At 71.6% G+C, this 113,463-nt stretch carries 108 protein-coding genes, 2 pseudogenes and 1 riboswitch (2 of these 111 only partly in view); of the genes and pseudogenes, 28 read left to right on the top strand and 82 right to left on the bottom strand.

The features are described from left to right. The 4 genes from NAG42_RS37610 to NAG42_RS37595 all read right to left on the bottom strand — a co-directional run. Positions 1-532 carry the 5' portion of an alpha/beta hydrolase gene (locus tag NAG42_RS37610; RefSeq protein WP_250037110.1) on the bottom strand. 275 nt of this gene lie to the left of the window's left edge, so 532 of the gene's 807 nt are visible here — the first part of the coding sequence; it begins with the start codon at positions 530-532; its stop codon lies beyond the left edge, outside the window. A gap of 39 nt (positions 533-571) precedes the next feature. Continuing rightward, positions 572-3,262, bottom strand: a complete 2,691-nt coding sequence (locus tag NAG42_RS37605; protein WP_250037109.1) for an ATP-binding protein — start codon at positions 3,260-3,262, stop codon at positions 572-574. A gap of 106 nt (positions 3,263-3,368) precedes the next feature. Next, positions 3,369-3,566: a PIN domain-containing protein gene (locus NAG42_RS37600; RefSeq protein WP_250037108.1), complete on the bottom strand. Its 198-nt coding sequence runs from the start codon at positions 3,564-3,566 to the stop codon at positions 3,369-3,371. Further along, positions 3,563-3,841, bottom strand: a complete 279-nt coding sequence (locus NAG42_RS37595; RefSeq protein ID WP_250037107.1) for a type II toxin-antitoxin system Phd/YefM family antitoxin — start codon at positions 3,839-3,841, stop codon at positions 3,563-3,565. Before NAG42_RS37595 ends, NAG42_RS37600 begins: the two co-directional genes overlap by 4 nt. Positions 3,842-3,903: 62 nt before the next feature. On the opposite strand from NAG42_RS37595, the gene NAG42_RS37590 reads away from it, so the two are divergent. Both NAG42_RS37590 and NAG42_RS37585 read left to right on the top strand, forming a co-directional pair. Further along, a complete protein-coding gene (locus tag NAG42_RS37590) occupies positions 3,904-4,338 on the top strand; it encodes a helix-turn-helix transcriptional regulator (RefSeq protein WP_250037106.1) in 435 nt (144 codons plus the stop codon). Positions 4,339-4,366: 28 nt separating this feature from the next. Further along, the gene (locus NAG42_RS37585) at positions 4,367-4,777 is read left to right on the top strand and encodes a VOC family protein (protein ID WP_250037105.1); all 411 of its coding nucleotides are present in this window, start codon (positions 4,367-4,369) and stop codon (positions 4,775-4,777) included. Here the strand turns inward: NAG42_RS37585 and NAG42_RS37580 are convergent. The 3 genes from NAG42_RS37580 to NAG42_RS37570 are packed head-to-tail and all read right to left on the bottom strand — an operon-like array spanning position 4,774 to position 8,458. Next, positions 4,774-5,835 (bottom strand): DUF3616 domain-containing protein, encoded by a 1,062-nt coding sequence (locus NAG42_RS37580; protein WP_250037104.1) that lies wholly within the window; start codon positions 5,833-5,835, stop codon positions 4,774-4,776. The two genes, NAG42_RS37585 and NAG42_RS37580, sit on opposite strands and share 4 nt — an antisense overlap. A gap of 57 nt (positions 5,836-5,892) precedes the next feature. After that, positions 5,893-7,260 carry a M20/M25/M40 family metallo-hydrolase gene (locus NAG42_RS37575; RefSeq protein WP_250037103.1) on the bottom strand — a complete coding sequence of 456 codons (1,368 nt, stop codon included), beginning with the start codon at positions 7,258-7,260 and terminating at the stop codon, positions 5,893-5,895. Between the two features lie 43 nt (positions 7,261-7,303). Next, positions 7,304-8,458, bottom strand: coding sequence for an acyltransferase family protein (locus NAG42_RS37570; protein WP_250037102.1), 1,155 nt, complete (start codon positions 8,456-8,458; stop codon positions 7,304-7,306). Between the two features lie 69 nt (positions 8,459-8,527). On the opposite strand from NAG42_RS37570, the gene NAG42_RS37565 reads away from it, so the two are divergent. Together NAG42_RS37565 and NAG42_RS37560 are read left to right on the top strand one after the other, a co-directional pair. Beyond that, a complete protein-coding gene (locus NAG42_RS37565) occupies positions 8,528-9,274 on the top strand; it encodes an SDR family oxidoreductase (RefSeq protein WP_250037101.1) in 747 nt (248 codons plus the stop codon). Between the two features lie 17 nt (positions 9,275-9,291). Beyond that, positions 9,292-10,035, top strand: coding sequence for an SAM hydrolase/SAM-dependent halogenase family protein (locus NAG42_RS37560; protein WP_250037100.1), 744 nt, complete (start codon positions 9,292-9,294; stop codon positions 10,033-10,035). A 1-nt stretch (position 10,036) separates the two neighbouring features. Here NAG42_RS37560 and NAG42_RS37555 read toward each other — a convergent pair whose 3' ends face one another. From NAG42_RS37555 to NAG42_RS37545, 3 genes are all read right to left on the bottom strand, one after another. Continuing rightward, positions 10,037-11,491, bottom strand: coding sequence for an RAD23 family protein (locus NAG42_RS37555; RefSeq protein ID WP_250037099.1), 1,455 nt, complete (start codon positions 11,489-11,491; stop codon positions 10,037-10,039). 903 nt (positions 11,492-12,394) lie between these two features. After that, the gene (locus NAG42_RS37550; RefSeq protein ID WP_250037098.1) at positions 12,395-15,232 is read right to left on the bottom strand and encodes an ATP-binding protein; all 2,838 of its coding nucleotides are present in this window, start codon (positions 15,230-15,232) and stop codon (positions 12,395-12,397) included. After that, positions 15,229-17,235: a type 1 periplasmic-binding domain-containing protein gene (locus tag NAG42_RS37545; RefSeq protein ID WP_250037097.1), complete on the bottom strand. Its 2,007-nt coding sequence runs from the start codon at positions 17,233-17,235 to the stop codon at positions 15,229-15,231. Before NAG42_RS37545 ends, NAG42_RS37550 begins: the two co-directional genes overlap by 4 nt. A 292-nt stretch (positions 17,236-17,527) precedes the next feature. Between NAG42_RS37545 and NAG42_RS37540 the strand changes: the two genes are divergently transcribed. Continuing rightward, positions 17,528-17,812 (top strand): hypothetical protein, encoded by a 285-nt coding sequence (locus NAG42_RS37540; RefSeq protein WP_250037096.1) that lies wholly within the window; start codon positions 17,528-17,530, stop codon positions 17,810-17,812. A gap of 49 nt (positions 17,813-17,861) precedes the next feature. Here NAG42_RS37540 and pheT read toward each other — a convergent pair whose 3' ends face one another. The 10 genes from pheT to NAG42_RS37490 form a co-directional block, all read right to left on the bottom strand. Next, positions 17,862-20,342 (bottom strand): phenylalanine--tRNA ligase subunit beta, encoded by a 2,481-nt coding sequence (gene pheT / locus NAG42_RS37535; protein WP_250037095.1) that lies wholly within the window; start codon positions 20,340-20,342, stop codon positions 17,862-17,864. Between the two features lie 5 nt (positions 20,343-20,347). Continuing rightward, positions 20,348-21,409: a phenylalanine--tRNA ligase subunit alpha gene (gene pheS / locus NAG42_RS37530; protein ID WP_250037094.1), complete on the bottom strand. Its 1,062-nt coding sequence runs from the start codon at positions 21,407-21,409 to the stop codon at positions 20,348-20,350. A 159-nt stretch (positions 21,410-21,568) separates the two neighbouring features. After that, complete coding sequence (locus NAG42_RS37525) at positions 21,569-22,573, bottom strand: alcohol dehydrogenase catalytic domain-containing protein (RefSeq protein WP_250037093.1); 1,005 nt, start codon at positions 22,571-22,573, stop codon at positions 21,569-21,571. Then, the gene (locus NAG42_RS37520; protein ID WP_250037092.1) at positions 22,573-23,349 is read right to left on the bottom strand and encodes a TrmH family RNA methyltransferase; all 777 of its coding nucleotides are present in this window, start codon (positions 23,347-23,349) and stop codon (positions 22,573-22,575) included. The genes NAG42_RS37525 and NAG42_RS37520 overlap by 1 nt, the downstream gene beginning before the upstream one ends. A 233-nt stretch (positions 23,350-23,582) precedes the next feature. After that, the gene (gene rplT / locus NAG42_RS37515) at positions 23,583-23,975 is read right to left on the bottom strand and encodes a 50S ribosomal protein L20 (RefSeq protein WP_250037091.1); all 393 of its coding nucleotides are present in this window, start codon (positions 23,973-23,975) and stop codon (positions 23,583-23,585) included. 37 nt (positions 23,976-24,012) lie between these two features. After that, positions 24,013-24,207 (bottom strand): 50S ribosomal protein L35, encoded by a 195-nt coding sequence (gene rpmI, locus NAG42_RS37510; RefSeq protein WP_250037090.1) that lies wholly within the window; start codon positions 24,205-24,207, stop codon positions 24,013-24,015. A gap of 71 nt (positions 24,208-24,278) precedes the next feature. Then, positions 24,279-24,893: a translation initiation factor IF-3 gene (infC, locus tag NAG42_RS37505; protein WP_250037222.1), complete on the bottom strand. Its 615-nt coding sequence runs from the start codon at positions 24,891-24,893 to the stop codon at positions 24,279-24,281. 299 nt (positions 24,894-25,192) lie between these two features. Next, entirely contained in the window at positions 25,193-25,642 is a 450-nt protein-coding gene (locus NAG42_RS37500) for a PH domain-containing protein (RefSeq protein WP_438872500.1), read from the bottom strand. Positions 25,643-25,656: 14 nt separating this feature from the next. Next, positions 25,657-26,502 carry an ATP phosphoribosyltransferase gene (gene hisG, locus NAG42_RS37495; protein WP_250037088.1) on the bottom strand — a complete coding sequence of 282 codons (846 nt, stop codon included), beginning with the start codon at positions 26,500-26,502 and terminating at the stop codon, positions 25,657-25,659. A 49-nt stretch (positions 26,503-26,551) separates the two neighbouring features. Further along, positions 26,552-26,815, bottom strand: coding sequence for a phosphoribosyl-ATP diphosphatase (locus NAG42_RS37490; protein WP_250007792.1), 264 nt, complete (start codon positions 26,813-26,815; stop codon positions 26,552-26,554). Between the two features lie 77 nt (positions 26,816-26,892). Here NAG42_RS37490 and NAG42_RS37485 point away from each other — a divergent pair, with 77 nt between their 5' ends. From NAG42_RS37485 to NAG42_RS37470, 6 genes are all read left to right on the top strand, one after another. Beyond that, positions 26,893-27,765 (top strand): ABC transporter substrate-binding protein, encoded by an 873-nt coding sequence (locus NAG42_RS37485; RefSeq protein ID WP_250037087.1) that lies wholly within the window; start codon positions 26,893-26,895, stop codon positions 27,763-27,765. Further along, positions 27,762-28,610: an amino acid ABC transporter permease gene (locus tag NAG42_RS37480; RefSeq protein WP_250037086.1), complete on the top strand. Its 849-nt coding sequence runs from the start codon at positions 27,762-27,764 to the stop codon at positions 28,608-28,610. The genes NAG42_RS37485 and NAG42_RS37480 overlap by 4 nt, the downstream gene beginning before the upstream one ends. After that, a complete protein-coding gene (locus NAG42_RS37475; protein WP_250037085.1) occupies positions 28,610-29,350 on the top strand; it encodes an amino acid ABC transporter ATP-binding protein in 741 nt (246 codons plus the stop codon). Before NAG42_RS37480 ends, NAG42_RS37475 begins: the two co-directional genes overlap by 1 nt. Before the next feature lie 121 nt (positions 29,351-29,471). Continuing rightward, the gene (locus NAG42_RS44635) at positions 29,472-29,606 is read left to right on the top strand and encodes a hypothetical protein (protein ID WP_284046429.1); all 135 of its coding nucleotides are present in this window, start codon (positions 29,472-29,474) and stop codon (positions 29,604-29,606) included. A gap of 154 nt (positions 29,607-29,760) precedes the next feature. Next, positions 29,761-29,886 carry a hypothetical protein gene (locus NAG42_RS44630; protein ID WP_284046428.1) on the top strand — a complete coding sequence of 42 codons (126 nt, stop codon included), beginning with the start codon at positions 29,761-29,763 and terminating at the stop codon, positions 29,884-29,886. Next, on the top strand, positions 29,886-30,347 hold the full coding sequence (locus NAG42_RS37470) for a hypothetical protein (protein ID WP_250037084.1): 462 nt from the start codon (positions 29,886-29,888) through the stop codon (positions 30,345-30,347). The genes NAG42_RS44630 and NAG42_RS37470 overlap by 1 nt, the downstream gene beginning before the upstream one ends. A 39-nt stretch (positions 30,348-30,386) precedes the next feature. Here the strand turns inward: NAG42_RS37470 and ribH are convergent, their stop codons facing one another. The 6 genes from ribH to rpe form a co-directional block, all read right to left on the bottom strand. Then, entirely contained in the window at positions 30,387-30,863 is a 477-nt protein-coding gene (gene ribH, locus NAG42_RS37465) for a 6,7-dimethyl-8-ribityllumazine synthase (protein ID WP_250037083.1), read from the bottom strand. A 46-nt stretch (positions 30,864-30,909) separates the two neighbouring features. Further along, positions 30,910-32,124 carry a bifunctional 3,4-dihydroxy-2-butanone-4-phosphate synthase/GTP cyclohydrolase II gene (locus NAG42_RS37460; protein ID WP_250037082.1) on the bottom strand — a complete coding sequence of 405 codons (1,215 nt, stop codon included), beginning with the start codon at positions 32,122-32,124 and terminating at the stop codon, positions 30,910-30,912. Next, on the bottom strand, positions 32,117-32,716 hold the full coding sequence (locus NAG42_RS37455; RefSeq protein ID WP_250037081.1) for a riboflavin synthase: 600 nt from the start codon (positions 32,714-32,716) through the stop codon (positions 32,117-32,119). Before NAG42_RS37455 ends, NAG42_RS37460 begins: the two co-directional genes overlap by 8 nt. Next, positions 32,716-33,777, bottom strand: a complete 1,062-nt coding sequence (gene ribD, locus NAG42_RS37450) for a bifunctional diaminohydroxyphosphoribosylaminopyrimidine deaminase/5-amino-6-(5-phosphoribosylamino)uracil reductase RibD (protein WP_250037080.1) — start codon at positions 33,775-33,777, stop codon at positions 32,716-32,718. The genes NAG42_RS37455 and ribD overlap by 1 nt, the downstream gene beginning before the upstream one ends. A 126-nt stretch (positions 33,778-33,903) precedes the next feature. Beyond that, positions 33,904-34,095, bottom strand: a riboswitch (FMN riboswitch). A 106-nt stretch (positions 34,096-34,201) separates the two neighbouring features. After that, complete coding sequence (locus NAG42_RS37445) at positions 34,202-35,209, bottom strand: GGDEF domain-containing response regulator (protein WP_250037079.1); 1,008 nt, start codon at positions 35,207-35,209, stop codon at positions 34,202-34,204. Then, a complete protein-coding gene (rpe, locus tag NAG42_RS37440; RefSeq protein WP_250037078.1) occupies positions 35,206-35,880 on the bottom strand; it encodes a ribulose-phosphate 3-epimerase in 675 nt (224 codons plus the stop codon). Before rpe ends, NAG42_RS37445 begins: the two co-directional genes overlap by 4 nt. A gap of 136 nt (positions 35,881-36,016) precedes the next feature. On the opposite strand from rpe, the gene NAG42_RS37435 reads away from it, so the two are divergent. Next, the gene (locus tag NAG42_RS37435) at positions 36,017-36,868 is read left to right on the top strand and encodes a septum formation family protein (protein ID WP_250037077.1); all 852 of its coding nucleotides are present in this window, start codon (positions 36,017-36,019) and stop codon (positions 36,866-36,868) included. A gap of 3 nt (positions 36,869-36,871) precedes the next feature. On the opposite strand, the gene NAG42_RS37430 is transcribed toward NAG42_RS37435, so the two are convergent. The 3 genes from NAG42_RS37430 to def form a co-directional block, all read right to left on the bottom strand. Beyond that, a complete protein-coding gene (locus NAG42_RS37430; protein ID WP_250037076.1) occupies positions 36,872-38,344 on the bottom strand; it encodes an RsmB/NOP family class I SAM-dependent RNA methyltransferase in 1,473 nt (490 codons plus the stop codon). Between the two features lie 146 nt (positions 38,345-38,490). Continuing rightward, complete coding sequence (fmt, locus tag NAG42_RS37425; protein ID WP_250037221.1) at positions 38,491-39,417, bottom strand: methionyl-tRNA formyltransferase; 927 nt, start codon at positions 39,415-39,417, stop codon at positions 38,491-38,493. 5 nt (positions 39,418-39,422) lie between these two features. Then, positions 39,423-39,980, bottom strand: coding sequence for a peptide deformylase (def, locus tag NAG42_RS37420; RefSeq protein WP_250037075.1), 558 nt, complete (start codon positions 39,978-39,980; stop codon positions 39,423-39,425). A gap of 184 nt (positions 39,981-40,164) precedes the next feature. Here def and NAG42_RS37415 point away from each other — a divergent pair, with 184 nt between their 5' ends. Beyond that, positions 40,165-42,681 carry a primosomal protein N' family DNA-binding protein gene (locus NAG42_RS37415; RefSeq protein ID WP_250037074.1) on the top strand — a complete coding sequence of 839 codons (2,517 nt, stop codon included), beginning with the start codon at positions 40,165-40,167 and terminating at the stop codon, positions 42,679-42,681. A gap of 82 nt (positions 42,682-42,763) precedes the next feature. On the opposite strand, the gene NAG42_RS37410 is transcribed toward NAG42_RS37415, so the two are convergent. The 14 genes and pseudogenes from NAG42_RS37410 to pyrR form a co-directional block, all read right to left on the bottom strand. After that, a complete protein-coding gene (locus tag NAG42_RS37410) occupies positions 42,764-43,387 on the bottom strand; it encodes a hypothetical protein (RefSeq protein ID WP_250037073.1) in 624 nt (207 codons plus the stop codon). Positions 43,388-43,802: 415 nt separating this feature from the next. After that, the gene (metK, locus tag NAG42_RS37405) at positions 43,803-44,993 is read right to left on the bottom strand and encodes a methionine adenosyltransferase (RefSeq protein ID WP_250037072.1); all 1,191 of its coding nucleotides are present in this window, start codon (positions 44,991-44,993) and stop codon (positions 43,803-43,805) included. A gap of 75 nt (positions 44,994-45,068) precedes the next feature. Further along, the gene (gene coaBC / locus NAG42_RS37400; protein ID WP_250037071.1) at positions 45,069-46,286 is read right to left on the bottom strand and encodes a bifunctional phosphopantothenoylcysteine decarboxylase/phosphopantothenate--cysteine ligase CoaBC; all 1,218 of its coding nucleotides are present in this window, start codon (positions 46,284-46,286) and stop codon (positions 45,069-45,071) included. Between the two features lie 216 nt (positions 46,287-46,502). Beyond that, a complete protein-coding gene (gene rpoZ, locus NAG42_RS37395) occupies positions 46,503-46,766 on the bottom strand; it encodes a DNA-directed RNA polymerase subunit omega (RefSeq protein ID WP_015623990.1) in 264 nt (87 codons plus the stop codon). 44 nt (positions 46,767-46,810) lie between these two features. Beyond that, the gene (gene gmk / locus NAG42_RS37390; protein WP_250037070.1) at positions 46,811-47,410 is read right to left on the bottom strand and encodes a guanylate kinase; all 600 of its coding nucleotides are present in this window, start codon (positions 47,408-47,410) and stop codon (positions 46,811-46,813) included. Between the two features lie 33 nt (positions 47,411-47,443). After that, the gene (gene mihF, locus NAG42_RS37385) at positions 47,444-47,761 is read right to left on the bottom strand and encodes an integration host factor, actinobacterial type (protein ID WP_020517554.1); all 318 of its coding nucleotides are present in this window, start codon (positions 47,759-47,761) and stop codon (positions 47,444-47,446) included. 185 nt (positions 47,762-47,946) lie between these two features. Next, complete coding sequence (pyrF, locus tag NAG42_RS37380) at positions 47,947-48,777, bottom strand: orotidine-5'-phosphate decarboxylase (protein ID WP_250037069.1); 831 nt, start codon at positions 48,775-48,777, stop codon at positions 47,947-47,949. A gap of 213 nt (positions 48,778-48,990) precedes the next feature. Then, on the bottom strand, positions 48,991-50,268 hold the full coding sequence (locus NAG42_RS37375) for an adenosylmethionine--8-amino-7-oxononanoate transaminase (RefSeq protein ID WP_250037068.1): 1,278 nt from the start codon (positions 50,266-50,268) through the stop codon (positions 48,991-48,993). Positions 50,269-50,480: 212 nt separating this feature from the next. Then, positions 50,481-51,482, bottom strand: a pseudogene (locus NAG42_RS37370) (quinone-dependent dihydroorotate dehydrogenase); the annotation flags it as partial. Next, a complete protein-coding gene (carB, locus tag NAG42_RS37365; RefSeq protein WP_250037067.1) occupies positions 51,479-54,790 on the bottom strand; it encodes a carbamoyl-phosphate synthase large subunit in 3,312 nt (1,103 codons plus the stop codon). The pseudogene NAG42_RS37370 and the gene carB, both read right to left, overlap by 4 nt. Before the next feature lie 4 nt (positions 54,791-54,794). Next, positions 54,795-55,934: a glutamine-hydrolyzing carbamoyl-phosphate synthase small subunit gene (gene carA / locus NAG42_RS37360; protein WP_250037066.1), complete on the bottom strand. Its 1,140-nt coding sequence runs from the start codon at positions 55,932-55,934 to the stop codon at positions 54,795-54,797. Then, on the bottom strand, positions 55,931-57,196 hold the full coding sequence (locus NAG42_RS37355) for a dihydroorotase (protein WP_250037065.1): 1,266 nt from the start codon (positions 57,194-57,196) through the stop codon (positions 55,931-55,933). The genes carA and NAG42_RS37355 overlap by 4 nt, the downstream gene beginning before the upstream one ends. Then, complete coding sequence (locus NAG42_RS37350; protein ID WP_250037064.1) at positions 57,193-58,116, bottom strand: aspartate carbamoyltransferase catalytic subunit; 924 nt, start codon at positions 58,114-58,116, stop codon at positions 57,193-57,195. The genes NAG42_RS37355 and NAG42_RS37350 overlap by 4 nt, the downstream gene beginning before the upstream one ends. Further along, entirely contained in the window at positions 58,113-58,673 is a 561-nt protein-coding gene (pyrR, locus tag NAG42_RS37345) for a bifunctional pyr operon transcriptional regulator/uracil phosphoribosyltransferase PyrR (protein ID WP_250037063.1), read from the bottom strand. The genes NAG42_RS37350 and pyrR overlap by 4 nt, the downstream gene beginning before the upstream one ends. Positions 58,674-58,961: 288 nt before the next feature. Here pyrR and bldD point away from each other — a divergent pair, with 288 nt between their 5' ends. Beyond that, complete coding sequence (gene bldD / locus NAG42_RS37340) at positions 58,962-59,450, top strand: transcriptional regulator BldD (protein WP_020517563.1); 489 nt, start codon at positions 58,962-58,964, stop codon at positions 59,448-59,450. A 313-nt stretch (positions 59,451-59,763) separates the two neighbouring features. Here the strand turns inward: bldD and nusB are convergent, their stop codons facing one another. Genes nusB through aroB form a run of 4 tightly spaced genes read right to left on the bottom strand, consistent with a single transcriptional unit; the run spans position 59,764 to position 62,316 of the window. Continuing rightward, positions 59,764-60,174 (bottom strand): transcription antitermination factor NusB, encoded by a 411-nt coding sequence (gene nusB, locus NAG42_RS37335; protein ID WP_250037062.1) that lies wholly within the window; start codon positions 60,172-60,174, stop codon positions 59,764-59,766. A 25-nt stretch (positions 60,175-60,199) separates the two neighbouring features. Next, positions 60,200-60,757: an elongation factor P gene (gene efp / locus NAG42_RS37330; protein WP_250037061.1), complete on the bottom strand. Its 558-nt coding sequence runs from the start codon at positions 60,755-60,757 to the stop codon at positions 60,200-60,202. Between the two features lie 36 nt (positions 60,758-60,793). Then, positions 60,794-61,258 carry a type II 3-dehydroquinate dehydratase gene (gene aroQ / locus NAG42_RS37325; RefSeq protein WP_250037060.1) on the bottom strand — a complete coding sequence of 155 codons (465 nt, stop codon included), beginning with the start codon at positions 61,256-61,258 and terminating at the stop codon, positions 60,794-60,796. Then, complete coding sequence (gene aroB, locus NAG42_RS37320) at positions 61,255-62,316, bottom strand: 3-dehydroquinate synthase (RefSeq protein WP_438872499.1); 1,062 nt, start codon at positions 62,314-62,316, stop codon at positions 61,255-61,257. Before aroB ends, aroQ begins: the two co-directional genes overlap by 4 nt. Positions 62,317-62,417: 101 nt before the next feature. Between aroB and NAG42_RS37315 the strand changes: the two genes are divergently transcribed. Continuing rightward, complete coding sequence (locus NAG42_RS37315; RefSeq protein WP_250037059.1) at positions 62,418-63,116, top strand: type II toxin-antitoxin system CcdA family antitoxin; 699 nt, start codon at positions 62,418-62,420, stop codon at positions 63,114-63,116. Here the strand turns inward: NAG42_RS37315 and NAG42_RS37310 are convergent. The 11 genes from NAG42_RS37310 to NAG42_RS37260 all read right to left on the bottom strand — a co-directional run bounded on the left by NAG42_RS37310 (position 63,109) and on the right by NAG42_RS37260 (position 75,051). Beyond that, a complete protein-coding gene (locus NAG42_RS37310) occupies positions 63,109-64,065 on the bottom strand; it encodes an NADP-dependent oxidoreductase (RefSeq protein WP_250037058.1) in 957 nt (318 codons plus the stop codon). The genes NAG42_RS37315 and NAG42_RS37310 overlap by 8 nt on opposite strands. Before the next feature lie 29 nt (positions 64,066-64,094). After that, positions 64,095-66,551: an ATP-binding protein gene (locus NAG42_RS37305; RefSeq protein ID WP_250037057.1), complete on the bottom strand. Its 2,457-nt coding sequence runs from the start codon at positions 66,549-66,551 to the stop codon at positions 64,095-64,097. 52 nt (positions 66,552-66,603) lie between these two features. After that, entirely contained in the window at positions 66,604-67,104 is a 501-nt protein-coding gene (locus tag NAG42_RS37300; RefSeq protein WP_250037056.1) for a shikimate kinase, read from the bottom strand. Then, the gene (gene aroC, locus NAG42_RS37295) at positions 67,104-68,282 is read right to left on the bottom strand and encodes a chorismate synthase (RefSeq protein ID WP_250037055.1); all 1,179 of its coding nucleotides are present in this window, start codon (positions 68,280-68,282) and stop codon (positions 67,104-67,106) included. Before aroC ends, NAG42_RS37300 begins: the two co-directional genes overlap by 1 nt. Positions 68,283-68,348: 66 nt before the next feature. After that, positions 68,349-69,188: a shikimate dehydrogenase gene (locus NAG42_RS37290; RefSeq protein ID WP_250037054.1), complete on the bottom strand. Its 840-nt coding sequence runs from the start codon at positions 69,186-69,188 to the stop codon at positions 68,349-68,351. 10 nt (positions 69,189-69,198) lie between these two features. Next, complete coding sequence (gene mltG / locus NAG42_RS37285) at positions 69,199-70,395, bottom strand: endolytic transglycosylase MltG (RefSeq protein ID WP_250037053.1); 1,197 nt, start codon at positions 70,393-70,395, stop codon at positions 69,199-69,201. After that, the gene (gene ruvX, locus NAG42_RS37280) at positions 70,392-70,850 is read right to left on the bottom strand and encodes a Holliday junction resolvase RuvX (RefSeq protein WP_250037051.1); all 459 of its coding nucleotides are present in this window, start codon (positions 70,848-70,850) and stop codon (positions 70,392-70,394) included. The genes mltG and ruvX overlap by 4 nt, the downstream gene beginning before the upstream one ends. Positions 70,851-70,919: 69 nt before the next feature. Beyond that, positions 70,920-73,604: an alanine--tRNA ligase gene (gene alaS / locus NAG42_RS37275; RefSeq protein ID WP_250037049.1), complete on the bottom strand. Its 2,685-nt coding sequence runs from the start codon at positions 73,602-73,604 to the stop codon at positions 70,920-70,922. Beyond that, positions 73,601-73,873, bottom strand: coding sequence for a hypothetical protein (locus NAG42_RS37270; RefSeq protein WP_250037048.1), 273 nt, complete (start codon positions 73,871-73,873; stop codon positions 73,601-73,603). The genes alaS and NAG42_RS37270 overlap by 4 nt, the downstream gene beginning before the upstream one ends. A 48-nt stretch (positions 73,874-73,921) precedes the next feature. Then, the gene (locus NAG42_RS37265) at positions 73,922-74,374 is read right to left on the bottom strand and encodes a DUF948 domain-containing protein (RefSeq protein WP_250037046.1); all 453 of its coding nucleotides are present in this window, start codon (positions 74,372-74,374) and stop codon (positions 73,922-73,924) included. 77 nt (positions 74,375-74,451) lie between these two features. Continuing rightward, positions 74,452-75,051: a hypothetical protein gene (locus tag NAG42_RS37260; RefSeq protein ID WP_250037219.1), complete on the bottom strand. Its 600-nt coding sequence runs from the start codon at positions 75,049-75,051 to the stop codon at positions 74,452-74,454. 663 nt (positions 75,052-75,714) lie between these two features. Between NAG42_RS37260 and NAG42_RS37255 the strand changes: the two genes are divergently transcribed. After that, positions 75,715-76,323 carry a hypothetical protein gene (locus NAG42_RS37255; protein WP_250037028.1) on the top strand — a complete coding sequence of 203 codons (609 nt, stop codon included), beginning with the start codon at positions 75,715-75,717 and terminating at the stop codon, positions 76,321-76,323. A gap of 617 nt (positions 76,324-76,940) precedes the next feature. On the opposite strand, the gene NAG42_RS37250 is transcribed toward NAG42_RS37255, so the two are convergent. The 13 genes from NAG42_RS37250 to NAG42_RS37185 form a co-directional block, all read right to left on the bottom strand. Beyond that, complete coding sequence (locus NAG42_RS37250; protein WP_250037026.1) at positions 76,941-77,606, bottom strand: hypothetical protein; 666 nt, start codon at positions 77,604-77,606, stop codon at positions 76,941-76,943. Positions 77,607-77,699: 93 nt separating this feature from the next. Beyond that, the gene (locus NAG42_RS37240; RefSeq protein WP_250037024.1) at positions 77,700-78,083 is read right to left on the bottom strand and encodes a hypothetical protein; all 384 of its coding nucleotides are present in this window, start codon (positions 78,081-78,083) and stop codon (positions 77,700-77,702) included. Positions 78,084-78,938: 855 nt separating this feature from the next. Then, positions 78,939-80,579: a replication-associated recombination protein A gene (locus tag NAG42_RS37235; protein ID WP_250037022.1), complete on the bottom strand. Its 1,641-nt coding sequence runs from the start codon at positions 80,577-80,579 to the stop codon at positions 78,939-78,941. A gap of 126 nt (positions 80,580-80,705) precedes the next feature. After that, positions 80,706-80,930 (bottom strand): hypothetical protein, encoded by a 225-nt coding sequence (locus NAG42_RS37230; protein ID WP_250037020.1) that lies wholly within the window; start codon positions 80,928-80,930, stop codon positions 80,706-80,708. An 82-nt stretch (positions 80,931-81,012) separates the two neighbouring features. After that, positions 81,013-81,705 carry a hypothetical protein gene (locus NAG42_RS37225; protein ID WP_250037018.1) on the bottom strand — a complete coding sequence of 231 codons (693 nt, stop codon included), beginning with the start codon at positions 81,703-81,705 and terminating at the stop codon, positions 81,013-81,015. Beyond that, on the bottom strand, positions 81,695-82,183 hold the full coding sequence (locus NAG42_RS37220) for a GyrI-like domain-containing protein (protein ID WP_250037017.1): 489 nt from the start codon (positions 82,181-82,183) through the stop codon (positions 81,695-81,697). Before NAG42_RS37220 ends, NAG42_RS37225 begins: the two co-directional genes overlap by 11 nt. An 11-nt stretch (positions 82,184-82,194) precedes the next feature. Next, positions 82,195-82,986: an SDR family oxidoreductase gene (locus NAG42_RS37215; RefSeq protein ID WP_250037015.1), complete on the bottom strand. Its 792-nt coding sequence runs from the start codon at positions 82,984-82,986 to the stop codon at positions 82,195-82,197. A 12-nt stretch (positions 82,987-82,998) separates the two neighbouring features. Further along, the gene (aspS, locus tag NAG42_RS37210) at positions 82,999-84,801 is read right to left on the bottom strand and encodes an aspartate--tRNA ligase (RefSeq protein WP_250037013.1); all 1,803 of its coding nucleotides are present in this window, start codon (positions 84,799-84,801) and stop codon (positions 82,999-83,001) included. Positions 84,802-84,868: 67 nt separating this feature from the next. Next, on the bottom strand, positions 84,869-85,555 hold the full coding sequence (locus tag NAG42_RS37205) for a hypothetical protein (protein WP_250037012.1): 687 nt from the start codon (positions 85,553-85,555) through the stop codon (positions 84,869-84,871). An 87-nt stretch (positions 85,556-85,642) separates the two neighbouring features. Continuing rightward, positions 85,643-86,422: a 2-phosphosulfolactate phosphatase gene (locus tag NAG42_RS37200; protein ID WP_250037010.1), complete on the bottom strand. Its 780-nt coding sequence runs from the start codon at positions 86,420-86,422 to the stop codon at positions 85,643-85,645. Positions 86,423-86,457: 35 nt separating this feature from the next. Continuing rightward, positions 86,458-87,657, bottom strand: a complete 1,200-nt coding sequence (locus NAG42_RS37195) for an alanine racemase (protein WP_250037008.1) — start codon at positions 87,655-87,657, stop codon at positions 86,458-86,460. Then, a complete protein-coding gene (locus NAG42_RS37190) occupies positions 87,657-88,079 on the bottom strand; it encodes a hemerythrin domain-containing protein (protein ID WP_250037006.1) in 423 nt (140 codons plus the stop codon). Before NAG42_RS37190 ends, NAG42_RS37195 begins: the two co-directional genes overlap by 1 nt. Then, on the bottom strand, positions 88,076-89,638 hold the full coding sequence (locus tag NAG42_RS37185) for a beta-N-acetylhexosaminidase (RefSeq protein ID WP_250037004.1): 1,563 nt from the start codon (positions 89,636-89,638) through the stop codon (positions 88,076-88,078). Before NAG42_RS37185 ends, NAG42_RS37190 begins: the two co-directional genes overlap by 4 nt. Before the next feature lie 46 nt (positions 89,639-89,684). Between NAG42_RS37185 and NAG42_RS37180 the strand changes: the two genes are divergently transcribed. From NAG42_RS37180 to NAG42_RS37145, 8 genes are all read left to right on the top strand, one after another. Continuing rightward, positions 89,685-90,881 carry an amidohydrolase family protein gene (locus tag NAG42_RS37180; RefSeq protein WP_250037002.1) on the top strand — a complete coding sequence of 399 codons (1,197 nt, stop codon included), beginning with the start codon at positions 89,685-89,687 and terminating at the stop codon, positions 90,879-90,881. Positions 90,882-90,891: 10 nt separating this feature from the next. Then, on the top strand, positions 90,892-91,272 hold the full coding sequence (locus NAG42_RS37175; RefSeq protein ID WP_250037000.1) for a RidA family protein: 381 nt from the start codon (positions 90,892-90,894) through the stop codon (positions 91,270-91,272). Positions 91,273-91,395: 123 nt separating this feature from the next. After that, the gene (locus NAG42_RS37170) at positions 91,396-91,698 is read left to right on the top strand and encodes an urease subunit gamma (RefSeq protein ID WP_250036998.1); all 303 of its coding nucleotides are present in this window, start codon (positions 91,396-91,398) and stop codon (positions 91,696-91,698) included. Beyond that, on the top strand, positions 91,695-92,147 hold the full coding sequence (locus NAG42_RS37165) for an urease subunit beta (protein ID WP_250036996.1): 453 nt from the start codon (positions 91,695-91,697) through the stop codon (positions 92,145-92,147). The genes NAG42_RS37170 and NAG42_RS37165 overlap by 4 nt, the downstream gene beginning before the upstream one ends. Further along, the gene (locus tag NAG42_RS37160) at positions 92,144-93,862 is read left to right on the top strand and encodes an urease subunit alpha (protein WP_250036994.1); all 1,719 of its coding nucleotides are present in this window, start codon (positions 92,144-92,146) and stop codon (positions 93,860-93,862) included. Before NAG42_RS37165 ends, NAG42_RS37160 begins: the two co-directional genes overlap by 4 nt. Then, positions 93,862-94,506: an urease accessory protein UreF gene (locus NAG42_RS37155; RefSeq protein ID WP_250036993.1), complete on the top strand. Its 645-nt coding sequence runs from the start codon at positions 93,862-93,864 to the stop codon at positions 94,504-94,506. The genes NAG42_RS37160 and NAG42_RS37155 overlap by 1 nt, the downstream gene beginning before the upstream one ends. Positions 94,507-94,585: 79 nt before the next feature. Next, the gene (gene ureG, locus NAG42_RS37150) at positions 94,586-95,254 is read left to right on the top strand and encodes an urease accessory protein UreG (protein WP_308201243.1); all 669 of its coding nucleotides are present in this window, start codon (positions 94,586-94,588) and stop codon (positions 95,252-95,254) included. 69 nt (positions 95,255-95,323) lie between these two features. Then, positions 95,324-96,121: an urease accessory protein UreD gene (locus tag NAG42_RS37145; protein ID WP_250036990.1), complete on the top strand. Its 798-nt coding sequence runs from the start codon at positions 95,324-95,326 to the stop codon at positions 96,119-96,121. A gap of 69 nt (positions 96,122-96,190) precedes the next feature. Here the strand turns inward: NAG42_RS37145 and NAG42_RS37140 are convergent, their stop codons facing one another. From NAG42_RS37140 to NAG42_RS37110, 7 genes are all read right to left on the bottom strand, one after another. Beyond that, positions 96,191-97,093 (bottom strand): sigma-70 family RNA polymerase sigma factor, encoded by a 903-nt coding sequence (locus NAG42_RS37140; RefSeq protein WP_250036987.1) that lies wholly within the window; start codon positions 97,091-97,093, stop codon positions 96,191-96,193. Positions 97,094-97,243: 150 nt separating this feature from the next. Continuing rightward, a complete protein-coding gene (locus NAG42_RS37135; protein WP_250036985.1) occupies positions 97,244-97,498 on the bottom strand; it encodes a hypothetical protein in 255 nt (84 codons plus the stop codon). 332 nt (positions 97,499-97,830) lie between these two features. Further along, positions 97,831-99,993, bottom strand: coding sequence for a serine/threonine-protein kinase (locus tag NAG42_RS37130; protein WP_250036983.1), 2,163 nt, complete (start codon positions 99,991-99,993; stop codon positions 97,831-97,833). Between the two features lie 490 nt (positions 99,994-100,483). Continuing rightward, positions 100,484-103,222 (bottom strand): cyanophycin synthetase, encoded by a 2,739-nt coding sequence (gene cphA / locus NAG42_RS37125; RefSeq protein ID WP_250036981.1) that lies wholly within the window; start codon positions 103,220-103,222, stop codon positions 100,484-100,486. Beyond that, positions 103,219-103,983, bottom strand: a complete 765-nt coding sequence (locus NAG42_RS37120; RefSeq protein ID WP_250036979.1) for a cyanophycinase — start codon at positions 103,981-103,983, stop codon at positions 103,219-103,221. Before NAG42_RS37120 ends, cphA begins: the two co-directional genes overlap by 4 nt. A 38-nt stretch (positions 103,984-104,021) precedes the next feature. Then, entirely contained in the window at positions 104,022-105,596 is a 1,575-nt protein-coding gene (locus NAG42_RS37115; protein ID WP_308201239.1) for an MFS transporter, read from the bottom strand. A gap of 9 nt (positions 105,597-105,605) precedes the next feature. Then, positions 105,606-106,088: a winged helix-turn-helix transcriptional regulator gene (locus tag NAG42_RS37110; protein WP_250036977.1), complete on the bottom strand. Its 483-nt coding sequence runs from the start codon at positions 106,086-106,088 to the stop codon at positions 105,606-105,608. A gap of 56 nt (positions 106,089-106,144) precedes the next feature. On the opposite strand from NAG42_RS37110, the gene NAG42_RS37105 reads away from it, so the two are divergent. Beyond that, on the top strand, positions 106,145-106,654 hold the full coding sequence (locus tag NAG42_RS37105) for a PaaI family thioesterase (RefSeq protein ID WP_250036975.1): 510 nt from the start codon (positions 106,145-106,147) through the stop codon (positions 106,652-106,654). Positions 106,655-106,669: 15 nt separating this feature from the next. Here the strand turns inward: NAG42_RS37105 and NAG42_RS37100 are convergent, their stop codons facing one another. Then, positions 106,670-107,596 (bottom strand): acyl-ACP desaturase, encoded by a 927-nt coding sequence (locus NAG42_RS37100; RefSeq protein ID WP_250036973.1) that lies wholly within the window; start codon positions 107,594-107,596, stop codon positions 106,670-106,672. 106 nt (positions 107,597-107,702) lie between these two features. On the opposite strand from NAG42_RS37100, the gene NAG42_RS37095 reads away from it, so the two are divergent. Next, the gene (locus NAG42_RS37095) at positions 107,703-108,845 is read left to right on the top strand and encodes a serine hydrolase domain-containing protein (RefSeq protein ID WP_250036971.1); all 1,143 of its coding nucleotides are present in this window, start codon (positions 107,703-107,705) and stop codon (positions 108,843-108,845) included. Here NAG42_RS37095 and hisS read toward each other — a convergent pair. Together hisS and NAG42_RS37085 are read right to left on the bottom strand one after the other, a co-directional pair. Beyond that, positions 108,842-110,149, bottom strand: coding sequence for a histidine--tRNA ligase (hisS, locus tag NAG42_RS37090; RefSeq protein WP_250036969.1), 1,308 nt, complete (start codon positions 110,147-110,149; stop codon positions 108,842-108,844). The two genes, NAG42_RS37095 and hisS, sit on opposite strands and share 4 nt — an antisense overlap. 24 nt (positions 110,150-110,173) lie before the next feature. Then, on the bottom strand, positions 110,174-110,872 hold the full coding sequence (locus NAG42_RS37085; RefSeq protein WP_250036967.1) for an MBL fold metallo-hydrolase: 699 nt from the start codon (positions 110,870-110,872) through the stop codon (positions 110,174-110,176). 130 nt (positions 110,873-111,002) lie between these two features. Between NAG42_RS37085 and NAG42_RS37080 the strand changes: the two are divergent. Beyond that, a pseudogene (locus NAG42_RS37080) lies at positions 111,003-111,883 on the top strand (peptidylprolyl isomerase); the annotation flags it as partial. Between the two features lie 8 nt (positions 111,884-111,891). Beyond that, complete coding sequence (locus NAG42_RS37075) at positions 111,892-112,743, top strand: peptidylprolyl isomerase (RefSeq protein WP_250036963.1); 852 nt, start codon at positions 111,892-111,894, stop codon at positions 112,741-112,743. Between the two features lie 53 nt (positions 112,744-112,796). On the opposite strand, the gene NAG42_RS37070 is transcribed toward NAG42_RS37075, so the two are convergent. Then, a protein-coding gene (locus NAG42_RS37070; protein WP_250036960.1) for a RelA/SpoT family protein crosses the window boundary here: on the bottom strand, positions 112,797-113,463 show its final stretch. It continues 1,841 nt past the right edge of the window; only the last 667 of its 2,508 coding nucleotides appear in the window; the start codon falls outside the window, past its right edge — the gene reads right to left on this strand; the stop codon is at positions 112,797-112,799.

Genomic DNA, 113,463 nt, shown 5'->3' with positions numbered 1-113,463 from the left:
AGGGCTTCCCGGGCGACGGGATGGCCCACTGCTCGTACAGGACGGTGGATTCCTGCTCGGTGACCGCGTTGCCGAAGCCGTAGCGGAACTGCTCGGCGGTCAGCGAGACGGCCCGGTGCCGGTTGGCGACGTTCTTGAAGACCGGGAAGGTGACCCGCAGCGACGACAGGGGCAGCGGCAGCACCCCTTTGATCTGCGCGGCGTCGATCGCGACGGCCGCCACGGCGAGATCCTGGCCGAGGAGTCTCTGGGCGATCATGCCGCCGAAGGAGTGTCCGATCAGGATCGGCTTGGTGGGCAGCCCTTCGATGATCTTCGCGTAGTGCTCGGTGACGTCGTCGATGCCGTGATCGGCGACGCTGCCGGGGTCGGCGCGGGCCTCCCCGACGGTGTCCGGTTCACCCGGCCAGCCGGGGGCCAGGGTCGGGTAGCCGGCCGCTTGGAACAGGTCCGACCAGTTCGCCCACGACGTGGCGTGCAGCCACAATCCGTGGATGAACAGGACCGGCGTGCGGGTGTCGAGATCGCTCATGACCCGACGGTAGGCAGCGGCCGAACGGCCTGGCATGCGTCATGTGACGGTATCGCCGGGCAGCGCGGTGCGCAGTTCCGCCCGCGAGGTGATGCCGAGCTTGGGGAAGATCCGGTGCAGGTGAGAGCTGATCGTGCGGTGCGACAGATAGAGCCGCTGACCGATCTCCCGGTTGGTCAGACCCTGCGCCCCCATCTGCGCGATCTGCAGCTCCTGCGGGGTGAGCTGGTCGCGGGCCTCAGGAGTGCGGCGGCGGCTCGTCTCTCCGGCGGCCCGCAACTCGCCGCGCGCGCGGTCCCCCCAGCGGATCAGGCCCAGGGCGTCGAAGGTGTCGCGGGCGGCGCGCAGAGGTGGCCGCGACTCGGCCGCCCGGCGCTGCCGGCGCAGCCTCTCGCCGAGAGCCAGCTGAGCCCGGGCCCGGTGGATCGGGCCGGACCTCAGCGACGCCTCGAACAGCGGCGGCGCCTCGGCGTCACCGGCCAGCAGCGCTCGCGCATACCGCAGACCGGTGTGCAGCGCCGGTGACGGGGTTCGCGCACCGACCGCCGTCATCTCGGTCATCAGGCTTGCCACCTCATCGGCTCGCCCACTGCGGACGGCCGCCTCGGCCAGATCGCCGACGGCATAGCAGCGGGCCGCCGTGTGAGAGGCGGGGTCGGCCGGGTCATAGATGCGCCGCAGCTCGGTGAAGGCGTCCTCGTGGCGCCCATCGGTCAGCGCAGCCGAGCCACGGGCGAACTGCACGGCGGACAGCAGGGCCCGGGCATCACCCGGCAAAGCCGTCCGCTCCGCCTCGGCGGCAAACCGGTACGCCTCGTCCTGCTCGCCGCGCATCCCGGCCAGCAGAGCCTGGGTGGCCCGCGCGGACGCGGCGACCAGCGGCTGCGACGAGTCCCGGGCCAGCCGGAAGGCCTCGTCAGCGGCCGGCATCGCGAGGTCGAGATCGGCGAGCAGAGCGCCGCTCCACGCCTGCAGAGTCAAGGCCCGGGCCAGCAGCCCGAGCCGGCCCTGCACCCGCAGATCGTGCAGCGAACCGGCGAAGAAGCCGGCGGCCAGCTCGAAAGCGCCGATCGCCTGGGCCGCGTTGCCCAACATCCGGGCCGCCTGCCCGTCGGCGGCGACGGCCTGCCGTCGCAACCGATCCAGCACGATGCCACCGCGGTCGATCGGCGAGGCATAGGCGAGGATCACCAGCAGCCGGGGATCGTCCCCGTCCACCGGGACCCGCTCGGCGGCCGCGACAACGCTCCGCCGCGTCTCCGCACCCGGCTCGGTCCACCAGCATCGCAACGCCGCCCCGTGCAACAGCTTCAGGGCCAGATCCGGGTCGTCGGCCGCGGCCCGCTCCGCGACCCGGGTCGGCGACCACGCCGCCGGGACCCGGCCGAGCACCCCGTCGTCGAAGCTGCCCCCGATCCACGCCGTCCGCCAGCTCTGCCGCACCGACAGCCCGACCTGGTCGGCCTCGGCCAGCAGGCGGACGACGCTCTCGCGCCGGCCGAGCTCGAACGCCAGCTCCGCCGCCCGCAACAGGCGCTCACCCCGCAGGACCGGGTCGCGGGTCAGCTGGGCCGAGCGTTCCATGGCGGCTGTCCCGGCCGCGATGCCGCCCCGGCGCTGAGCGCGGACCGCCGCCGCTTCCAGATCCGCGGCGACCGCGTCGTCCGGGCCGGTCGTCGAGGCGGCCCGGTGCCAGACCCGGCGGTCGTCGTTGACCACGACCCGGGCCAGAGCGGCATGGGCACGGTGCCGCCGCCCGACCGAGGATCGCTGGTGGATCGCGGAACGCATCAACGGGTGCAGGAACCGGACGGACTCGGCGCCGGCCTCCACCAGCCGGGCCGCGATCGCGGGCACCAGATCGTCGGCCTCGAGCTGCTCGCCGGCGACGATGGCCGCCGCCTCCAGCACCTCCGACAGGGCGTCGCCGTCGTTGAGCGCCATGACCAGCAGCAACGTCTTCGTGGCGTCCGGCAGGCTGACCATCCGGGTCGAGAAGGCCTGCTCCAGCCGCGCGGTCAACGGCAGCGCGGCGCCGTCGCCACCCACCTCGACGACGGAGGGCAGTTCCACCAGCGCGAGCGGGTTGCCGGCGGCCTCCCGCAGCACCCGCTCGCGCAGCTCCGGCGGCAGACGCTCGTCGACCAGGAGCTCAGCCTCGGCGCGCTCCAGCCGCCTCAGCGCCATCTCGGGCAGCCCGCTCTCGGCGAAGGGGCCGTCGAAGCCGTCCCGCAGCGCCGCCACCAGGACGACCGGCTCGAAATCCAGCCGCCGCGCGACGAACAACAGCACCTCCGCGCTCGCCCGGTCCAGCCATTGCGCGTCCTCGACCACCAGCAGCACCGGCGCCTCGGCCGCGGCCTCCCCGAGCATGCTCAACGTGGCCAGAGCGACCAGGAAAAGCTCGGGCACCCCGTGGTCGCTGCGACCCAGGGCCGCCAGCACGGCACCGCGCTGCGGCGGCGGCAACCGGTCGACCTGATCGATGATCGGACGCAGCAGCCGATCCAGGCCGGCGAAGGCGATCTGCGCCTCACTCTGCGTCCCGGTCGTCGTGAGCACACGCATCGGCCGGACCCCGGCCAGCCGGGACACCGCCGTCACCAACGCCGACTTGCCGATCCCGGCCTCACCCCGGACGACGACCGCGCCGCCGGCATCACCCGCCCGTTCCAGGAGCTCACCGAGAACGCGCAGCTCCTCGCCCCGGCCGACCAGCTCCTCCGACATGGTCCACATCATCCGACATCCCGTCGCTCCCCGCGACCGCGAGGCGACAGCCGCGGAACCGGGACAGCCGGATCGGCCCGTGACCCGGTCGGCGGCCCGCGAGTGATCAGCTCTGGCCGGGGCTGGCGGTGGGCAGTCCCGCCGCCTTGGCCGCGTCGAGGAGCCGACGGTCGTAGGTGACGAAGGCGGTCAGCTCCGAGCCCGACTCGTTGACCAGAACCTGCGCGGTGGCGAGGTGAATGGCATCAAGGCTACGCAGCGTCGGCTCGGCGAAGGCGGCCGCGGCGGAGTCGAGGTAGATCACCAGCGTTCCTCGTACCGCAGGTCGGCAAGCTCAGCGGCGACCTCGACGCTCTCGTCACCGAGCCTCGGAGGCAGCGGGACGCGTCCTCCACCGGTCGGGGGCACAGCCCGCCCCGCGGCCACCAGCTTGGCCAGGGCGGATCGGTCGTCGCCGACCGGAACAAGCCGAGCGATCGGATGACCGCGGTCGGTGATCTCGACGGTCTCACCCCCACTCACCCGAGCCAGCACCTGGCTCGTGTTCTGCTTCAGTTCACGGACACCGATGCGTTCCATGCCGGCAACTGTAGAAGGCCAAGTTCTACGCGGCCGGAAGCCGGTTTCTCTACCATTGCCGCGTGAGCCGAGAGGTGGAGCTTCTCAACCGGCGGCTGCTGCGGGCCCGGGACGCGATCGACCGGGCGTACGCCGAGCCGCTCGACGTCGCGGCCATCGCGGCGGTGGTCCACCTGTCGGCGGCGCACTTCAGCCGGTGCTTTCGCGCGGCGTTCGGCGAGACGCCGCACCGCTACCGGCAACGGCGGCGGATCGAGCGTTCGATGTTCCTGCTGCGCGAGACCGGCCGCAGCGTCACCGACATCTGCTCCGACGTCGGGTTCACCAGCCTCGGGACGTTCAGCCGGACGTTCCGGGAGATCGTCGGCGAGACACCGTCGGGCTTCCGCCGCGGTCACGGCCCGGTCGTCGTGCCGCACTGCGTGCAGATGGCCCAGAACCGGCCGCGATCGAGCAGTTCTGGAGAAGCGGCGGTCGCGCCGGCCTCCCTAGGCTGACCACGGTCGTACGACGAGGGAGCGCGAGATGATCACCAAGCTTAATGTCACGTCCATCTACGTCCTGGACAAGGACGAGGCCCTGGAGTTCTATGTCGGCCTGCTCGGACTCGAGAAGGGCAACGACGTCCAGCAGGGCTCCTACCGATGGCTGACCGTCCGGGTCCCCGGTGACGGCGGCACCGAGATCTCGCTGGAGCAACCGGGCCCGCCCCTGCACGACGAGGCAACGGCCGAGCACCTGCGCGAGCTGGTCGCGAAGGGCGCTCTGACCGGCCTCGTCCTCAACACCGACGACGTCCGCGGCCTCTACCAGACCCTCGTGGCACGCGGCTTCACCGATTTCACCCAGGAGCCGGCCGACCACTTCTACGGCACCGACATGGGCCTGCGCGACCCCTCCGGCAACCCCATCCGCATCCTGCAGCAGGGCACCTAGGGCAGGCGGACGACGTCGGCTATCACGGCGCCGTCGTCGGTCAGGCGGACGGCGGCGGGGCTGTCGTAGACGATGAGCAGGCGGCCGTCGCCGTAGCGGGAGAGGCCCTCGGCGTGGTCGTCGCCCTCGCCGAAGGTCAGCTCGAGCTCGCGGCTGATCAGGTCGCCGCGCACGATTGTCGGCTGCTCGGAGCGGCGGGCGCCGTGCCAGCGGTAGACGCGGACCGGGCCGTCCAGGTCCATCGTCGGGCCGGCCAGGATCAGCAGGTCGTCGCCGTCGGGGCAGAGGTCGCGGACGCCCAGCCCGTCCAGCTTGAGCACGTGCTTGCGGTACGTGAAGCCGTCGGCGAACTCGTGCAGCCGCAGGCGGTCGGGCTGGTCGGGGTCGACGTAGGGCCGCAGCTCCAGCACGAACGCCCACCCGCGCAGCACCGGCCCGCGCAGCCCCAGATAGATCCGGTCGTCGCTGACCGCGATGCCCTCGATGTCGAGCCCGTTGTCCTTGCCCGGGATGGCCAGGAACGGCGCCAGATGCTCATCGCGCCGCAGCAGGTGACGCAGGTCGTCGTGGCCGCCGAGCGCCGCCGCGCGATGCTTCTCGCCGTCGACGTCGATTTCCCGTACGGGGGTCGGCAGCCCGTCCACGTCGGCGATCGGAAGCCGTACGAGAATCTGGCGGTTCTGCTGCCCCTCGATGCGCGCCAGCCGCTTGAGAGCCTTCGCGCCCTCGTGCCGGTCCTTGATCTGTTTGCGGCGCAGGCTGTGCGAGCCGATCGCCCACAGGAACGACCCCGACCGGGCCAGCCCCTCGACGTCGGCCTCCTCCTCGATGTCGGTGCCGGGCAGGGTGATGAAATCAGCCAACCGGTACGTCGTCTCGGCACCGAACTCCGTCGGCTGCGCCGGGTCGTCGGCGACCAGCCGCTCCACCGTCGCGGTCTCGTCCCCCGCGATCCACAGCACGGGCCCGTCGAGGCGTACGGCCGAGAGGTTGGTGTGGGTCGCCGCGGCGCGCGACTTGTCCCCGAAGCGCAACCGGACCGTGTGTTCCAAGGTCATGGTCATCATCGTCGCACCGGGAAGCCACCCGGGGTGTCCGCTGTCGGGATTATGAAATCAACTGGACGGGCCAGGCGCGGCGGCCGGGCTGCGGTGCCCGTCGGCGTCGACCGCGCGGACGCCGAAGAAGACGTTGTCCTTGGAGAGGTCGATCGTCACCTCGCTGACCTTGCCGACGGCCCGCGAGTGCTGCCAGCCGGGGGCGGTCGTCTCGCGCCAGACGACCTCGTATCCGGCCAGGTCGGGTTCGGTGCCGAGCTGCCAGCGCAGGGTGGTGGCGTTGGTGAGCTGGGTGGTGTCGATGACCACGCCGCGCGGGGTGCCCGGGGCCTGGGCCAGCGACCACAGAGCGGCCGCGTTGACCCGGGCCACCCGGGCGATGTACGCGAAGTCGCAGAACTCGATGAGGTCGCCGTACTGCACACCGTCCTCGACCCGGACGTCCTGGTGCTCGTGGGCGAAGTTCTCGCGGGGCTCGGTGAACCGGGCCGCCGGGTAGCCGCGCAGCAGGAACGAGATGTGGTCGCTGCCGCGCAGGTAGCGGTCGCGCCGCCAGATCACGCGCACGTCCATGCCGGTCCGGGCGTTGCTCGCCACGTCGTCGACGAACCGGCCGAGCTGCCGGGACGGCCCGTCGTTCTCGCCGCCGACGCTCTTGCGCACGCTCGCCTGGGCCGCCGTCTCCGAGGTCGGCACCCCTTCGACGAAGAGCCGCACCGACCGCGGGTCGGCCGGCGTGCCGTCGTGGGCTCTGCCCGTGCCGACGATGTCGCAGCTGAACATGGCCTGGATGTCGGCGCCGCGATCCTTGTACACCTGGGCCATGTGGTCGGATCCGTAGAGCCCCTGCTCCTCGCCGGCCACCGCGGCGAAGACGATGGTCGCCTCGGGCCGGCGGGTGGCCAGCACCCGCGCCAGCTCGAGGGCCACGGCCACGCCGGACGCGTCGTCGTCGGCCCCGGGGGCGTCCTTGACCGCGTCCATGACGTCGGTCACCCGGGAGTCGTAGTGCCCGGTCACCACGTAGATCCGCTCCGGTGTCATGCTGCCGGTGAGCGTGGCGATCACGTTGGTGATCGTGGTCGGCACCGGGACGCGGGGCGAGACCGGCTGCACGAAGGACTGCAGCTCCACCGACATCCGCCCGCCGGACGTGGCCGCGTAGCGCTGCAGCTCAGCGAAGATCCAGTCGCGCGCCGCCCCGATGCCCCGGACCGGATCGTCCTGGCTGGACAGCGTGTGCCGGGTGCCGAACGAGACCAGCTTGCGGACGATCGCCTCGATCCGCTTCGGGTCGATCTCGCGGAGGATCGCCGTCAGGTCCCCGCGGGGCACGGTCCCCGCCATTGCCTCGCCCGCGATCAGCGGCGCCGCCGCAGCCGCCGCGGACACCGTCAGGAACGCACGCCTCGTCGACTTGGCCATGCCGTCCACTCTGGCCCGGGACGGCGCCGATGTCCATGTTCATCTATGTCTTGGCACGCATGCCGAACAGGAACCGGGTCGCTGCCGTGCGCCGGACGAGCAGGTCGTAGACCAGAAACAGGACGGCGAACGAGATGGCGACGACGGCCAGATACTTGACCGCCATCGGAGCGTCCCAGCGCACGGCGAAATAGGCCACCACGACGACGATCGGCTGGTGGAGGATGTAGAGCGGCAGGGCGGCGGCGGCCAGGTAGGCGAGCACCGGCCGGTCCCGTCCGGGTTCGGGCGCGGGCTCGCGGGGGCCCCGGTCGAGCAGGCCGAGGATGGCCACCAGCCAGCACCAGCCGGCCGCCGCGAAGACGACGCGGGCGGCGATCGCGTGGGCCGTCAGGTCGGTGAACGGCTCCCCCTCATCCGTGCTCAGCAGCAGACCGGACGCGCCGAAGAGCAGGAACCCGACGATCGCGGCCGGCTTGGCGTCGCGCCGCATCCCCGTACGGAATCGGTCGTCGGCCGCCAGCACGAAGCCGTAGAGAAACAGCAACAGGTACGCCCATCGGCTCCAGCCCGCGAACGCCTCCTCCATGCCCAGCACCGCCGCGACCACGATCAGCGGGATCGCCGGGACGACGAGGAGCACGCCCCGTCGCGACACGAACCCGAGACGATCGACCGGCAGCCACCGCGCCACCAGGGCCAGGATCAGCGAGAACGTCAGCAGCAACACGACGAACCACAGGTGCCCGGTCTCGAAGTGCTCGCCCTGGATCAGGAACGGGAAGTCGGACAAGCTCAGGTGGACGTCGAAGAACCGCAGCAGGAAGCGCGGGTAGGACTCGTCGTAGGCGGGATCGGCCGCCTTGAGCCGCAGCCATTGCGGCACCGGCATGAGGGTCAGCGTGGTGAAGACCAGCGGCACGCCGAGCCGCAACAGGCGCTCCCGGACGAAGCCGCTCGCGCCGCGCCGGCCCATCGAGTGCCACGACCCGAGCCCGGCGATCAGGAAGAGCGCCGGCATCGCCCACACGACCCCCAGCCCGGCCACCCAGGTGATCGCCTCGGTGGTCTGCGCGTTCTTGACGTAGAAGTCGTCGCGCTCGTCGAAGACCAGCGCACTGTGGAAGAACACCAGCCCGAGGACGACCACGAGCCGGATCGCGTCGAGCTCGGGCCGCCGCCCACCGTCCCCCGCCATGGGCGTCACGGTAGGGCGCCGCGCGGCCCGGCGGAACCCGCCGAAACGTCCGGGCAGTACGGTCGGCGGATGACGATCTCGGGAAGTGCCCTGGTCACCGGAGGTTCGCGGGGGCTGGGGGCGCACCTCTGCCGTCGGCTGGCGGCGGACGGGTGGGCGGTGGCGGTCAACTACCGGTCCGACGCCGACGGGGCGGCGAAGGTCGTGGCCGACATCGAGGCGGCCGGCGGGACGGCGGCGACGTTCCGGGCTGACGTGACCGACGAGGGCGACGTGGATCGGCTGGCGGCCGAGGTCGAGCGGAGCCTAGGGCCCGTACGGGTCGTCGTGGCCAACGCCACCGGTCCGCAGCCGGCCGCCAAGGCCGAGGAGACGACCTGGCAGGACCATCTCGACCAGCTGACCTTCTTTGTGAAGAGCCCGACCCTGCTGCTGCGAGCCACGCTGCCGCACATGCGCCGGCTCGGCGGCGGGCGGTTCATCCACATCGGCTCGGACATGGTGGAGCGGGCGCTGCCCGGGTGGTCGGCCTACAACGCGGCCAAGGGGGCGCAGCTGATCCTGGCCCGCACCTGGGCCCGCGAGCTGGGCGTCCACAACGTGACGGTCAACGTGGTCGCGCCGGGCTGGATCCCGGTCGAGCGGCACGGCGAGATCACCGAGGAGAACAGCGCCGGCTACGTGGCCGGGGTACCGCTGGGCCGGATGGGCACGCCGGCCGAGATCGCCGACGTGGTGGCCTTCGTGGCGTCCGACGCGTCGCGCTTCGTGACCGGCGAGCGCATAACGGTCAACGGCGGGCACACCCTCGGCTAGCCGGTTAATCTGCGGGAATGCTGATCACGGTGGTCGCCGACTACGGCGTGGGAGATCTGGCGTTCGCCGAGGTGCGGCAGCGGTTCGCGAAACTTCTGCCGCAGGCCGACGTCACCGCGGTGCCGGTGCCGGCGTTCGACACGGTGAGCGCCGGGTTCTGCGTCGCGCAGCTGGCGCTCACCGACGGGCCGGCCGACCGCATCGTGTTCGCCAATGTCGCGCCGCGGGCCGACGAGGACGACCCGCGCCCGGACAACGCGGGCGAGCGCCTGGCCGCCGTCCGGCTCGACTCCGGCGTCCTGGTGGTCGGCGTGGCCTCGGACGCGAGCCTGTCGTTCCTCGGGGCGAAGGTCCGGGCGGTCACGGTGGCCGACGCCGGCTCGCAGTTCCGGTCCCGGGACGTCTTCCCGGCCGCCGTGGCCGCCCTGACTCACGGCGAGGACCTCTTCGGCGAGGAGCTCGCTCTCCCGGCCCCGCCGCACCACGCGGTCGTCTACACCGACGGCTACGGCAACCTGAAGACCTCCTGGCACGAGCCCCCGGCCGAGCCGGGCACCACCCTTCGCGTACGCGTCGGCGACCGCACCGCCGAGGTCGTGGTCAGCGACGGCGTCTTCACCGTGCCGGCCGGCGCCATGTCGTTCGCCCCGGGCAGCTCGGGCTGGGGCGAGCCGTTCTACGAGCTCCTCCTGCGCGGTGGCAGCGCGGCCGACACCTTCGGCCGGCCCCGCTCCGGCACCCCGGTCGAGATCGAACGCTAGGTCAGCGCATCTCGTCGTTGGGATCGACCGCACCGTCGCCGGGATCCCGGAACTGGCGCCACGACCCGAGACTCTTGTGCAGCCGGTTCTCCTCGGCCGTGAACTCGCCCTGCGGCCCTTGCCGAGCCGTCGGCGAGTACCCCACCGTGGACGTGTCCGGCTTCCACTCGCCGCCCTCCATCCGGCCCGGGTTGCCGATCGCGATCTGGCCGGTCCAGGCGATGTTCATGGCCATCTGAGCCGGCTTGTGGGTCGCTTCGTGGGGGCCGTTGTAGGTGTGCACCCGGCTGGGATCGACGTCCCGCCCGGCGGCCTGCTGCGCCCTGAGCTCGGCCCGCAGGTGGTCGGCGGCCGGCTCGACCCGCTGCTTCTGCATGTCACCGGTGACCGGCAGATCACCGGCCTTGGCGTACGACTCGTACACCGGCAGATAGTGCTCGTAGGTGTTCTGATCGCTCGCCCGGCCCTCGCCCGGCGCCCGCGCTCCCAGTTGGGCACGCTGGTTGTCGGCCACGGACTTGGCGACCGGGTCCACGATGTCAGGGTCGCCGTCGCCGAGGTCGATGAACCGGGCTCCCTGCTCCCGCATCGCGGCGAACTGTTCCGGCGAGAGGTGGTTGGCGTCCACGATGTCCTGGGGCCGCATCCGATAAGTGTCCCGGGAGTCGTTCTCCGACATCCGGCCGCGTACGACATCGAGGTAGTCGCCCTTGAAGAGAGGGTCACTGCCGATCACGACGATGGGCTCCGGAAGCTTGGTCTCCTTGGGCACGCTCCTGTCGAGCGGGGACTTGTCGGGCCCGGTGGCGTTCCTGTCGGGCGGGGACTTGTCCGGCCCGGTCGCGTTCCTGTCGGGCGGGGACTTGTCCGGCCCGGTCGCGCTCCTGTCGGGCGGGGACTTGTCCGGCCCGGTCGCGCTCCTGTCGGGCGGCGCCTGTGCGGAGGTGACCGCGTTCTCCAGACGGTCGGCCTTGGCCTGGGTCACCGCTTCACGGATGCCCTGACGCTGCGCCTCCCTCGGGGCCCCTTCGGATCCGCCACGGTAGTGCGAGCCGTGCGGCCGCTCACCCGGAGTGTCCGGCTCGGAGGTGCCCTTACCCCGCAGATCAGCGGCGGGGTCGAAGTGCTTCGCGTCGTGATCGCGCCGCTCAGATCGCCCGCCATCGGGACCAGCGGCCGCTTCCTTCACCGCGGCCTCAGCCTTCGCGGGGCGGTGGTCGACGTACTGCCCCGCGTCCTGCTTGGCTTCCTTCCGCGCCGTGAAGTCGTCCAGCTTCTGCTGAAACTCCGGCGTGGGTTGCCACCCTGCTGCCTCCGGCTTGCTCTCCGGACGTGGGCCGCGCTCAAGCCCGGCCGGCCGCTCAGCCGCACCTGATCGCTGGGCCGCTTCGGGGGCGGGGGCTGTCTCCGCCCCACGCTGCTGTCCGGCACCCGGTCGCTCACCGTCACTCGCCACGCCGCCATCCCGTTGCTGCGCGACCGCCGACCGCACCCCGTCGCGCTGCTGCGCAGTCGTTTGCTGCCCTGCACCGCCATCCCGGCGCTGCCCGACCGTCAGGTGCACACCGTCACGCGCCGCACCATCACGCTGCGACCCGACCGCCGGCCGCTCCGCACCACCATCCCTCTGCCGCCCCTCTGTCACCCGCCCCGGCTCGCCGGCAACCTGCCGTCCGGTTGCCGCCCGCTCCCCTTCCCGCCCAGCGCCACCATCCCGCGGCTGCCCAGCTCCCCCAGGCACATCGCCGCGTGCGGCACCGCCATCCCGCGACTGCCCAGAGGTAGGGCGCTCGCCGTGTCCCGCAGTCGCGTTCTCCGCTTTGACCGCGCGATGGTCAACGTATTGACCGGCGTCCTGCTTGGCCTCTTTCTGCGCCCTGAAGTCGTTCAGCTTCTGCTGGAACTCCGGCGTCGGCTTCAAGCCAGGCGGCTCCAGCTGTCTCGTTTCCTCGGGAGCCCGGCTGGTCGGCTGGTCGCGGGCGGGCGAAGGGGTGCCCTGGCCCGCTTCCTTCTGCGCCCGCAGACTGTCGACCTTCTGCTGAACGTCGGGGGCCGGACGCTGCGGCTGGTCCGGTGGGCGGGGCGGAGGCGGAGGCGGGGTGTCGGGTCGGGTCGGGGTATCGGCCACGGCGGGCTCCTCAAGCGAGTTGATCAAACGATGTGATCCGGCGGACGGCTCAGCCAGATCGACCGGGCGAGTTGCTCAGGCCGATCAACTAGGGGCGAAGCCCAAGCGGACCAACAGGAAGCGACGCCCAAGCGGACCAACAGGAAGCGACGCCCAAGCGGACCAACAAGGGGCGACGCTCAAGCGGACCGGCAGGCGGCAGCGCTCAAGCGGACCGGCAGGCGGCAGCGCTCAGGCGGATTGTTTGACGGCGGCGTCCAGCAGGTCCGGGATCCAGTCGCCGCCGCGGAGGGCGTCGATCAGGGCTACCGCCAGGCGGTCCGGCCAGTCGTAGGCGGATCGGTCGGTGCCGACCGCACGCTCGATCGCCGACGGCACCTCGCGGCCGAACGCGACCTGGAGCCGGACCGAGGGGTCGGCCTGGTCGAGGCCCATCCAGAACCGCACCCAGCCGGTCTGCTCGGCGATGGTCTCCCCCACGATGTCGCGGCCGATCGCCGCCGACCAGGCCGCCGCCCGAGGGTCGGCCGGGTCGTCGGCCTCGTGGCCCGTCAGCGCGTCCAGGATCGGGTCGCAGCGATAGGCCGGCGCGATGAAACCGGGTTCCTCGGGCCGGCAGCCGCCGGGCTCGGAGAACGCCGCCGTCACGTGCTGGGCCAGGGTGGACGGATCTGCCGTGGTGCCCAGCACGGCCGAGCGGGTGGCCACTGCCGCGTCGACGGCCTGGGAGAGCACGCAGTCCCGCAACCGGGGTTCCAGGGCGGACAGCTCGGCCGCCTTCTCGTCCCACACCACCGGGCGAGATTTGCCGGTGAGGTGCGCCAGCACGGCGAACTCGGCCCACAGTGTCACCCACGGATGGTCCTCCCGGTAGCGCTGGGCCGTCCGGATCACCCGAAGCGTGCACGCGCCGGCCCGGCATTCGGCGCCGCAGGTGTCGCTGCGGCGGCCGATGATCGGGTCGGCCGCGGCGGTCGGGGTGCGCCCGTTCTGTTCGCGGGCGGTGCCGTCGGGCATGCGGACCAGGACGGGCTGGTCCATGCCGTCGGCGAAGACCGCCGCTGTGCCCGCGGGCAGGGTGACCAGGAACTCGGACTGGCGGTCGGTGAGGTTGGTGGTGGCGCCGACCGCGTCCCGGTCGTCGGCGGCGGGGAGCCGGTGCATGATCTTGACGGCGGTGTTCTTGATGACGTCGGGCACCAGCTTGCAGGGGATCTGCTCGGCGATGATCAAACCTTCGCCGTACGCGCGAATCTCGGCCAGCAGGGCGGCGAACAGCTCGACCGCGTGCGCCGCCGGCCCCGCCTGCTCGGTGCGGCGCAGCAGCCGGTGGGCTTCCTCGAAGACGCTCAGGTGCCGCAGGCCGAGCCGGGCCGTCCCGGGATCGCGCCGCATCTCCACCCTTAGGTGCTCGGTGAGCTGGATGAGCAGGCCGCCCATGAGGAACGCCTTGTCCCGGTCGTCGCCCACGTCCTCGATCTCGAAGACCACGTTGCGGCGCATCAGCTCGGCGAAGTCCAGCGGGTGGCCGCCCTCGAAGAACCGTCCGGTGGTGCCCTGGCGCAGACTGGACAGCCGCACCCGGATGAAGCCGCGGACGTTGTCAGTGATCTCCCGGCCGTACCCGATCTGTTCCACCACCGAGTCGGCCACCCGTTGCAGGTCACCCAGGGTGGGATAGCGAGGCCGGTGGCCGGCCGTCCGGGACTCGCTCAGCGTGAGGTCCCAGCCCAGCTCCTCGTAGCAGCGGGTCAGCGCGGCACTGAGCACCTGGGGGAACGGCTCCTCGGCTTCGAACGCGGCCAGGAACAGCGATCGGGTGAGGTCGAGGTGGGTTTGCAGCGGGAACCCCTCGGCCGGTCGCAGCGGGTTGAACCCGGCCGGCGGGGTGAGCGGATCCCCGGGGCGCACGACCACCACGCGGTCGCCGCCGATCCGGTCGGCCATCTGCCGGTACTCGGCCTTGGCGGGCTCGACGACCAGCCACGGGATGCTCTGCCGGGCGGCGTTCTCGAGCAGGTTGCGGACGGTCTGGGACTTGCCCGCGCCGGTCGCGCCGCAGACGAAGGTGTGCCGGTTGAGGCTGCTCCGCGGCACCTCGAAGGAGCCTGCCGGTCGTTCGTTGCGGTCGAGCACCGTGCCGACCGCGACCGAAGCCGCACCCGATCCGGTTTCCGGCGTCAAATCGAACTCCGGGCGCAGGGCGAAGCGCAGGCCCGGCACCTCCTCGATCGGAGCGACCGCGAGCGCGGCCAGCAGCGGCGAGCCGGCCAGGGCAGGCGAGTCGGGCAGGTCGTCGCGGGCCAGGATCTCGTCGAATCCGCCGGTCACGCCGGTGGGCGTCAGGACGTAGGGCTGGCGGCCGAGGTCGGCCGACGCGCAGAGCAGACCGGCGACCGCCGTGGCCGCCGCCGGGGACGGCCCGCCGGCGAGCAGGTGCACACGCCACAGGCCGGTGGACCGGGCCTGCTGGAGCTCGCGGTGCCGGCGCTGGAGCCGGGCGGCCGCGACCGCCTGCTCGGGCGACTGGGCCTTGGACTGGGCCTGCCGCTCTTCCAGGGCGACCGCCTTGGCCACGGTGAGGATCTCGGCGTTCGGCACCGGCTCGGCCAGCACGAGCCAGGCGAACCCGGCGTGCCAGACGTGCAGCAGGCACTCGTCCAAGGTGGGCCGGACGTCGTCGTCCGGGCCCGGCTCGTCGGTCAGCAGCCCGTCGGTCAGCCCGGCCAGCCGCGTCCAGCACGGCATCGCCCGCAGGTCGTCCAGCAGCTCACCCGGCGCGTACGGCCGGCCGCGACCGCCCGGAGGCAGGGAGAGCGGGCTCATCCCCTCGCCGGCGGCACCGGCGATGCCCCCGGCCGAGAAGACGTCGATCGGGGCGCCGGCCGAGGGCCGGCGCCAGCCCAGGAGCAAGCTGGCGGCACCGTGATAGGCCGACACGATGCCGGCCAGCCGTCGCCGGCGGCCGACGTCGTGCGCCGGGTCATCGTTCGCCGACGGGGGCCGGCGCGGCAGCTCGAGCACCCGGTTGATCGTCATGGTGCTGATCAACCGGTTCGCCTCGGTCACTGCGGACCACCCCACGGGCCCTGGTAGGGCTGCTGCTGATACTGCGGCTGAGGCGCGCCGGACGGCGCGGCGCCCCAGCCCTGCAGGGTGTGGCCGGTGGCCGCCTGCGCGGTCTGCTCGTGCCCGGCCAGCGGCTGTGGCTGCGAGACGGTGACCTGGCTGGGCTGCCTGGTGGCGGGGATGACGGCCTCGGACGGGTCGGGCAGCGGCAGCGGTTCGACCGGTTCCATCGAGACGCGGGGCAGCGTCACGATCGCCGGGTCGACCTCGACGGCCTGGATCACCGAGCCCCGGCCGTGGCTCTTGACCAGCACCATCGCGTACTCGGGAAGGTCTTGCAGCACCCGCGGTTCGAGGGTGTATTCGTAGACGCGTTGCACCGAGCTGGCGTCGCTCCAGTTCGTGCCTCGGGCGGTCGACTCGGTCTGGCTCCAGTTGCGGCTCTTGCTCCAGTTGCGGCCGTAGTTGCGCGAGCTGCCCTGCCGGCTGTAGCTCTTGCCGTCCGATCCGCCCTCGGTCCAGGTCTCCCCGTGGGTGTCGGCCAGCGTGTGCGTGTCGTTGCCGCCAAGTGTGCGGGTGAGCTGGCTCAGCACGAACTTGTGGCCCTTGCCGATGTAGTCGGCGGCCTGGTTGGCCTCCTGGTGGTTGCCCAGGCGCATCAACGCGACCTCGCCGCCGCCGATGGTGTGCAGTGACTCCTCGCGGAGGTGGCTGAAGAACAGCACCAGCCGCACCCCGTGCCGTTCGCAGAGCGTGCTCAGCTTCTCGATCGAGCGGTGGTGCACCTCGTCGGCGCCGAGCAGCACGAGCGACCCCATCGGCCGGGCGTCGCGCCGCACCAGGCGGGCCAGCCACTGCACCATCAGGTCCTTGAGCAGCTCGTTCTGGGCGTTACCACCCTGGCCGTCGGTGACCAGGCAGGTGAGGTCGGCCGGGGCGGGCGCGTTCGACCGGCTGCCCATCGTCTCGAACGGGTTGAGGAACGCCTCGATCCGGCGCAGGTGCTGGTGCATCTGACGACGGCTCTCGTCGGGCTGCAGCTCGAGCAGCCGCTCGGACTCGTCCGGGGTGAGTGCCGCCTGGACCGGGCGGTCGGTGAGGACCCGCAACGCACCCAGCAAGCGGGCGACGCTGAGGTCCGGCGCGAGGATGCCGCAGATCTCGCGCAGCAGGAGCGTGTCCTGCGAGCGTTCGGCCCGGCTGCTGCTCTGTGCGTCGCCGTGCATGGCCTCGACCAGGCAGTCCACCAGCTCGCCGGATTCCAGACCGCCGACCAGGTCGAATTCGGCCAGCTGGGTGGGTAGGCGCAGTTCGCGGACGGTCCGCCGGGTCTCGGTGGCGAGCTGGGTGAGCTCGGCGCAGAGAGCCTCACCGGTGAAGTCGACGAGGGTCATCGGGCCCCGGGTGGCCAGCAGCGAGCCACCGAAGACGGTGAGCACAGCCTCCCACCCATAGGTGGTGCCGCCGATGATGTCGACCCGCCGGGTGCCGGGCGACGGTGTGGCCGCGGCCCATTCGACCATCGCGTCGGTGGCCTGCTGTTGCTGCTGCTCGTGCCACTGCCGGCGGGCGTCCCAGGCCGCGTAGGCCTGGCTGTACTCGTGCTGGAGGCGAGCCTGCTCGGTCTCGATGGCCTTCTTGGCGAACGAGGGCATGAGTCCGGCCAGGACCGCGCCGGCCACACCCCCGACGAAGACGACGAAGCCGAGAACCATCATGGCGCTGCCGCCGCTGCTGGTGTCACCCCTCGAGGCAGCGCTGCCGCAGCAAGCCAACAGGAAGGACAGACCGACGCCGACGCCCAGCGCGGTCAGAACCCGCTTGGCCTGGTTGGCCTGCGCCCGATTCAGCCGGTCGAGCAGGTGCGACGGCAGCGGCGCCGGTTGCGGCGGCGACTCCAGGAACTTCCGCCGGTAGAGGTTGCGGTCGTTGAAGATCCAGCCGAGCCGCTCGCCGGGCGTGGCCAGCAGGGGCAGGGGGCTCGGGCGGGGCACGACGGTCATGTCGGCAATCTCCGTGTTCTCGGACAAAGGTGATGATCGGCATAAGTTGGTTGCCGACAGTCAACCAACCGTCACGAGACGATGAAAGGAGGAGTACTTCGGCCGTGTGCGTTTCTGGTCCACCGGCGGAGCCGAGCTGTCCGAACGGTGGCATCGGCTGACCACGCGGCGGGTTCGCCGGGATAAGAAGCGATATGTCCGGTGCGAAACGGCCGTCATTCCTCCGGGTACATTCCCGGAGGCTGCTCGGCGGGCGCCGAAAACGGGCCGGTGCGCCGGAGAATGTCTACCCATGACGTGGATCCTGCTGACCGTCCTGCTGGTCGTGGCCGCGCTCGTTGTCGTCGTCGCCGGGCAGGCCGGCGAGACCACGTGGGCGGTCCGGAGCCGGCGCGGCCGATCAGCCGGTCAGCGCGGAGCGCCGCGCGTGCAGTGCCTGCCCTGCCACGGCACCGGATGGCGCGGCGGGGAACCGGAACGCACGCTGACCTTCATCGGCGACGGCTTCGAGGACAAGCACCGTCCGGCCACGCTGTGCCCGGACTGCGGCGGCACGGGAGTCGCGGCGGGACACTGAAACGCGAGACGCCGGGCCCGCGAACAGGCCCGGCGTCTCGTTCGAGATCTCAGGCGCCGCGCAGCGTCGCGCCGAAACGGGCGGCGGCCGCGGCCACGGCGGCGTCGCGGGCGGCCAGCGTCTCCTCGGTGGTGAGAGTGCGGTCGGGAGCGCGGAACGTCAGCTTGTAGGCCAGCGACTTCTTGTCCGCGCCGAGCTGGTCCGACTCGTACAGGTCGAACAGCGACAGCGACTCGAGCAGCTCGCCCGCCCCGTCGGCCAGCGCGGCCTCGACCACGGCGGCCGACGTGGACCGGTCGACGACCAGCGCCACGTCGATCAGCGCGGGCGGGAACGACGAGATCCGCTTGGCCTGGGTGACCGGCGGCAGCGGCAGCGCGTCGAGGTCGAGCTCGGCCGCGCAGGTGCGCTTGGGCAGCTCGTAGGCCGACACCACCGCCGGGTGCAGCTCACCCGCGTGACCGACGACGACGCCGTCCACCGAGATCGCGGCACACCGGCCGGGGTGCCACGGTGCCAGCTCGTCCGCGCCCACGGTGACCCGGTCGGCCGTGACCCCGGCCGCCGACAGCGCGATCCGGGCCGCCTCGACCGCGTCGGCCCATGACGCCGCCCGGCCCGGGCCCCACCAGCCGGCCGGCTCGGCGTCACCGGTGAGCGTGACCGCGAGATGCCACGGCTGGGCGGGCACGATCGAGTTGGCCGCGGTCCACTCCGCCTCGGACGGACGGCGGTCGACGCCCATCACCGGCGGCGCCGTCTCGGCCAGGCGCGGCAGGAACACCGTGCCCGTCTCGAACAGCGCCAGGTCACGATGACCCCGGCCCAGGTTGCGCTTGAGCGTGCCGAGCAACGTCGGCAGCAGCGACGTGCGCAGCAGCGGCTCCTGCTCGGAGAGCGGGTTGGTCAGCCGCACGGCGCTGCGCCGCGGGTCGTCGGCCGGGTAGCCGAGCTGGTCGGCCGCCGACGGCGCCACGAAGGGGTAGGACAGCACCTCGACGTAGCCGTTCTCGGCCAGCGCCCGGCCCACCGAGCGCCGCCGCCGCTGCTGCGGGGTGACGCCGCTGCCACCGCGGGCCGGGGGCAGCAGCGACGGGATGTCGTTGTAGCCGCCGAGCCGGGCCACCTCTTCGACCAGGTCGATCGGGGCGAGCAGGTCGGGGCGCCAGGACGGCGGGGTGACCTCGAACGGCGCGGCCCCGGTGACCGTGCAGCCGACCCGGGACAGCAGCGCGGCCACCTGATCGGCGTCGTAGGCCAGCCCGATGCTGCGCGCGGGCAGGGCCGGGTCGAGCGCGATGGTGGCCGGGGCGACGACGTGGTCGATGTCGAGGACCTTGTCGTCGGCGGTGCCTCCCGCGTGCTCGGTCAGGATCTGCACGGCCCGCTCGAGCGCGACCAGGGTGAGCTGCGGGTCGACGCCGCGCTCCCAGCGCTTCGCGGCCTCGCTGAACAGCTTGTGCCGGCGGGCGGTGCGGCCGACCATCACCGGGTCCCAGTGGGCGGCCTCGAGCAGCACGTCGACGGTGCCGGGCTGCCACTCGCTGGTCTCGCCGCCCATCACCGCGGCCAGCGAGATCGGGCCGGTGTCGTCGCAGATCACCATGTCCTCGGCGTCGAGCACCCGGGCCACACCGTCCAGCGTGGTCAGCTTCTCGCCCGGCCGGGCCCGGCGCACGACCAGGCCGCCGCTGAGCCGGTCGAGGTCGAAGACGTGCATCGGCTGACCGAGCTCGAGCATCAGGTAGTTGGTGATGTCGACCGGCAGCGAGATGGCACGGATGCCCGACGCGATCAGGCGCTTCTGCATCCACTCGGGTGACTGCGCGTCCGGGTCGATGCCCCGCACGACCCGCGCCGAGAACCGGTCGCAGCCGACCGTGTCCTCGATCTCGACCTCGTACGGGATCCCGTCCGTCGGCCCGGGCGCCGTGACCAGCGTGGCCGGGTCGGTGTAGGCGGCGTCGAACGCGTACGAGAGCTCGCGGGCCAGACCGCGCAGGCTCATCTCGTAGCCGCGGTCGGGCGTGATCTCGACCTCGACGAGCACCTCGGACAGGCCCACGACGGGACGCGCGTCGGCTCCCGGCTCGGCCGCACCGGGCGGCAGCACGATGATGCCCGAGTGGTCGCCGCTCAGACCGAGCTCGGCGGCCGAGCAGATCATGCCGTGGGAGTTGCGGCCGTACGTCTTGCGCGCGCCGATCTTGAAGCCGCCGGGCAGCTCGCCGCCGGGCAGGATCACCGCGACCAGGTCGCCCTCGCTGAAGTTGCGGGCGCCGCAGACGATCTCCTGCGGCTCGGCCCGGCCCACGTCGACGGTGGTGAAGCGGATCGGCTTCTTGAAACCGGTGAGCTCCTCGATGGTCAGCACCCGGCCGACGACCAGGTCACCCTGGACGGTGGCGGCCTGGTCGACGATCGACTCGACCTCCATGCCCGCGTTGGTCAGGGCGTCGTCGAGCTGCTGGGCGGTGAGGTCGGCGGGCAGCTCGACGAACTCCCGCAGCCAAGAAAGTGAAGTCTTCACCGGGGTCAGACCTCCATTCCGAAGTTGGCGGTGAACCGCACATCGCCCTCGACCATGTCGCGCATGTCGCTGACCCCGTTGCGGAACATCAGGGTGCGCTCGACGCCCATGCCGAACGCGAAGCCCGAATAGCGGTCGGGATCGATGCCGCAGGCGACCAGCACCCGCGGGTTGACCATGCCGCAGCCACCCCACTCGACCCAGCGCGGACCGTCGCGGTGCTGGGCGAACCAGACGTCGAACTCGGCCGACGGCTCGGTGAACGGGAAGTAGTGCGGCCGCCAGCGGGTGCGCGCGTCGGGGCCGAACATCGCCTTGGCGAAGTGGTCGAGCGTGCCGCGCAGGTGGGCCATCGTGATGCCCTCGTCGACGACCAGACCCTCGAGCTGGTGGAAGACCGGGCTGTGGGTGGCGTCCAGCTCGTCCGAGCGGTAGGCCCGGCCGGGGCTGACCACATAGATCGGCGGCTGCCGGGTGAGCATCGTGCGGACCTGGCCGGGCGAGGTGTGCGTGCGCATCACCAGGCCGGGCAGGTCGACGTAGAAGGTGTCCATCGACCCGCGTACGGCGTTGTCGGGCCCGATGTTGAGGGCGTCGAAGTTGGCCCACTCCAGCTCGAGCTCGGGCCCCTCGACGATGTCGTAGCCCATGCCGGCGAACAGGTCGCCCATGTGCTCCATCAGCGTGGTCAGCGGGTGCCGGGCGCCGCGCGGGCGGCGGTCCCAGGGCAGGGTGACGTCGACGCGCTCGGTGACCAGCACCCGGGCCGCGCGCTCGATCTCGAGCTCGGCCAGGCGGGAGTCGTAGGCGCCCTGGACGGACTGCCGGGCCAGGTTGACCCGCTTGCCGGCGTCGGACTTGGCGGCCGGCGGCAGCGAGCCGATCTCGCGGCGGGCCAGCGAGACGGGGGCCCGGTCGCCGAGGTGCGCGGACTTCAGCGTGGCCAGCTCGTCCAGGTCGGACGCGGCGTCGAAGGCCTTGCGGGCCTCGTCAACGGCAGCCTCGAGTGCGGCCGGGTCGAGCAGGGCGGCCTGCTTGGGGTCGTACGGATCGTTGCGGTAGGACATGGTCTCCCTCACACCGGATTGCCGAGTGGCAGTGTACGGAGGCACGGCTGAGCCGCGGCCCGCCGGTCAGGGAGTGCGAGGTGTGTCAGACCCGCGGCCCGCGACCAGCGGGCCGGCTAAACAGCGTCATCAGGGTCCCCACACGGAGAGCATATCGTGTCACGCCTCGCGCACCGCGACGACCATTCCGGCCCGCCCCGGGATCGGCGAGTCCATCGTCGTCAGCGCGACCCCGGCCGCCTCGAGCGGGATCGTCGAGCCGACCAGGCGTCCCGGGTCGAGGCGGCCCCGGGCCACCAGGTCGATCATCGGCGGATAGTCCACGGCGGCCATGCCGTGCGAGCCGGCGACCCGCAACTCGCGGGCGACCACGAGATCCCAGGGCAGCGGGGCGCGGGCGTCGGCCCCGAGCATCAGCCCGACCTGCACGTGCCGGCCGCCACGGCGCAGGGCCCGCACCGAGGCCTCGGCGGTGGCGGCCGAGCCGTAGGCGTCGATGGCGATGTGCGCCTGCTGGTCGATCTCGTGCACGATCACCGCGCCCAGCGAGGCGGCCAGCGAGCCGGCCGCGGGTGACGGGTCGACGGCCAGCACCCGCAGGCCCAGCGCGTTCGCGATCATGATGGCCGACAGGCCCACGCCGCCGGCGCCGTAGACGGCCACGGTCGCGTCGCCGGGCACCGGCCCGTGCCCGGTCAGCGCCCGGAAGGCGGTGGCGAACCGGCAGCCCAGCGCGGCCGCGGCGACGAAGCCGACGCTGTCGGGCAGGCGCACCAGATTGGTGTCGGCCGCCCGCACCACGACCCGCTCGGCGAACGACCCCGGATGGGTGAAGCCGGGCTGGGTCTGGTCGGGGCAGATCTGGGCCTGGCCGGCCGCGCAGAACTCGCAGCGGCCGCACCCGTTGACGAACGGCGCGGTGACCCGGTCGCCCAGCGAGAAGCCGCGGACCGTGGGGCCGATCGCGACGACCTCGCCGGCGAACTCGTGGCCGGGGATGTGCGGCAGCGGCACCGGGTCGTGCCCGCGCCAGGCGTGCCAGTCGGAGCGGCAGATGCCGGTGGCCCGCACCTCGACGACGGCACCGTCGGCCGGGCAGACCGGTTCGGGCACCTCGGCGACCCGCGGTGGCTCGCCGACGGCGTCGTAGACGATGGCACGCATCAGCGCTGGGCCCGGGCCGACGCGTACAGGCAGACGGCGGCGGCCGCGGCCAGGTTGAGGCTCTCCGCGCCGCCGTAGATCGGCACGCGCACCTGCCGGTCGGCCGCGTCGAGCAGCGCCGGGGGCAGACCGTGCGCCTCCGAGCCGAACAGCCAGGCGGTGGGCCCGCCGAGCCCGCCGTCGTCGGCCAGGGTGTCGAGGTCGTCGGCGCCGTAACCACTGGTGGCGAGCACCTGAAGGCCGGCCTGGCGCAGCGGGGTCACGACGTCGAGCGGGGAACGAACCACATCTACATGAAACAACGACCCGGCCGACGCGCGGACGCATTTGCCGTTGTAGGGGTCGACCGCGTCCCCCGCGAAGATCACCGCGCCGGCTCCGGCCGCGTCCGCGGTGCGCAGGATCGTCCCCGCGTTCCCCGGATCCCGGATCTCCGCCACCACCGCCACCAGCCGCGGCTTCTTACCGAGCGCTTCCTTCAACGGCACGTCCACCTGCTCGCAGACCGCCACCAGCCCCTGCGGCTGCACGGTCTCGGCCAGCGCGGCCAGCCCGTCCTCGCTCACGAGGGACACCACTTCGGCGTGCGCGACCAGATCGGCGAACCGCTCGACCGCCTCCTCGGTGACAAACAGCTCCACCACGACGCCCGCGGCCAAAGCTTCCCGTACGGATTGAGGCCCCTCCGCCAAGAACCGACCGGCCTGATCCCGATCCCGCCGCCGCTGCAACTTCCGCGCGTTGGCGATCCGAGGCGTACGAGAGGTGTATGTCATCGACCGATCCTGGGGTTTGGTTTGGGGAGTGCCCACTCACGCACGCCGCCGGTGTGGGTTTCGCGTTCTGGACGCGCCAGCGGCCAGCGAAGCCCGCGCCGGTCCCCGCGGGAGCGACGGTCCGCACGCCCCACCCCGCCGGGACATCCAGAATTTGATCTTGCTTTGCCGCGTCGTGAAACGCCGCAGGCGCCTCCCGAAAAGATCGGGAAGCGCCTGGGGTGAAGCGAAAACTAAGCAGCCTGGGCGGCGGCGCCACCCGTGCCTTCGGCAGCGACAGCCGCCTTCGCAACCTCGACGATCGCCGCGAACGCAGCGGCGTCGTTCACCGCGAGGTCAGCCAGGATCTTCCGGTCGACCTCGATCTCGGCCAGGCGGAGACCCTGGATGAGACGGTTGTAGGTCAGGCCGTTGGCCCGGGCGCCCGCGTTGATGCGCGTGATCCACAGCTGGCGGAAGTCGCCCTTGCGGTCACGGCGGTCACGGTAGGCGTACTGCATCGAGTGCAGCACCTGCTCCTTGGCCTTGCGGTAAAGGCGGGAGCGCTGTCCGCGGTATCCGCTGGCGGACTCCAGCAACGTGCGACGCTTCTTCTGGGCGTTGACTGCCCGCTTGACGCGTGCCATTTCGGTACTCCTAACAGGGGAACGGGTGTGGCTCGCGTCAGCGGCCGAGCAGCTTCTTGACTCGCGGCAGGTCGGCCTCGGAGATGACCACGGTGCCGGTCATGCGCCGGGTGACGTGCGAGGACTTGCCCTCGAGCAGGTGGCGCTTGCCGGCCTTCTCGCGGACGATCTTGCCCTTACCGGTGACCTTCACCCGCTTGCCGGTGCCGGTGTGGGGCTTGAACTTAGGCACGTGGAGCCTCTTTCTGATCTTTCCGCACGTCAGGGGGCCGTGTGGCCCCCCGATGCGTGCGGAAAAGCTGTCTACTCTGCGGTGGTGGTGGCAGTCTCGGTCTCGACCGGCGCATCGCCCTCGCGGGGTTCACGACCGGGCTTGGTGGCGACGGCCGCTACGGCCGCGGCCTTGGTCGCCCGGTGCGGGGCCAGCACCATGATCATGTTTCGGCCGTCCTGCTTCGGGCTGGCCTCTACGAATCCCAGCTCCGAGATCTCTTCGCTGAGCCTGCGCAGGAGCCGGAAACCCAGCTCGGGGCGGCTCTGCTCGCGACCGCGGAACATGATCGTCACCTTGACCTTGTCGCCCGCCTTGAGGAACCGCACCACGTGACCCTTCTTGGTCTCGTAGTCGTGCGGGTCGATCTTCGGGCGGAGCTTCATTTCCTTGATGACGGTCTGCTGCTGGTTGCGCCGCGCTTCGCGTGCCTTCAGTGCGCTCTCGTACTTGAACTTGCCGAAGTCCATGAGCTTGCACACCGGCGGCCGCGCCATGGGAGCAACCTCGACCAGATCCAGATCGACATCCGCGGCCAGCTGCAGGGCGCGCTCGAGCGGGACGATGCCCACCTGCTCACCCTCAGGGCCGACCAATCGGACCTCACGAGCACGGATCTGTTCGTTAACGCGTGGTTCGACGCTGATGGGGCCTCCTCAGAACGGTTACTTGTCTGCCAATGTCGGTCGGCCCCGCGCCCTCGACAAACCGGGCGCCGGGAAAGCAGAAGACCCCGCTGCCTGTGTAAGCGCATGGCGGGGCCCGCTCGACCGGTCATCGACGCCCGTGAGGACGCGCCCCGGACGCCGGATCACTCCGACGCCCAGGTGACCGGACCCGGCCCTCGGTGAAAGGGCGTCGGGTGGGAACCAGCGGGCTCCTCTTTCGCGCCTGCACTTGGCATGCAGGCGTGGTCGACGGCGTCAACTCTACCAGGTTGAATTCCTCACGCGTCCACCGCCTCGGCGTGCAGCTTTCGCAGGGTGCGCACACCGTCGACGGCGTAGTCCTTGTCGGCCGCCTGGAGCGCGTGCACCGAGATCTGCTCGTCGTCGAGCAGCTCGAGCTGGGCCCACGGCGAGTTCCGGTCGAAGCGCACCTTGCGCACCACCGACCAGGGCAGGTCGTATCCGCCGACGACGTTGCGGACCCGGATGTGCTCGGCGTCGGCGATCACCCGCGGACGCAGGAAGGCCAGCACACCCAGCCCGATCAGGATGCCGAGCCCGATCATGGCGGCCTGGTCACCGCGCTGGAACGAGCCGGAGTTGTCGAAGCCGGCCGACCCCTTGAGGCCGAAGCTCAGCACGGTGAACAGCACCGCCACCGCCACCGCGACCGGGATGGCCACCCAGCGGATCCTCTTGGGCCGGAAGGTCACGGTCGTCTCATCCACGGTCTTCACGGTACTCACAGCCGGCAGTTGGCGATGTCGGTGACCAGGATGGCCCGGGCCCCCAGCTCGTAGAGCTCGTCCATCACCTGGTGCACGTCGGCCCGGGGCACCATCGCCTGCACGGCCACCCAGCCCTCGCGGTGCAGCGGCGAGACGGTGGGCGACTCGATGCCGGGGGTCAGCCCGGTGGCCCGGTCGAGCAGGTCGGCCCGGACGTCGTAGGCCAGCATCACGTAGCTGCGGGCCACCAGCACGCCCTGCAGACGGCGGATGAGCTGGGCGGCGCCGGCGCCGGCGCTTTGCTCGGCCCGGCCGATCAGGATCGCCGACGAGCGCAGCAGCGGCTCGCCCAGCGTGACCAGGCCGGCCTGACGCAGCGTGGCGCCGGTCTCGACCACGTCGGCGATCAGGTCGGCCACGCCCAGCCGGACGGCGTTCTCGACCGCGCCGTCGAGCCGCACGACGTCGGCCTTGAGCTCGTGCTCGGCCAGATAGCGCTCGACCACCCCGGGATACGCGGTGGCGATGCGCTTGCCGCCGATCTCGTCGGCCGAGGTGATCGCGCCCGACGGGGCGGCCCAGCGGAAGGTGGCCCCGCCGAAGTTGAGGTCGAGCACCTCGGTGGCCGGGACGCCCGAGTCGACCAGCAGGTCGCGGCCGGTGATGCCGAGGTCGAGGTCGCCCGACCCGACGTAGGTGGCGATGTCGCGCGGGCGCAGGTAGAAGAACTCGACGTTGTTGGCCTCGTCGCGGCAGGCGAGGTCCTTGGGATCGGTGCGCTGGCGGTAACCCGCGTCCCGCAGCATCTGCGAGGCGGGCTGGGAGAGGGTCCCCTTGTTGGGGACGGCGATGCGCAGCATGACGGACGTGCTCCTTCTCTCTTTCGCATGTCAGAGGCGGGGTGGCACGTCACAGATGTCGATAGACGTCCTTGAGGTCGAGACCGGTGGCGATCATCAGGACCTGAGCCTGGTAGAGCAGCTGCGAGATCTCCTCGGCGGCCCGCTCGGGGCCCTCGTGCTCGGCTGCCATCCAGGACTCGGCCGCCTCTTCGACGACCTTCTTCCCGATGAAGTGGACTCCGCGCTCCAAAGCCGCGACGGTGGACGAACCGGGGGTTCCCTCCGCCGCCTTCGCCTGGAGCTCGGCGAACAACTCTTCGAACGTCTTCACGGGAGGCATTTTGCCAACTCGTCACGGGATGGCGACGAACGGCCCCAGCAGGTGAGACCTGTTCTAGGCTCCCGGTCATGGTCAGCCGATTCACCCTTCTCACCACCGGCGGCGCCGTGCTCGCGCTCGCCGCCCTCGCGGGCTGCTCGCCCGTCGAGGAGAACGCCGCCCCCGCCACGTCCGCCAGCGCTTCTGGCGACGTCTGCCCCGCCGGCGCCCTGTCGACCAAGACGGCCGGCAAGTTGACGATCGGCACCGACAATCCGGCCTACGAGCCGTGGTATTCCGACAACGACCCGAAGAACGGCAAGGGCTTCGAGTCCGCCGTCGCCTACCAGGTCGCCCAGCGTCTGGGATACGCGCAGGACAATGTGATCTGGACCTCGGTGACGTTCAACAACGCCATCGCCCCCGGTCCCAAGGCCTTCGACTTCGACATCAACCAGTTCTCGATCACCCCGGAACGCCGCAACGCCGTGGACTTCTCGTCGCCGTACTACCTCGTCCGGCAGACGGTGATCACCACGAAGGGCTCGAAGATCGCCGGCGCGAAGTCGATCGCCGACCTCAAGAGCGCCAAGCTGGGCGCCCAGGTCGGCACGACGAGCTATCAGGCCGTGACCGACCTGATCAAGCCGAGCACCCAGCCGTCGGTCTTCAACAACAACGACGACGCCAAGGCCGCCCTGGTCAACGGCACTGTCGACGGCATCGTGGTGGACCTGCCGACCGCCTTCTACATGACCGCGGCCGAGCTCAAGGACGGCGTCATCGTCGGCCAGCTGCCGCAGGTGGGCGTGCCCGAGCAGTTCGGCCTGGTGCTCGACAAGGACTCGGCGCTGACCGGCTGCGTCAGCACGGCCGTGGACCAGCTGCGGCAGGACGGCACCCTGGCCGTGCTCGAGAAGACCTGGCTGGCCGACTCCGGCGGAGCTCCCGAACTCCAGTGACCTCTCCGTTCCACGAACCAAGCCTCATTCAGCAGGACCGGATCACCTTCCGCCGCCGGAAGGCGGTCCGGTCGGTGCTGCTCGCCGCACTCTCCACGGCGATCGTCGGCACGCTGCTGGGCGTGCTCATCACCGGCGCCCCCGGGTGGGACCGGGTGCGTCAGTCGTTCCTCGACCCCGACATCGCCGTCGACTGGCTGCCCGAGATCCTCCAAGGGCTCTGGCTCAACCTGCGCATGCTGGTGTTCTGCGCGCTCGCCGCGCTGGCGCTGGGGTTGCTCATCGCGGTCCTGCGCACCCTGCGAGGGCCGGTGTTCTTTCCCGTACGGGCCCTCGCGACGCTCTATACGTACTCGTTCCGGGGTCTGCCGCTGATCATCGTGATCTACCTGATGGCGTTCGGTATCCCGGGTCTGCGGCTGCAGGGCACGCCGAGCGTCACCGTGCTCGGCGGCGCGGCCATCGTGATCACGTACGGGGCCTATCTGGCCGAGGTGTTCCGGGCCGGCATCGAGTCGGTGCACCCGAGCCAGATCGCGGCGGCGCGGTCGCTGGGGCTCAGCTATCGGCAGTCGATGCGCTTCGTGGTGCTGCCCCAGGCCGTCCGCCGGGTCGCTCCCCCGCTGCTCAACGACACCGTGGCCCTGCAGAAGGACGTGGGGCTGATCTCGCTGGCCGGGCCGATCGACGCCATCCGCGCGGCTCAGATCGGCGTGGCCCAGACCGCCAACTTCACCCCGTACGTGGTCGCCGGCGTGCTTTTCGTGCTGCTGGCCCTGCCGCTGATCGGGATCACCGACTGGGTGACGCTGCGCGCCGCCCGCCGCCAGGCCGGGGGCGAGTGATGGTTCTCTCCTGCACGGACGTCCGCAAGACGTTCGGCTCGAATGTGGTGCTCGACGGGCTCAGCCTCGATGTGGGCGAGCACGAGGTGGTGGCGCTGATCGGCGCCTCCGGCTCGGGCAAGTCGACGCTGCTGCGCTGCGTCAACCTGCTGGCCGAGATCGACGACGGGGTCATCCGGCTGGACGGCGAGGACATCACCGACCCGCGGGTGGACCCCGACGCCGTACGGCAGAAGATCGGCCTGGTCTTCCAGTCGTACAACCTGTTCCCGCACATGACCGTGCTCGACAACATCACGCTGGCGCCGGTGCGCGTCCACCGGCGTGCGGCCCAGGACGCGCGCGACCAGGCGCGGGAGTGGCTCGACCGGGTCGGCCTGGCCGACAAGGCGGGCAGCTATCCGGACAAGCTCTCCGGCGGTCAGCAGCAGCGGGTGGCGATCGTGCGGGCCCTGGTCAACAACCCGCGGCTGCTGCTGCTGGACGAGGTGACCTCCGCGCTGGACCCGGAGCTGGTGGGCGAGGTGCTGACGATGATCCGCGACCTCAAGGGCGAGGGCATGACGATGGTGCTGGCCACCCACGAGATGGGCTTCGCCCGCCAGGTGGCCGACCGGGTCGCGTTCCTCGACAAGGGCCGGGTCCTCGAGCAGGGGCCGCCCGAGCAGGTTCTGGGCGACCCGGTGGAGGCTCGCACCCGTCAGTTCCTGGCCCGCATCATCGAGGCCGGTCGCCTGTAACGTATTTCGATCTAAAGATGTGGCGCCGGGTTGCGTGGGCGTGACATTGTGCAACGGCGGGCACGGGGGTGAACCGCCTAAACGCCGGAGGCGGCCCTCTTGCTCTGCTGAGAGGACCGTTATGCGTCGTTTCATCGCATTTCTGGCTGTCCTGACCGCCCTGATCACCGGGTCGCTGCTGCTCGCGCCGAGCGCGCAGGCCGACACCGGACCGTCCAGCACCCGAGTGGTGACCGTCGACCGCGGCACAGGGTGAGCGCGTTGTCGTCACCCTCAGTGCCACCTGCCCGGCCGGCGCCACCATCAAGGTTCTCGTCACTGTCACCGCGGCCAACGACGACCGCATCGCCCAGGGCACCCGGCAGAAGAAGGCGGACTGCACCGGCACCGCCCAGAGCATCGAGCTGCGGGTGGAGCGCAACCCGATCGGCGCGATCTTCCTCGTCGGCCCGGCCACCGCGACCACCGTGCGCACGGTCTGCGACGGCATCGGCTGCGACGACATTTCCTTCGACGAGACGATTCGGATCAGCTGATGCGACTGCGCAAGATCACTGCCCTGGCCCTGTCCACCGTCCTGCTCACCACGCTGGCGCCCGCGCCGGCCAACGCCGCCGCCTCCACCGCGGCCTCTGCCTCGGCCTCTGCCTCGGCCTCTGCCTCGGCCTCCGCTTCCGCTTCCGCCGACAACCCGATCACGGTGTTCTCGACTTTCCTGGTGGCGCGCGGCGCCGCCGTGGACGTCAACTTCGGCATCACCTGCCCGGCCGACGTCAGCGGCACGGCCACCGTCTCGGTCACCCAGACCCGCGACGACGGCCTGATCGCCGGCGGCACCGGGACCGACGAGTTCACCTGCGCCAACGGCGGCATCCTGAACATCACCCGGGTCACCGCGAGTGTGCTCGGGGCGCCGTTCGAGCGCGGGCGGGCCCGGCTCACGATGCTGGTGACCGGCAGCGCACCGATCAACCAGAACACGCGTCTGCAGAACTGACCGGTGGTCCGGGCGCCGGGAGGCGCCCGGATCGCGCCGTCAGCCCTTGGCCAGCTCGCGGAGCACGAGCGCCGCGTCGAGCACGGCCACCGTGGACTGCCAGCCCTTGTCCTCGACCGAATCCTCCAGGCCGGCCCGATCGCGGGCCTGCCCGAGGCTGTGCACCGTCAGCACGCCGTGGCCGATCGGGGTCCGCTCGTCGAGCGCGACCCTGGTCAGTCCGGCCGTCACCGAGTCGTTCACGTAGGCGTAGTGGTCGGTCTCGCCCTTGATCACCACGCCCAGAGCCACCACCGCGTCACAGGTGCGGGCCAGCGCCTGCGCCACGACCGGCAGCTCGACCGAGCCCGCCACCCGCGTCACCACGACATCGGTGACCCCGCACTCCTCGGCGGCGGCCCGCGCCCGGTCGATCATGTGATCGATCAGGTCGGCGTGCCAGCGCGCGCCGACGATGCCGAGCCGCAGCCCGGCCGCGTCGACCGTCTCCATCTTCGGATCACCGAAACCGGCCATCTGTCCCCCTCGTAGAAGTCCATCGTCGTGGCAACCGGGCGGGAATTCAGCCCAACGCCTCGAACAGGTGCCCCATGCGGTCCCGCTTGGTCCGCAGGTAGTGCACGTTCTCGGGGTGCAGCCGCACGGGCAGCGCCTCGCGGCCGGTGATGGTCAGCCCGTAGCCCTCGAGGCCGGCCCGCTTGGCCGGGTTGTTGGTGAGCAGCCGCATCGAGCGCACCCCCAGGTCGTACAGGATCTGGGCGCCCGTGCCGTAATCGCGCGCGTCGGCCGGCAGGCCGAGCTCGAGGTTCGCGTCCACCGTGTCGAAGCCGCGATCCTGCAGCTGGTAGGCCTGGAGCTTGTGCAGCAGGCCGATCCCCCGGCCCTCGTGCCCGCGCATGTAGAGCACGACGCCCCGGCCCACCTCGGCCACCCGCTGCAGGGCGGCGTCGAGCTGCGGGCCGCAGTCGCAGCGCTGCGAGCCGAAGACGTCACCGGTCAGGCACTCCGAATGCACGCGGACCAGCACGTCCTCGCCGTCGCCGAGCTCGCCGTAGACCAGCGCCACGTGCTCGCCGTCGTCGGTCAGGGCCCGGTAGCCGACCGCGGTGAACTGGCCGTGCTCGGTCGGCAGCCGGGTCTCGACGACCCGCTCGACCTGGGTCTGGTGGTGCCGGCGGTAGGCGATGAGGTCGGTGATGCTGATCAGCGCGAGGTCGTGCTCGACGGCGAACTTCTCGAGATCGGGGCGGCGCTGCATGGTGCCGTCGTCGTTCACCATCTCGCAGAGCACACCGGCGGGGCGCAGACCGGCCAGCACGGACAGGTCGATCGCGGCCTCGGTGTGGCCGGGGCGGCGCAGCACACCACCGGATTTCGCCCGCAGCGGCACCACGTGGCCCGGACGGGACAGGTCGGTCGGCTGGGTCTCGGGCGAGGCCAGCAGGCGGATCGTCCGGGCCCGGTCGGCGGCCGAGATGCCGGTCGCGACGCCCTCGCGGGCATCCACCGTCACCGCGTACGCCGTGCCCCGCGCGTCCTGGTTGGTGTGGAACATGGGCGGCAGGTCGAGGCGGTCGGCCTCGTCCTCGGTGATCGGCACGCAGATGTAGCCCGACGTGTAGCGGACCATGAAGGCGACCAGCTCGGGCGTCGCCTTCTCGGCCGCGAAGATCAGGTCACCCTCGTTCTCGCGGTCCTCGTTGTCGACCACGATCACGGCGCGACCGGCGGCGATGTCCGCGATCGCCCGTTCGACGTCGGCAAAAGCCTCAGACATGACGGTCTCCCAGCATCTTCTCGACGTACTTGGCGATCACATCGACTTCGAGGTTCACCGGGTCACCGACGTCCTTGGCGCCCAGCACGGTCAGTTTCGAGGTGGTCGGGATCATCCCGACGCTGAACGTGTCGTCGTCGACGGCCATCACCGTCAGCGACACGCCGTCGACGGTGATCGAGCCCTTCTCGACCACGTACCGGGACAGCTCGGCCGGCAGCGAGAACCGCACGACCTCCCAGTCGGCGGCCGGCTCGCGCGAGACGATCCGGGCCACCCCGTCCACATGCCCCTGCACCAGGTGACCGCCCAGGCGGCTGCCCAGCGCGGCGGCCCGTTCCAGGTTGACCGGACCGCCGACCTCGAGCGCGCCGAGCGACGAGCGGCGCAACGTCTCGCCCATCACGTCGGCGGTGAAAACCCCGTCGACGTTGTCGATCACGGTGAGGCAGACGCCGTTGACCGAGATCGAGTCGCCGTGCCGTGCGTCCGAGGTGACCAGCGGGCCCTTGATCTCCAGGACCGCGGAGTCGTTCCGGTTGTCGGTCAGGCCGACGACCTCGCCCAGCTCCTCGACGATGCCGGTGAACATCAGCTCTCCTCTTTGTTGGGTCGCAGCGACGCCGTGAAGCGCAGGTCGGGACCGATCTGCGTGATGTCCTTGAGGTCGAGCTCGATGGCGTCGGCGATGGTGCCGATGCCCGCCTCGACCAGAGCCGGCCGGCCCGCGCCGAGCAGCTTGGGAGCCACATAGCCGACGACCTGGTCGACCAGGCCGGCCTCGAGGAACGCGCCGGCCAGCGTGGGACCGCCCTCGAGCAGCACCGATCGGATGCCGCGGCCGAACAGGGCGGCCAGCAGCGCGGCCAGGTCGACGCGGCCGTCCGGCCCGGTGCCGAGCTCGTCGCTCGTGGCGATCCAGGTGGGTGCGGCGGCGTCCCTGACTCGTGCTTTCTCCGGCGTACGCCCCCGGGAGTCGACGACGACCCGGAGCGGCTGCTTGATGGCGAGGCTGCCGTCCCGCAGATCGCGGACGGTGAGCTGAGGGTCGTCGGCGATGACCGTGCCCACGCCGGCGACGATCGCGTCGACCGTGCCCCGCAGCACGTGCACGTCCGAGCGGGCCGGGGCCGAGGTGATCCACTGGCTGGTGCCGTCGGCGGCGGCCGAGCGCCCGTCCAGCGTGGTTGCGAACTTCCAGGTCACGTACGGCCGGCTGCGGCGCACGGCGGTCAGCCAGGCCACATTGCCCTCGGTCGCCTCCAAGCGCCGCACACCGGTCTCGACCTGCACCCCCGAGGCGCGCAACCGGACGGCCCCGCCCGTCGCGACCGGTGTCGGGTCGTCGACCGCGATCACGACGCGGCGCACCCCGGCGTTGATCAGGGCCTGGCTGCAGGGGCCGGTGCGGCCGGTGTGGTTGCAGGGTTCGAGCGTGACGACGGCGGTGCCGCCGCGGGCCCGGTCGCCGGCCTGGGCCAGCGCCACGATCTCGGCGTGCGGGCCACCGGCGTAGGCGTGGAACCCCTCACCGACGACCTCGCCGTCGGTGTCGAGCAGGAGGCAGCCGACCACCGGGTTGGGGCTGGTCGTGCCGAGTCCGCGGGCGGCCAGCGCGATCGCGCGGCGCATCGCCTCGTCCTCGGTCACCATCGGTGTCTTCCTCTCGCGCGGTGCTGTCACGCGCGGGCAGGAAGAGGCAGAAAACGCCGAAATCGGGCACGAGGGTACGCTGCGCGTACCCCGGCCGGGGGCTGGGCAGCCCTCGTTCCGATGCCGACGCGCTGTCTCCCATCCGGACTGTCTGACCGAGCCTGAGAAGGGCTTGATCAACCGTCGGCCCTGGAGTCTCACCAGGTCCACCGTCCGTCGCAGAACGACGTCCGGGTCGCGGGCTTACCGAACCCTGGAAACACATCCAGAGATCGGATCACCGCCGGTTCGGAATTTCACCGAGTCCCGCCAGCGCGTGGTGGGTCACCCCGAGTTTTACACGACTGGCGGATTTTGCCACCCCCGGGGCGAGCCATCTCACAGCCGCGCGACTTGAACGCACAACCACCGCGGCTCGCTGACCTCAGGCTTCGGCGCCGTCGGCCCGTCGGCGGTCGATCGCCACATACGAGCCCGGCTGGGATTTGGCGACCTTTTTCATCTCCGAGGCCACCCCGATGACCACCCGCGGGTCGGCGAAGCGGCGGCCCTCGACGGTCGCCTGGGCGACGCCGATCGAGAGCGTCACCAGCGCGGCGCGGTTCTTGTTGCCGCGCCGGTCGGGCACCTCGATGTAGCCGCGCTCGGCGTCGATCGCGTCGTAGAGCTGATCGGCCGCCTGCTCGAAGTCGCCGACCATCCGCTTGGTCAGCGGGAGCACCTGCTCGGGGGTGCAGATGAAGACGAAGTCGTCGCCACCGATGTGGCCCAGGAAGATCGAGGGCGGGCCGACCGTGGCCACCGCGCGGTGCAGGCTGCGGGCCAGCGCCGTGATGAACTCGTCGCCGCGGTCGAAGCCGTAGACGTCGTTGACGCTCTTGAACCGGTCGATGTCGATGTAGCCCACGGCGTACTCGCCGCCGGCCTTCATCCGGTCGGAGATCTCGCGCCGCACCCGAGCGTTGCCGGGCAGGCCGGTCAGCGGCGAGGTCTCGCGGAACTCCTTGTTGCGCCGCAGCGTGGACGACACGCGGGCGATCAGCTCGGCCGTGTCGAACGGCTTGACCAGGTAGTCGTCGACGCCGGCGGTCAGGCCCACCACTTTGTCGACAGTCATGCTCTTGGCCGTCAGCATGATCACCGGCAGGGCCGAGGTGAGCGGCTCGGCGCGCAGCCGGCGGGTCAGCTCGACACCGTCCATCCGCGGCATCATCCAGTCGACCACGGCCAGGTCGGGACGCCGGTCCTCCATCACCTCGAGCGCGTCCTGCCCGTCGCGGGCGCGGATCACGTCGAAGCCGTGCACCTTCAGGTTGAACTCGACGAAGCTGGCGATGTCCTGGTCGTCGTCGACCACCAGGATCAGGTCGGGACGGTCCTCGGGCTCGGGACCGAGCTCGTCGTGCTGGGGATCAGCGACCCCGGTGCTCATCCGACTCCTCCCGCTCCCGCGAGGGCGCGCAGCTTGCCGATGGCCGCGGCCGGGTCCTCGGCCCCGTAGACCGCGGTGCCCGCCACGAACGCGTCGGCGCCGGCCTCGGCCGCCTGCTCGATCGTGTCGGCCGCGATGCCACCGTCGACCTCGAGACGGACCTCGAGATTGTCAGCATGGACGCGGCGGCGCACCGCGCGCACCTTGTCGAGCATCTCGGGCAGGAATTTCTGCCCGCCGAAACCCGCCTTGATGGTCATGATCAGCAGCGTGTCCACATGGGGCAGCAGATCGAGATAGGGCTCGACGGCGGTGTCGCGGTCGATGGCCAGACCGGCCTTGGCACCGGCGGCGCGCAGCGTCTTGGCCAGCGCGACCGGGTCGTCGGTGGCCTCGGCGTGGAACGTGACGTTGTAGGCCCCGGCCTCGGCGTAGCCCGGCGCCCAGCGCTCGGGATCGGTGATCATCAGGTGCACGTCGAACGGGATGCTCGTCGCCTTGCGCAGGCTCTGCACCACCGGCAGGCCGATCGTCAGATTGGGCACGAAGTGGTTGTCCATGACATCGACGTGCACCCAGTCGGCGGCACCCTCGATCGCATGCACCGCGTCGGCGAGACGGGCGAAATCGGCGGCCAGGATGCTGGGGGCGATGATCGGCGATGGCTCCACGGCAGAAAGTCTATGACCTCGCGGGCGTGCGCTCTCCCCGCCTGTGGATAACCATTGCCCGGCCGTCCAGGTCTTCGCACCTGCGATGTACCCGATAGAGTGACGACCCCTTCGACGGACCGGGCGGGAGAACGACATGCGGCGATGGGTGGCGGCCGCTCTGGTGCTCGCCCTCGCCGGCTGTTCCGACCTGCCCAGCGGCGTCGACGGCGACCTGGCGAACGGTTGGTCCGCGCCGCCCGTGGCCAAGCAGTTCCGCCCGGCGGCCGCGCAGTGCCACCCCGGCCTGGTCGAGGAGGGCACGCTGGAGGATTACGCGCCGGTGCCGTGCGCCCGCCCGCACGTGGCCGAGACCGCGGCGATCGCCGACCTGCCCGACCTCGCTCCCGCGGCGCGCCCCGGCCGCGCGTTCCGGGAGTGCTCCCGCCGGGTCACCGGTTTCCTGGGGGGCGACTGGCGCACCGGCTGGCTGGTGCTGCAACCCGTCCTGCCCAGCGCCGAGGCCTGGACCGGTGGCGCCCGATGGTTTCGCTGCGACCTGGCCGAGACGTCCCCGGTCGACGGCGAGTTCGTCCGCCGCTCGGGCAGCCTGAAAGGCTCCCTCCGGAGCGCCCGAGTGCGGATGACCTGCGCCAACCCCCGGGTGGCGGGCGGCCGGGTCACCGCGATGCGCCCGGTGCCGTGCGCCGGGCAGCACACCGCGGAGTTCGCCGGCATCTTTGTGAGCAAGAGCGCGACGGCAGCCGGGCTGACCGCCGCTGAGCTCGAGAAGGGCTGCCACGCGACGATCGCCACGTTCACCGGCATCCCGGCCGACCGGAGCGTGCGCAACCGGGTGGGCTGGCTCGGCTTCCCACCCGGCGACACCTCGTGGCGGCTGGGCGACCGCGCGATCCGCTGCTTCCTGTGGCTCAACGGCGAGCGGATGACCGGCACCTACAAAAATGCCGGCACCCGCAAGCTGAAGATCCACTACGTCTATCGGTAGCCGTCAGCTGGTGCGGCGCAGCACCGCCAGGAACATGGCGTCGGTGCCGTGCCGGTGCGGCCACAGCTGCACCGTCGGGCCCGCGCCGAGCCCCGGCATGCCCGGTGGCAGCAGCGGGCGCGCGTCGACGAAATCAACCTCGACACCGCTGCGGCGCGACCCCTCGGTCACCGTCACCTGGGTCTCCACCATGTGCGGCGAGCACGTCACATAAGCCACGACGCCGCCCGGCCGGACCGCCCGCAGCGCCGCCACCAGCAGCTCGCGCTGCAGCTTGGTCAGCGGCGGCAGGTCGGCCGGCGTTCGGCGCCAGCGCGACTCGGGACGGCGCCGCAGCGAACCCAGGCCGGTGCAGGGCGCGTCCACCAGGACCCGGTCGAAGCCCTCCTCGGGCAGGTCGGGGTCGCGGCCCACGGACCGGCCGTCCATCGGCAGCACGGTCACCGGCATGCCCTTGGTGGCCTGCTCGACCAGGCGGGCCCGATGCTCAGCGACCTCGACCGCGGTCACCTCGGCGCCCCGGGCCGAAGCGACCGCGCCGAGCAGACCGGCCTTGCCCCCGGGCCCGGCGCAGAGGTCGAGCCAGCGCGTGTCCTGACCCTCGATCGGCGCCGCCAGCAGCGCCGCCGCGACCAGCTGGGAGCCCTCGTCCTGCACGTGCGCGCGACCGTCGTGGATCGCCGCCAGCTCGCGCGGGGAGCCGCCGTTCAGATAGACCGCGTACGGCGAGAAGGCCCCGGGCACGCCGCCGACCTCATCGGCCAGCTCGACCGCGTCGACGCGCCCCGGCCGGGCGCACAGGTGCACCGTCGGCGGCTGGTTGTCCTCGATCAGCAGCCGGGTGGTCTCGGCCAGGTCGCCGCCGAGCGCCTCGTTGAACGCCCGGATCACCCACTCGGGATGGTTGTGGTGCACGGCGAGGTTGCCGACCGGGTTCTCGTCGTAGGCGGGGGCCAGCCGGTCGAGCCACTTGTCGAGCGGCGTCTCGGCGATCGTGCGCAGCACCGCGTTGGCGAAACCGGCCGCGCCCGGGGCAACCGACCGCACCAGGTCGACGGTCTGGCTGACCGCGGCGAAGGCGGGCACCCGGGTGTGCAGCAACTGATAGGCGCCCAGCCGCAGCGCGTCGCGGGCCGGCGGGTCGATGCGGGCCACCTCGCGTCCGGCCGCGTCGGCCACGATCAGGTCGAGCGTGCCCATCGCGCGCAGCGTCCCATAGGTCAGCTCGGTCGCGAACGCGGCGTCCCGCCCGTCGAGCCGCATGTCGCGCAGGATCTCGGACAACACCAGATTCGCGTACGCGTCGTCGCGGTGCACCGCCGCGATGGCCTCGTAGGCGGCCTGCCGGGCCGGGTCGGACGGCGGGCGGCCGGCCCGCGGGCCCCGGCCGGTGCGGGAGTCGCGCTCGTAGCCCGGCCCGCCGGACCGTCGCGGACGCCCGGAACCGTGCGGCCGATCGGCCTTGTGGTCGGTCACTGAAGAATCTCCCCGGGCTGGATGCGAACGGTTGTGCTGTGCCCGGTCACTGAAGCTTCTCCCCCGGTCGGATGCGCGTGATTGCTCGGCGCCCGGTCACTGGAGCTTCTCCCCCGGTCGGATGCGCGTGATTGCTCGGCGCCCGGTCACTGGAGCTTCTCCCCCGGCTGGATGCGGAGCCCGCGGGCCCAGTCGGTGGCGGCCATCGGCTTCTTGCCCGCGGCCCGCACCTCCCCGAGCACGACCGGCGTGGTGGCCGTGCCGGCCAGCACCTGCGTCCGCTCGACGAGCAGATCGCCGGGAGCCAGGTCGGGACCGTTGGCCACCGGCTTGACCGGGCCCAGCTTGAGCCGGTCGTCGCGCAGCGTCGTCCACGCGCCCGGGGCCGGGGTGCAGGCCCGGATGCGCCGGTCGACCGCGAACGCCGGATCGTCCCAGCGGACCCGCGCGTCGTCGACCGTCAGCTTGGGGGCCAGCGTGATGCCGTCGGCCGGCTGCGGGTGAGCCCGGGCCGCGCCCGACTCGATCGCGTCGAGCACCGCGACGAGCAGGCCGGCGCCCTCGGTGGCGAGCCGCTCGAGCAGGTCGCCGGACGTGTCGGTGGGGCGGATGTCCTCCGTCAGGGTGCCGTAGACCGGGCCGGTGTCGAGCCCCGCCTCCAGCTCGAAGACGCTGGCCCCGGTCACCTCGTCGCCGTGCAGCACCGCATGCTGCACGGGAGCGGCGCCGCGCCAGGCGGGCAGCAGCGAGAAGTGCAGATTGACCCAGCCGTGCTTGGGAATCTCGAGTGCGCTGGGCGGGACCAGAGCACCGTACGCCACCACGGGCACACAATCGGGCGCGAGCGACCGCAGCCGCTCCTGGAACTCGGGCTCCCGCGGACGCTCGGGGGTGAGCACCTCGATGCCGCGCTCGTCGGCCCAGGCGGCGGCGGGCGACCGCACCAGGCGGCGTCCGCGCCCGGCCGGGGCGTCGGGACGGGTGACCACGGCGAGCAGCTCGTGCCCCGAGGCGGCGATCGCATCGAGGCTGGGCAGCGCGACGGCCGGCGTGCCGGCGAAGATCAGGCGCAACCCGCTCACCGCCCCAGCCCGAAGAGACCGCGGCCGTGCGGGCTCTCCTTGACCGTCGGCGGCCGGCCCGCGTCGTACCAGTCGGCCGAGCGGATCTGCTTCATCGCTTCCTTACGGGCGGCGGCGTCGAGCCGGTCGAGGAACAGCACGCCGTCGAGGTGGTCGGTCTCGTGCTGCACACAGCGCGCCATCAGGCCGGTGCCGACGATCTGGATCGGGTCGCCGTGCTCGTTGTAGCCCGCGGCCACGACATTTTGCCGGCGCTTGGTGTCGATGTAGACGCCCGGGATCGACAGGCAGCCCTCGGGACCGTCCTGCTCCTCACCGTCGGGGAACGACAGCACCGGATTGATCAGATGGCCGACCACGTCGTCCACGTCGAACGTGAAGACGCGCAGGCCGACGCCGATCTGCGGGGCGGCCAGGCCGGCGCCGCCCTCCTCCAGCATGCTGTCGGTCAGGTCCTTGACCAGGGTGCGGAGTTCCTTGTCGAAGTCGACGACGAGGTCGGCCGGCGTCCGGAGCACCGGATCGCCGAACAGACGGATGGACTGGACGGTCACGCGGGAAGACTCCTGACATCTCGGCTCTGCACCTGACCAGTCTACGGAGTGGTTTCCGCGCTTCCCGTCCGCGGCGGGGTGCCCAGCGTCACGGCAACTCGGAGGGCCTCGTTTCGGCTGCCCGGCGGGGCGCGCGGCCGGGAGCATCGGGAAATGTCAGGGGTGCCGGGCAGAATGTTCTGCGATGGCGACCAAGGGTGTGCGGAGTGAGCGGGTGCCGGCCGAGCGGCTACCCGTCGCTCGCGTGTCCGTCGACGTGCCCCTGCCCCACCTCGACCGCCCGTTCGACTACTTGGTGGCGGCCGACGACGACGAGAGCGCCCAGCCGGGCGTACGCGTCAAGGTCCGTTTCGCCGGCCAGCTGGTGACCGGCTTCCTGCTCGAGCGCGTCGACTCCTCACCGCACGGCGGCAAACTGGCCTATCTCGACAAGGTGGTCTCCCCCGAGCAGATCCTCGACCCCGAGATAGCCCAGGTGGCCCGGGCCGTGGCCGACCGCTATGCCGGCAACCTCAGCGACGTCCTGCGCCTGGCCGTCCCACCCCGCCACGCCCGCGTGGAAGCCCAGCCCACCAAGCCCCCCGCCGACAACACCCCGGCGCCCACGGACGACGACGGCCGTCCCACCGATCCCGCGGACGACCAGATCGCCGATCCCCCCGACGAGCAGCTCGCCGATCCCGCGCCCGCCAAAGACCCCACCGACCCGCGACCCCGAGACTCCGCGGACATGCGTGCCGACGGTCCCCCGGGTGCGCAAGACACCGTTCCCGCGGCCAGGCAGACCGCGCGCCTCGCGCCTGCACCGGCCGCCGCACCAGCGCCCGGACCAGCCGCCGATCCCACGCCCGGGTCGGTTGCCGCTCCCACGCCCGGGGCAGTTGCCGCTCCCACGCCCGGGTCGGCTGCCGACCCCACGCCTGGATCGGTTGCCGCTCCTACGCCAGGGGCAGTTGCCGATCCTGCGCCTGGGTCGGTTGCCGGTCTCCCACCCCGACCGGCCGCTCCCACGCCTGGACCAGCCGCCGATCCTGCGCCCGGGTCGGTGGCGAGTCCCCCGCCGGCACCAGCCGAGCGCATGCCCGGACCAGCCGCTACTCCCACGCCTGGACCAGCCGCTCCCACGCCCGGACCGGTCGACCGCTCACTTGACGCGGGTGGGTGGAGTAAGTACGTCGCTGGGCCGGCGTTTTTGCGGGCTCTCGCCGAGGGGCGCAACGCACGAGCGGTCTGGGGTGCTCTGCCGGGTGAGGATTGGGCCTGCCGGATAGCCGAGGCCGCTGAGGCCACCGTGCGCGGCGGGCGCGGCGTGGTCATCGTGGTGGCCGACGCCCGCGACCTCGACCGGGTCGACCGGGCGCTCGGTTCGGTGCTCGGCCCCGGACGCCACGTCGCGCTCAACGCCGCGCTCGGACCCGCCGAGCGCTACCGGCGGTTCCTGGCTGCCAGCCGTCACCAGGTGCCGGTCGTGGTGGGCACCCGGGCTGCCATGTGGGCGCCCGTCGCCAAGGTCGGCCTGGTCGTGATCTGGGACGACGGCGACGACCTGCACGCCGAGCCCCGCGCCCCCTACCCGCACGCCCGCGAGGTGCTGCTCACCCGGGCCCAGCTGGCCGACTGCGCCGCCATGGTGGCCGGCTTCGCCCGCACCGGCGAGGGCCAGCTGCTGCTCGAGACCGGCTGGGCTCGCGAGATCAGCGCCGCCCGTGACGTGCTCCGCGACCACGCCCCGGCGATCGCCCCGACCGGCGACGACCCGCAACTGGCCCGGGACCCCGGCGCGGCCACCGCCCGGCTGCCCAGCCTCGCCTGGCAGACCGCACGCCAGGCGCTGCAGGCGGGCGCTCCGGTGCTCGTCCAGGTGCCCCGGCGCGGCTACCTCCCCTCGATCGCCTGCGCCGAATGCCGCACGCCGGCCCGCTGCCCCCAGTGCTCGGGTCCCCTCGGACTCCACGGGGCCCGCGACGTTCCCACCTGCCACTGGTGCGGTCGCGCGGCCGCCGCCTACGCGTGTCCTGCCTGCGGCGGCCGACGCCTGCGCGCTTCGATCACCGGCGCCCGCCGCACGGCCGAGGAGCTGGGCCGCGCCTTCCCCGGCGTCCCCATCCGCACGTCGGGCAAGGACGAGATCCTCGACACGGTCCCCGCCGATCCCGCCGTGGTCGTCGCCACCCCCGGGGCCGAGCCCGTGGCCGCCGAGGGCTACGGCGCCGTGCTCCTGCTCGACACGTGGGCCCTGCTGACCCGGTCCGACCTGCGCGCGGCCGAGGAGACGATGCGCCGCTGGCTCAACGCGGCCGCCCTGGCCAAGCCGTCCCGCCGCGGCGGCAAGGTGGTTGTCGTGGCCGACGGCTCACTGGCCCCGGTCCAGGCCCTGATCCGGTGGGATCCGGCATGGTTCGCCCGGCGGGAGCTGACCGAGCGCCGCGAGCTCGCCTTCCCGCCCGCCTCCCGCATGGCCAGCCTGACCGGCAAGGCCGACGCGGTAGCCGACTTCCTCACCGCGGCGCGCCTGCCCGCCGACACAGAACTGCTGGGCCCAGTCCCCGCCGACGAAGATCAGGAACGCATGCTCCTACGGGTCCCCCGCTCCCAGGCCGCCGCACTGGCCCACGCGATGCACGAGGCAGCCGCAGTCCGCAGCGCCAAGAAGACCACCCTCCCCGTACGCATGGAGATCGACCCCTCAGCCCTGTTCTAAGAGCCCGGCCTCCCACCCAGCCGGCGCTCTCGCCAGCCAGCAGCATCTTGAGCCCGGTCGACGGCGCTGCTGGGCGGCGGCGTCAGTCGTGCCAGGTCAGGTCGAACGTGCCGTCGTCGATTCGGGCGAGGAACGTCTCTACGTCCGCGGCCTGCACGACGGCGTCGTCCCAGCCCTGGCTCGCGTTGCTGACCAGCAGCACCGGCGCCGGGTCCTGCCGTAGGTCGAGGACGAAGTTCTCGAGGCCGCCGTCACCGCCGATCAGGGCGATGCCGGGGTGCGTACCCTCGGCCTCCCAGATACTGAGGAGCCGGTCGGCCTCCGCCGGCGGATACAACCAGACGTACTTGCCCGACGGCAGCCATCCCCGCCGCAGCCAGGACGATGACCGCAGGTATTCGCGCCAAGCCTTCGGAAGTTCGGGCTCACCGGCGAACTCCCCCTCCGGCACCGGGCCGCGGTAGTCCGCCTCCTCGACGATCACACCGGCCGGAGTGCCGTCGCGGGTCGGCACGCGCAGCACGTGGCCGGCGCCCTCCGCGGGGACGAACTTGTCCCGAGCCGCCCGCACCGCTTCGGCGCGATCGTCGAAGAGGGACAGATCCGCCGGCCACTCGCGCCAGCCGGCCGCCTCGATCCGCTCCAGGTCGCCCGCACCCGCCGCACCCCACCGCGTGACCAGGCCACCCTCAAGATCATCACCCATGCGAGCAGACCCTACTGAAGCCCGCCGCCCCACCGAAAGCGCCTGTGACACAAAATCGGCGCCCCGGCATGTGCCAGGGCGCCGATCAGGACGCGATGCCGAAGATGTCCGCAAACGCCCCGCGCGGCCAGGAGCCCAGATGACTCACCCAGGCGCCGTGCGCGTCCGCATCAGGCCGCAGCGCGCTCTCCAGGCCCGAACACGGCAACCGCACCAGGCCGCAGCACTCTCCAGGCCCGAACACGGCAACCGGATCAGGCCGCAGCACTCTCCAGGCCCGTGCACGGCAACCGGATCAGGCCGCAGCACTCTCCAGGCCCGCGCACGGCAACCGGATCAGGCCGCAGCAGCCTCCAAGTCCGCGCACGGCGCCCGGATCAGGCCGCAGCGCTCCTCAGGTCGGAGCGCGGGCGGGTCAGGCGGCGGCATTCTTCAGGTCCTGAGCGCGGTCGGTGCTCTCCCAGAGCAGCGCCGGGATCTCGCGGCCGAAGTGGCCGTAGGCCGCCGTCTGCTGGTAGATCGGGCGCAGCAGGTCGAGGTCGCGGATGATCGCGGCCGGGCGGAGGTCGAAGACCTGGTTGATGGCCTTCTCGATGCGCTCGACCGGCACGTTCTCGGTGCCGAAGGTCTCGACGAACAGGCTGACCGGGTGGGCCTTGCCGATCGCGTACGCCACCTGGGTCTCGCAGCGCTCGGCCAGGCCGGCCGCCACGACGTTCTTGGCGACCCAGCGCATGGCGTAAGCCGCCGAACGGTCCACCTTGGACGGGTCCTTGCCCGAGAAGGCGCCGCCGCCGTGGCGCGCGTAGCCGCCGTAGGTGTCGACGATGATCTTGCGGCCGGTGAGGCCGGCGTCGCCCATCGGGCCGCCGATCTCAAAGCGGCCGGTCGGGTTGACCAGCAGGCGGTAGCCCTCGGTGTCGAGCCCCAGGCCCTCGAGTTCGGGCGCGATCACGTGCTCGCGGATGTCCGGGGTGAGCAGCGACTCGAGCGAGATGTCGGCCGCGTGCTGCGACGAGACGACGACCGTGTCGAGGCGGACCGGGCGGAGACCGTCGTACTCGATGGTGACCTGGGTCTTGCCGTCGGGACGCAGGTAGGGGATCGTGCCGTCCTTGCGGGCGGTCGAGAGCCGGCGGGCCAGGCGGTGAGCCAGCGCGATCGGCAGCGGCATCAACTCGGGCGTCTCGGAGCAGGCGAAGCCGAACATCATGCCCTGGTCGCCGGCGCCCTGCGAGTCGAGGACGTGCTCGCTGTCACCCTCACGCAGCTCGAGCGCGCTGTCGACGCCCTGCGCGATGTCGGGTGACTGCGACCCGATCGAGACGCTGACGCCACAGGAGGCGCCGTCGAAGCCCTTCTTGGACGAGTCGTATCCGATCTTGAGGATCGTGTCACGCACGATGCTCGGGATGTCGGCGTACGCCTGCGTGGTGACCTCACCCGCGACGTGCACCTGGCCGGTGGTGATCAGCGTTTCCACCGCGACCCGGCTGCGGGGGTCCTGCGCCAGCAGGGCGTCGAGAATGCCGTCGCTGATCTGGTCAGCGATTTTGTCCGGGTGGCCTTCCGTGACCGACTCGGAGGTGAACAGGCGGCGTGCCACGGTGCTCCTCAGAATTGTCGAATACAACGTAACGCGGAAGTGTAGTCACCGCGCCTGGCCGGAGTCGCCTGGGTGTCAGGCCGTCCCACCGTCGGCGACCTGGCTTTCCAGGAGCCGGGCGACATGATCGAAAATCATATCGGCCACATCGCCTTTAGGGAGTTCGGCGTAACCCGTCGTGCTGCCGTCGGCCCCGAGCAGCGTGACCTCATTGTGGTCGGCCCCGAACACCCGGTCCACTCCCACCTCGTTAACGACGATCAGGTCGGCGCGTTTCTTGATCAGTTTGCCCCGTGCGTGCTCGATCGCGTCGTGTGTTTCGGCCGCGAAGGCCACCAGGACCTGCCCGGGTCGTTTCCCCGCGCCCAATTCGGCTGCGATGTCGGGATTCGTGACCAGAGTGATCGGGGCGGGCCGGCCGTCGTCCGTCTTTTTGATCTTCTCCTCGGCCACGGTCGCCGGCCGGAAGTCGGCCGGCGCGGCCGCCATGACGATGACGTCGGCCTCGGCCGCCGCCTTCACGGTCGCGCTCCGCAACTCCTCGGTCGTTCCCACCCGTACGAGATCGACCCCGGCCGGATCGGGCAGCGTCACATTCGCCGCGATCAACGTCGTGCGCGCCCCCCGGGCCACCGCGGCCCGGGCCAGCGCATACCCCTGCTTACCCGATGAGCGGTTGCCCAGGAACCGCACCGGGTCGAGCGGCTCCCGTGTGCCGCCCGCGGTCACCACGACATGGCGACCGGCCAGATCGAGGTCGAGACCCCGGCGGTGCACGCGCAACGCCAGCTCATAGATCTCGCGCGGGTCCGGCAGCCGCCCCTTGCCCGTGTCCTTGCCCGTCAGCCGCCCCACCGCCGGCTCGATCACCACCGCGCCTCGCGCCCGCAGGGTGGCGACATTGGCCTGGGTGGCCGGGTTGTCCCACATCTCGGTGTGCATGGCCGGCGCATAGACAATCGGACAGGTGGCGGTGAGCAACGTGTTGGTCAGCAGGTCGTCGGCGATGCCGTGGGCGGCCTTGGCCAGCAGGTCGGCCGTGGCCGGCGCCACCACCACGAGCTCGGCCGCCCGCCCGATCCGGACGTGCGGCACCTCGTGCGCGTCGTCCCACACCTCCGTCGCCACCGGTCGCCCCGACAGCGCGGCCCAGGTCGGCGCCCCCACGAACTGGAGCGCCGACGCCGTGGGCACCACCCGCACCCGGTGCCCCGACTCGGTGAACAGCCGCAGCACCTCACAGGCCTTGTAGGCAGCGATGCCACCCGCGACCCCGAGCACGACTTCAGCCACCGCAGACCCCCGAACGCTCCGAGCGCCCACCGGCGCGGGCGACGCAGCCAACGCTAGCCCGCACGCACCCCCGGCCGCGGCGCGGACCCCGCTGCCTGTGGACAGCGAGCAAATGTGGATAAGTGCGCGCCCGCACGCCCTGGCTGGAGGCGGAAACGCAAAGATCCCGCGGCCCAGGACGGGACGCGGGATCGACGGAGCAGACGGAAACCCGGATCAGGGGTTGTCGGTCGCCTCGGCGGTCAGGAGACCGGCGTTGATCTCGCGCATGGCGATCGAGAGCGGCTTCTCCTGCGGCGTGGTTTCGACCAGCGGGCCGACATACTCCAGGAGGCCCTCGCCGAGCTGGCTGTAGTAAGCGTTGACCTGACGGGCGCGCTTAGCCGCGAAGATCACCAACGAGTACTTCGACGAGGTCTTGTCGAGCAGCTCGTCGATCGGCGGGTTGGTGATGCCTTCCGGGTTCGCGATGGTTCCCACAGTTTTTTCAGTCCTTAAGTTGCTGAGGCTTAATGCTCTGGGGCTCAGTGCTCTGGGGCTTGCGCTGGCGTCAGAAATGACGAACCGAGCAATCCTACCAGCTCATCAGCAGCCCGCTCGACGAAGTCATTCACCACCGTGCGGTCGAACTCCTTCTCGGCGGCCAGCTCCTCGTCGGCGTGGGCCAGACGGCGGCGGATCGTCTCCTCGTCGTCGGTGCCCCGGCCGACCAGGCGGCGACGCAGCTCCTCGACGCTGGGCGGAGCCAGGAAGACCAGCTGAGCGTCGGGCATCGCGGCCCGCACCTGACGGGCGCCCTGCAGGTCGATCTTCAGCAGGACCGGTCGACCCTGCGACAGCCAGCCCTCGACCTGCGCCCGCGGTGTCCCGTAGAGGTTGCCGGCGAACTCGGCCCACTCGAGCAGCTGACCGCCGTCGATCAGCCGCTGGAAATCCTGACGGGTCACGAAGTGGTAGTGCTCACCGTTGGTCTCGTAGTCGCGCATCTTCCGCGTCGTCGCCGACACGGAGAGCTTGATCCAAGGCGAGCGCGCCCGGATCAGCTCGATCACACTGTCCTTGCCGACCCCGGAAGGGCCGGACAGGACGGTGAGGCGGGCTGCCGGGCGCGCGTCGTCATCCATGCTCACAAGGCTCATTCAACACGAGCCCATGAGTCAGTTCGCAGCGAACTCCCCCAGGAGGGCCTTGCGCTGCTGGTCGCCGAGACCGCGCAGCCGGCGGCTGTCGGCGATCTTGAGCTTCTCCATGATCTGGGTCGCGCGAATCTTGCCGATGCCCGGCAGCGCCTGGAGCACGGCCGAGACCTTCAGCTTGCCGACGACCTCGTCCTCCTCCGCGCGGTCAAGCACAGCGGCGAGAGTGGTCTTGCCGGACTTGAGCTGTTCCTTCAGCTCAGCCCGGGCCTTGCGTACTTCCGCGGCCTTTTCCAGCGCTGCAGCGCGCTGCTCGGGGCTCAGTGACGGGAGCGGCACCAGTTCTCCTCAGGTCCCTATCGCGGCGGTAGATCAATACCGGCGCTTCTGTGAAACGTGGTGTGCCAGGGAACCAAAGGGGCATGTGGTTCCCGGCGCCGGGAAAACTAGCGGTCAACGGCGCTTTCGGCAACGTGGGGGTACCCCGCCGACCGCTCGGCCACGCCCTGATAAGCAGGGCCGTTTCACCCGAGAGCGGCCCGGCACTCGTCGGCCACCCGGTCCGCGGCGGCCCTCAGGCCGGCCACTGATGGTCCCGCTGTCAGAACTTCCCGTGAGTACGACGGCAGCACGGTGCGCAGGCTTTCTCCGAAGACGGACCGCAGGTCGGAGGCGGTCGCACCCTGTGCTCCGAGGCCCGGGGCGAGCAGCGGACCGTTCACTCGGGACAGATCGTGCCCGGTATCGCCGATCGTCGCTCCGATTACGAGACCGAGGCTTCCGAGCGGCTCAAAACCCTTGTTGAGCTGGGAAATTTCGTCGATCACGGTTTGGGCCACGGTCTTTTTGTCCGTTGCGACAGCATGCTGGACGGAGCGTCCCTCCGGATTGGACGTCAGCGCCAGAACGAAGACGCCGCCGCCGTGACGAGCCGCGACGTCGAATGCCGGCTGCAACGAGCCGACGCCGAGATAGGGACTCACAGTAATCGCGTCAGCACACAGCGAACTCGCTGGATCCAGATACGCATCCGCGTACGCGGCCATCGTCGAGCCGATGTCGCCGCGCTTCACGTCGAGCAGGACCAGCGCTCCGGCCTCGCGAGACTGTCGGATAGTTGACTCAAGAATTCCGATGCCGCGTGACCCAAATCTCTCAAAAAAGGCCGACTGCGGCTTGAGCACGGCCACCCGATCGGCCAGTGCCTCGACCACCGTATGGGCGAAGCGTTCCAGGCCGGCGATGTCGTCGGTGAGCCCCCACCTGGTGAGCAACGCGGTGTGCGGATCGATGCCGACGCACAGCCGGCCCCGCTTCTCCATGGCCTCCGTGAGGCGCTTGCCGAAGGTCTCCACAGGGACTCCCTCTTCCGTGTCAGCAGTCAAGTGATCAGTCAGGTTGTCGCCACCCGGCGGGCGGCCGGCCGGTCAAGTGATCAGTCAGGTGTACGGGCCCCGACCGGCCGGGGCCCACGCGAGACGCTCGGGGTGGGCCGATCCCGAAGGCGCGGTCGTAGGCAGTGCTGCCGGCGAGATCCGCGGCACCCCCTCGCGATCAGTTCGGTCCGGTCAGGTCGCGGCGACCGCCGCGGCGATCCCGGCGGTGATCCGGGCGACGTCGTCCGGCTCCGAGACGTACGGCGGCATCGTGTAGATCAAGTCGCGGAAGGGCCGCAGCCACACCCCGGCCCCGACGGCCGCCGCGGTCGCCCGGGCGATGTCCACGTCATGGTCGAGCTGCACGACCCCGATCGCTCCCATGACCCGCACATCTGCGACGCCGGCCGCGACCCGCAGCGGCTCCAGGTCGGCTCGTAGACCGATTTCGATCATTCGCACTCGTGATCGCCAGTCACCCGTGCGCAGGAGCCCCAGCGAGGCGTTGGCGACCGCGCAGGCCAGCGGATTGCCCATGAAGGTCGGACCGTGGGCGAGGCCGCCGCCCTCCCCGGCCGAGATCGCCTCGGCGACCTCGGGCGTGCACAGCGCCGCCGCCAGCGTGAGGTAGCCACCTGTCAGCGCCTTGCCTACGCACATGATGTCGGGGCTGACCCCGGCGTGCGCGGCGGCGAAGAGCTCGCCGGTCCGACCGAAGCCGGTGGCGATCTCATCGAAGATCAGGAAGATGCCGTGCGCGGCCGTGACGTCGCGCAGGACGCGCAGATATCGCGGATCGTGGAACCGCATGCCCCCGGCGCCCTGCACGACCGGCTCGACGATCACCGCGGCGATCTCGTCGGCGTGCTTCCCGACCATGTCGGCCAGTTCGGTCGCATAGGTCTCGTCGTAGTCGGCCGGTGGCGGGCCGGCGAAGACCTGGGCCGGCAGCACCCCGGTCCACAGCGAGTGCATGCCGCCGACCGGGTCGCACACGCTCATCGGGTGGAACGTGTCGCCGTGATAGCCGCCGCGCCAGGTCGCGAGTCTCCGGCGGCCGGGCCGGCCTCGCGCGAGCTGCGCCTGCAACGCCATCTTGATCGCGACCTCGACGCTGACCGAGCCGGAGTCGCTGAGGAACACGTGCTCCAGCCCGTCCGGCGCGAGCTCGACCAGCGTGGTGGCGAGCTCGATGGCCGGCTCATGGGTGAGCCCGCCGAACATCACGTGGCTCATCCGGCCGGCCTGCTCGATCAGCGCCGCGTCGAGCACCGGGTGCCGGTAGCCGTGGATCGCCGCCCACCAGGACGACATGCCGTCGACCAGCTCCCGCCCGTCGGCGAGGCGAAGGCGCACGCCCTGGGCGCTTTCGACGAGGTACGGCTCCGTGCGACCCGGCATCGGGCCGTACGGATGCCACACGTGCTGCCGGTCGCGGGCGATCAGATCAGCCGCCCGCGCACCGTTCATCGCGTCCCCGTCGTCCGCCCGGCCGCCGCATCAGACGGAGCAGCGGCGGCCGCCGCGTCGGACGGAGCAGCGTCGGACGGAGCAGCAGCGGACGGAGCAGCAGCGGACGGAGCAGCGCCGGTCGCCGCATCAGACGGAGCCGCACCGGTCACCGCGTCGGACGAAGCCACGCCGGACGAAGCGCCGGACGAAGCCACGCCGGTCAAGCCGCGCCGAGCCGAAACGGCCGCCGCCCGCACCAGCGCCGGCCCCTTGTAGATGAAGCCGCTGTAGAGCTGGACCAGCGCGGCGCCCGCGTCGATCAACCGGGCCGCGTCGTCGGCCTCGACCACCCCGCCCACCCCGATGATCGGCAGCCGCCCGCCGGTCTCGGTGTGCACGAACTGGACGACCTTGCGGGCCCTCTCGGTGAGCGGCCGCCCGGACAACCCGCCGGACTCCCCCGCCGACGACCGGTCGGCCGGGGCGATGCCGTCGCGGGCCAGAGTCGTGTTGGTGGCGATCACCCCGGCCGCGCCGTGGCTGAGGCACACCTCGAGCAGTTCGGCGATGGCCGGCTCGGTCAGGTCGGGGGCGATCTTCACCAGGACGGGTTTCGGGCCGACCAGCGCGGTCAGCAGATCGGCGATCGCCGACTTGTCCTGCAACGTCCGCAGCCCCGGTGTGTTGGGCGACGAGACGTTGACGGCGATGTAGTCCGCATACGGGTGCAGCAACTGGTGCGAGGTGAGGTAGTCGTCGACCGCGTCCTCGAGCGGAGTGACCTTCGACTTGCCGAGCGAGATGCCCAGTGGGACCCCGATCGGACCCAGCTTGTCGAGCCGGGCCGCCAGCGCCGCCGCGCCGGCGTTGTTGAAGCCCATCCGGTTGATGATCGCCTCGCTGGTGCGCAGGCGGAACAGCCGCGGCTTGTCGTTGCCCGGCTGGGCGTGCGCGGTGACCGTGCCGACCTCGACGAAGCCGAACCCCAGCGCCGGCCACGCCGGGAGGGCGACACCGTTCTTGTCCATGCCGGCGGCCAGGCCGATCGGATTGGGGAAGCGCACCCCGAACGCCTCGACCGGGGCGTCGACCGCGTAGCGGGCCTTCATGGCCACCCGCACCGGGCCGGGCAGCCGGGCCAGACGGGCCAGCGTGAACTCGTGAGCCTTCTCGGCGTCCCCGCCGCCCACCCGGAACAGCACCGGGCGGACGGCGGACTCGAACAAGGTCACTTCGTGCCCCGCAGGGCAGCGTGCAGCTCCTGCAGCGGCCGGACGGTCATGTCGCCGCGCATCAGCGCCTCGATGCCCATCACCGCGGCGGCCGCGCCCGGCACCGTGGTGATGCTCGGGATGTCCGCCGTGACCGCCGCGCTGCGGATCTCGTAGCCGTCGGAGCGGGCGCTGGCCCCCGAGCCCTGCGGCGTGTTGATGATCATCGCGATCTCGCCGGCCAGGATGAGCTCGACCGCGTTCTTGCCGGGGCTCTCGAAGTGCTTGGGCACGACCTCGCAGACGACGCCGTAGCGGCGCAGCACCTCGCCGGTGCCGGCCGTGGTGACGATCGTGAAGCCGAGGTCGGCCAGCCGCTTGATCGGGAAGACCATCGCCCGCTTGTCGCGGTTGGCGACCGAGACGAAGATCTTGCCCGCGGTCGGGAGCGAACCGTACGCCGCGGCCTGCGACTTGGCGAACGCCTGCCCGAAGCCGGCGTCGATGCCCATCACCTCGCCGGTCGATTTCATCTCGGGGCCGAGCAGGCTGTCGACGCCCTGGCCGGCCCGGGTGCGGAACCGCTTGAACGGCAGCACCGCCTCCTTGATGGCGATCGGCGCGCCCTCGGGCACCGTGCCGCCGTCGCTGCCGGTCAGCAGCATGCCCTCGGCCCGCAGCTCGGCGATGGTGGCCCCGAGCATGATGCGGGCGGCCGCCTTGGCCAGCGGGACCGCGGTCGCCTTGGACACGAACGGGACGGTCCGCGACGCGCGCGGGTTGGCCTCGAGCACGTAGAGCGTGTCGTCCTTCAGCGCGTACTGGACGTTGAGCAGGCCGCGCACCCCGACCCCGCGGGCGATCGCCTCGGTGTAGCGGCGCACCTCGGCCAGGTGCGAGCCGGCCAGCGTGATCGGCGGCAGCGAGCAGGACGAGTCGCCGGAGTGGATGCCCGCCTCCTCGATGTGCTCCATGACGCCGCCGAGGTAGACCTCGCCGGTCGCGTCGCAGAGCGCGTCCACGTCGATCTCGATGGCGTCGTCGAGGAACCGGTCGACCAGCACCGGGTGGTCGGGCGAGATCTCGGTCGCCCGCTCGATGTAGCCCTTCAGCGTCGGCTCGTCGTAGACGATCTCCATGCCCCGGCCGCCGAGCACGTAGGACGGTCGCACCAGCACCGGGTAGCCGATCGTGTCGGCGATCGCCTTGGCCTCGTCGAAGCTGGTGGCGGTGCCGTGGTCGGGCGAGCGCAGGCCGGCCTTGGCCAGCACCACGCCGAACTGGCCGCGGTCCTCGGCCAGGTCGATCGACTCGGGCGTGGTGCCGACGATCGGGACACCGGCCGCCTTGAGCCGGTTGGCCAGGCCGAGCGGGGTCTGACCGCCGAGCTGCACGATCACGCCGACCACGCCCGGGCCGCCGGCCGCCTTGCCGCTCGAGTCCTCGGAGTGGAAGACCTCGAGGACGTCCTCGAAGGTGAGCGGCTCGAAGTAGAGCCGGTCGGCGGTGTCGTAGTCGGTCGACACCGTCTCGGGGTTGCAGTTGACCATCACGGTCTCGAAATCGACGCCGCGCAGCGCCATGACGGCGTGCACACAGGAGTAGTCGAACTCGATGCCCTGGCCGATCCGGTTGGGCCCGGAGCCCAGGATCAGCACCTTGGGCCGGTCGGACGGCGCGACCTCGGTCTCCTCGTCGTACGTCGAGTAGTGGTACGGCGTGTTCGCCTCGAACTCGGCCGCGCACGTGTCGACGGTCTTGTAGACCGGGCGGATGCCGAGCCGGTGCCGGAGCGTGCGCACGCCGTCCTCGCCCGCGAACTCGGGGCGCAGCGCGGCGAGCTGCTTGTCGGACAGGCCCGACCGCTTGGCCCGGCGGAGCAGCTCGGCGTCGAGGACCGGGGCGTCGAGGATCTCGGAGCGCAGGTCGACCAGCGCCTTGATCTCGTCGAGGAACCAGGGGTCGATGCGGCCGCTGGCCTCGTGCACCTGCTCGACCGTCGCGCCGAGGCGCAGGGCGGCCTCGACGGTGTAGAGCCGGCCGTCGTGCGGAATGCGCATGGCCTCGAGCGCGGCCTCGGCGGTCTCGAACGAAGGCGCTGTCCAGAAGCCCGCGGCCGACGTCTCGAGCGAGCGCATCGCCTTGTTGAGGGCCTCGGCGAAGTTGCGGCCCAGGCTCATCGCCTCGCCGACCGATTTCATCGTGGTGGTCAGCTCGGGGTCGGCCCCGGGGAACTTCTCGAACGCGAACCGCGGGATCTTCACGACGACGTAGTCGAGCGCGGGCTCGAACGCGGCCGGCGTCTTGAGGGTGATGTCGTTGGGAATCTCGTCGAGCGTGTAGCCGATGGCCAGCTTGGCCGCGATCTTGGCGATCGGGAAGCCGGTCGCCTTGGACGCCAGCGCCGACGAGCGGGAGACGCGCGGGTTCATCTCGATCACGACGAGCCGGCCGTCGTCCGGGTTGATCGCGAACTGGATGTTGCAGCCGCCGGTGTCGACGCCGACCTCGCGCAGCACGGCGATGCCGAGGTCGCGCAGCTTCTGATACTCCCGGTCGGTCAGGGTCATGGCCGGGGCGACGGTCACCGAGTCGCCGGTGTGCACGCCCATCGGGTCGACGTTCTCGATCGAGCAGACGACCACGACATTGTCGTGCTTGTCGCGCATCAGCTCGAGCTCGTACTCCTTCCAGCCGAGCACGCTCTCCTCGATCAGCACCTCGTGCACCGGGGAGGCGGCCAGGCCGGCGCCGGCGATCCGCTCGAGATCGTCGTCGGTGTGGGCCATGCCGGAACCGAGGCCGCCCATCGTGAACGACGGCCGGATGACGACCGGCAGGCCGAGCTCGCCGACCGTGGCGCGAACCTCGTCCATCGAGTGGCAGACCCGCGAGCGCGGGGTCTCGCCGCCGGCCTTGGCCACGATGTCCTTGAAGAGCTGCCGGTCCTCGCCGCGGCGGATCGCGTCGATGTTGGCGCCGATCAGCTCGACGCCGTACTTCTCCAGGATGCCCGCCTCGTGCAGGGCGACCGCGGTGTTGAGCGCGGTCTGGCCACCCAGCGTCGGCAGGATCGCGTCGGGCCGCTCCTTGGCGATGACCAGCTCGACGAACTCGGGGGTGATCGGCTCGACGTAGGTGGCGTCGGCGAACTCGGGGTCGGTCATGATCGTGGCCGGGTTGGAGTTGACCAGCGAGACGCGGATGCCCTCGGCCCGCAGGACGCGGCAGGCCTGGGTGCCGGAGTAGTCGAACTCGCAGGCCTGGCCGATGACGATCGGGCCGGAGCCGATCACCATCACGTGCTTGAGATCTTCACGCTTCGGCATGGCGTCAGCCCTTCTTCTCGACGAGCTCGACACCGGGCTTGCCATTTCGTTCCACAAGTTCCACGAAACGGTCGAACAGGTAGTCGGCGTCGTGCGGGCCGGCGGCGGCCTCGGGGTGGTACTGGACGGTGAACGCGGGGACCTCGAGGCCGCGCAGGCCCTCGACCACATCGTCGTTGAGGCAGACGTGCGAGACCTCGACGCCGCCGAAGTCGGTGTCGATCACGGAGTTCAGCGGCGCGTCGACCGCGAAGCCGTGGTTGTGGCTGGTCACCTCGACCTTGCCGGTGGTCTTGTCGATCACCGGCTGGTTGATGCCGCGGTGCCCGTAGCCCAGCTTGTAGGTGCCGAAGCCGAGGGCCCGGCCCAGGATCTGGCTGCCGAAGCAGATGCCGAACAGCGGCTTCTCACGGCGCATCACCTCGCGGGCCAGCGCGACCGGCCCGTCCGCGGTGGCCGGGTCGCCCGGGCCGGGTGAGAAGAAGACCGCGTCGGGGCTGACCGACAGCAGATCGTCGATCGAGGACGCCGCCGGGAAGACGTGCGTGGTCACGCCCCGCTCGGCCAGCCGGCGCGAGACGTTGCGCTTGATGCCCAGGTCGAGCGCGGCGACGGTGTAACGGTGCTCGCCGACGGCCTCGACCGTGTAGAGCGAGGACGTAGAGACCTCGGCCGAGAGATCCGCGCCGACCATCTGCGGCGCGTCCTTGACCCGGGCCAGCAGCGACTGGGGGTCGAGGTCGACCGACGAGATGCCGACCCGCATGGCGCCGCGCGAACGCAGGTGGCGGGTCAGCGCGCGGGTGTCGACGCCGCTGATCCCGACGATGCCCTCGGCGGCGAGCCGCTCGCCCAGGTCACCGGTCGAGCGCCAGTTGGACGGGCGACGGGCCGGGTCGCGGACGACATAGCCGGCCACCCAGATCCGCGAGGACTCGTCATCCTCGGCGTTGACCCCGGTGTTGCCGATCTGCGGCGCGGTCTGCACCACGACCTGGCGGTGGTAGGACGGGTCGGTCAGGGTCTCCTGATAGCCGGTCATGCCGGTGGTGAAGACGGCCTCACCGAACGTCTCCCCCAGCGCGCCGTAGGCGTCACCGACGAAGGTCCGACCGTCCTCCAGTACGAGGATTGCTTTGCTCACTTGACAGCCTTCCCATCCAGGACCGTCGGCTCTCCCCGGAGGAAGGTCGCGACGATGCGACCCGGCAGGGTGGTGCCCGCATACGGTGTGTTGCGGCTGCGGCTCGCCAGCTCGGACGGGTCGACGACCCGCCGGGCGGACGGGTCCACCAGCGTGATGTTGGCCGGGTCGCCCACCGCGAGCCCGGTGCCGTGCCCGGTCAGGCCGGCGATGCGCGCCGGGGCGCGGGACATGCGCTCGGCGATCAGATCCCACTGCTCACCCAGCACCGAGAGCACGACCGGCAGGGCGGTCTCCAGCCCCACCATGCCCGGTCGGGCATAGGCCCACTCGCACTCCTTGTCCTCCACGGCGTGCGGTGCGTGATCGGTGGCGACGATGTCGATGACGCCCTCGACGAGTGCCTCGCGCAGGGCGTGCACGTCCTTGGCCGTACGCAACGGGGGGTTGACCTTGTAGACCGGGTCGTAGGAGGCGGCCAGCTCGTCGGTGAGCAGCAGGTGATGCGGGGTGACCTCGGCCGTCACCCGCACGCCGCGGGCCTTGGCCTGGCGCAGCACCTCGACCGAGCCGGCCGTGGAGACGTGGCAGACGTGCAGCCGGCTGCCCACGTGCTCGGTCAGCAGCACATCGCGGGCGATGATCGCCTCCTCGGCGACCGCGGGCCAGCCGGTGAGCCCGAGCCGGGTGCTGACCTCGCCCTCGTGCATCTGGGCGCCCTCGGTGAGCCGCGGCTCCTCGGCGTGCTGGGCGATGATGCCGTCGAAGGCCTTCACGTATTCGAGCGCGCGGCGCATCAGGCGCGGGTCGGCGACGCAGTGGCCGTCGTCGGAGAAGATGCGCACGCCGGCCGCGGAGGTCGCCATGGCGCCCAGCTCGGCCAGCTGCTTGCCGGCCAGCCCGACGGTGACCGCGCCGATCGGCTGTACGTCGACCAGCCCCGCCTCGCGACCGAGCCGCCAGACCTGCTCGACCACGCCCGCCGTGTCGGCCACCGGCGAGGTGTTGGCCATCGCGAAGACCGCGGTGTAACCGCCGAGGGCCGCGGCGCGGGAGCCGGTCTCGACCGTCTCGGCGTCCTCGCGGCCGGGCTCGCGCAGGTGGGTGTGCAGGTCGACCAGGCCGGGCAGGGCCACGAGGCCGGAAGCGTCGATGATCTGCGCATCCGACGGCGCTTCGTCGGAGATGCGGCCGTCAACGATGGCCAAGTCTCGTGCCGGGGCGGCGGCCACCGAGACACCACGCAGCAGATATGAGGTCATGCTTTGCCCCCAAGCAGCAGATAAAGGACGGCCATCCGGGCGCTGACGCCGTTCGCGACCTGTTCGACGATCGTGGAGCGGGATGAGTCGGCCACCTCGGGGGCGATCTCCATGCCGCGGTTCATCGGGCCGGGGTGCATGACGATCGCGTGCTCCGGCATCTTGCGCATGCGCGCCAGGTCGAGACCGTAGCGGCGGCTGTATTCCCTCGCGCTGGGGAAATACGAGTCCTGCATGCGCTCGGTCTGCACTCGAAGCATCATCACGACGTCCATGTCGGGCAGGACGCTATCCAGGTCGTACGACACTTTTGTGGACGGCGACAGAGCGGCGGCGATGTCCACCGGGATGAGTGTGGGCGGCCCGACGAGCGTGACCTGGGCACCCAGCGTCGTCAGCAACAAGACGTTCGATCGAGCGACCCGGCTGTGAAGCACATCACCCACGATGGCCACGCGAAGGCCGTCGAGCCGGCCCAGCCGCGAGCGCATCGTGTACGCGTCGAGCAGCGCCTGCGTGGGGTGCTCGTGCGTCCCGTCGCCGGCGTTGACCACCGACCCGTCGACCCACGCGGCCAGCCGGTGCGGCGCACCCGAGGCGGGGTGCCGGATGACGACCGCGTCGGCCCCCATCGCCTGCAGGGTCAGCGCGGTGTCCTTGAGGCTCTCGCCCTTGGAGACGCTGGAGCCCTTGGCCGAGAAGTTGATGACGTCGGCCGAGAGCCGCTTGGCCGCCGCCTCGAACGAGATGCGGGTGCGCGTCGAGTCCTCGTAGAAGAGGTTGACCACGGTGCGGCCGCGGAGGGTCGGCAGCTTCTTGACCTCGCGGCCGGCCAGTGCGGCCATCTCTCCCGCGGTGTCCAGGATCAGGGTCGCGGTGGCCGCGTCGAGGTCGGCCGCCGAGCGCAGATGCTTGATCACAGGTCGCCCCCGGTCAGCTTGACCTCGTCGAGGCCGTCGGTCTCGGTGAGCGACACGCGGACGCTCTCCGACAGCGCGGTCGGGATGTTCTTGCCCACGTAGTCGGCGCGGATCGGCAGCTGGCGGTGGCCGCGGTCGACGAGCACCGCGAGCTGCACCGAGCTGGGCCGGCCCTCGTCGTTCAGGGCGTCCAGCGCGGCCCGGACGGTGCGTCCGCTGTAGAGCACGTCGTCGACCAGCACGACCCGGCGGCCGTCGATGCCACCGCCGGGCAGCTCGGTCTTGCCCAGCGCGCGGGTGGCGTGCAGCCGCAGGTCGTCGCGGTAGAGCGTGATGTCGAGCGAGCCGACCGGCACGTCGATGCCCTCGAAGGCGTGGATGCGCGCGGCCAGCCGGTGGGCCAGCGGCACGCCGCGGGTGGGAATGCCGAGAAGCACGGTGCCGGTGGCGCCGGAGGTCTTCTCGAGAATCTGATGAGCGATGCGGTCGACGACCCGGTGCAGGTCGGACGCACTCAAAATGATCTTGCTAGGCGCGTCGGCGCGTGGCGATGCCACGGCGGACCTCCTTCCCCGCCTCACTGGACGGGTCGTTAAAGGACGTCTGGTGGGCCGAGCCCTGGAGGGCCGGCCCGATGGCTGACGCTACGTTACCAGTGGACGTGGCGATGACCATGGTGACCTGCCCGACCAGCGAACACGTCGGACTAATGCGACAACTCTGCTCGGTTCATCGCGACTCATCGTTGAACGACACTTGACCAGGGGTCGCTCACTGCGTACCGTCACGCTGCGTAGCGATCGCGGAGGGGAACCCTCCGGGCCAGCACAGTGGGAGTGTTCCGAATGCCGTCTGAGTACGCCAAGTCGCTGGGTGCGCGCCTGCGCTCCATCCGGCAGCAGCAGGGTCTGTCCCTGCAGGGTGTGGAAGAGAAGTCGAACGGCCGATGGAAGGCCGTCGTGGTGGGCTCGTACGAGCGCGGCGACCGGGCCGTCACCGTGTCGCGCCTTGCTGAGCTCGCGGACTTCTACCGGGTGCCCGTCTCGGAGCTGCTGCCCGATGGCAGCGGGGTCCGTCTCGAGGCCACCAACAAGATCGTGCTGGACCTGGAGAAGCTCTACGACACCACCGGCGAGGACCTCGCCTACGTGGCGCGTTACGCCCGGGCCATCCAGCAGCAGCGCGGTGACTACAACGGCCGCGTCCTGTCCATCCGCGCCGACGACCTGCGGGCGCTGGCCATCGTCTACGACATCTCGCCGTCCGGCCTCATCGAGCGCCTGACCGAGCAGGGTGTTCTGGTGGCCGACCCCCGGGCCTTCTTCGCCAGCTGATCTTTCCCGCCCCATCCCCCTTCCCCCCGACCGCGCCGGACTCCGATCCGGCGTACGTCCCGACACCGAGAAGCCCGCGACTGTCGCGGGCTTTTTCGTTGTCACCGGTCCGCGTACTTGCCTGACGGCCGACATCACAGATCGTGTCGGCACCGATCGTCAAGATCACCGTCGCCGCCGGTTTTCGCACGATGAGTGATCGCGGCGGCGCAGTACGTCGGCGAATTTCGCGACGGGGCGTCCGGCGGGAAAAGCAAGGCGCTCCGGCCGATCGGCCGGAGCGCACAGTCAGCGAGGTGCCGGCCCGAAGAGGTCAGCGGGTGGCGAACTCGGCGATGCGGCCGAGGATGCCGTTGAGAAAGCGCGGACTGTCGTCGGTGGACATCTGCTTGGCCAGCTCGACCGCCTCGGTGATCGCCACCGGGTCGTCGATCTCGGAGACGTAGAGCAGCTCGTAGACGGCGATGCGGGCCAGGTTGCGGTCGACCACCGGCATGCGGTCGATCGTCCAGCCCTCGGCGTAGCTGGCGATCAGCTCGTCGATGCGGTCGAGATGCTCGGCCACGCCCTCGACCAGGCTGACCGCGTAGCCGAGGTGCTCGGGATGCGGTTTCGCGATGCGCTCGAGGTAGGTCGCCAGCACCTGCCGAGGGGGCAGGTCGCGCAGGTCGGCCTCGTAGAGCACGTCGAGGGCCCGCTTGCGCGCCTTACGACGCGCGGGCATCTGCGTCTTGGGACCCTCGGCCATCTCAGGAACGACCGAGGTAACGGCCGTCGCGGGTGTCGACCTTGATCTTCTCGCCCGTGGTGATGAACAGCGGCACGTTGACCGTGGCGCCGGTCTCGACCGTGGCCGGCTTGGTGCCGCCGGTCGAGCGGTCGCCCTGCAGGCCCGGCTCGGTGTAGGTGACCTCGAGGAAGACGCTCGTCGGCAGCTCGATGTAGAGCGGCACACCCTCGTGGGTGGCGACCGTGGCCTCGGCCTCGGGGAGCAGGTAGTTGGCGTTCTCCCCGACGGTGCCGGCGGGCACGTTGATCTGGTCGAAGGTGTCCAGATCCATGAAGACGAAGTCTTCGCCGTCGAGATAGAGGTATTGCATCGTGCGCTTGTCGACCGTCGCGGTGTCGACCTTGGTGCCGGCATTGAAGGTCTTGTCGACAACCTTGCCGCTCAGCACGTTCTTGAGCGTGGTGCGCACGAACGCCCCACCCTTACCGGGCTTGACGTGCTGGAACTCCACGACGGACCACAGGTCGCCGTCGAGGTTGAGCACCAGGCCGTTCTTCAGGTCGTTCGTGGAAGCCATGGTTTCTTGAAGCCCTGTCTGCCTTGTGTCCGGAATCTATGGGTGACCGACCGAGTTTACCGACGTCGCGGCCTCGGCGGCGAATCGGGCCAGATGCTCCAGCGCGAGACGGTAACCATCGACACCCAATCCGGCGATGACTCCGGCGGCGACGGCCGAGATGACCGAATGGTGCCGGAACTCCTCGCGCGTATGGATGTTGCTGATGTGTACCTCGATGAGCCGGCCGCGCAGCATGGCCGCCGCGTCCCGGATCGCGATGTTGTAGTGGCTCCAGGCCGCCGGGTTGAGCACCACGTCGGCACCCTCGTCGGCCGCCGCGTGCAGCCACGTGATCATCTTGAACTCGGCGTCGGTCTGGCGCACCTGGACCTCGAGCCCGAGCCGTGCACCGGTCTCGAGGCAGAGCCGCTCGAGGTCGGCGTAGGTCGTCGAGCCGTAGACCGCGGGCTCGCGGGTGCCCAGCCGGCCCAGGTTCGGCCCGTTCAGCACGTAGATCATCGCGCCACCTCCGCGTACGCCTGCTCCAGCAGCGATTCGTCGGGGCCGGCGAGGATGCCCGGTTTGGCCAGGCCGTCGAGCACCACGAAACGCAGGGTGGCGGCGCGTGCCTTCTTGTCGACCCGCATCGCGCTCAGCAGCTCCGGCCAGGCCTCGGGCGCATACGACGTCGGGAGGCCCAGCGCCTCGAGGACGGCCCGGTGACGCGCCGCCGCCGGGGCGTCGAGGCGGCCCGACAAGGCTGACAGCGCGGCGGCGAAGATCAGGCCGACCGAGACCGCGTGCCCGTGCTTCCAGGTGTATCTCTCGCGCTTCTCGATCGCGTGGCCCAGGGTGTGGCCGTAGTTGAGGATCTCGCGCAGCCCCGACTCCTTGAGGTCGACGCTCACCACCTCGGCCTTGACCCGGATGGCCCGCTCGACCAGCTCGCGCAGCACCGGCCCGCCGGGGTCGGCGGCCGCGGCCGGGTCGCTCTCGATCAGGTCGAGGATGTGCGGATCGGCGATGAACCCGCACTTGACCACCTCGGCCAGCCCGGCGGTCAGGTCGTCGGCCGGCAGCGTCCGGAGCGAGTCGAGATCGCAGAGCACGCCGGCCGGCGGGTGGAACGCACCGACCAGATTCTTACCGGCGGCGATGTTGACACCGGTCTTGCCGCCGACGGCCGCGTCGACCATGCCGAGCAGCGACGTCGAGCACGGCACCCAGCGCACCCCGCGCAGCCAGCCGGCGGCGACGAAACCGGCCAGATCGGTGACCGCGCCGCCACCGACGCCCACCACCACATCCGTCCGGGTGAAGTTGTTGCTCCCCAGCTCGTCCCAGCACGTCGCGGCGACCTCGACGGTCTTGCCCCGCTCGGCGTCGGGCACCTCGATCAGCACGGTCGGCACGCCGGCCGCCTCGGCCACCCGGGCGGCCTGCTCGCGCAGGGGCGCGGCGAAGAGCACCGCCGCCCGGGACGCCCCCTCGATCAGCGAGGGCAGCTGCCCCGCCAGGTCACGACCGACAAGCACCTCGTACGGACGGTCACCGTCCACCTGAATACGCGTCACCACGGCGGTCACCTTAGCCCGCCGCACCGACCGGGGTGACACGCGTCCGACCGTACGGAAATGGGGTTATATCTTTATGCCCCCACTAGGGTTACAACTGACCCATGCCGAAAATCAACGTGTATCTGCCCGACGATCTGGCCGAAGCCGTCCGCGAGACCGGTGTCCCCGTCTCGGCGATCTGCCAGCGCGCCCTCGACCAGGCAGTCCGCCGGATCACCACGATCCGCCAGGCCGTCCTGACCGACGTCGACGCCGCCGCCCTGGCCGAGCAGTTCCCCAACCTCACGGGCCGCCTGGTCACCGCGCTCACCCTGGCCGCCGGGCGAGCCCAGACGGCCGGCGCGACCACCGTCAGCACCGGCGACCTGCTGCACGGCATCCTGGCCGAGGGCGGCAACCTGGCGCTGCAACTGCTCACCGCCCTCGACGTCAGCCCGGGCTCGATCACCGCACCGACGACTCCGGAGCCGGGTGCGAACGCGGACGGCCTGCGCTTCAGCCCCCAGGCCGCCGCGGTCCTGGAGCTGGCCGCGGGTGAGGCGCTGGGTCTCGGCAACAACTACATCGGCTGCGAGCATCTGCTGATCGCGCTGGCCGCCGAGCCCGACGGGGCCGCGGGCGAACTGCTGCGGGCCCGCGGCCTCGACCCCCGCGCCACTCGCCGGGCGGTGGCGGCCGCCCTGAGCGGATACGCCCACCTGCGGGCCGCCGCCGGCCCGACTGAACTCCTCACCGCCGTACGGAAGGAATTGGCCCCGCTGGTCGAGCGGATCGAACGGCTGGAGAACCGCCTCAACTAGCCGGCTGGCGACCCGCGTTGGCCGGGAGCTCGGTCGACAGCACGATCTTGCCGCGGGTGTGCCGGGCGGCCAGCTCGGTGTAGGCGTCCCGCACCGCGTCCAGCGGATAGATCGCCGCCACCGGCATGACGACCCGGCCCCAGGCCAGCTCGCCGGCCAGGAAGCCCAGGATCTCGGCGTCACTGGCCGTGGAACTGCCCTCGGCCTTGGCCCCCGCCTTCTGCGCCGCCGCGTAGTCGATGACCGTGTTGACCCGGGCCGGATCGACCTGGAGCTCCACGGCCAGGTCGACATAACCATTGCCGTACGTGTCCACGAAAGCGTCGATGCCCGACGGAGCGGCCTCGCGCAGCCGGTCGGCCAGCCCGTCGCCGTACGCCACCGGGGTGACCCCGACGCTGCGCAACCAGGCCGCGTTGGCCGGGCCGGCGATGCCGATGACGTGCGCGCCGGTGTTGCGGGCGAGCTGCACGGTCAGCGAGCCCACACCGCCGGCCGCGCCGCTCACCACGACGGTCTCGCCCTCCTTGGGCTGGACCGCGCGCACCGACGCGTACGCCGTCACGCCCGCGACGAACAGGCCACCGGCCCGGATCCAGTCGAGGGCCAGGGGCTTGTGGGTCAGGTGATCGGCCGGCACCACGACGTGCTCGGCCTGGGACGACCGCCAGTCGGACCAGCCGAGCACCTCGTCGCCGATCGCGAACCCGGTGACCGACCCGCCGACCTCGACGACCCGCCCGGCGAAGTCGCTGCCCTGCCCGGACGGGAAGGTGGCGGGCCACATCTCATGCAGCAGACCGCCGCGGATGGAGGCCTCACCGGGATTGATGCCGGCCGCGACCACCTCGACGAGGACCTGGTCGGCGGCGGGCGAGGGACGCTCCACGTCTTCGATGCGCAGGACGTCCACGTCGCCGTACTGATCGAAACGAACCGCTCGTGTCATGCGCTCAGTCTTGTCCCGTCGCGCCGCGATCAGGGCGTCTCGTCCATCACACCGGCGAGGGCACCACCGGACGTCCGGGCGGCCGTGGCGTGCAGCCGCTGAAGGTGAGGCGTCAGATCCCGGAGCGCCGCGGCGCGCCCGGCCGCATCCTGGTCCTCCTCGGCGCGGGCTGCCCGCTCCGGTTCGTCCATCCGCGCCACAGCGACGATCTCGCGCAGCTCGGCCGCGAGGGCCGCTTGGCCCAGATCTCTCGCGATCAGCTCGAGCATCTCGAGACACCCACCGAGATACTCCTGCGAGCCGAGCTCGGCCCAATCACCCGCGATCTCGGTGAACAGCGCCCGTGACTCCTCCAGTGAGCCCTTTTGATAGAGGGCATACGCGTGTTCGTGGCGGACTCCCGCGGCGCTGATGCTGTCGCCTTCCTGCCGCGCGAGATCGGCGGCCTGCCGCAGCACGTCGATGGCATCGTCGAAACGTCGCATCTCGACGAGCACGAAAGCCGCGCGGCGAACGAGGATGAGCGCGGCGATCAGATCCCCCACGCTGCGGGCCGCGCTCGCACACTCCAGGAACACCGGAAGAGCCTGGTCGAACTGCTTCCGTTCGGTCATCAGATCGGCGGTGAAAGCGAGTGCCGAGCGACGATCCGATGGCGACGAGGCGGTCCGCTGAAGGTTCTCGCTGATGGCCGCCGCTTCGGACAGGTGGTCGATCGGGCATCGGCACTCGGCGATGCCGAGCTGGCAGGACGCCAGACTGTAGTCGACGTTCCAGCGGACGGACGGATCGACGCCGGGGAGCGCGGCCGCGTACTTGGCCAGCGGCAGAGCGTCAGCGAAGTGCCGTAGCGCACGAAGAGGATTCATCATCGCGAGCAAAGCTGTCGCGACCGCGGTGGAAGACCTGGTCTGCTGAGCGACTTCGAGCGCGCTCCGGCCCAGTTCGATGGCCCGCTGCGGATCGGACCGGGTCATCCTCGCGGCATGATCCACCGCATAGCCCACGTACACCAGCCGGTCGATCGCGCCGACCGCCTCGGCTCGCATGAGTGACCTCAACCGAGCTTCCGTCACCAGCACGGTGCCTTGCTTCCGGGCTGACGCGGCGCGCGCCGGCTCGCCGGCCTGTTCCCAGACCGACACCAATACCGGCGAGATGGCGGCGACGGCGCCCGCATAGACGTCCTCGAGCGCGAAGCCCAGGGCCGTCGCCCACTGAGCACGCATCTCGGCATGCAGGCCGAACCGGCGCAGCGCCTCGGCGTGACCCCGGTTGACGAAGCCGGCCTGATAGACGTATCGATCGGCGCCTCCGATCCGCCACGTCGTGGCGTGCTCCTCCAGATCGATCACCGGCGAGCCGCTGTGCGCGCCCAGTACGTCGTCGATGAAGTCGATCCCCTGCTCCACCTCCTCGAAGCCGTCATGACCGATACGGTGCAGGGCGGTGACGACCGCCTCGGGCGTGAACCGGGCACCCTCAATGGCCGCCATCCTCACCACGGCCCAGGCGAGATCACGGTGCTCTTGCGACTCGCAACGCTCCCGGATGCGCTGGTCGAAGGCTTGCCGTACGAATCCCAGGTAGTCCCCGTCACTACCTTGGCCCGGCGCGCTTCCCGGCCGCCAGCGCCACCGTCCGTGGGCGAGCTCGACTGCACCGTCCTGCAGCAGCTCCCGCCACAGGCTTCCGATGAGTCCCGCGTTCCCTCCCACCAGATCGATCAGATCGGTGCGGAGCGGCTCGGCGATCGGGCCGAGCTGTTCCTCGGCCTCCTCGGCCCGAGCGGGATCGACCCGGACGACCGACGTGAAGCCCGGAGCGAGGGACCCGGCCAAGTCCTCATGGCGGGCGGCCAGACCGGCATCCAGATGGGTCGTGTCAACGGCCGCGACGATGAGCACGGGCATCCGGGCCAACTCGGCCGCGCCGTCACGCAGAAACAGCCGCCACCAGATCAGGTCAGCGCGGGAGAAGTCGTCCAGGATGCAGATCACGGGTGCGGCCCGGCAGGCGATACGCAGCGTGGCGAGCAGGTCGTCCGGCTCGCCGAACTCCTCTCGCCGGTCGCTCAGCGCGGCGAGCTGGCGGGCCGCGGACTGCGAGTCGGCGAGAGCCTGGGCAAGTTGAGCCAGCAACGCGACCGGCACCAGGGACGGCGCGAGGATGGGCACCATCGCGGCTGCACTGCCCACGGCTCCGACGGCCGCGAAGGTCGCCGACACCCGGCCATCGCCGGCCTTGGCCGGCACCGGAACCACGGTGAACGCAGTGTCGAAGCGGAAGCAGACCACGGCCGGGCGGCGACGGTCCTTGCGGAGGACCGCCGCGAACTCGGCCAACGTCTCCGAGCGGCCGCTGCCGCGCTCGCCCACCACGAACAGCACGCGGCCGCCGTCGTCGACACCGGCCGCCATCTGCCGCAGTTCTTCGAGCAGCTGAGATCGGACCCCGAGGTCGAGACCCGCCGCAATCTCACTCATGGGCGCAGACTGCCACGGCGTTCGCACGCCGGCCCATCACCCGATCTGACGACTAGCGCAGCAGATCAGCCACTTCGACGGCGATCTCCCGCGGGTCGCGGCCGTCGGTCGCCACCGTGTGGGTGGCCACCGACTTGTAGAGCGGCCGGCGCTGGTCCAGCAGGTATTTCAGCGTGGCCCGCGGATTGATGGCCAGCAGGGGGCGGCCGGCGCCGAGCCCGACCCGCTTCACGGCGTCGCTGAGCTCGACCGAGAGATAGACCACGGTGTGCTTGGCCAGCAGCTCGCGCGTGCCCTCGTGCAGGATCGCGCCGCCGCCCAGGGCCAGGATGCCGTCGAACTCCTCGAGCGCCGCCGCGATCGTCTCCCGCTCCAGGGCGCGGAAGGTCTCTTCGCCGTCGTCGATGAAGATCTCGGGGATCGGCTTGCCGGCCCGGGCCTCGATGACGGCATCGGCGTCGGCGAAGGGGACACCGAGCAGCTCGGCCACCGCGGCACCGACGGTGGACTTGCCGGCGCCGGGGGCTCCGACGAAGACGGCCCGCGGGGCCATCAGCGGATGACCAGGGTGTCGAGGTAGCCGGCCAGGTTGCGCTGGATCTCGCCCACCGAGTCGCCGCCGAACTTCTCGACCGCGGCCTCGGCCAGCACCAGGGCGACCATGGCCTCGGCGACGATGGCCCCGGCGGGCACGGCCACGACGTCGGAGCGCTGGTTGATCGCCGTGGTCGCCTCGCCGGTGGTGATGTCGATCGTCTGCAGCGCCCGGTTGAGCGACGAGATGGGCTTGAGCGCGGCCCGCACCCGCAGCGGCTCGCCGTTGGTGATGCCGCCCTCCAGGCCGCCGGCGCGGTCGGTCACCCGCTTCACGCCGTCGGGGGTGGGGATGATCTCGTCGTGGGCGACCGAGCCGCGCGAGCGGGCCTGGGTGAAGCCGTCGCCGATCTCGACGCCCTTGACCGACTGGATCGACATCAGGGCGGCGGCCAGGCGCGCGTCGAGCTTGCGGTCCCACTGCACGTGCGACCCCAGGCCCGGGGGCACGCCGTAGGCCAGCACCTCGACGATGCCGCCCAGCGTGTCGGCGTCGCTCTTGGCCGCGTCGACCTCGGCCACCATGCGCGCGCTGGCCTCGGGGTCGAGGCAGCGCAGCGGGTCGGCGTCGATCCGGTCGGCATCCTCGGGCGTGGGGATCAGCCCGCTCTTGGCGGCGACCGACCCGAGCTCGATCACGTGGGAGACGATCTCGATGCCGAGCGCCTGCTTGATCATGTTTTTGGCGACCACGCCGACGGCGACCCGGGCGGCGGTCTCGCGGGCGCTGGCCCGCTCGAGGATCGGGCGGGCGTCGTGGTGCGCGTATTTCTGCATGCCGGCCAGGTCGGCGTGGCCGGGCCGGGGGCGGGTCAGCGGCGCGTTGCGGGCCTGCGCGGCCAGCTCCTCGGGGTCGACCGGGTCGGCCGCCATCACCGTCTCCCACTTGGGCCACTCGGAGTTGGCCACCCGGATCGCGACCGGGCTGCCGAGCGTGAGCCCGTGCCGGATGCCGCCGATCACCTCGACGACGTCCTGCTCGAATTTCATGCGGGCGCCGCGGCCATAACCCAGCCGGCGGCGCGCGAGGTCACGCCCGATCTCGGTGGTGGTCACCTCGACACCGGCGGGCACCCCCTCGAGCAACGCGACGAGGGCGGGTCCGTGCGATTCACCTGCGGTCAGCCAGCGCAACACGGGTCACAGTCTGGCACGTCGCCGGCACCAGCCGTCGCGGCCCCGCCGTCGTCCCGCTTCGCGGAATCAGGACCGGGCGGCGGCCGCCTCGAGCAGCGCGCTGCGCATCGCGTCCTCCGGGGCCGGGCTGAGGCCGGTGAACTGCTCGAACTGGCTCAACGCCTGGGCCAGCAACAGGTCAAGACCGGACAGGACCGGTACGCCGTGAGCCAGCGCCGAAGCGGCCAGGGGTGTCGGCCACGGGTCGTAGAGGGCGTCGAACAGCACCGTGCCGTCGCGCCAGCTCACCGCCCCGGCCAGATGGTCGGCCGCGCCCTTGGGGACCGTGGAGATCACCGCGTCGGCCTGGAACGTCTCGGGGGCCCGCTCCCAGGGCACGCTCAGCAGCGTGATGCCCAGCGCGGCCGCGGCCGGCGCCAGCTCGCTGAACGCGGCGAGCCGCCGGGTCACGACCGTCACCGCGGAGGCCCCGAGCTGGGCCGCGGCGGCCAGCGCGGCGCGTGCCGTGCCGCCCCCGCCCAGCACCGTCACCGAGGGCGCGGGCTTGAGCCCGGCGTCCTGCAGCACCCGCACCATGCCCGTCACGTCGGTGTTGTCGGCCTGCCAGCTGCCGTCCGATCGCCGTACGAGGGTGTTGGCCGCCCCGATCGCGACCGCGACCGGCGTCGCCACCGTGGCCAGCCGCAGAGCCTCTTCCTTGAGCGGCATCGTCAGCGACAGCCCGGCCCACTCGGGCCCGAGCCCGCCGACCAGCGCGGCCAGGTCGGGCTCGGCACACTCGAAGGACGAATAGGCCCAGCCGGCCAGCCCGGCCGCGGCGAAACCGGCGTTGTGGATCACTGGCGACAACGAGTGCGCGATCGGCCGGCCGCACACGGCGGCCCGGCGGGACGAGAGCGCGGTCACGCCGACCAGATTAGTCGCACTGCAGCTGGATGCCGTTGGCGCACGCCTTGTCGATGTTCTTCTCGTGCTCGGCGTCGGTGACCGCGAAGGCCGAGTTGCCCTTCTTGTCGACGGCGACGAAGAACAGCCAGGGGCCGGTGGCCGGTTTCATGGCCGCCTCGAGCGCGGCCTTGCCCGGGTTGTCGATCGGGCCCGGGGTCAGGCCGGTCTGGCTCACCGAGTTGTACGGGTTCTTCGGGTCGTTCAGCTCCTGCGGCGAGAGCTGACCCGAGTGTTTGGCCGCGCTGCCCTTGAGCTGGAGCCAGTAGTTCGCGGTGACGTCGAACTGCAGCGGCATGGCCGGCTTCTGCTTGTACGTGCGGTTGTAGGCGACCCGGGCGATCTTCGGCGTGTCGGCCGCGGCGCCGGACTCGGCCTGGGCCAGCGAGGCCACGATCAGCGCCTCGAACGGCGAGACCGACAGATTTTTCTGCACCGTGTCGACGAAGCCGAGCTCGGCGGTGGTGTCCATGAACTTGGCCACCATGACCTCGAGCACGCCCTTGGCGTCGAGCTTGGGGTCGAACTCGTACGTGTCGGGGAACAGGAAGCCCTCGACCGACTTCTTGGCCTGCTTGTTGTCGCGCCGGTTGAACCAGAAGCTGGGCACGCCCAGATCCTCGGGGTCCTTGGCCGCCTCGACGAAGTCGTCGACCGGGATCTTGGTGGCCTTGGCGAGCAGGTCGAACGTCTGCATCATGGTCAGACCCTCGCGAAGGGTCAGACCCCTGGTGACCCGCGCCTTCGGGTCGAGAAGCAGGGTCACGGCGCTCTCGGCCGACATCTGCTTCTTCAGGTTGTAGGTGCCGGACTGGACGTTCTTGCCCTTGGGGTTCTCGTCCGCGGCGTTCACGAAGGCTTTGGTGCTCTTGACGACGTCGGCCTCGACCAGGACGTTGCCGATGTCGGTCAGAGTCGCGTTCTTCTCGATCGAGACCTGGATGGCCTCGCCGCCCGTGCCGTCGTAGTCGGCGGCGGTGAAGAAGCCCTTGACCTTGTTGTAGCCGAAATACACGCCACCACCGAGCGCGGCAAGCAGGACAAACGCCATGACGAAGGCGATGCCGGACTTGCCCGTGCCCTTCTTGGCGCCCCGGGCTCCCCGCCGGTGACGAGGCTTGCCCTTCTCGGCATGCTCGTCAAAAGCCAGGTCCAGCTCGTCGATCATCTCTGCCTCCGCTGCGCGTCCAGCCAGCTCTGCAGGATCTCCACCGCGGCCGCCTGGTCGACGACCGCCCGTTGACGCTTCCCCCGGACGCCACGTTCGGCCAGCCTACGGGTTGCGACCACGGTCGACATCCGTTCGTCGGTCAGCACGATCGGCACCTCGCCGACCGCGGACGCCAGTCTCCCGGCGTACGCCCGGATGTCGATGGCGGCGGGTCCCTCGGCCCCGTTCAGGCGAACCGGAAGCCCCACCACGATCTGCACCGCCTCGTGTTCCCCCACGAGACGGACGAGCTCAGCTATGTCGCCGGGCACGGCATCGGCTGCCGCGCCCATGTCACGGGGCACCGTGACCAGGGGGGTGGCCAGGATCCCGTCAGGATCGCTGATCGCGACCCCGACGCGCACCTTACCGACATCGACGCCCAGTCGCCTACCCCGCGACCATGCGCTCATCCGGCCACCCTCCCCCGTCCAACCGCCTCGACCACCAGCCCTAAAGCAGACTTAAGGCGGCCAAATTCGTTATCCGGCGGTCTCGTCCACCGCCGTCTCGACCGCCGCCAGGAGCACCGGCACCTGATCGGCCGGGAGCCCGCCACCCTGCGCCAGGTCGGCGTTGCCGCCACCCCGGCCGGACAGCGCGCCCTTGACCAGGTCGGCCGCGGACAGGCCCTTGGCCTTCGCCGCCGCGTTGATCGCCACGATCAGCGACGCCTTGCCGTTCGACCGGGCCGCCACCGCGACGACCGCCGGGCGGGCGGCGTCGATCTTGCCACGGATCTCCTGAGCCAGCGTACGCACGTCGTTGCCGGCCGCGCCCTCGGGCGCCTCGGTGCCGACGAACGCCACCCCGCGCAGGTCACGGGCCTGCGCGGCCAGCGTGCCGGCGCCGCCCAGCACCAGCTGGGCCCGCATCTTCTCGAGCTCCTTCTCGGCGTCGCGCAGCGCGGTGACCGTCTGCTCAACCCGCTCGGCGACCTGGTCGCCGGGCACCCGGAACATCTCGGCCAGACGGCTGACCAGCAGGTGCTCCTTGGCCAGGAACCCGAACGCGTCGATGCCGACCAGGGCCTCCACGCGGCGCACACCGGAGCCGATCGACTGCTCGTTGAGGATCTTGACGAGGCCGAGCTGACCCGAGCGGGCCACGTGCGTGCCGCCACACAGCTCACGCGCGTAGTCGCCGACTTCAACCACCCGGACCTCGTCGCCGTACTTCTCTCCGAACAGCGCCATCGCACCCAGCCGGCGCGCTTCCTCCTGGGAGGTGATGAACGCGTGGACCTCGAGGTCACGCAACAGCACCTCGTTCACCTGCTGCTCGACGTCGTGCAGCACCGCGGGCGAGACGGCCCCCGGTGTGTTGAAGTCGAACCGCAGCCGGCCCGGAGCGTTCAACGAGCCGGCCTGGGTCGCCGACTCGCCCAGGAACGCACGCATCGTCTGGTGGATCAGGTGGGTCGCCGTGTGCGAGCGCGAGATGGCCTTGCGGCGGGTCACGTCGATCTCGGCCTCGGCCGACTCGCCCGTGCGCACCTCACCCCGGATCACCCGCGCCTTGTGCACGATCAGCCCCGGGACGGGCTGCTGCACGTCGACGACCTCGACCTGGCCGCCGCCGACCTTGATGATGCCGGTGTCGGCCTGCTGGCCACCGCCCTCGGCATAGAACGGCGTCGTGTCGAGCACCAGCTCGACGAACTCACCCTCGCCGGCCACCTCGAGCGCGCCACCGTTGCCGATCAGCGAGCGGACCCGCGACTCCCGCTGCACTTCCTGGTAGCCGGTGAACTCCACCGGGCCGCCCGCGTCCAGCGCGTTGCGGTAGGCACTCAGGTCGGCGTGACCCGTCTTGCGCGCGGCCGCGTCGGCCTTGGCCCGGGACCGCTGGTCGGCCATGAGCCGGCGGAAACCGTCCTGGTCGACGTCGAGGCCCTGCTCCTGCGCGATCTCGAGGGTCAGGTCGATCGGGAAGCCGTAGGTGTCGTGCAGCTGGAACGCCTGCGACCCGGACAGCTTCCGGCCACCCTTGGCCCGCGTGTCGCTGATCGCCGTGTCCAGGATCGTCGTGCCCGCCCGCAGCGTGGAGAGGAACGCGTCCTCCTCCGCGTACGCGTAGGTCGAGATCCGGCCGAACTCCTCGGCCAGCTCGGGGTACGACGGCGCCATGCAGTCGCGGGCCACCGGCAGCAGCTCGGGCAGCGCCGGCGCCTGCCAGCCCAGCAGGCGGATCGACCGGATCGCCCGGCGCATGATCCGCCGCAGCACGTAACCCCGACCCTCGTTGCTGGGCGTGACGCCGTCGCCGATCAGCATCAGCGCGGTGCGCACGTGGTCGGCGATCACCCGCAGGCGTACGTCGTCGGGGTGCGACTCGCCGGCAACGTGACCGGAGTGGACGCCGTACTGCTTGCCGGTCATCTCGGCCGCGCGCTGCAGGATCGGGCGGACCTCGTCGATCTCGTACAGGTTGTCGACGCCCTGCAGGACCGAGGCGACGCGCTCCAGGCCCATGCCGGTGTCGATGTTCTTGTGGGGCAGGTCGCCGGTGATCGTGAAGTCCGTCTTCGACTTCACGTCGGTGATCGCGTACTGCATGAAGACCAGGTTCCAGATCTCCATGTAGCGGTCCTCGTCGACCGCCGGGCCACCCTCACGGCCGTACTCCGGGCCGCGGTCGTAGAAGATCTCCGAGCACGGACCGGCCGGGCCGGGGATGCCCATCGACCAGAAGTTGTCCTTCTCGTTGCGGCGCACGATCCGCGACTCGGGGACGCCGATCGCCTTCCAGTGCGCGTACGCCTCGTCGTCGTCCAGGAAGACGGTCGGCCAGATCCGCTCCGGGTCGAGGCCGTAACCGCCCTCGGTCTGCGGCTTGGTGACCAGCTCCCAGGCGAGCTTGATCGCGCCCTCTTTGAAGTAGTCGCCGAACGAGAAGTTGCCGTTCATCTGGAAGAACGTGCCGTGCCGGGACGTCTTGCCGACCTCGTCGATGTCCGGCGTCCGGATGCATTTCTGCACGCTGACCGCGCGGTCGAAGGGCGGGGTGCGCTGACCCAGGAAATACGGCACGAACTGCACCATGCCGGCGTTGATGAAGAGCAGGTTGGGGTCGTCGATAGCGGGCAGCGGGGCACTCGGCACAACCGTGTGCCCGTTGGCCTCGAAATGCGCCAGATAGCGCCGCTTGATCTCCGCCGTCTTCATCGTTTCCCCTCCTGGCCGTCCGGGCCGTCCTCGTCGTCCACGTACAGCTCACCCTGGGCGAATGCCTTGTTGATCTGCTCCTCGCGGTCGGCCGCGAGTTCGCGAACGTCATCCACGAAGCTACGCACCGACTCGACCAGGCCGCCAGCGGATTGCGACATGGAGGTGGCTATGCCGGAAGGAGTGAACTCGTTCGCCTTCTGAGTGAGTTTGCGAACGACGATGGCGCCGACGGCCAGGCCGACGCCCAGCCAGAGCAGGCGCTTCATGGCGGGTGGTTCCCTTCGCTCGGTTCGGGTCGGTTCGGGGCGGCCGGATCAGCGGCGGGCGGCCTTGCGGCGCTGCTTGAGCGTCTCGCGGACCTCACGGGCCTCGTCGGCGTTGCGCCGGGCCTGCACGGTCTTGCGCAGCCCATATCCGAACGACGCCACCTTGACCAGGGGGTTGGCGGCCGCCGCGGCGACCACCGTCGACAGATTGGCCACGTTGGCGGTGACGTGCGCGGCGTGCTCGGTGATCGTGTCGACCTTCTCGAGCTGGACGTTCACACCGTCCAATGAGACCTGCACCTGGCCGAGGGCGGTGTTCACGTTACGGACGGTCTCGTTCACGTCGGTCAGCAGCGGGCCGGTGCGGTCGGTCACGTCGTTGATCGCCCGGGTGGCGGCATCGACGGTGCGGCCCAGCTTGAAGATCGGAATCGCGAGCACGAGGACGAGGACGAGAAAGGCGCCCGCCGCGATCAGGCCTGCGATATCTCCGGCGTCCATCAGGCGCTACTCCCTTACAAAAGGTCACATGGGGCGGGTCAACGTGCAGACCCTACCGTCCGTGACCTCGGCCCGCGTCACGACGCCGAGGGTGTCGGCGTCAAGAGCGGATCGTCGGGGATGACCGCGTCGGGAGTCTCGCCCGTGATCGGGCTCTTCTGCGGGTCGGGCTTGCCCCGGGTGTCGGCGATCGCGTTGTAGACCTTGATGCTCACCGTGGACCCGACACACTCCCCGGCCGGAGCCACCGGCGGCGCCGTCGACCCCGCCAGAGCCGGATCGTTGGCCGCGATCTGGTCGACCTCGCACTTGGGCCGGCTCACCCGCAGGTCCAGTGTGAACTCGTCGCGCTTCCAGCAGGTGTAGGTGCCCTCCTCGGGCGTGATCGGCTGCTCCGGGCACTCGCCGACCTTCCACGGCGCCCAGCCGGCCGAGGTCAGAGCCGAGGTGTACGCGGTGGTGGTCTCCTTGATCGACCGCTGCGACTCGGCCGTCCGCTCCCGGAACGTGCAGTCGATGAAGCACCACCGGCTGCCGCTGCTCTGGTCGTCGACCTTCTGCTCGGCCCACGAGGGCACGTCGAGCTGGTTGAGCGAGCCGAAGACCGGGTCGTTGCCGGTGGCCCGCAGCCCGAAGAAGGCCGGCAGCACCACCAGTACGACCACAGCGAGCGACACCAAGGTGACTACGCGCAGTCGCCGCTGGCTCCGCAGTTGCTCCCGCAGGCGGCCGCCTCGCCCCACCGGGGTGTCGTCTTCGTCGTCCGGGGCGGCGGGGCCAAGGGCTCGCGCCGCCGCGGCTCGGGCGCCGACCACGGGCGAACCCACCCGGACGGCCGCGCTCGCCCGGCCTTCTTCACCCCTTGGAGGTACGCCGTCCGCGCCCGGCCCCGACTCGACCACAGCCCGGCCGGGTGCGGCCGGCCCCGAATCGACCACCGCTCGGCCGGGTGCGCCCACCGAGGCTGTGCCCCCGCGGACGGACGCCGAGCCGACCTTGGCCGCGCCGGCTGCCGCTCCCGGCACGCTCGCCGTTCCGGGCACACTCGCCGTTCCAGGCACGCTCGCCGTTCCAGGCACGCTCGCCGTTCCAGGCACGCTCGCCGTTCCAGGCGCGCTGGCCGTTCCGGGCACGCTCACCGAGGCCGCGCCACCCGCTTGCGCGCCGCGAACGGACGGGCGAACGGCGGCGGAGCCGGCAGGGCCACCGGCCGGACCTCCGGCGCCCGAGCTTGGACCGGGCACCGAAGCCGCGCCAGTCGGAGCGCCACGAACGACAGCTGATCCCGCCGGGCCACCGACCACGGCAGCGCCACTGGCTGCAGCCCGAGCACCCACCGCATGGGCACCCGAAGGCCCACCGGTCGGCGAATCGCCGGGACCGCGTTCGCCGAGCCCACGGTCTCCGGGGCCGCGTTCGCCGAGCCCACGGTCTCCAGGGTCGCGTTCGCCGAGCCCACGGTCCCTAGGGCCGCGTTCGCCGAGCCCACGGTCCCCAGGACCGTGTTCGCCGAGCCCACGTTCGCCCGGGCCATGTTGACCCGGAACTCCGTCGGGGGCGCCGACGTTGCGCCCCGGCACCTGGACACGCCCGGCCGGAGGCTGTCCCGGCCCCTGCGGTGCCTGCGCCGTTCCGTAAGGAGGTTGAGCGGTTCCGTAAGGAGGCTGGCCGGCTCCACGCACAGGTGGTCCTGTGCCCTGACCCGGCCCATAAGCGGGCTGGTCCGCAGCGTGCGGCGGCTGGTCCGCGCCGTGTGCCGGCCGGCCGGGGACGGCCTGTGCCCGGGACAGTTGCCCGTACTCGCCCGGCACCTGATCAGCGTCGTCCGGTGCGCCCGGAGCGCGGCCGTGCCGCGGCCGGTCGAAGTCATCCTGGCCGGCGTCTCCGCGCGGCGCTCCGGGGACGCTGCCGGCCCGCGAGAGCTGGCCGTACTCCCCCGGCACCGGTGACGGCTGCCCGGGGGCCGGCGTCCCGTAGCCCGGCGCGGGTTGCCCGTAGGGCTGGCCCGGCTGCTGGCCGTAGAGGTTCTGCGGCGGGCGGCCCGGCGAAACCGGACCGGTGGCTGTCGGCGAAACCGGTCGGACCGGCGCGCCACCCGCGCCCCGTCCGCCGCGTCCCGGCGCGCCCGGCTGCTGTCCGACCCGCGGTTGCTGTCCGGACGGCGGCTGCGTACCGGGCGGCCGCATGCCTGCTTGCGGATGGCCTGGTTGCTGACGGCTCGGTTGCCGAGGGTCCGGTTGCTGAGCACCTGGTTGCTGACGGCCCGGCTGCTGAGGGCCCGGCTGCTGACGGCCCGGCTGCTGACGGCCCGGCTGCTGACGGCCCGGCTGCTGACGGCCCGGCTGCTGAGGGCCCGGCTGCTGGTTACCCGGCTGCTGTTTGCCGCGTGGCGGGACCCGGCCGGAGCCTTCACCAGGCCGCTGGATCACGCCCGACGTCTGCCCAGCCATAGCGCCGGCTCGCCCGGGAACCGCCGGAGCCCGGACGCCTTCCCGGCCCGGCACGACCGGCGGCACGACGGCGGAAGCCCGCACCGGCTGAGCCGGCCCGGAAGCCCCCGGCGGAGTTACCGGAAAACCGCCGGTGTGTCCCGACATCCCGGCACCGCCAGGCCCACGTCCACCGGCACCGGCCTGCTCACGACCACCAGCACCGCCAGGCACCCGGCCCCCGGCACTGCCTTGCTCACGACCACCAGCGCCGCCGGGCCCACGCCCACCGACGCCACCCTGCTCACGACCGCCAGGCCCACGCCCACTGGGACCGTCCTGATCAGGACCACCAGCGCCACCCGGGCCACGCCCGCCGACGCCGCCTTGACCGCGTCCGCCCTGGTCTCGCGCCCCGGCGCCAGCCTGACCCGGCCCGTCGGGCGGCCCAACGGGAGCCTGACCCGGACCGCCGCGTCCCGCAGCGCCGCGGCGGGAGACGTTGCGGCTCGTGCCGCCCGGCTCAACCGCTCCCGGCGGGGGCGGCCCGGCGGGGGTTCCTCGCCCGGCCCGGGTACCGCGTCCGCCACCCGGTTCGTCCGGGCCCGGAAGTTCTGGTGCGCCCACAGCGCCACGGAGGTCTCCGGACTGCCCCGGCCTCCGGCCACGGTCACCCTGATCCGGGGTGCCGTGACGCCCGGTGCGCTCACCCGGCGCATCGGCCGCACCGCGACCGTGCCGCCCGCCGACCGCCCCGGTCCCACCGCCCGGCCCAACCGGCCCGGCTCCGCTACCAGGACCAACCGGCCCAGCGCCCGTCCCAACCGGCCCGGCTCCGCTACCAGGACCAACGGGTCCAGGGCCCGGACCAACCGGCCCGGTACCCCGGCTGACGCCTACCCGGCCGGTCCCGTCGCCGGGGCCGGCATAACCCGGTCCCCCGCCCGGAAAGGCCGGACCCGGCCCGCCAGGCGCACCCGACACCGGCCGACCAGCACCGCCGTACTCACCCGGCGCCGACCCGCGGCCGCCGAAGCCTGTGTCACCGGGCGCACCCGAGACAGACCGACCAGCACCGCCATACTCACCCGGCGCCGATCCACGGCCGCCGAAGCCTGTGTCACCGGGCGCACCCGAGACAGACCGGCCAGCACCGCCGCCGTATTGGCCCGGGCGGCCGGCACCCGGATCACCCGAAACAGGCCGACCAGCACCACCGTATTGGCCAGGACCGCCAGGACCGCCAGCACCCGGCCCACCCGAAACAGGCCGACCAGCACCGCCGTACTCAGCCGCGGAACCCGCCCCCGGAGCCCCGGAAACCGGCCGCCCCGCACCCCCCGGCGCCGGGCCGTCGGCACGGAAGCGGTCCCGCCCGCGAGTCGGGCCACCCGGAGAAGTAGGTCGCGAAGCCGGCGACACCGGACGGACGGCCGGAACGTCAGGAGCATTGCCGGAGACCGGCACGACCGGCCCGGACGTCATCCCGTCGAAGTCGCGCGGCTCCGCACCCGGCCGCCCCGGCGCCGCATAGGGCTGCTCGGCCGCACCAGGCCGCCCCGGTCCCGCGTACGGCTGCTCGGCCGCACCAGGCCGCCCCGGTCCCGCGTACGGCTGCTCGGCCGCGCCAGGCCGCCCCGGCGCCGCGTACGGCTGCTCGGGGCCGCCGCGCGCAGGAGCTGTCCCCGGCGGTCCGCCGCGCGCGGGCGCCGGCCCCGGCGGTCCACCCCGCTGGGCCGGCGGAGTTACCGGCGGAACCCCCGCCCGCGCCCCGGAGATCTGCCCCCGGGAACCCCGCCCGGGAGGCATCTGGCCTGGCTGTTGCGGAGACGGGGGCGCCGCTGCCGGTTCGCCGAGGGCCGGGAAGTCGTCATCGGGCTGGTCGTCGGGCCCGGGGGCCACCCGCCCGGACTTGCTGAACTGCGTCTCGCCGGCGAGGGTGCCCGGGCCGATCGCGCCGCGTTGCTGTTTGGCCGTGCGCAGATCGTCGAGCCAGCCGGTCTCTTCCTGACCCACCACCTCGGGCTCGTCCGGCTCCACCGGGCGCCCGCGGCCGAATCGGCGACCCTTCCGCCCGCCGGCCTGCTCGTTGCGCAGGTCAGCGTCGTCGTCGGGCCGATCGGCACCGCGCGGGGTCACGGCTGTTCCTCTCCGGCGGCGGAGCCGCTGTCGTCTGCCGGTCCCGCCCCGGTCGGGGCGGTCGGGCCCGGATCGGCGAGGCTACCAGTCCCGGCTGTGGGCGCGCTCCCATCGGCCGCGTCCGCACCGGGAGCGGCGCCGGTGGATGCGGGCCGGTCCGGCGCCGGATCAGCCGTGCCGGGGGTGGCGGGCTGCTCCGGTGTGATGTTCGCGGCAAAGCGTCCCTCATCCGGGCCCTGCGCACCACCGGCCGCGCGTCCGGTCCCGGTCGCCGCCCGGCCACGGACGATGCGCCGCAGCCGGGGCACCCGCTCCCCGATCGCCCGTTCGGCGCCGTGGTCGGTCGGCTGGTAGTACTCCGCGTCAGCCAGATCGTCCGGCAGATACTGCTGCTTCACCACTCCGCGCGGGTCGTCGTGCGGATAGCGGTAACCCCGGCCGTGCCCGAGCCCGCGGGCACCCGGGTAGTGGGCGTCACGCAGGGCCGACGGCACCGCGCCGCCGCGCCCGGCCCGGACGTCGGCCATCGCCGCGCCGAGGGCCGTGGTCACGCTGTTGGACTTGGGCGCGGTGGCCAGGTGCACCACGGCCTGGGCCAGATTGAGCCCGGCCTCGGGCAGGCCCACGTTCTGGACGGCCTGGGCCGCCGCCGTGGCCACCAGCAATGCCTGCGGGTCGGCCATGCCGACGTCCTCACTGGCGAAGATCACGATGCGGCGGGCGATGAACCGCGGGTCCTCGCCGGCGACCAGCATGCGGGCCAGCCAGTGCAGCGCCGCGTCGGGGTCGCTGCCCCGCATGCTCTTGATGAACGCGCTGGTCACGTCGTAGTGCGCGTCGCCGTCGCGGTCGTAGCGCACGGCGGCCACGTCGACTGCCTTCTCCGCGGTGGCGAGGTCGATCTCCTTGACACCCTGGGCCGCGGCCGAGCCCGCCGCCGCCTCCAGGGCGGTGAGCGCCTTGCGGACGTCGCCGGACGCCAGCCGTACGAGATGCTCCTCGGCCTCGGCAGTGAGGGTGACCGCCCCGCCCAGCCCGCGCTCGTCGGCGACCGCGCGGCGCACCAGCCCGCGCACGTCGTCGTCGTCGAGCGTCTGCAGGGTCAGCAGCACGCAGCGCGACAGCAGGGGTGAGATGACCGAGAAGTACGGGTTCTCCGTGGTCGCCGCCAGCAGCGTGACCGTCCGGTCCTCGACCGCGGCGAGCAGCGAGTCCTGCTGGGTCTTGCTGAAGCGATGGACCTCGTCGATGAACAGGACCGTCGGCGGCCCGCCGTAGCGGCGCTCGCGACGGGCCGTGTCGATCACCGCGCGGACGTCCTTGACCCCGGCCGACAGCGCCGACATGGCCACGAACTTGCGGTTGGTGGCCCCGGCGACGAGGTGGGCGATGGTGGTCTTGCCGGTGCCGGGCGGCCCCCACAGGATCACCGACATGGGGCTGGCCCCGGTCACCAGTTGCCGCAGCGGCGCACCGGGGGCGAGCAGGTGCTCCTGGCCCACGAGCTCGTCGAGCGAGGCGGGCCGCATCCGCACCGGCAGCGGCGAGTCGGCCGCCGGGGCGGTGAAGCCGTCCACCGGACTCGCGGCGGGGGTGACGCCCGGCTGGGCAAACGTGAAGAGGCCGTCCGATTCCATTGGGTCGAACAGTACCGGCCCGCCGGCAGCGGACGCGAAGTCCACATGTCGGCGGGCCGGGTGCGAGCCGTGCCAGGCGGGGCGCCGGTGGCTCGCGAGGAGTAGCTGTGGGGGGATGGGGTGGGGTCAGCCGCGGCCGGGGCGACGGCCGTAGAAGCGGCGGCCGCTGCTGCCGCTGCCGCTGCCGGCCCGCGGGCCGCTGCCGACACCGGCGAGGTAGAGCGCGAGCAGCAGGAGACCGAGGGAGGCCATGGTCTCGAAGTTGAACAGGTCGGGAGCGCCGAGGTTGGTGTCGAGCAGGTCCAGCAGGAGCCAGACACCGAAGACGACTGCGGCAGCAATGGCAAGCATGATGTTCCTCCGGGGGGTGAGAGCCGTGTCACGCAAATACCCCGCAGGCTGTCCTGCCCAAACTCCACCCTGGAGTGGGTGATCATGGCAACGAATTGACGGCCTTCGCGATCAGCAGAACGGCGATCAGCAACGCGATCGCCGACTCGAGGGCCATGGCCGCCTTGGCCCACCGGGACAACGGCAACGTGTCGGTCGGGCTGAACGCGGTGGCGTTGGTGAAGGCCAGGTAGAGATAGTCCAGGAAGTAGGGTTCCCAGTCCTTCGGCGCGAGGTGCGGCGAGGTCATCGGCGGGAAGAGGAAGTCCGGGTACGGGTCGGTGCCCCGCGCCCGCTCGGCCGGGCCACCGCGGTCGAGCTCCCAGAACCAGACCGCGAACGACAGCACGTTGAGCAGATAGATGGCCCCGCCCACGGCCACCAGGGTGGCCGCCGAGCCGGTGTCGTGCCCGGTCAGGATGTCGCGCACCAGCATCGCCACCGACCAGGCGTTGCCCAGGCTGGCCAGGGCGATCAGGGCGAGGGCGACCATCCGCAGCGCCGGGGTGTCCCGCTTGACGCGCATCGGGTCGGCCGCGATCAGCACCATCGCCATGGCGATCTCGAGCGCCGGCAACAGCCAGCGCGGGCCGAGGGTCAGCCGGTCGGGAAGGGTCGCCTGGAGCGCGACCATCACGACGACGGCGAGGGTGACCGGCCAGCGGCGCTCCGGGTCGGTGGGCCGGAGCCAGGCCGGCTCGGGCAGCTCCGCGGTCACCCGGGACTCAGCCGGCAAGCTTGAAGAACAGGTCGGTGCGCCACTTGTGCATGTCGGGCTGCTGGGCCGGGTCGGTCATCAGCACCTCGAGGCGGCAGCCCCAGACCTCACCGGTCGGGGTGGGCTGCATGTCCCACTCCAGGTGCTGCTCGCGGGCCCAGTCGAGCAGCTTGGCGGTGACCGCCATCAGCCCGTCGGGGTGGCCGACGTGGCTGACCGTGGCATAGCGGCCGGCCGGCAGCGTCTCGACGAAGGCCGGGGCGGGCACGTCCACCGGCTCGCTGACCGGGATGCCGGCCTCGATCACCAGGTCGGCCGACATGTCGATGACCCGGTAGCGGAAGAACGGCGCACCCGCGACGGGCACCCCGTGCTCGCCGAGCCGGGCGGCCATGGTGGGCAGGTGGTCGGCGACGCGCGCGAACTGCGTCATGGTGATCGACTCACGCCGGCCCACATACGGCTGCTCGGCTCTCTCGACAATCGTCGGCTCCACGCCGATCAGTCTCACATGCCTGCGACCGGCCGCAACCGGGTCCGCAGCACCGAACGGGCAAGCGAGGTGTCGAGCTTGACGTCGAGCGGCCGGGGCCCGAGGTCGGCGTCGGTGCTGAGCCCGACCGGCAGCGCCGCCGGGTCGAGCCCGTGCGCCTGGGCGATCAGGCGGCCGAACTCCACGCGCGAGACCGCCTGCGGGCCGGCCACGTTGAGGACGCCGGCGAAACGCGAGTCGGCCAGCTGGAGCAGCGCGCCGGCCAGGTCCTCGACGTGGATCGGGCAGCGGATCTCGTCGGTGAACAGCGTGCCCGTCCCGCCGTCGAGCAGCCCGAGCACGAACCTCTCGAAACGGCCCCGGCCGTGGCCGTAGATCAGCGAGGTCCGCACGATGACCGACGACGGGTCGATCGCGGTCACCGCGGTCTCGGCCGCCGCCTTGGCCGCGCCGTAGAGGCTGACCGGTGTGGGCGGATCGTCCTCGGTGTACGGCGCGGGCCGACCGGCGTGCAGCGCGTCCGTCGACACGTGCACCAGCCGGGCCCCCACCATCGCCGCCTCGGCGGCGATGGTGGCCGCGCCGTCGGCCGAGACCCGCCAGTCACCCCAGGTGCTGTTGATGATCAGCTTCGGGCGTAAGGCGGAGATCAGCGCCCGCACCGCCTTGCGATCGGTGACGTCCACCGGCACCCAGCCGCCGGCCGAGGTGGTGGCCGTGCCGACCACCGCATGACCGGCGGCCGTCGCCTGCCGAGCCACTTCGGAACCGAGGAAACCGGACGCGCCGACGACGAGAATGCTCATGGGTAGATCAGATCAGTTCGAGCGCTCCACCGGAACCGCCTGACCGTCGGTGCCGGGGGTGCCGGCCGCCGGCTTGGGCTTCGCGTCGATGCCGGCCTCGAGCCGCTGCTGTGCGGTGATCGGGGTGGGCGCCGTGGTCAGCGGGTCGTAGCCGCCGCGGGTCTTGGGGAACGCGATGACCTCCCGGATCGACTCGTTGCCGCTGAGCAGCATGCAGGTGCGGTCCCAGCCGAGCGCGATGCCGGCGTGCGGCGGCGGGCCGTACTTGAACGCCTCGAGCAGGAAGCCGAACTTGTCCTGGGCCTCCTCGGGCGTGATGCCGAGCAGGTCGAAGACCCGGCTCTGCACGTCGGCCCGGTGGATACGGACGCTGCCGCCACCGATCTCGTTGCCGTTGACGACGATGTCGTACGCGTAGGCCAGCGCCTGGTCGGGCGCCTCCTCGAACCGGTCCAGCCACTCGTCGTTGGGCGAGGTGAAGGGGTGGTGGACGGCCGTCCAGCCACCCTCGTCGGTCTTCTCGAACATGGGCGCGTCGACGACCCAGCAGAACGCCCAGGCCGACTCGTCGATCAGGCCCGAGCGCTTGGCGATCTCGATGCGGGCCGCGCCGAGCAACTCCTGCGCCTCGCGGCGCTCGTTGGCGGCGGCGAAGAAGATCGCGTCGCCCGGCTTGGCGCCGACCACGTCGGCCAGCCCGCCCAGGTGCTCCGCGGACAGGTTCTTGGCGACCGGGCCGCGGGCCTCCCCCGTCTCCGCGTCGAGCACGACATAGGCCAGGCCGCGGGCGCCGCGCGCCTTGGCCCAGTCCTGCCAGCCGTCGAGCTCCTTGCGGGTCTGCGCCGCGCCGCCGGGCATGACCACGGCACCGACGTAGCCGCCGGCCGCGATGGCCCCGGCGAACACGCGGAACTCGGTGCCCTGCAGATAGGACGTCAGCTCGGTCAGCTCGACGCCGTAGCGCAGGTCGGGCTTGTCGGAGCCGTACCGGTTCATCGCGTCGGTCCAGGTGATCCGCGGGATCGGCAGCTGCACCTGGTAGCCGGCCAGCTCGCTCCAGAGCCGCGAGACGATCTCCTCGCCGAGCGCGATGATGTCGTCCTGCGTGACGAACGACATCTCGATGTCGAGCTGGGTGAACTCGGGCTGCCGGTCGGCCCGGAAGTCCTCGTCGCGGTAGCAGCGGGCGATCTGGTAATACCGCTCCAGGCCGGCCACCATGAGCAGCTGCTTGAACAGCTGGGGCGACTGGGGCAGGGCATACCAGGTGCCGGGCTGCAGCCGCACCGGCACCAGGAAGTCGCGGGCGCCCTCAGGCGTCGAGCGGGTCAGGGTCGGCGTCTCGATCTCGTTGAAGTCGCGGGCGTGCAGCACCTCGCGGGCGATCTGGTTGGCCCGCGAGCGCAGCCGCAGCGCGTTGGCCGGGCCGGAGCGGCGCAGGTCGAGATAGCGGTATTTGAGCCGCAGGTCGTCCGACGCGGTGATCGTGTCGTCGACCGGCAGCGGCAGCGGGGCGGCCTCGGAGAGGACGGTGAGCTGCGACGCCGTCACCTCGATCTCGCCGGTGGCCAGCTCGGGGTTGGCGTTGCCCTCGGGGCGCGCGGACACCTCGCCCACCACGAGCACGCAGAACTCGTTGCGCAGCGCGTGCGCGTCCTCCTCCCGGAAGACCACCTGCACCACCCCGGAGGCGTCACGCAGGTCGACGAAGATGACCCCGCCGTGGTCGCGCCGGCGGGCCACCCACCCGGCGAGCGTCACCGTCGTGCCGGCGTCGCTCGCGCGCAGGGTGCCGGCGTCATGGGTACGAATCACGGGAAGGCTCCTCACAGCGGTCATACGTCCGCCCACATTCTGTCAGGGGCGCCCGGCACGACCGCCGTCAGGCCGCCACCTTCCACGACGTGGCCCGCATCCCGGCCGTGCCCGTCTTGCCCACATCGGTGATCTCGATCAGCACCATCCGGGCCGGGGTGGCCGCGGTGAGCACGCAGAGAACGGTCCCTTTCCGTACGGGAACACTGGCCCCCGGCCCGATCGGGCTGGTCCGGATCGCCCGCGCGCACCCCGCCGCGTCCAGGTCCATGCTCATGACCTGGCTGCCGCCGGCCGCCCCGGACCCGAGCACCAGGCTCGGCGGCTGATCGCCGCAGCGGCTGTCGTACCGCAGGTCACTCCCCTTCTCGGCGGCGTTCGACCGCGGCTCGTCGAGGTCGAGGAAGATCACCGCCGAGCAGCCCACCTGCACCCGCAGCGGCTCCTGGGCGTACGAGACGGCGAAGCCCTCCCGCTCGGCCGGGCCCGCCGCCGCCGGCACCGGCCGGTCGAGCGCCGCTCGGGCCAGGTTCGACGCCCGCCACCCGACGAAGATCGCGACCACGGCCACGTTGAGCGCGAAGAGCGCGACCACGGTGGCCAGGAACGCCATCCCGGCGCGCCGCCCGGTCCGCCCGCCGATCCGCTCGGTCGGCCCGTCCGAGATCGCCGGCTCGGCCGGTTCGGCCCGGTTCACCGGATAAGGGTCGCGGGGCCGGGGCGGAAGGTTGTGGGTGCCACGAAACGTCGACATCAGCGGCTCCGAACAGTCGGCAAACCGGATGAACCGAACCTAAGCCGACGAAAGCCCGTGCCCCATCCCTCGGCCAGGCGACTGATGTCAGATGTCGCCCTGGTGGGCGGGCACGAACCAGCCGTCGCGCAGCACCGGCACCACCGGGCTGGCGTCCACCGCGGCGGCCACCGTCACGTCGCCCGCGAAGCCGTTGGTCCGCAGTTCGCGGCCGCTCGCCGAGTCCGGCAGGGCGGTCGCGAGCCGGTCGGCCACCCCGCGATAGGCCGCGACCGCGGTCAGCGCCTCGGGCGAGAACCCGTCCGGTCCGTCCACCTCGGCCAGCCGGGCCAGGAAGGCGCCGGCGCCCCACAGGTCCTCGGCGGCCGGCCGCAACGATCCGTCCGGCCACCGCTCGCCCGCCGCGACCACCGCCACCGGCCGTCCGGCGGCCCGCTCGCTCACCCAGGTGGCCGCGGCCGCCGCGTTCCGCAGGCAGACCCCGACCACCGTGCAGCCGGCGTCGGCCAGCCGCACCGAGATCGCCGATCCGTTGGGCGACGGGAGCACCAGCCGGTCGATCTTCGCGGCCTCCAGGTCGTAACTCAGGATGCTCTCGGGCGACAGCGTGATCTGACCCGGCCCGGCCTGCGAGCGCAGCACGGCCAGCATCGCCCCATGCCGCCGGGCCTCGGCCACCGCCGAGTCGTCCCGCCACCGGTAGGGCAGGACGCTGACACCCTGCTCCACCGCCACGGTCAGCGTGGTCGTGAACGACAGCACGTCGACCACGGCGACGAAGGCCGCGCCGGGGGCCACCGCGTCCGCCCCCACCGGCCCCCAGTCGAAACGGGCCCGGAAGATGCCCTGCCCGTCCGCGACGGTCATCGATGCCTCCTGTCCGCAGTCTGCCACCGGCGCGATCAGAAATAAGTGGCCAGCACGTCGACCACGCGCCGGTCCTCGTCGATCACCGGGATGTGCCGCCACTTGTCGAAGGCCGTGCACGGATGCGAGATGCCGAACCGCACCAGATCGCCCGGGTGCAGCTGACCGTCCCCGATGGACAGATAGGTGTGGTGGTCGTTGAGTCTGGTCACCTCGATGCCGGTGGCCGGGGCGAACGTGCCGTCCGGCCGCCGCACCTCCATCGGCACCGGCAGGCCCTCGTCGAACGGCGCGTCCCGCTTGCCCATCCCGGCCAGCGCCAGCCCGGGCTCGGGGGCCGAGATCACCTGGGCCCACAGGTCGAGCGCGGCGGCCAGCGGCCCCTCCTCGGGCACCCGCAGAAACGGCGTGCGCTCGCGGTAGAAACCGTCGTCGTGGGTGACCGAGGCGCCGCTGCGCAGCACCAGCGTGGCCTCGCCGGCGACCGGGGCGATCCGCGCGACGACCCGGTCGAACCACGCGCTGCCGCCGGCCGACAGGATCGGCCGCCCGGGCAGCAGCCCCGCGTCGCGCAGCCGTTCGAACCCGGACACCACCTGGCCCAGGAAGGCGTCCACCTCGGGCTCGGTGCGCAGCTGACCCTCGTACGCGGTGAGGCCGGCCAGCTCGAGGCCGGGTGCCGCGGCCACGGCCCGGGCCACGACTTCCAGGCCCTCCAGCGTCCTGACCCCCGTACGGCCGTGGTCGTGACCCAGCTCGACCAGGACCCGCAGCGGACCCGCCGAGGCCGCCTGCGCGGCGACGGTCGCCCCGGCGACCGAGTCGACCTGGAAGAAGACCTCCCAGCCGGCCGCGCCCTGTTCGGCCAGCCAGCGCAGCGCGGTCGGGTCAAGCACCTCGTTGGCGATGAGCACCCGCGGCACCCCGAGCCGGCGCAGCACGAGCGCCTGGTCGGGGGTCGCCACCGTCAGGCCCCAGGCGCCGGCGTCCAGCTGCCGGGCCAGCAGCCCCGGGGCCATCGTCGTCTTGGCGTGCGGGGCCAGTTCCCAGCCGTGCCGCCGGGTGTAGGCGGCCATGGTCGCGATGTTCGCCTCGGCCGCGTCGCGCCGCAGCACCAGCAGCGGCCAGGTGAACTGCCCACCGAACAGACTCGGCCGGTCGGCGACGGAGAATGTGCCCTCCGGCTGCCAGAAACCCTTGCTGCGCCAGTCGACGACCACCTCGGGCACGTCCATCACTTGACCTCGATCCCTAGATCACCGAGCGGTTCCAGAGCATTCAGTACGCCGGTCAGGCGCTTCTCCTCACCGATGAAGTGCGTCTCCAGTACCGCGCTGAGCCCGTCGAGCTCCTCGTGCGTGGTGGCCGCCTCGAGCCGCCGCAGCATCCCCGCGATGATCTCGTGGTCGCGCCGCAGGCCGTCGAGGAACGAGGCCAGCTCGGGATGCCGCCCGGCCAGCAGCGGGAAGACGTTCGTGTCCTCGGCCGTGTGGTGCTCGGTCACCGCCGTGCACAGGGTGAGGCAGTGCAGCCGCAGGTCGCGGCCCTCGTCCAGCGCGTCGTAGAGGTCGTCGACCATCTCGCGCAGGCGCAGGTGCGCGCCGATCAGTTGGTTGCCGTAGGCGCGGAATCGAGTCCGCTCGTTGTCGTAGCTCATGCTCCTGGCAGCTCACCAGAGGTGATTTGACGGGTCAAGCCCGCGGTCATCACGGCCAGTTCAGCCAGCCGGTCGGCCCGCTCGCGCGGATGGCCGGGCGCGTCGGGGCGGGCGTCCCACGGCCGCGGCCCGGTCAACGGCCGATAGTCGACCCCGAGCGCGTCCAGCCGGGCCAGGTGCTCCGGCAGCCGGGCCTCGAACGACGCGTACGACCGGTCCGGCGCGTCCCACACCGCCTCGGCGAACGCACACAGCCGCGGATAAGCCATGTAGTCCACGGCCCGTGCCGACTCCAGGTGCTCGGTCCAGACATTCGCCTGCCCGCCGAGCACCAGTTCCCGCTGCGATTCCGGCAACCCTTCCGGTACGGGGGTGAAGGCGTACACGTCGGCCAGGCTCAGCCGGGGCCCGACCGGTGTCGGCTCGCCCGGGTCGTCGGACTGCCGGTAGTCGAGGTAGACCGTGATGTCCGGGCACGCCACCACCTGGTGCCCGCGGCGGGCGGCGACCAGCGTCGGCTCGGGTCCCCGCCAGGCCGCCACCACGGCCCCGCGCGGCGCGCCACCCTCGAGGATCTCGTCCCAGCCGTAGATCCGCCTTCCCCGCAGCGCCAGATGCTCGGCCATCAGCGCGGTGAACGCCGGCTGCCGGTCCTCGCCGCCCCACTCGCCGGTCGGGCACTCGTCGCCGCCGATGCCGATCAGCTCGGACGGGAAGAGGTCGCAGAGCTGGTCGAGCACGTCCCGGCAGAAGTCCAGCGACTCCTCGCCCAGGTTCAGGACGTGCGGCGAGATACCCCAGCTGGTCCGCACCCGGCCGGCGAAACCGTTGCCCAGCCGTGGATAGGCGGCCACCGCGGCCTGCATGTGACCCGGCATGTCGACCTCGGGGACGACCCGCACGTGCCGCTCGGCCGCGTAGGCGACGATCTCGCGCAGGTCGTCGGCGGTGTAGAAGCCGCCGTGCGGACGGCCGTCGAAACGCGCGTGCCGCCGGGCGCCGACCATCGACTCGGCCCGCCACGCGCCGACCTCGGTCAGCCGCGGCCAGCCCGGCACCTCGAGGCGCCAGCCCTGGTCGTCGGTCAGATGCAGGTGCAGCACGTTGAGCTTGTGGAAGGCGGCCAGGTCGATGAAACGCAGCACGTCGGCCACCGGCATGAAGTGGCGGGCCACATCGAGCAGCACGCCGCGCCAGCCGAACCGCGGGCGGTCGACCACCGAGACCCCCGGGACCGGCCAGCCGACCGGGCCGGCCCGGCGCAGCGCCGGCGGCGGCAGGAGCTGGCGCAGGGTCTGCGCGCCCCAGAAGACGCCGGCGGGCGACCCGCCGGTGATCTCCAGCCGGTCGGGGGCGCACGTCAAGGCGTACATCTCGGGCTCCAGACCCGGATCGACCCGCAGGCGGACGCCGCCCCGGCCCGGTGCCAGCGGGCAGCGCAGCGTGGAGCGCAGCCACGAGGCGACACCGGTCAGCTCGGCGGGACAGTCGAGCGGCGTCTCGGGGCCGAGCATGAAGACGCCACCGGTGGGATTCACCGCGACCGGCTGAGGGATCATGATCACCACCCTAGATTCGAGTAGGGTCGGCTCGGGAGGGGTGGCGTTGACCTGGGATCTGCTGCTGGCCGGTGGTGAGCCGTTCGACGTGGCGGTCACCGACGGGGTGATCGCCGCGGTCGGCCCGGATCTGCCGCGCGACGCCCGGGTCGTGGCCGAGGTGTCCGGCCGGCTGGTGACCCCCGGGCTGATCGACCTGCACACGCACGTCGGACCGGGTTACTGGGGCATCGACCCCGACCCGATCGCCTGGCGGACCGGGGTGACCACCTGGGTCGACGCCGGTTCGACCGGGGCCTACACGGTCGAGCTCCTGCGCCGCGCGTTCCACGAGGTGCGCGTGCCGGTGCTGCTCAACATCTCGGCAGTCGGGCTGGCCGGGCGCACCGGGGAGAGCCGCGACCTCAGCAACTGCGACGTGCCGCTGGCCGTCGACACCGTGCAGCAGCACCGGTCACTGATCCGCGGCATCAAGGTGCGCGTCGACCGCGACACGGTGGGCGACAACGGGGTGGAACCGCTGCGCCGCGGCATCGCCGTCGGTGAGACCTGCGACATCCCGGTGATGGTCCACATCGGTACGACGCCGCCCGCGCTCGACGAGGTGCTCGACCTGCTGCGGCCGGGCGACATCATGACGCACTGCGCCAGCGGGCTCGCCTCGCCGCTCGGGCCGGCCGTCCGCGCGGCGGTCGACCGCGGTGTGCTGCTCGACCTCGGGCACGGCTCCGGGGCGTTCGCGTTCGACGTCCTGGAAAGGCAGCTCGACCTCGGGCTGGCCCCGCACACGGTGTCGACCGACCTGCACTGCCGGTCGCTACCCGGGCCGGTCTTCGACCTGCCGACCACGATGGCCAAGCTGCTGGCGGTCGGCGTGCCGCTGGCCGACGTGCTCCACGCGGTGACCGCCGCACCCGCCCGGGCGCTCGGGCTCCCGGGCGGCTCGCTGGACGTCGGCGCGCCGGCCGATCTGGCCGTGTTCGACGTGCGGGCCGAGGAGCACGAGGTCGTCGACTCGCATCTGCAGGTGCGCACGGCCCCCGTCCGGCTGGTGAACGTGGCGACCTATGTGGGCGGACGCCTGCTGCCACCCGCCTATCCGGCCGGCCCGCCGCCCTGGGTGTCGCTGACGCCGGCCCAGCGCGACGCCCTGGCCCGGCGGTCCCGGGCCCTGCGCGACCTGCTCGACCACCCGCTGGTCGACGCTTCCGGCCTGGCCGAACAATTCCCTCGCAACCCTTAGGAGACCAGTCATGCCCAAACGCGCCATCAAGGTCGAGACCGCGGCTCCGGCCGGCGGCCCGTATTCGCACGCGGTCGTCGCCGGCGACTTCATCTATCTGGCCGGCGCGGTGCCGGCGTTGCCCGACGGCACCCGGGTCACCGGCAGCTTCGCCGAGCAGGCTCATTCCGCCTTCGCCAACCTGGCCGCGGTGGCCGAGGCGGCCGGGTCCAGCCTCGACCAGGCCGTCCGGCTCGGCGTCTACCTGCGCGACTTCGCCGACTTCGACGAGATGAACGAGATCTACGCGCAGTACATCAAGGGCGACAACCTTCCGGTACGCACGACGCTGCCGGTCCCGCTGGTCGGCTTCGACATCGAGATCGACGCGGTCCTCTACACCGGAGCCTGAGTTTCCCCCCGGCGTAGCGCTCCGGCCTGCTTTGATCGACGTGGTGACTTGCGCCCCCGGCGGGTAACACGTCCGAAACGTCGAGCTGCGAGCATCGCGGAGCGCTACCCAGGGGAGGTTCGTTTGTTCCTCAGCCAGCACGAGCAGGAGCGGCTGCTCATCCACGTGGCCGCCGACGTGGCCCGCCGCCGGCGGGACCGCGGCCTGAGGCTCAACCATCCCGAGGCCACCGCCATCATCACCGCCTTCCTGCTGGAGGGCGCGCGCGACGGGCGGACGGTGGCCGAGCTGATGGACGCCGGGCGGCGCGTGCTGACCCGGGCCGACGTGATGGACGGCGTGCCCGAGATGCTGCCCGAGGTGCAGGTGGAGGCCACGTTCCCCGACGGCACCAAGCTCGTCACGGTCCACGGCCCGATCTCATGACCGTTCCCGGTGAGATCCTGTTCGGCGACGGCGACATCGAGATCAACCCCGGTCGTGCGACGCTCTCGATGACCGTGCGCAACACCGGCGACCGGCCCGTGCAGGTCGGCTCGCACTTCCACTTCGCCGAGTCGAACGAAGCTTTGGACTTCGACCGCCGGGCCGCCTGGGGATATCGGCTCGCCGTTCCGGCCGGGACGTCGGTGCGCTTCGAGCCCGGCCTCCCCCGCGACGTCTCGCTGGTCGCCCTGGCGGGGGCCCGGATCGTCCCCGGCCTGCGCGGTCTGGCCGGCGGCCCGCTCGACGCCGCACCAGCCGCCGCAGCGCCCGCCGCCCCGCCCGCCGGTGCCCCGCTCGACGCCGCCGCCCCGCCCGCCGGTGCCACGCTCGACCCCGCCGCCCCGCCGCCGGAGACCTTCGAGCTGCCCGAGAACGGGAGTCCCCGATGACTGCCCTCGACCGCGGTCGCTACGCGGCGCTCTACGGCCCGACCACCGGCGACCGCATCCGGCTGGCCGACACCAACCTGCTGATCGAGATCGAGGAGGACCGCAGCGCCGGCCCCCACCCCGGCGACGAGGTCGTCTTCGGGGGCGGCAAGGTGATCCGCGAGTCCATGGGGCAGTCCCGGGCGACCCGGGCCGAGGGCACCCCGGACACGGTCATCACCGGCGCGGTGGTGCTCGACCACTGGGGCATCGTCAAGGCCGACATCGGCATCCGCGACGGCCGGATCACCGCCGTCGGCAAGGCCGGCAACCCCGACACGATGGACGGCGTCCACCCCGGCCTGGTGATCGGCCCGGGCACCGAGATCATCGCGGGCAACGGCAAGATCCTGACCGCGGGCGCCATCGACAGCCACGTCCACCTGATCAGCCCGACGATCCTCGACACCGCGGTCGCCTCCGGCATCACCACCATCATCGGCGGCGGCACCGGGCCGGCCGAGGGCACCAAGGCGACCACGGTGACGCCGAACGCGTGGCACCTGGCCCGCATGCTCGAGGCGCTCGACACGTACCCGGTCAACGTGCTCCTGCTGGGCAAGGGCAACACCGTGTCCGAGGAATCGATGTGGGAGCAGCTGCGCGGCGGAGCCGGCGGCTTCAAGCTGCACGAGGACTGGGGGACGACACCGGCGGCCATCGACGCCTGCCTGCGGGTGGCCGACGCGTCCGGCGTCCAGGTGGCGATCCACACCGACACGCTGAACGAGGCCGGGTTCGTCGAGGAGACAGTACGAGCCATCGCCGGCCGGTCGATCCACGCGTATCACACCGAGGGCGCGGGTGGCGGGCACGCACCCGACATCATCACCGTGGCCGGCCACGCCAACGTGCTGCCGTCGTCGACCAACCCGACCCGGCCCTACACGCGCAACACCCTCAGCGAGCACCTCGACATGCTGATGGTGTGCCACCACCTCAACTCGGCCGTCCCCGAGGACCTGGCCTTCGCCGAGAGCCGGATCCGCCCGTCCACCATGGCCGCCGAGGACCTGCTGCACGACCTGGGCGCGATCTCGATGATCGGCTCCGACTCGCAGGCGATGGGCCGGGTCGGCGAGGTCGTCCTGCGCACCTGGCAGACCGCCCACGTCATGAAGGCCCGCCGCGGCGCCCTGCCCGGCGACTCGGCGGCCGACAACAACCGGGCCAAGCGCTACGTCGCGAAATACACGATCTGCCCGGCGGTCGCCCACGGCATGTCGTCCCAGATCGGCTCGGTCGAGCCGGGCAAGCTGGCCGACCTGGTGCTGTGGGACCCGGCGTTCTTCGGTGTGCGGCCCGCCCTGGTCATCAAGGGCGGCATGATCGCGTACGCGCAGATGGGTGACGCGAACGCGTCGATCCCCACCCCGCAGCCGATGCTGCCGCGCCCGATGTTCGGCGCCAAGGGCGTGGTGCCCGCGCAGACGTCGCTGGCCTTCGTGGCCGAGGCGGCGATCGACGCCATGCTGGGTGACCGCAGCGGCATCAAGCGCGCCTTCGCACCGGTCGAGAACACCCGCGCGGTGAGCAAGGCCGACCTGCCCCGCAACGACGCGCTCCCCGACATCCGGGTCGACGCCGACACCTTCGAGGTCCGCGTCGACGGCGAGGTGATCGAGCCGGAGCCGGTCACCGAGCTGCCCATGGCCCAGCGCTACTTCCTGTTCTGATGGGTCTCGCCACTCTTCTCGTGCTGGCCGACGGGCGGCTGCCGTCCGGCGGGCACGCGCACTCCGGCGGCCTGGAGGCGCAGGTGTCGGCCGGGCGGGTGCGCGACATCGACGACGTCGCCGGGTTCCTGCACGGCAAACTCGCCACCTCGGGCCTGGTCGCCGCGGCTTTCGCCGCGGCTGCCTGCGATCGGCCGGCCCGCTCACCCGAGCTCGACGCGGGCTTCGATTCCCGTACGCCGTCACCGGCGCTCCGCAAGGCGTCGCGGGCCCAGGGCCGGGCGCTGCTGCGGGCTGCCCGGGCCATGTGGAGCCTGCCGCCGGTGAGCCGCGAACCGCACCAGCCCGTCGCCCTCGGGGTGGTCGCCTCGGCGGGCGGGCTGACCCCGGTCGAAGCGGCCGTCGCGGCGGCGCACGGCACGGTCAGCGGTGCGGCCAGTGCCGCCGTACGGCTGCTGGGCCTCGACCCCTACGCGGTGCACGGGCTGCTCGCCCGGCTCGCCCCCGACTGTGACCGGATCGCGGCCGCCGCCGCGGCCCGGGCCGGCGACCCGGTGGACGACCTGCCGGCCGCCGGCGCGCCCCTGCTCGACATCGGCGCCGAGCTCCACGCCACCTGGGAGGTGCGTCTCTTTGCATCCTGAACCGCAGCATCATGAGCATGTCGTCGCCGGTGGGGCCCTCCCCCACCCGTCGGACGGCTACACCCACGACCACGACGAGGTGCCGCACACCCACCCCGACCCGGGCGTCGACCCGCACGAGCCGCTCGTCGCCGGCCCGCGCGCCCTGCGGATCGGCATCGGCGGACCGGTCGGCTCGGGCAAGACGGCGCTGGTGGCCGCGCTGTGCCGGGCCCTCGGCGACGAGCTGCGCCTGGCCGTCGTCACCAACGACATCTACACCACCGAGGACGCCGACTTCCTGCTGCGCAACGGCGTCCTGCCGGCCGAACGGGTGCGCGCGGTCGAAACCGGTTGCTGCCCGCACACCGCGATCCGCGACGACATCTCCGCCAACCTGGACGCGGTCGAGGACCTGGAGGCGACACTGGGCCCGCTCGACCTGGTGCTGGTCGAAAGCGGCGGCGACAACCTGACCGCCACGTTCAGCAAGGGCCTGATCGACCACCAGATCTTCGTGGTCGACGTGGCCGGCGGCGACAAGGTCCCCCGCAAGGGCGGCCCCGGCGTGACCGCGGCCGATCTGCTGGTCATCAACAAGACCGACCTGGCCCCCCTGGTCGGCGCCGACCTGGCGGTCATGGACCACGACGCCCGGGCCCGCCGCGGCGACCGCCCGACGGTGTTCCTCTCCCTGGTCGAAGACCGCCTGGCCACCCCGGTGGCCGACTGGATCCGCGACCTGGCGAAAGCCCGGATCCCAGCATGACTGACACCCCCGCGACGGCGGCGTGAAAGCGTCCTCGCGGACCGTCCCCGAGCCGGACCGGGTGGCGGCGTGAAAGCGTCCTCCCGGGTCGTCGCCGAGCTCGACGGGCTCGGCGGCACCCGGCTGGCCGTCCTGCGCAGCGAGTCACCGCTTCTGCTGCGCCGCACCGCCCCGGCGACGGTGCATCTGGTGGGCGGCGGCGCCGGCCCCCTGCGCGGCGACGACCTGAGCCTGGAGATCGAGGTCGGCCCCGGCGCCACCCTCGAGATCCGCAGCGTGGCCGCCCAACTGGCCCTGCCCGGCCGCGGCCACCTGCCCCAGTCGCGATTGCGCATCACCGCCACCGTCGCCCCCGGCGCGACCTTGCGCTGGCTGCCCGAGCCCCTGATCGCCGCAGCCGGATGCGACCACCGGACCATCACCCGCGTAGAGGTAGCCGAAACAGGTTCTCTCCTCTGGCGCGACGACCTGGTCTGCGGCCGCCACCACGAACCTTCCGGCCACGTCCACCTGGACACCACGATCCGCTACGCCGGAACCACCCTCTACCGCCACGAGCTGTCGGTCGGCCCCGCCGCCCCAGGCTGGTCGGGCGCAGCCGTCCTGGGCAGCACCCCTCCGGACCGCCCCCGGACCACCGCCTCTGGACCAGAGGCCGCCGTGGCCGGCAACGGCCGAGCGATCGGCACCGTGGTCGCTGTCCCGGCCACACTGCTCCCGCCGGCCACCTCGGGCCCGGGCGACTTCGCCGTCATGCCGCTGGCGGGCCCCGGCGCCCTGGCCACGGCGGTCGGCGCCGACATCCGCCCGGTCCGCGCCGTCCTGGATCCACTCTGCGAACCCGCCGCCACCCTTATCCACAACTGACGGCGCACCGCCCCGGTGGAACGACGCGAGGGCGGCACCAAGGCCGCCCCCGCTTCATCTATTGATCGGTCAAGCCGCTACCGCAATGGGCACACCGTGGGCGTCGGTGAGGGCCAGGCGGGTGTGCAGGTTGCCCTGCTGGGCCACCCGGGCGAAATACTCCGAGCGGCGGCGTTGCAGGCAGCCCTTTCGCGTACGGGGTCCGCCCGCGGCCACCGTCAGCAGCTCCGGCGCCAGCGAGCTGTTGAGTCCCTCGCGCAGCAGTTGCAGCGCCTCGGTGCGCAGCTGGGAGATCCGGGACTCGGTGACGCCGAGACGGGCCGCCACGTCGCTCAGCGGCTGCTCCTGCAGGAACGACTCGGTGACGACCAGCCGCAGGCGTTCCGGCAGGGCCTGGATCGCCTGGTGCAGGTAGCCGAGACGCTCCCGCTTGATCAGCAGGTCCTCCGGCCCCTCCGAGGTCTCCGGCACCATCTCCTCGGCCGCGCCGGTCGGGAAGCCCTGCAAGCTCAGCAGCGCCGCTTTTTGCACATCGTCCTCGACCGTGGCCAGCTCCGCCACGCCGATGCCGAGCAGCTCAGCCACCTCGGCGTCGGTCGGGGTGCGGCCGAGCGCCGCGGTGAGCTCCTGGCGGGCCGCCGCACTGCGGCGGGCCCGGGCGCGCACCGAGCGGCTCGCCCAGTCCTGGCCGCGCAGCTCGTCGAGCAGCGCGCCGCGGATGCGTACCGCGGCGAAGCGGTGGAACGGGATCCCCCGGGTCACGTCGAAGGACCGGGCCGCGCCCAGGAGCGCGGCGAAGCCGGCTGAGGACAGGTCGTCCGCATGGACGTGGCCCGGTACCCGGTTCAGCAGTTCCCGGACCAGGTGGCCAACCATCGGCATGTGTTCGCGGACCAGGTCCTCGATGTCACGCGCGGAGGGCGCGTCGTGGGTCGTGCCGATGGTGGCGGGGAGTTCGGTCGTGTCCGTCACGTAGGCCTCCTCGCTCATAGACCGGTTGGGTGTTAACCGGCTGACGAGGAAGACTTTTGCCGTCGAAAGGTGCAGAGGCGGCCGAACTCGGTTGCTTTTCAGGTGCAGATCGTGAAAAGAACTCAGGTTTTCACGCGCCGACGAGCGGCCCTAGTGAAAGACCGCGGGCCGCCGGGGCTCGAGCACCTCGTTGAGCTCCGTGTGCACCCAGTGCATGCGGCGGACCGCCATCTCCGGGTGGTCGCCGAACTCGACAGCGACTTCGGCCGCGCACCCGTCACTGCCGTATTGCAGGATCATGGCCGTCACCGCGTGCTCCACAGCCTCGTGACTCGGACACTGCGACGGCTGCAGGTCGGAGACGAACAGAGCCTCCGCCGCCAGATCCTGAACGATCCTGATCATGTCGAACTCCCCGATGGACGACTGCTGTACGCAGTCTTCAGTACCTCGTACGCAGGCGTTTCACACCGGATGCGCACGCCCGGTCCGGCTCTCTCATCTTCACTCAGGCACCCCCGCCACCCGGCAGGCGCGCCGGACGAATCGGAAGAAACTGCCTGATGCATCGTTGTCACAGTAACTCCGGAGAGTGGGGTCCCGCGTCCGGTTTTTGGTTGAGAGTCGCATCATCATGCGTCTCCGGACGCCCCGCGCGAGCACTGACGACCGCATCGGCGGCAACAGCAGGAAGGGCCGGCTCATCCGAGCCGGCCCTTCCTGGGAGTTGTTCTGCCCTATCCCGCTGACTGCTCCGCGGCACAGTCGTCGACGAGCTCGTCGCAAGGATCGTCGACAGAGTCGCCGGGAACCTCGTTCGGCGGCGCGTCCGGCGTGGTGGTGGTGATGATGACCGGCGGCGTCGTGGTCTCGATCGGTGGCGACGGGCTGTCGCCGTCGTCCGTCGGCTTCGGATCCGCCGGCCTGGTCGTCTTCTCCGGCGGCGTCGCCGAGGTCGTGATCACGTCCGTGGGCGTGGTCTCGATGACGCCGGTGGGGCCACCGACTGTCGGGCTCACCGAGGTCGAGGACGTGGGATCCTTCGTCGGCGTGACGGTGATGACGCCACCGGGGCCGACCGAGATGCCGGGGATCGGCGTCGACGCCGGGTCCTTCAGCACCACCTGACCGTTGGGCAGGCGCTTCACATAGCGCGACGGCTCACCAGGCTTGGCCGACACGAAGGTCTCGCACTGAGAGCCGTTCAGCTGGAACGCCATCGGCGCCGCGTTGCTGTCCTTGTAGCGGCCGCTGATCCTCATCGTCACCGTCTTCAGCGGCTCGATGGCCGCCGGGGACGTGACCGTGACGCTGCTCGCGTCCTGCTTGAGGGGAGTGGCGCCGTCGCCGGAGATCACCTGGTCGCCCGGCATGATGAACCAGAGCTTCCAGTCGTTGATCGGCTTGTCGTTGCGGTTGGCCACGGTGACCTGCGCCTTGAAGCGGCCCTGGGTGTCGGACCAGACCGCATAGCTGACCACGCAGCGAGCACTGGGCGGCACGATCGCCGGCGCGGGAGTCGCACCCTTCGCCACGTCGCCGATGGGTCCGGCGGTGAGGCTCCACGCATACGTCCCGCCGCCGAGCAGCAGCACGCCGAGGGCAACCACCAGCACCCGGCGGGTCTTGGTCTGCGACCCACCCGCCCACGACGGCACGGACGACCGCGACGGCTTCTCCGGCGGGGCCGGGGGCTGGTTGCCCACAGCCGGGCGCAGACCGCTGTCAGCGCCGGCCGGAGCGGCGTTGTAGACCGGACCCGACCGCAGCTCACCGAAGCGGCTGTTACGGGCCGGAGCTTCCTCGGACGCGGCCACGGCGGGCGAGCCCGGCGCCGCCACGGCGGACGAGCCCGATGCGGCCACGGCGGGCGAGACCGGCGCCGCCACGTCGGGCGCGGCCGAGACCGGCGCCGGCGAGCTGGGCGCGGCCGCGGGCGACACCTGAGCCGACGCGGCGAGCTTGAGGATCTCGGCATACGACTGCGGCGACGGCAGGATCGTCGTGTCCTCGCCGGCACCGGCCCAGTCGGGCACGTAGCCGCGAGCCACCGAGGGTGCCCCGGCCGACAGCGCGGCCAGGATGTGCGCCAGCTCGGCGCTCGACGGCCGGTCGGCCGGACGCTTCTCGAGGCAGCGGCCCACCAGGGCGTCCACCTCGGCCGGCAGTCCGTCGACCGGCGGCAGCGGCTCGGGCTCGGTGTATTGGTGAGCCCGCAGCAGCGCCGTCGTGGTGCCGACATCCCACGGCAGCTGACCGATCAGCGTGCGATAGATGAGCAGCCCGACCGCGTAGACGTCGGTCGCCGGGCTCACCTGGCCGCCCTCGAGCCGCTCGGGCGCGAGGTAGGCCGGCGTGCCGAGCAGGCTGCCGTCGGGGTCGATGTCGTTCTCGCCGATCAGGGCCGAGATGCCGAAGTCGACAACCTTGGCGCCGGTCTGCGTGAGCATGACGTTGGCCGGGGTGACGTCGCGGTGCACGATGCCCCGCGAGTGCGCGGCGGCGAGCGCCGCGGCCACCTCCGCGGTGATCCGCACGGCGTGCTGCCAGGGCAGCTTGCGCACCCGCGCGAGCACGGCGGCGAGCGACTCGCCGTCGATGAGCTCCATGACGACATAGGGCACCGGCTCACCGTCGACGGTGGTCGCCTCGCCGTAGTCGTAGACATTTGTGATATTTGGGTGGCTGAGCCGAGCAGCAGCTTGAGCCTCCGCGCGCAGCCGGCGCCGGAACGCCGGATCCGCGCTTGTCGACGGTGGCAGAACCTTCACCGCGACCTGGCGCCCGAGGACTTCGTCGAAGCCTCGCCACACCACTGACATCCCGCCGGCGCCGAGCCGCTCGACCAGTCGATAACGACCGGCCAGCAAACTCGAACCGGGCAGGTCCGTCGTGCTCATGTGCCCCCACATGCGCGCTTCGAAGGAACACCGAGTTGCACCGCCATGCGCCTCGGCGTCGGGGTGCCCGGCGGGTGCCGGGTTTTCCCCATCGACGGAAGGGATGCTAGCCGATGATCGGCCCCCTCACGATCCCGCGCACATGTGGTCTTACCTGCGGCTCGTCACCGTGTGTTCCGAGACCGATCGCACCCGCGACGGGTGTCCGTCCAGTACCCGAAAGTCGGATCCCGGACTGAATCCTGGGGCCATTAACCCGAGTCACCCGGAAATGCCCGCTTCATCGGAAGTTTCTCCCAGAACGACTTTGCCGATGTCCATCCTGGAGGGTTCAACAAATTGTTGCCGCACTGTCACCCATGGCGACTCTGGCCCTTCGGCGCCAAATAGTCGCTCCAGAGCAATTGTTTAAGGGTCTACCTGTGCAACCCCGCCTGAACGGTCAGCTGCATCGGCTGATCAGCCGATTCGGTGTGCCAACCTGCGACGATCACTGTCCGGGGTGGTATCCGGGGACAGAAACTCGCTCGTTCCCCACAAGCGAGCGTCCCGGTGACACCCCGGTGCGGGGAGCCCGTCCCGGGAGTGCCGGCACGGCGTCGCCGGCGGGCACGGCACCCAGGTCAGCCAGCATGTCCAGGACCGGCGCCAGCTTCTCGTAGAGCACCAGGACCACCTCGCCCGGCCTGGCCAGACGCAACGCCGCGGTCACCGCGGCCCGATAGCCGGCCGCCCGCTGGGCGGACAACTTCGGCCGGCGCGCCCGCATCTCCCGTTCGACCAGACAGGACACCTCTCCCGGCGTACGGCCGCGGGGTTCCTCGTCGTCGTAGAGGACGGCCCGGCCGACCCCGTCCGCGATCACCTGCGCACACGCCGCGAGCAGGTCGTCGCGCCGGTCACCGGGCAGAGTCACCGCGGCCACGCAGCGGTCCGGGCCCCACAGCCGGTGCAGCGTGCGGACCGTCGCGGCCAGCGCCGCCGGATTGTGGGCATAGTCGACAAACACCGAGATGTCGCCCAGGCGCAGCAGCGTGCCCCGCCCCGCGTTGTCGGTGGCCGGGTCGAACTCGAGCAGCCGCCGGCACACCGCCTCCTGTCCGGCGCCGAGCGCCCGGGCGGCCGCGATCGCGGCCAGCGCGTTGGCCACCACGTGCGGCGCCGCTCCCCCGTAGGCCCCGGGGATCTCCGCCGCCCTCAGCAGCGGCGTCCGCCGGGCCCCGGTCTGCTGCACCACCCATCCGTCGTGCAGCAGGTAGGCCGTCGCCCCCTTGGCCAGATGCTCGACCAGCACCGGTTGCCGCTCGTCGAGCGAGAACCAGACGATCCGCTTGCGGTCGGCCCGCACCCGGGGCCGGTCGACCAGGCTGCGCACCCACGGGTCGTCGGCGTTGAGCACGAGCGTCCCGCCGTCGCGCACCCGCTCGGCCACCAGCGCCTTGACGTGGGCCAGGTCCTCGATCGTGCCGAGCCCGTCCTGTCCCAGGTGATCAGCGGTGATGTTGGTCAGCACGCCCACGTCCGACCAGTCGTAGCCGAGACCACGCCGCAGCAGCCCGCCGCGGGCCGTCTCGAGCACCGCCGCCTGCACCCCCGGGTCACCGAGCACCATCTGCGCCGAGAGCGGCCCGGTGGCGTCGGCCCGATGGACCACCCGCCCGTCGATGCGGACGTCGTCGGTTGTCGTCAGGCCCACCCGCAGACCGGTGTCGGCCAGCAGATGCGCGGTCATCCGGGCCACCGTCGTCTTGCCGTTGGTGCCGGTGACGGCGGCCGTCGGGATCCGGCCGTCGGAACCGGCCGGGAACATGGCCCGCACGATCGCGTCACCCACGTCCCGCGAGCGCCCGCTCACCGGGGCCAGATGCATGCGCAGACCGGGTACGGCGTTGACCTCGATCACTCCGGCCGTGACCTCCACGCCGCTCGCGGCCGGCGGCACCGGCTCGGCGATGTCGGGCAGGCGCAGGTCGACGCCGGCGATGTCCAGCCCGAGCAGCGCGGTCACCCGCAGGCAGAGCCGGGCCACCTCCGGATGGACCCGATCGGTGACGTCGGAGCTGGTCGCCCCGGTCGAGAGGTTGCCGGTGCCGGTGAGCCACACCACGGCCCCCGGGGCGGGCACGCTGCCGATGCCGGCACCCTGCCGGCGCAGCACCCGGGGGTCGGCGGCGACCCTGGTCAGCACCCGGGAGTGCCCGACCCCGCGGCGTGGATCGGCGTTGACCTCGGCGATCAGTTCCCCGACCGTACGGCGACCGTCGCCGGCGACGTGGGCCGCGATCCGCTCGGCCGCCGCGACCACCTCGCCCGCCACCACGAGGACGCGGTAGTCGCGGCCGTCCAGCTGGCGCTCGACGATCACATCCCCGCCGGCCTCACCGAAGGCCTGTTCGACCTCGTCCGCCGTACCCAAGTGAAGCGCGACATGCTCGCCCTGCCGGCCACAGCGGGGTTTGACGACGACCGGACCGCCCAGCTGCTCGAACCAGTGCCGCGCCTCGGCCGCCGTGGCCGCGGCGCCGCCGTCCGGCATCGGGACACCGGCCTCGGTCAGCAGCCGGCGGGTGACCTGCTTGTCGCCGGCGATGTCGATGCCCACGCCGCTGGTCCGGTCGGTCATCGCCGCCCAGGCCAGCCGGCGCCGGGTGCCCCAGCCCAGGCGCAGCAGGCTCAGGTCGTCGAAGCGCTCGACCGGGATGCCGCGGCGCCGGGCGGCGGCGATGATCGACCGGGTGCTGGGCCCGACCGCCTCCCGCTCGGCCCGCGCCGCCAGCTCGTCGAGATCGGGCGGCACCGTCCGACCGGCCACCACCGCCTGCACCAGCTCGACCGCGGTGTCGAGCAGGTCGCGGGGCACGTGGGAGCCGGGCGACTCGTCGACCGGGCACTCGAGGATGAGGTGGTAACAGCCGGGCTCGCCGGCCGAGACTGTGCGGCCGAAGCTGACGTCCCGGCCGATCGTCTGCGACAGTTCGAGGCAGACGTGCTCGGTGACGTGCCCGAAATAGGTGCCGCCGCGCAGCCGGCTGACGAACCCGCCCGGTGCGCCGGCCGCGCAGTGGTGCTCGGCCAGCCCGGGCAGCGCGCGCAGGAGCCGTTCGGTGAAGCCGGTGACGTCGGAGGTCTCGACGCCGCTCAGCTCGCCGAGGTGCAGCCGCGCGACCACCGCCGGGCGGGAGAGATAGACGTTGGGGCCGCGCAGGCGACGGAGGCTCTCGATCTTCATGCGGACGGCTCCCGGCCGGTCAGATGAAAGGCGCGCCCGGCGGGCAGCACGTGCAGGCGGCAGCCGGACAGGGTGATCGGGCCGGTCGCGGGCACGCTGATGTCGGTGGCCCGGCCGGCGTCGACGACGGTGACCGCGCCGCTGCCGAGCACCTCGAAGGCGTCGCCGTCGGTCAGGATCGCGGTGTCCTCGTCGATGCCCAGGCCGAGCTCGTGCGGATAGAGGGCGACCGCGCTGAGCAGCCGGTTGATCCGTCCGCGCTCGCAGAAGTGCTGGTCGATGACGACACCGGGCAGGAACTCGAGCCCCGGGCCGGTGCGCACGCTCGTGCGGCTGACCCCCGGCCCGTCACCCTCGACGATCATCGTGCCGGACATCATCGCCGCGCCCGCGCTCGTCCCGGCCAGCACCACGTCGCCCGACGCGACCAGCGTCTGCAGCACCGAGTCGGTGGCCGTCCCGCCGATCACCCGGGTGATCCGCTCCTGGTCGCCGCCGGTGAAGAAGATGCCGGTGGCCGCGCGCAGCACGGGTTCCACACCCGGGTCGTTGGCGGCCGTGCGGTCGTCGAGGCGCAGCGCCTCGACGTGGTGGGCGCCCTGCTCACGGAAGGCGGCGAGGTGTTCCGCCTCCGCCGCCGCGGGGTCGGAGCTGGCGGTCGCGATCACCACGATCCTGGCGGCCGGACCGCCCGCCAGCTCGACGAAACGGCCGAGCAGCGCCGGGCCGGCCGCGCCGCCGATGATCAGCAGGGTCGACACCCTCCTGAGATTAATCGCAACAAAACAGAAACATTGGGCTAATCGTCGATATCGGCGGGCAGCAGGTGGGTCACCTCGGCCGGTCCCTCGGCCAGCGCCACCGCCCGGGCCTCCACCTGCTCGTCGCTGCCGGTCAGCCGCCCCTCGTGCTGGCGCAGATGGTCCTCCCAGGTCGGCACCTGATAGATCTCGACGTAGCGGATCGGGTCCTCGCCGTCGCGGAACAGGCCCCACCGGGTCGCCCCGGTACGCAGGCGGGTGAGCCGCACGGCGTCCATCGCCGCGACGAACGCGGCCGCCTGCTCGTCCCGTACCCGATAGATCGCGTTGACCAGGATCGGCCCTTCCTCGGGGTGCGGCTCGAGCATGATGTGCGGTTCGGCCCAATAGACGGCCGGGCTGCGGTCGGCGTCGTCGTGCTCGTGAACCGGCAGCCAGGGCACGGTGGCGGTACCGATCAGCATCACGACGGCGGCCGCCACAAAGGTCGCGGGCAGCCCGGCCTGCTCGGCGACCTGCCCCCACCCCAGCGCGCCGACGGCCTGGGCGCCGGCGAAGACGACCTGATAGATGCCGAAGCCCCGGGCCCGCACCCAGTTGGGCAGCAACAGTTGCAGGGTCGCGTTCATCCGCGAGACGAGCGTCATCCAGGCCGCGCCGGCCAGGACGAGCACACCGGCGACCGCGGCCACGTGCGGCGCGAGCGCCACCACGATCAGCGCTCCCGCATAGAGCAGACCGGCCACCAGGATCAGGCGGTTCGCCGTCATGACCTTGCGGATGCGCGGCATCAGCAGCGCGCCGGCGATCGCGCCGGCCCCGAGGGCAGCCAGCAGGATGCCGTAGCCGCTCGCGCCCAGGTGCAGCTCCTGCCGGGCGACCACCGGCAGCAGACCCCAGACCACGCTGCCCGGCAGCACGAAGAGCACGACCCGGATCAGCAGGCGGCGGACCGTCGGGGCATAGCGCACAAACCGGCCGCCGGCCCGGACGGCGGGGCCGAAGCGCTCCGGGTGGCTGGGACCTTTCCTCGGCGTGCGACGCCAGGCGACCAGGGCCAGGGCGAAGATCCCGTACGAGAGGGCGTTGAGCGCGAACACGGCGGCCGAGCCGATGTGGGCCACCAGCAGACCGGCCACCGCCGGACCGGCCGAGCGGGCCAGGTTGGTGTTGACGGCACCGAGCGCGGAGGCGGCGGGCAGTTCCTCGCGGGACACCACCTCGGGGATGACCGCCTGCCAGGTGGGCAGCGTGAGGGCCTGGCCGACGCCGAGCAGGAAGGTGAAGAAGAGCAGCAGCGGCGGCGGCATCCGATCGAGCGCGGTCAACCCGGTGAGCAGCGCGCCGACCAGGAACAGCGCGGTCTGCACGGCCATCAGCAGCCGCCGCCGGTCGAGCACGTCGGCGATCGCTCCGGCCGGCAGGGCGAGCAGCAGCACCGGCAGCATCGTCACGGTCTGCACGAGGCTGGTCCAGGTCGCCGCGTCCGGCTCCTCGACGACCAGCCATTGCGCGCCGACGGTCTGCATCCAGGTGCCCACGTTGCCGGCCAGGACCGCGATCCAGAGCATCCGGAACACGCGCCCCCGCAGCGGCGCCCAGGGTGATTCCACCGAGAGAATCTAACGGCGGCGGGCTCCTGGTCCGGGCCTGGGCAGCACCTGCCGGAAGTCGTCGATCTCGTGCCCGCGCTCGCACCGCACGGCCGCGTGCACGGCGGCGCCGCAGTCCTGGTGCTCGTAGGCCAGCGGCGGCCCCTCGGGCTCGGCCAGGTAGCGGTCTCCCCACTCGGCCACGGCGATCAGCACCGGGTAGAGGTCGAAGCCCTTCGGGGTGAGGCGATATTCGTGCCGTACGCGGGTCCCCGGCTCCTGATAGGGCACGCGACGCAGCACATCGTGCCCGACCAGCGTGGCCAGCCGGTTGGTGAGCACCTGCCGGGGGATGCCGGTGCGCACCCGCATGTCGTCGAACCGCCGGATGCCGGAGAAGACCTCGCGCAGCACGACGATCGTCCACTTCTCGCCGAGGACCTCCATCGCGCGCCCGATCGTGCACGACTCGACCGACCAGGCCAGGGCTTCGGGCGCCGCTGTGGAACTCATGACACCCAGGGTAAGTCTGCTGGACAGACCCAGCAACCGGGTGGCAACCTGCGTCCATGACCGAGACCCAGGATCGCACCCGGACGTTCAGCTGGTCCGACCCGTCCGTCCACGCCTCCCTGATCGGCCGCCGCACCGGCCTCGAGCTCCTGAGCGGCATGGCCGACGGCTCCCTGCCCGCCCCGCCCATCATGCAGCTGATCGACCTGGCCGAGATGCGGGTCCAGGAGGGTTCGGTGACCCTGCTGATCGATCCGCAGGAGTTCCACTACAACCCGCTCGGCTCGATGCACGGCGGCGTCATCTCCACCCTGCTCGACACGGCCGCGGCCTGCTCGGTCCACAGCACGCTGCCGGCCGGTGTGGGTTACACCAGCCTGGATCTCAACGTGAAGTTCCTGCGGCCGGTCACGCTCTCCTCCGGCCGCCTGACCTGCACGGGGTCGGTCCTGCAGAGCGGGCGGCGGACGGCGCTGGCCAAGGCGCGGCTGCTCGACGAGAAGGGGCGGCTGGTGGCTCAGGCCATGTCCAGCTGCATGCTCTTCCCGCTCGGCGACGCGGCCTGACGGCCCAGCGATCCCCTACCGCTCGAGCCGCTTGCGCCGCGCCTCGCGCTTCTCCTCGAAGCGGGCAGCCTGGTTCTCCAGCTCGTCCATGTGGGCCGCGAGCTCCTCGCGCGCCTTCTCCCCGTCCCCGGTCAGATCGGTGCGACCGAAGACGTCCCACTGCCGCAACACCGGCTGCAGAACCTCGTCCCGGTGCTGCCGCAGGTCATAGATGCCGGCCAGGGCGATGGACAGAGCCTTGCGCCCGAATCCCTCGATGTTGGCCCCCGGCATCTGGAACCCGGCCACCACATCGGTCACCGCCCGCATGGCGTGATCGGGATCCAGGTCGAACGCCGCCGCCAGCAGATTGCGGTAGAACACCATGTGCAGGTTCTCATCCGCCGCCACCCGGGCCAGCAGCTGCTCGGCGACGGGGTCGCCGGTGGCCTTGCCGGTGTTGCGGTGCGAGATGCGGGTGGCCAGTTCCTGGAACGCCACGTACGCGATCGAGTGCAGGATCTCGTCCGGGTGGTCGTTGGCGTAACCCGCCTCCATGTGGGTCATGCGGGCGCGCTCCAGCTCCACCGGGTCGACCGCGCGGGTCACCGTCAGATAGTCGCGCAGGGCGATCCCGTGCCGGCCCTCCTCCGCGGTCCACCGGTGCACCCAGGTGCCCCAGGCCCCGTCGCGGCCGAAGAGCGTCGCGATCTCGTGGTGGTAGGACGGCAGGTTGTCCTCGGTCAGGAGGTTGACGATCAGGGCCGTCCGGGCCACGTCGGGCAGCGGGGAGTCGGTCGCCTGCCACGGCTCGCCGCCGAGCAGACCGTCGTACGTGCGGCCCTCGCTCCACGGCACGTACTCGTGCGGGAACCATTCCTTGGCCAGGCTCAGGTGCCGGTCGAGGTTGGTCGCCACGACGGGCTCGAGCTCGATGAGCAGTGCGGTTTGATCCAGCGGCATGACGATCACTCCCTACGGCACCGTAACCTACGGAACCGTAGGTAAGCCTACGCCGGACGGCGACGATGCTCAGCGGGCCTGGCCCGCGTCGAGCACAATCAATGGGATGAGACGACGAGCGCTCTTTGTTCTGATCGCCACCGCCGGCCTCCTGAGCCCCGCGGCCGCCGCCACCGCCGCGGAGAAGCCGATCCAGCAGAAACTCGACGCCATCCACGCGGCCGGCATGCCGGGCGCCTTCGCCGAGGTGCGGGACGGCCGCCGGGTCTGGACCCCGACCGCGGGGGTGGCCGACGTCAAGACCGGCGAACCCGTACGCGATGGTCTGCGCCACCGCGTAGGCAGCATCACCAAGACCTTTGTCGCCACGACGATGCTGCAGCTCGCCGGGGAGCGGCGGGTCGACCTCGACGCCCCGGTCCGCCGCTATCTGCCCTACGACATCGACCGTTCGGTCACCGTGCGGATGCTGCTCAACCACACCAGCGGCATCGGCGACTACGACACCGAGATCATCAAGACCAACGACGACATCATCGCGATGGGCAAGCGCACCTACCGGCCGGACGAGCTGGTCCGCCTCGGCCTGGCCGCGCCGCCGACCCAGGGCTGGTCGTATTCGAACACCAACTACGTCCTGGCCGGGCTCATCGTCGAGAAGGTGACCGGGCACAGCTACCGCGCCGAGGTGAGCCGGCGGATCCTGCGGCCGCTCGGGTTGCGCGACACCTACTTCGAGGGCGCCGACCCGGTCATCCGCGGTCCGCACATGCACGCGTACGTGCCCTGGCCGCCGGACGGTGAGCTGCGGGACTTCACGAAGTACAACATGACGTGGGCGTCGTCGGCCGGTGAGATGGTGTCGACCGCGCACGACCTGAACGTCTTCTACCGCGCACTGCTCACCGGCCGCCTGCTGCCGCCGCACCTGCTGGCCGAGATGCAGACGACCGTGCCCGAGGAGGGCTACGGACTCGGCCTCTATGCCGTCGACCTGCCGTGCGGGCGGGTCTGGGGCCACGACGGCGGCACCATCGGCCACCTGGCCATCTCGTGGCACAGCCCGGACGCGCGGCGGCAGGTGACGCTGGCGCTGAACATGGCCTTCTACCGGACGTCACCCACCGAACCGCACCCGATCGACGTGGCGGTCAACGACTTCCTGACCACCGCGATGTGCGGCGATCAGCCGGCCGCCAAGTCGGCGACCGGCTTCCGCTGGCTCGGCAACCAGCACTCGACCTACTAGCCCGAGATCACGGGGTGCAGGTCGGCGGCCGGGGGCTGCCACGCGGTGGCGTCGGCCTCGACCTGCTCCCCGGAGCGGATGTCCTTCACCGTGTCGGGCTCACCCGGGAACCAGACGAACGGGATGCCCCGGCGGTCGGCGTACTGGATCTGCTTGCCGAACTTCGCCGCGCTCGGCGCCACCTCGGTCGGGATGCCCCGGCGGCGCAGCGCGCTCGCGATGCGTACGCAGGACGGCCGTTGATCTTCATGGGGCAGAGCCACGAGCACGCAGGTCGGCACGGAGCGCGAGACACTCAGCGCGTTCTGGCCGAAGAGCACACCGAGCATGCGGGAGACGCCGATCGAATAGCCGACGCCCGGGAACCGCTCGTTGCCGCTGGCGGCCAGGTTGTCGTAGCGGCCGCCGGAGCTGATCGAGCCGAACCGCTCGTATCCCTGCAACAGGGTCTCGTAGACGGTGCCGGTGTAGTAGTCGAGGCCGCGGGCGATCTTCAGCTCGGCCACCACCAGGCCGGGCGCGTTCTCGCGGGCCGTCTCGACCACCTGCAGCAGCTCGTCGAGGCCCTCGTCGAGCAGCGGGTCACTCACCCCGAGCTTGCGGACCGCGTCCACGAAGGAGCCGTCGTCGGCCGAGATGGCGGCCAGCTCGAGGCACGCCTCGGCCTGCGCCCGGCTGGCGCCGGCCGTCTCCATCAGGACCTCGGCGACCCGGGCCGGGCCGATCTTGTCGAGCTTGTCCACCGTACGCAGAACCTGCGCCGTGTCCTGCAGGCCGAGCCCGCGGTAGAAGCCCTCGCACACCTTCCGGTTGTTGACCTGGATCTTGATGCGCGGGATGGGCAGGCCGCTCAGCGCGTCCCCGATCACCAGCGGCATCTCGGTGTCGTAGTGGAACGGCAGCTCACCGCGGTTGACCACGTCGATGTCGGCCTGCAGGAACTCGCGGTAGCGGCCCTCCTGCGGGCGCTCGCCGCGCCACACCTTCTGAATCTGGTAGCGCCGGAACGGGAACTGCAGCTTGCCCGCGTTCTCCACCACGAACCGTGCGAACGGCACGGTCAGGTCGAAGTGCAGGCCGAGCTGGTCGTCGTCCTTCGCGTTCTCGTCGGCCTGCAGCCGGCGCAGCAGATAGACCTCCTTGGAGGTCTCGCCCTTGCTGACCAGAGTCGCGAGCGGCTCGACCGAGCGCGTCTCGAGCGGGGAGAAGCCATAGAGCTCGAAGGTGGTGCGGATCCGGTCGAGGACCCGCTGCTCGATCATGCGCTGCGGCGGCATCCATTCGGGAAATCCGGAAATGGGCATTCTCAAAGTCTCCTAGGAATTGCGTCAAAGACCCCGGCGCGGCGCGGCGACCAGTTCCCGCAGATACGGATTCGTCGCGCGCTCGCGGCCGATGGTGGTGGCCGGACCGTGGCCGGGCAGGACGACGGTGTCGTCGGCCAGCGGGAGGATCTTGTCCCGCAGGCTGGTCATCATCGTCTCGGTGCTGCCGCCCGGCAGGTCGGTGCGTCCGATCGAGCCGGCGAAGAGGACATCCCCGGAGAGGCAGACCTGGTCCGCGTCGAAGGAGGAGCTCGCGCCGGGCAGCCGGAACAGCACCGACCCGCCGGTATGGCCGGGCGCATGGTCGACGGTCACCTCGAGGCCGGCCAGGACCATCGTCTCGCCGTCGGTGAGCTCAGCGACGTCCTCGGGCTCGGTGTAGCTCAGCCGGCCGCCGAAGAGCTGGGCGAGATCCATGCTCAGACCCTTGGCCGGATCGGCCAGCATCTCGGTGTCGGCCGGGTGCACATACGCCGTGATGCCGCGCGCGCCGCAGACCGGGGCGACCGAGAAGGTGTGGTCGAGGTGGCCGTGCGTCAGCAGCACGGCGGCCGGGAAGAGACGGTGCTCGGCGATCACCTCGTCGAGCTGGTCGAGCACGCCGATGCCGGGGTCGACGATCAGGCACTGCTCGCCCGGGGCGGCGGCCACCACATAACAATTGGTGCCGAAGGCCTGGGCCTCGAAGCCGGTGACGAGCACGCCGGGCCCTCCTCGCGCAGACAGGTACGAATCGTAACGATCCTAGTCGGGCGGGCGCACACCACTTTCCCAGCGGGTACCCGTACACTCTTGCGGCGTGTGACACGGTCGTACGAGAGGACAGTTTTCGGTGGCATCCAGCAGGGACCGGCAGCGCCAGCTGGCGCGGGCGAAGCTCGATCGGCAGATGGCGCGACGGGCTGTGAAGGAGCGCCGCCGCCGCCGGGTGCTGGCCGGTATCGGGTCGGGCCTCGCGGTGCTCCTCATCGTGGCCGGTGTGGCCTGGATCGGCGGGGCCTTCGACTCCGACGACACCACCGAAGCGGCCGACCAGGACGTCTGCCTCTGGACCCCGCAGAACGCGTCGGCGAACTCCAATCTCAAGGACGTGGGCACGCCCCCGACCAAGGGCATCCCGACGCTGGGCACCCAGACGATGACGATGACCACCAATCAGGGTGAGCCGATCGTCGTGGGTCTCGACAGCGAGCTCTCGCCGTGCGGCACGGCCGACATCACGTACCTGGCGAGCAAGAAGTTCTACGACAACACCGACTGCCACGAGATCACGACGTACGGGGCGGTGCGCTGCGGCGACCCGTCCGGCACCGGCCTCGGCGGTCCGACCTACAGCGTCTACAACGAGAACGTGCCGGTCGTCAGCGACCCGAGCGCCTCGCCCGCGCCGGCCTCGGCCGCCCCGCTCTATCCGAAGGGCACTGTGGCCCTGATCGGCAACCCGCCCGGCACCAACGGCAGTCAGTTCCTGATCTTCACCAAGGACTACTCCCCCGCCAACCCCGAGTTCTCGATCGTCGGCAAGGTGACCGGCGGGCTCGCGACGGTGGACAAGATCGGCAAGATCCCGACGTCGAAGAACGCGACCGACGAGAAGGTCAAGCCGACCCAGAAGATCACCATCAAGACCCTGACCGTCGGCGACGCCCCGGCGTCCGCCGCCCCCACGGCCAGCACTCAGTCGTAAGCCCCCAGGCCGACATATCAGCAGGAGGAACACCGTGTCGTCGATCAAGGACCGGCAACGCGCCGCAGCGCGCGCCCGGCTCGAGAAGGAGATGGCCGAGCGCTCCGCGGCCGCCCGCAAGCGCCGCCAGCGACAGGCCGTCATCGGCTCGGCGATCGCCGTCGTGCTGATCGCCGGCGCCGCGGTGTGGATCGCGACCGCGCTCCGGGACGACAAGTCGTCCGACACTCCTGCGGCCGCCGGCAGCAGCGGCGCGCCGGTCCCGGCCGGCCAGGTCGCCTGCACCTGGACTCCCGATCCGGGCGGCGGCGGCAAGGTCAAGGACGTCGGCACCCCGCCGCCGACCGCGGCCAACACCGGCAGCGCGGTGATGACCATCGACACCAACCTCGGTGCCGTCAAGGCCACCCTGGACAAGACCAAGGTGCCGTGCACCGCGGCCAGCTTCGAGTTCCTGGCGAGCAAGAAGTTCTGGGACAACACCAAGTGCCACCGCATGGTCAACCAGGCCAGCTTCAAGGTGCTTCAGTGCGGCGACCCGTTCGCCTCCGGCAAGGGTTACCGCGAGACCGACGGCCAGGGCGGCCCGAGCTACACCATGGCTGAGGAGAACCTCCCGACCGACGCCAACAACCCGTACCCCGCGGGCTCGATCGCGATGGCCAACACCGGCCAGCCCGGCAGCACCGGCAGCCAGTTCTTCATCTGCTCGGAGGACACCAAGCTGCCGGCCAGCTACACCCTGCTCGGCAAGATCACCACTGGTCTGGACATCGTGCAGAAGGTCGTCAAGGCCGGCGACGACGGCGCTTTCGAGCCCCAGCCCGGCGGTGGCCACCCCAAGACCGAGTTCGACATCAAGTCGATCAAGGTCGCCGCGGCCTGATCCGCTGACAACGCGAAAAGGGGGCCCTCGGGCCCCCTTTTTCCTTGTCTGCCTTACGCCCCGGAAGTCACCCGGTAGGCGTCGAAGACGCCGTCGACCTTGCGCACGGCGGCCACCAGGTGACCGAGGTGCTTGGGGTCGGCCATCTCGAAGGTGAACCGGCTGACGGCCACCCGGTCACGGGTCGTGGTGACCGTCGCCGACAGGATGTTGACCCGCTCCTCGGAGAGCACCCGGGTGACGTCGGCCAGCAGCTTGTGCCGGTCGAGCGCCTCGACCTGGATGGCCACCAGGAACGTCGACGCGCTGGTCGGCTTCCAGGTCACCTCGACGACGCGCTCCTGCTGGTCGCTCAGGTCACCGGCGTTGGCGCAGTCCTCGCGGTGGACGCTGACGCCGCCCGAGCGGGTGACGAAGCCGAACACCGCGTCGCCCGGCACCGGGGTGCAGCAGCGGGCGAGTTTGACCCACACGTCGCTGACACCCTTGACGACCACGCCCGGGTCCTGCGCCGTGCTGCGGTTGCGCGGCGGACGGGTCGCGACGGCGGTCTCGGCGATGTCCTCGACCGCGCCCTCCTCGCCGCCGAAACCGGCGACCAGTTTCTGCACGACCGACTGGGCACTGACCGTGTTCTCACCGATGGCCGCGTAGAGCGACGCCACGTCGGCCAGGTGCAGGTCGCGGGCGATCGTCGTCAGGTTCTCGTTGGTCAGCATG

Source organism: Paractinoplanes maris (assembly GCF_023544465.1).
In the GTDB taxonomy this organism is placed as follows: Bacteria; Actinomycetota; Actinomycetes; order Mycobacteriales; family Micromonosporaceae; genus Actinoplanes; species Actinoplanes maris.
The sequence above is the reverse complement of the archived record's forward strand: the minus strand, read 5'-3'. Positions and strand labels throughout refer to the sequence as shown.

Coding starts and splice junctions, on each gene's coding strand:
- NAG42_RS37195 (WP_250037008.1), bottom strand. CDS start 87,657: ATGGACGTGCCCGAGGTGGTCGTCGACTGGCGCAGCAAGGGTTTCTGG.
- NAG42_RS37415 (WP_250037074.1), top strand. CDS start 40,165: ATGGCGACCAAGGGTGTGCGGAGTGAGCGGGTGCCGGCCGAGCGGCTA.
- NAG42_RS37235 (WP_250037022.1), bottom strand. CDS start 80,579: ATGGAATCGGACGGCCTCTTCACGTTTGCCCAGCCGGGCGTCACCCCC.
- NAG42_RS37435 (WP_250037077.1), top strand. CDS start 36,017: ATGCGGCGATGGGTGGCGGCCGCTCTGGTGCTCGCCCTCGCCGGCTGT.
- NAG42_RS37545 (WP_250037097.1), bottom strand. CDS start 17,235: ATGACCGTCGTGCCCCGCCCGAGCCCCCTGCCCCTGCTGGCCACGCCC.
- ribH (WP_250037083.1), bottom strand. CDS start 30,863: ATGGCCGGTTTCGGTGATCCGAAGATGGAGACGGTCGACGCGGCCGGG.
- NAG42_RS37105 (WP_250036975.1), top strand. CDS start 106,145: ATGACCGAGACCCAGGATCGCACCCGGACGTTCAGCTGGTCCGACCCG.
- NAG42_RS37270 (WP_250037048.1), bottom strand. CDS start 73,873: ATGAAGCGCCTGCTCTGGCTGGGCGTCGGCCTGGCCGTCGGCGCCATC.
- NAG42_RS37300 (WP_250037056.1), bottom strand. CDS start 67,104: ATGGCCCCGCGGGCCGTCTTCGTCGGAGCCCCCGGCGCCGGCAAGTCC.
- NAG42_RS37135 (WP_250036985.1), bottom strand. CDS start 97,498: ATGATCAGGATCGTTCAGGATCTGGCGGCGGAGGCTCTGTTCGTCTCC.
- NAG42_RS37570 (WP_250037102.1), bottom strand. CDS start 8,458: ATGGCGGGGGACGGTGGGCGGCGGCCCGAGCTCGACGCGATCCGGCTC.
- NAG42_RS37585 (WP_250037105.1), top strand. CDS start 4,367: ATGATCACCAAGCTTAATGTCACGTCCATCTACGTCCTGGACAAGGAC.
- NAG42_RS37230 (WP_250037020.1), bottom strand. CDS start 80,930: ATGCTTGCCATTGCTGCCGCAGTCGTCTTCGGTGTCTGGCTCCTGCTG.
- NAG42_RS37560 (WP_250037100.1), top strand. CDS start 9,292: ATGCTGATCACGGTGGTCGCCGACTACGGCGTGGGAGATCTGGCGTTC.
- alaS (WP_250037049.1), bottom strand. CDS start 73,604: ATGAAGACGGCGGAGATCAAGCGGCGCTATCTGGCGCATTTCGAGGCC.
- NAG42_RS37310 (WP_250037058.1), bottom strand. CDS start 64,065: ATGACACGAGCGGTTCGTTTCGATCAGTACGGCGACGTGGACGTCCTG.
- NAG42_RS37215 (WP_250037015.1), bottom strand. CDS start 82,986: ATGAGCATTCTCGTCGTCGGCGCGTCCGGTTTCCTCGGTTCCGAAGTG.
- NAG42_RS37185 (WP_250037004.1), bottom strand. CDS start 89,638: ATGATCCCTCAGCCGGTCGCGGTGAATCCCACCGGTGGCGTCTTCATG.
- NAG42_RS37445 (WP_250037079.1), bottom strand. CDS start 35,209: ATGAGCACCGGGGTCGCTGATCCCCAGCACGACGAGCTCGGTCCCGAG.
- NAG42_RS37190 (WP_250037006.1), bottom strand. CDS start 88,079: ATGAGCTACGACAACGAGCGGACTCGATTCCGCGCCTACGGCAACCAA.
- NAG42_RS37520 (WP_250037092.1), bottom strand. CDS start 23,349: ATGACATACACCTCTCGTACGCCTCGGATCGCCAACGCGCGGAAGTTG.
- NAG42_RS37580 (WP_250037104.1), bottom strand. CDS start 5,835: ATGACCTTGGAACACACGGTCCGGTTGCGCTTCGGGGACAAGTCGCGC.
- NAG42_RS37175 (WP_250037000.1), top strand. CDS start 90,892: ATGCCCAAACGCGCCATCAAGGTCGAGACCGCGGCTCCGGCCGGCGGC.
- mltG (WP_250037053.1), bottom strand. CDS start 70,395: ATGATCGACGAGCTGGACCTGGCTTTTGACGAGCATGCCGAGAAGGGC.
- NAG42_RS37485 (WP_250037087.1), top strand. CDS start 26,893: ATGGTCAGCCGATTCACCCTTCTCACCACCGGCGGCGCCGTGCTCGCG.
- NAG42_RS37575 (WP_250037103.1), bottom strand. CDS start 7,260: ATGGCCAAGTCGACGAGGCGTGCGTTCCTGACGGTGTCCGCGGCGGCT.
- NAG42_RS37525 (WP_250037093.1), bottom strand. CDS start 22,573: ATGCGTGCCATCGTCTACGACGCCGTCGGCGAGCCACCGCGGGTCGCC.
- nusB (WP_250037062.1), bottom strand. CDS start 60,174: ATGCCCGCGCGTCGTAAGGCGCGCAAGCGGGCCCTCGACGTGCTCTAC.
- NAG42_RS37595 (WP_250037107.1), bottom strand. CDS start 3,841: ATGGAACGCATCGGTGTCCGTGAACTGAAGCAGAACACGAGCCAGGTG.
- NAG42_RS37155 (WP_250036993.1), top strand. CDS start 93,862: ATGGGTCTCGCCACTCTTCTCGTGCTGGCCGACGGGCGGCTGCCGTCC.
- NAG42_RS37110 (WP_250036977.1), bottom strand. CDS start 106,088: ATGAGTTCCACAGCGGCGCCCGAAGCCCTGGCCTGGTCGGTCGAGTCG.
- hisG (WP_250037088.1), bottom strand. CDS start 26,502: ATGCTGCGCATCGCCGTCCCCAACAAGGGGACCCTCTCCCAGCCCGCC.
- NAG42_RS37540 (WP_250037096.1), top strand. CDS start 17,528: ATGACGTGGATCCTGCTGACCGTCCTGCTGGTCGTGGCCGCGCTCGTT.
- NAG42_RS37265 (WP_250037046.1), bottom strand. CDS start 74,374: ATGGACGCCGGAGATATCGCAGGCCTGATCGCGGCGGGCGCCTTTCTC.
- NAG42_RS37470 (WP_250037084.1), top strand. CDS start 29,886: ATGCGACTGCGCAAGATCACTGCCCTGGCCCTGTCCACCGTCCTGCTC.
- NAG42_RS37315 (WP_250037059.1), top strand. CDS start 62,418: ATGCCGAAAATCAACGTGTATCTGCCCGACGATCTGGCCGAAGCCGTC.
- NAG42_RS37455 (WP_250037081.1), bottom strand. CDS start 32,716: ATGTTCACCGGCATCGTCGAGGAGCTGGGCGAGGTCGTCGGCCTGACC.
- efp (WP_250037061.1), bottom strand. CDS start 60,757: ATGGCTTCCACGAACGACCTGAAGAACGGCCTGGTGCTCAACCTCGAC.
- bldD (WP_020517563.1), top strand. CDS start 58,962: ATGCCGTCTGAGTACGCCAAGTCGCTGGGTGCGCGCCTGCGCTCCATC.
- ribD (WP_250037080.1), bottom strand. CDS start 33,777: ATGGTGACCGAGGACGAGGCGATGCGCCGCGCGATCGCGCTGGCCGCC.
- NAG42_RS37165 (WP_250036996.1), top strand. CDS start 91,695: ATGACCGTTCCCGGTGAGATCCTGTTCGGCGACGGCGACATCGAGATC.
- carB (WP_250037067.1), bottom strand. CDS start 54,790: ATGCCGAAGCGTGAAGATCTCAAGCACGTGATGGTGATCGGCTCCGGC.
- NAG42_RS37410 (WP_250037073.1), bottom strand. CDS start 43,387: ATGGGTGATGATCTTGAGGGTGGCCTGGTCACGCGGTGGGGTGCGGCG.
- aroQ (WP_250037060.1), bottom strand. CDS start 61,258: ATGATCTACGTGCTGAACGGGCCGAACCTGGGCCGGCTGGGCACCCGC.
- NAG42_RS37375 (WP_250037068.1), bottom strand. CDS start 50,268: ATGAACGGTGCGCGGGCGGCTGATCTGATCGCCCGCGACCGGCAGCAC.
- NAG42_RS37565 (WP_250037101.1), top strand. CDS start 8,528: ATGACGATCTCGGGAAGTGCCCTGGTCACCGGAGGTTCGCGGGGGCTG.
- NAG42_RS37460 (WP_250037082.1), bottom strand. CDS start 32,124: ATGTCTGAGGCTTTTGCCGACGTCGAACGGGCGATCGCGGACATCGCC.
- NAG42_RS37255 (WP_250037028.1), top strand. CDS start 75,715: ATGGGCACCCGAAGGCCCACCGGTCGGCGAATCGCCGGGACCGCGTTC.
- NAG42_RS44635 (WP_284046429.1), top strand. CDS start 29,472: ATGCGTCGTTTCATCGCATTTCTGGCTGTCCTGACCGCCCTGATCACC.
- NAG42_RS37205 (WP_250037012.1), bottom strand. CDS start 85,555: ATGTCGACGTTTCGTGGCACCCACAACCTTCCGCCCCGGCCCCGCGAC.
- NAG42_RS37160 (WP_250036994.1), top strand. CDS start 92,144: ATGACTGCCCTCGACCGCGGTCGCTACGCGGCGCTCTACGGCCCGACC.
- NAG42_RS37475 (WP_250037085.1), top strand. CDS start 28,610: ATGGTTCTCTCCTGCACGGACGTCCGCAAGACGTTCGGCTCGAATGTG.
- pheS (WP_250037094.1), bottom strand. CDS start 21,409: ATGTCCTACCGCAACGATCCGTACGACCCCAAGCAGGCCGCCCTGCTC.
- ruvX (WP_250037051.1), bottom strand. CDS start 70,850: ATGAGCGCATGGTCGCGGGGTAGGCGACTGGGCGTCGATGTCGGTAAG.
- NAG42_RS37100 (WP_250036973.1), bottom strand. CDS start 107,596: ATGCCGCTGGATCAAACCGCACTGCTCATCGAGCTCGAGCCCGTCGTG.
- cphA (WP_250036981.1), bottom strand. CDS start 103,222: ATGAAGATCGAGAGCCTCCGTCGCCTGCGCGGCCCCAACGTCTATCTC.
- hisS (WP_250036969.1), bottom strand. CDS start 110,149: ATGCCCATTTCCGGATTTCCCGAATGGATGCCGCCGCAGCGCATGATC.
- NAG42_RS37130 (WP_250036983.1), bottom strand. CDS start 99,993: ATGAGCACGACGGACCTGCCCGGTTCGAGTTTGCTGGCCGGTCGTTAT.
- NAG42_RS37095 (WP_250036971.1), top strand. CDS start 107,703: ATGAGACGACGAGCGCTCTTTGTTCTGATCGCCACCGCCGGCCTCCTG.
- NAG42_RS37605 (WP_250037109.1), bottom strand. CDS start 3,262: ATGTCGGAGGAGCTGGTCGGCCGGGGCGAGGAGCTGCGCGTTCTCGGT.
- NAG42_RS37305 (WP_250037057.1), bottom strand. CDS start 66,551: ATGAGTGAGATTGCGGCGGGTCTCGACCTCGGGGTCCGATCTCAGCTG.
- rplT (WP_250037091.1), bottom strand. CDS start 23,975: ATGGCACGCGTCAAGCGGGCAGTCAACGCCCAGAAGAAGCGTCGCACG.
- NAG42_RS37355 (WP_250037065.1), bottom strand. CDS start 57,196: ATGACCTCATATCTGCTGCGTGGTGTCTCGGTGGCCGCCGCCCCGGCA.
- gmk (WP_250037070.1), bottom strand. CDS start 47,410: ATGGATGACGACGCGCGCCCGGCAGCCCGCCTCACCGTCCTGTCCGGC.
- NAG42_RS37200 (WP_250037010.1), bottom strand. CDS start 86,422: ATGACCGTCGCGGACGGGCAGGGCATCTTCCGGGCCCGTTTCGACTGG.